Source organism: Leisingera sp., from assembly GCF_982940295.1.
Genome location: NZ_CEYXRG010000021.1, coordinates 1 through 81,063 on the forward strand (window position 1 = coordinate 1; position 81,063 = coordinate 81,063).

The following is an 81,063-nucleotide window of genomic DNA, read 5'->3' on the forward strand; positions in this document are numbered from 1 at the left end:
TTGGCCTGGCGGCCAATTCACCCCCGGGATATTTTCAGCCAGATGAAGAGGCGGACCCGCGTCACGCCTGCATGTCAGCCTTCTTTGCCGAGATTGAGCGTGTGCTCGCGCAGCCAGGCCATGAAACCGCGCGGGTCGCTGTGCAGCTTTTCCATCTGCTCATCGGTGAGCGGCTTGCCGACCACCGGCGCCTGCGGCTTGTTGCAGGAGCGCACGATTTCATGCAGCAGGAGGCCCTGGCGCAGGATGGGAGAGATCTGGCAGGCGATCTGGTACCAGCGCGAATTCGAGCCTGGGAAGTAGATCGGAACCACCCGCGCGCCGGAGCGCCGGATCAGCTGGGCGGTAAACACGTTCCATTCCCGCTCAACGGCAGGGCCGAACCAGCTGTCGGACGACATCACCACGCCGGACGGAAACAGGGCAACGGCGCCTCCCTCCTTAAGGAAGGCCATGGTCTTGGCCCGCATATCGACCATCTTGCGCTGCGCTTCGGGGTCATGCGGGAAGGGCACCGGAATCATGAAGGAGGTCGCGGCCTCGTCCAGTCCGGTCAGCACCGAGCGGGTCAGGATCCGGTAGTCCAGGCGGCGGCGGCCGATCAGGTCAGCGAAAATCATGCCGTCGACCATCCCATGCGGGTGGTTGGCGACGATCACCACCGGCCCGTCGGCAGGGATATTATCGATCTGCTCCTGCGGCGTCTCCAGGTCGATGCCCATGGTGTTGAGCGCTCCGCGCCAGAACTTCTGGCCGCGGTATTCGGCGTTGTTCTTCTCGAACTTGCTGACCATGCGCAGGATCGTCAGCTTGCCGGTCAGCCATTCGATGGTCTTGATCGCCAAGGAGGTCCAGCGGTCATCAAAGGAGTTGGCATAGGTCAGCGTGCGGCGGTCATAGACCTCGCCCGTCTGATTAGCGGTATCCGATGCGATGCCGGTGTTCCTGTCGTGTGCGGTATCCGCCAATGTGTTCTTCCCGTTCCGCTGCCGGCGCGGGCCTAGTAGCCCTCGCCGAACTTATCGGCCACCAGGGCCTCCAGCGCATGCGCCAGCGCATCAGCATCGGGCCCCGAAGTCTCGACGTCAATAGTCGTTCCTTTCGAAGCTGCCAACATCAAAAGGCCCATAATGCTGTCACCGGAGGCGGACAGCCCGTCCTTTATCACCTCAGCCGAGGCGTCAAACCCTTCGACCACCTCCACCAGCTTGGCCGAGGCCCGGGCGTGCAGCCCTTTTTCATTGATGATTTTCAGCGTCTTCAGAGCCATTTAGTATGCCTGCTCCCCGTCAGGGTTTACGTTTTGCGCGTTGATATACTTGCGCCCGGCCTCCATGGCTTGCCGGACCGCGTCGGCCACCGGCAAGTGGCGGGATTTTGCCAGTTTGATGAGCATTGGCAGGTTGGCGCCGTAGAGAATCCGGCGGTCAGGCGGTGCGCATGCCTTGAGACTGAGATTGGAGGGAGAACCGCCGAACAGGTCTGTCACGACGACAACACCGCCTCCGGTGTCGACCTCATTCGCGGCAGCGCAGATCTCGTCCTGCTTGGCCGCCCGGTCGTCATCAGGGCCGATGGCGATGGCCACCAGGCTGGGCTGCGGCCCAACTACATGTTCCACGGCGGCCAGGTACTCCCTTGCCAGCCCGCCATGTGCTACGATCACGATCCCGATCAACCCGGCCTCTCAATTCTTTTGCTGGCCTTGCAGCTCGCGGTGTCTAATTGACACTTGCTGGCCGTCTTCTGCAAGGGCCTTGGCCAGGGTTTCCGCCATTGTGACCGATCTATGCTGGCCTCCCGTGCAGCCGAAGGCGATGGAGAAATGCGATTTTCCCTCTTGCCGGTAGGCCGGCAGCAACAGGCGCGTAAGGTCCAGCACCCGGGTAAAGAACGGCTCGTACAATGGATCTTCCCTGACGTAGTCCTGAACGGCCGGGTCCTGGCCACTCAGCTGCCGCAGCGACGGCTCCCAATAAGGGTTCGTCAGAAACCTGCAGTCGAACACCATGTCGATTCCGTGCGGCACCCCGCGCTTATACGAGAAGCTCTGCACGGACAGCGCCAGTGCCCTGCCCTCCGGTGCGAACCAGCGTTCGATCTCCGCCTTCAGCTGATGGACATTCATCTCTGAAGTGTCGAGCAGGATGTCGGCGCGGTCGCGGATCGGCGCCATCAAATCAAGCTCCCGGCGCACACCCTCTCCCGGTGATTCTGCCGGGGCCAGAGGGTGGCGGCGGCGGGTCTCGGAAAAGCGGCGCAGCAGCACGTCGGGCTGCGAATCGAGATAGAGCACGGTCAGCTCGACCTCCCGGCGCCCGGCCAGCATGTCGATCACATCCAGCAGCGCCCTCGGCGAGAAATCCCGGTTGCGGCTGTCCAGCCCCAGCGCTACCGGCCGCGGCTCCGCAGCAGCATCAATCAAGCCGGGCAGCAGCCGCAGCGGCAGGTTGTCGATAGCCTCGAAACCGAGATCCTCCAACACGTTGATCGCAGTGGTCCGGCCCGCGCCCGAAGGACCGGTCACCAAGACAGCCGGCACCGCCTTTTTGTCGGGATCAGGCATCGGGATTCAAGGCTCCGCATCTGAGGAATTGCATCAGCGCCGGGGCGAAATGCGGGGCATCCACGCGCTTCAGGCGGACCACCTCCTGCTCCAGCAGCCGCGTGGTCTGGCGTACCGGCAACCGTTCGGTTTCCGTTTCGTCCAGGTCCACCAGTGCCACGACAGGGACAGGGCTGCGGATTTGCGCGTGAAGGAGGCCCATGCAGCGGGCCTCTACCATGCCGCGGATCGGCTCCGGCGCGCTGGCGACCACCTGTCCGTGCAGCGGTTGCAGCAGCACCCGGTCATCGGCGACCAACTGAGCACCATAAGCCATCAGCTGCAACGCCAGGGCCGACTTGCCCTGGCCGGACGTACCGGTAATCAAAAGCCCCCGCCCCTCCAGCGCAACGCAGGAGGCATGCAGGATAAGGCTTTCCGTATCAGACATGGTTACACCGGCAGACCAACCACAAAACGCGCGCCCAGTGGTTCAGAGGTGACATCGGCCTCAGTCGGACGGATGTTCTCGGCCCAGATCACGCCGCCGTGCGCCTCGACAATCTGCTTGGAGATCGCCAGGCCCAGCCCGGAGTTGTTGCCGAAATGCTCCACCGGGCGCTGCGAGTAAAACCGTTTGAAGATCTTGGAGAGCGCCTGGTCCGGGATGCCGGGTCCGGTATCCTCGACCACCACCAGCACCCGGTTGGCGCGGCGGCGGGCCCAGACGCGAATGGCATCGCCTTCCTCGCAGAAGGAAATCGCATTGGTAATCAGGTTTACAAAAACCTGCGCCAGCCGCGCTTCCAGCCCCTGCAGCTGGATGGGCTGGGCGGGCAAGTCCGTAATGTAGTCGATCCCTTTGGCACGTGCGTCTTCGCCCAGATACTGGTTCAGGTTGCCCAGCATGGCCAGGAGGTCGAAATCCTCTTCCTCTTCCTTGACCAGCTCGGCATCCAGCCGCGAAGCGTTGGAAATGTCGCTGACCAGCCGGTCAAGCCGGCGCACGTCATGCTCGATCACATCCATCAGCTTCTCGCGCTGATCGTCGCGTTTGACCATGCGCAGCGTGCCGACGGCTGATTGCAGGCTGGCAAGGGGGTTCTTAATCTCATGCGCTACATCAGCAGCGAACTGTTCATTGCTGTCGATGCGGGAATAGAGCGCCTTGACCATGCCGCGCAAAGCGCGGCTGAGGCGGCCAATCTCATCCGGGCGGGCGGAGAGGTCGGGAATACGGATCCTTCCCGGACTGGACTTGCGGCTTCCGCGTTCGCGGCCCAGCTCAGCCGCCTCGGCCAAATCGGCCAGCGGATTGGCGATCGTAGAGGCCAGCACCAGGCTGAGACCGACCGAAACGAGCAGCGCAACTACAAACATCTGCAGCACCCGCTCCTGCTCTCCGCGCACCAGCGCGTCCACTTCGCCGGTGGGAGACGTCAACGCAATCACGCCGACAGCCTTGCCGTTATGCATAATGGGCGTAGCGGCGGAGATTACCCGGCTGCCGCCTGTATCCACGACGGTTTCGACACCCGTGCCGCCATTCATGGCCCGGTCGACCAGACCACCCAGCCGCGTTTCAAGCGACGGGCTATGACCGCCCGCTGCGGCGGCAGGCGTGCCGTCGCCATCAGCGAGACCCCAGAGTGCAGACAGCGCATCGCTTATCAGCGTTCTGTTCGTGCCACTGTCATTCAACACATTCAGGGCGTCACTGCGGTCGACCCCCTTGATGCTGGAAATAAGATTGCCGGTGGTGTCGAAAACAAATGCTTCGACCCCGCCGCGAAGGCTGAGCCGGGCCAGCGTGTCCCCGGCCTGGATGCCATCACCGGCGGCAAAGCTGACCGCCCCTGCGGCCGGCATTTCCGCCTCGAACACATCCGCCGCAAGCATTGCTTCAGAAACCAGCGTGCCCGCGCGCTGCTGTACAAGGCTCTGACGCGAGGAATTGAGGTACAAGATGCCAGTGACCAGAATGATCAGCGCGATTAGGTTGAATGTGATGATCTTGCGGGTCAGCGGCGAACCCTTAAGCGACAGCAAGCTGCGGCGCGCGCGGCTGACCTGCATTTCACGCGTGACGGATTGCTCTGGGGTGACCCAATCCTCCCCCAGAACAACATCGCCGTCCTGCTGACGTTGCACTATGCTGGTATCGCGCATACGCGCCCACTCCTCCGGCCGGGGGCAAACCGCCCCGCTCAAACGTGCCGCTTATTCTTCATTATAACGGTAACCGATTCCATAAAGAGTTTCGATTGCCGCAAATTCCGAGTCCGCGCTGCGCATTTTCTTCCGCAGGCGCTTGATATGGCTGTCGATGGTGCGGTCGTCCACATACACCTGGTCATCATAGGCCACATCCATCAGCTGGTCGCGGCTTTTGACAAAGCCCGGACGCTGGGCCAGCGCCTGCAGCAACAGGAATTCGGTCACCGTCAGCGACACATCCTTGCCTTTCCAGCTGACTGCATGCCGCAGCGGGTCCATCCGCAGATTACCCCGCTCCATGACCTTTGTCTCAGGACTGCTGCTGCCGGCAGCATCACTGCTGATCGCCTCCTGCCGGCGCAGCAGAGCGCGGATCCGTTCGACCAGCAGACGTTGCGAAAACGGCTTCTTGACATAGTCGTCAGCGCCCATCCGCAATCCCAGCACCTCATCGATCTCATCATCCTTGGACGTGAGGAAGATCACCGGCATCTGGGTTTTCTGCCGCAGCCGCTGCAGCAGGTCCATGCCATCCATGCGCGGCATCTTGATGTCCAGCACCGCCATATCGGGCAGCTTCTTGTTGAACGCGTCCAGTGCCGCCTGGCCGTCATTATAGGTTTCGACCTCAAAGCCCTCGGCCTCAAGCGTCATGGAAACCGATGTCAGGATATTCCTGTCATCGTCCACCAAAGCAATCTTTGACATTGGAATTGCCCCTAATCTGCTCTGTTCTCTGTTATGTTTTTACCACTTTCATCGCCGTTATGATCCGCCGAATCAATCCCAATTGAAGAATCGCGGCGATCTTTGGGTTCCATTGGGGCAAAAATACCTTAGCGTCTGCTGAACAAGCGGGCGGTTTTCCCCTTTGCAAATAATGGTTGCGCTAAACATTGCCTTGGTGGCGCTAACTAGGGGATGCCGGCCTGTTCACCGCCTGAAACGCCATGTTAAGACCGCGCCACCGGCAGCGATGCCGTTTTCTATTGCCCCAATGGCGCAGCCGCGCAGCCTGCGTGCCGCCCGCGCCGCCACAGGAGAAAAAACGCATGACATCTGGACGGGTTAACCCGCAATTCCGCCTCGAAGATCAGGGCATCGAGGGCCTGGGAAATGTCTATTACAACTTCATGGAGCCGGCGCTGATCGAAGCCGCGCTGAAGCGCGGCGAAGGCACGCTGGGCAATGGCGGCGCCTTCCTGGTCACCACCGGCAAATTCACCGGCCGGTCGCCCAAAGATAAACATGTCGTGAAAACCGACAGCGTGCGCGACACCATCTGGTGGGATAACAATGCCGCGATGAGCGCCGAAGGCTTTGACGCGCTGTACGCCGACATGCTGGAGCACATGAAAGGCAAGGACTACTACGTCCAGGACCTGGTGGGCGGTGCCGACCCGGCGCATGCGATTAATGTCCGCATGGTGACTGAGCTGGCCTGGCACAACCTGTTCATCCGCACCATGCTGCGCCGTCCGGACCGCGAAGACCTGGATGATTTCATCGCAGACTTCACCGTCATCAACTGCCCGAGCTTCAAAGCTGACCCCAAGCGGCACGACTGCCGTTCCGAAACCATCATCGCGATGAACTTCGACAAGAAGATGATCCTGATCGGCGGCACCGAATATGCGGGCGAGAACAAGAAATCGGTGTTCACCCTGCTGAACTACCTGCTGCCGGAAAAAGGCATCATGCCGATGCACTGCTCTGCCAACCACGCCAAGGGCAACCCGGTCGACACTGCCGTGTTCTTTGGCCTCTCTGGCACTGGCAAGACCACCCTGTCTGCTGACCCGGACCGCGTGCTGATCGGTGATGACGAGCATGGCTGGGCCGACAACGGCACCTTCAACTTTGAAGGCGGCTGCTATGCCAAGACCATCAATCTGAACCCAGAGGCAGAGCCGGAAATCTATGCCACCACCTCCAAGTTCGGCACCGTGATCGAGAACATGGTGTTCGACGAGGAAACCAAAGAGCTGGATTTCAACGACGACAGCCTGACCGCCAACATGCGCTGCGCCTACCCGCTGCATTACATCTCCAATGCATCGGCCAGCGCACGCGGCGGCCACCCCAAGAACATCATCATGCTGACCTGTGATGCGTTCGGCGTTCTGCCTCCGATCTCGCGGCTGACCCCGGCCCAGGCGATGTACCACTTCCTGTCGGGTTTCACCTCCAAGGTGGCCGGAACCGAGCGCGGCGTGACCGAGCCGGAACCGACTTTCTCCACCTGCTTCGGCGCCCCCTTCATGCCGCGCCGTCCTGAGGTCTACGGCAACCTGCTGCGCGAAAAGATCGCCCAGCACGGCGCGACCTGCTGGCTGGTGAACACCGGCTGGACCGGCGGTGCCTATGGCGTTGGCTCGCGGATGCCGATCAAAGCGACCCGCGCGCTGCTGACCGCAGCTCTCGACGGCTCGCTGGCCGAGGCCGAGTTCCGCAAGGACGGCAACTTCGGCTTTGACGTGCCGGTCACCGTGCCGGGTGTGCCGGAGGTGCTGCTCGACCCGCGCCGCACCTGGGATGATCAGGAAGCCTATGACCGTCAGGCCGCCAAGCTGGTGCAGATGTTCTCCGACAATTTCGAGCAGTATCTGCCGTTCATCGACGAGGACGTGAAAGCGGCTGCCATCGGCTGATGCCGTCCGAATTCCTCTGAGTAAAGAAAACCCCGGCCTTTTCGCCGGGGTTTTTCATTTCAGGAAATTTATTTTCCAATAAACCATTCTTTAACCCTTCCAGCGCAAACCTTCCGCAAGCGCGACTTTGCGGCTGTTTTACTGATTTTTGCGCCACATCGGGGAGGGCGAGATGGATAAAGAGGCCTTGAAGGTTTTCAACAGCATTTTCAGCACCGGCAGCGCCTTTGTGTACCGCTGTGCCAATGACGAGACCTTCACGATGAAGTTCATGGCCGGGCAGGTCGAAAAACTTTGCGGCTGCCCGAAATCGGACATTCTTGGAAATGCCAAGGTGTCCTACGTTGATTTGACTCATGCCGAAGACATCGACCGTGTCTTTGCCGATGTGGACGCTGCCATCGAAGCAAAGGAGAACTGGGATGTCGCCTACCGCCTGAGCCGTCCCGACGGCTCGGACGCCTGGGTGCGAGAGCGCGGCAACGCGGTCTACGACGACAGCGGTGAGATGGTCTATCTCGAAGGGCTGGTGGTAGATGCATCAGCTGAGGTCAACCTGCGCATGGAACTGCAGGAAACACTGAACCGGACTGAGGAGGCCAACGCCGAGATCATTAACTTGGCTGAGAACATTCTGCGGTCCGTTCAGAAGCTGTCCATCCTGGCGATCAACGCCGGGATCGAGGCCGCACGGGCAGGCAAGGCAGGCTTGGGCTTTGCCTACCTCGCCCGGGAGATCAAGGCGCTGGCGGATGAGAACAACCGCTGGGCCAGCCGCATCACCGACACGATGGCCCAGCGCAAGCGCGATGAGGCACGGGAGGCGGCCAGCGAGGCAGAGGCCGGTTAGCGGGCCACCGCCCCCGTAACCATGTCCCGCACCTTGAGCGCATAGCGGTCGGTCATGCCAGAGACGAAATCGGCCAGCGAATGCATCGCGGTGTAGGCGTCCTCCACCCCGCGCAGGTCCAGATCCACAGCGCGGATCAGCTTGGCCCAGTAACCATGACGGGCTTTCAGTTCCTCTGCGTCCCAGCCGCACGCACACAGGTCCTCATATAGGCCCTGGAATTGGTCCAGCACCGAGTGCAGTACTTGGCGCCCGGTAATCTCCAGCTCGGTCTTGCGGCGGGCAACAAAGATCCGCTGCTCAGACAGTTCTTTCAGCCGGGCAAAGGCCTGCGCTTTGGAGGACACTTCCATCAGCCCTTCGTTGAACTCGCCCATCATGATGGCGTCATAGTTTTCGATAAATGCCTCTACGGCGGCGTCAATGGACTGGCCAATTGCAAAGGCACGCAGCAACCCGATACGGTCGCGCATCGGCAGGCCGCGGTCCTCATTCGGTTTCCCGACAATCCCCTCAAGGGCCTCGGCAACCTCGGCGCGGTCCAGGTCGCCAACGCTGGCAGCGTCCTCGATATCAAGTATGCGATAGCAGATGTCATCCGCCGCCTCGACCAGAAAGGCCAAAGGATGCCGCCGCCTCCAGCCTCCGGGCTCAGCGGGCAGGCCCAGCGCATCGGCGGTTTCTTCGAACAGCTCTGCGTCGGAGTTGAATACCCCGAATTTCTTGAGGCCGACATAGGGCGCCTTGCCGGCTCCCACAGCTTCATCCCGCACCAGACGGGTGCAGGGATACTTCATGAAAGCACCCAGTGTCGCATAGCTGAGCCGCAGCCCGCCCTGCTGCTGAGCGTATTCCAAGCGCCCGACGATACGGAAGCCTTGCGCGTTGCCCTCGAAATGCTCGAACTCGGCGCGCAGGTGCTGCGGCACTTGTGCTGCGATGCCGCGGCCGGACCGGAACTGGGCTGCGAACCAGTCGCCGATGCTGTCCTCGCCTGAATGGCCAAACGGCGGATTGCCGATATCATGCACCAGGCAAGCGGCCTCGACGTGGCCTGCCAGCCGTGCGACCTGCTCCGCCTGCAGGCTGCCGCGTTCCACCAGCGCAGCCCCCACGCCTGCCCCCAAAGAACGGCCCACGCTGGCCGTTTCCATGCTGTGGATCATCCGGTGGTGCACGTGGTCATGGTCATGCAGCGGGTGCACCTGGGTTTTCTGAGCCAAACGGCGGAATGGCTCAGAGAACAGGATCCGGTCGTAATCCTGCAGATAGGCCGGACGGCCCGCTTTCTCGCCATACTCCGGCCGGCACAGCCGCCCGGGGCTCAGCAGCCTGTTCCACTCCATCGCCATGTGCCTGCTCCTTTGCCTGTCTGGCAGTGCTTAAACGGGAGGCCGCGTGGAATTGCAAACGCTTCAGCGCGGCTTGATCCCGGCGGGCTCCAGCTTGTGCTCCGGCTCCACGTGAATCACCACATCCGCATCCGGGAGCGCGTCCTTCAATGCAGCCTCTACCCGGTCACAGATGTCATGCGCAGCCTGCACGGACATGGCACCATCAACCACCATATGAAACTCGACGAACAGGGCGCGGCCGGCGCGGCGGGTCTTGAGCCCATGGACCTGCATCGCGCCATTAGCACTTCGGTGAATGATCTCCTCGATCCGGGCGCGTTCACCTTCAGGCGCCGCCATGTCCATCAGCCCGTTGACGGACGAAGCGATCACCCGCCATCCCTCCCTCAGGATGTTGACTGCAACCAGCAGCGCCAGCAGCGGATCAAGGATGGCCCAACCGCTGGCCAGTGCCAGAAGCAGCCCCGCCAGTACCCCTGCTGAGGTCCAGACATCGCTCATCAGATGCCGCCCGCCTGCCGACAGTGCCGGAGAGCGCAGCTTTCCGCCCGCCCGCAGCAGCACCCGCGCCCAAGCAAGGTTCACCGCCATCGCCAGCGCATTGACCAGCAGACCCGCGGGGCTCCAATCCGCCATCTCGGGCCGGGTCAGGGCATTCACGGCCTCATGCACGATCACCAGCGCGGCGATCACGATCATGATACCCTCCGCCACGGCCGAGAAATACTCGGCCTTGTGGTGGCCATAGGGGTGTCCTGCATCCGGCGGCCGCTGGGCATAGCGCACGGCAAACCAAGCCATCACCGCGCCGCCGATGTTCACCAGCGACTCCAAGGCATCCGACAAGAGCGCTACCGAGCCGGTCATCATCCAGGCCGCAGTCTTCAGCCCCATAACCGCCAGCGCAATCAGGATAGAGCCCGTTGCAAGTTGCTGGGCACTGAACGTTTGTGACATTATCCCTCCCGCCTGCGCCTTGCCTACATCAACAACCCGCGGCGCAGCAGGTTCAGTCCTGCAATCAGCAGCACCACCAGCGTTACCCGCCGGAACAGCATCTGGTCGATCCTGTCATGCAACCGCCCGCCAATCCACATTCCCGCCACCGCAGGTACAATCAGCGCCAGCGAGAACGGAGCGGTTTCGGCCCGCATCACGCCAGAGCCGACATGAGCGACCAAAAGAGCTATGGCGCCGAGACCATAGATTACCCCCTGCACCCGGATCTGCTCTGTCTTTTCCGTGTTTAACGCGGTGAGATAGGCCACGGTTGGCGGCCCCCAAACACCTGAGACGCCACCGATCAGCCCGGCCACGCCACCGACAACCGCCTCAGTGCGGCGAGTGGGGTTTGTAATGGAGAACACCTTTCCCATTAACTGGATACAGGCAAAGGCCGTGACCGGCACTCCGATCACCAACAGCAGTACCTGCTGCGGCAGGAGACGTACCATTTGGGCGCTTAGAAGCAGGCAGACCAAGCCGATCAGAAGGAACACACGGAACTTGCGGATCGAGGCCATAGCTGCGCCCGGCCCCTGCCTCAGAGCTTGCATCCCGTTGGTGACCAATGTGGGCAGGATCAGTCCCGCCAGCGCCAGGTCTGGCGCCAGGAACATGCTGAGGCCCGAGATAAGAATCATCGGCATGGCAAAGCCAACCAAGCCTTTAACCGTACCCGCCAGCAGCGCGATGCCAAAAGCCGCTGCCAGTTCAGCTGGGGAAAGAAATGAAAACAATGCCGTCATCCCTCCGCTCTACCACAAACAGGTGGCGCTGCACCGGCAAAATGGAGGCGCAATTTTTGATCCAAATGACGCACATGCGGGTATTTTTGTTGCGCTGCACCTGCAAAATGATTTACCACCAGGCGACCGAAGAAGGATCTGATTCATGGCCCACGACGGACAGGACTTGCATATGAAACCGACTCTCATTCCCGACCTGCTGGCGCTGACCGGCGCAGCGCTGGAACCACTGGACCAGCTGCTTGAGGCCGCGCGAGCCTCTGTGAAGGAAATGGTGAGCAGCGAAGGCCGCGTCTCCGGCAAGCTGATCGAGGAAAACCAGGTTGCCGCCCACGGGCTGTCGTGGCTGGCAACCTATGTCTATTCCCTGCGCCAGATGCAGAAATGGGCTGAGAAGCTGCAGGCTGAGGGCAAGTTCGGCGAGATGGAGCAGCTGCTCCACCAAATCGGCTTTGGCGAGTACCTGTGGCAGGTCTACGGCGGCATCCAGATGAACCAGGGCGAGATCGTCCGCCTGCAGGATCTGGGCCTGTCGCAGGACGCCCAGCGGTCTCTGATGGTGCCTGCAGTGATGACGCTGTGCGAACAGGGCAACAGCCAGGCCGCCCGCTCCCGGCTGGTTGAGCTGATGGAAGAACAGGCCGGCGCCACCATGTTCGGCAGCTCCGGCCTGGAAGAAGAGCTGGAAATGATCCGCGACCAGTTCCGCCGCTATGCGGTGGAGAAGGTCGAGCCGAATGCCCACGACTGGCACCTGAAGGATGAGCTGATCCCGATGGAGGTGATTGAGGAACTGGCCGAGATGGGCGTCTTTGGCCTGACCATACCCGAGGAGTACGGCGGGTTCGGCCTGTCCAAGGCCTCAATGGTGGTGGTCTCTGAAGAACTGTCGCGCGGCTATATCGGTGTCGGCTCGCTGGGCACCCGGTCGGAGATTGCCGCGGAGCTGATCCTGTGCGGCGGCACCGACGAGCAGAAGGCCAACTGGCTGCCCAAGCTGGCCAGCGCCGAGATCCTGCCCACCGCCGTGTTCACCGAGCCGAACACCGGTTCCGACCTCGGCTCCTTGCGCACCCGTGCGGTGAAGGACGAGAACGGTGATTACAAGATCACCGGCAACAAAACGTGGATCACACACGCCGCCCGCACCCATGTCATGACGCTGCTGGCGCGCACCGATCCCAACACCACTGACCATCGCGGGCTGTCGATGTTCCTGGCAGAGAAGACGCCCGGTACGGATGAGCACCCCTTCCCGACCGAAGGCATGACCGGCGGCGAGATCGAGGTTCTGGGCTACCGCGGCATGAAGGAATACGAGCTGGGCTTCGACAACTTCCATGTGAAGCAGGAGAACCTGCTGGGCGGTGAGGAGAACAAGGGCTTCAAACAGCTGATGGAGACCTTTGAATCGGCCCGCATCCAGACTGCAGCCCGCGCCGTCGGCGTGGCGCAGTCGGCGCTGGACATTGCCATGCAATACGCGCAGGAGCGCAAGCAGTTCGGCAAATCTTTGATCAATTTCCCGCGCGTCTCCGGCAAGCTGGCGATGATGGCGGTGGAGATCATGATCGCCCGCCAGCTCACCTATTTCTCGGCCTGGGAAAAGGATCACGGCCACCGCTGCGACCTGGAGGCCGGCATGGCCAAGCTTTTGGGCGCACGGGTGGCCTGGGCCGCGGCCGACAACGGCCTGCAGATTCACGGCGGCAACGGCTTTGCGATGGAATACAAGATCTCCCGCGTGCTGTGCGATGCCCGGATTTTGAACATCTTCGAAGGTGCCGCAGAAATTCAGGCCCAAGTCATCGCCCGCCGGCTGCTGGGCTGACGGCTTGATAGCAGCGTAATCCGGGAGCACTCCCGCTCAAGCCCGGCGTTCGCGCCGGGTTCTTGTTTTGCGGTACTGACGCCGAGTTGGATGCGTTATCTCCGCAACCAATGAGAGGAATAGGACTGTTTCCAATCTAGGTTATTCGATCCTTAACAATTTGTGGTTAACAAGTGTCCATGACACTCTTCCGCTGCCTCCTTTTACCTGTTTTTCTGCTGCTCTCCGGCTGCACAGCTTCGGTGCAGCCAGAGAACCCGTCCCGTATTCTAGCGATGGGGGATTCTCTTTTGGCCTGGCACAGCCTTTCCGGCAAATCCGTGGCTGACACTGTAGCCCGCGAACTGCAGGAGCCGGTGGTGGACCGCTCAGTCTCAGCGGCGCGGGTCATCTACAAGCTGCCGATTTCCGGCGCGGCCGGGATGAATATCCGCAAGCAGTACAAGCCCGGCAATTGGGACTGGGTGATCGTGAATGGCGGCGGCAATGACCTGTGGCTCGGCTGCGGCTGCTTCGCTTGCGACCGCAAGATGGACAAGCTTATCTCGGACGATGGGCGCCAGGGCGCCATCCCCAGCATGCTGTCCGAATTGCGCGCAACCGGTGCCCAGGTGATTTACGTTGGATACCTGCGCAGCCCCGGTGTCGGCTCGCTGATCGAGCATTGCCGCGACGAAGGCAACGAACTGGAAACCCGCATTGGGCGGATGGCTGCTTTGGACGAGGGTATCCATTTCGTGTCCAACAAGGACATGGTGCCCTATGGCGACCGCTCCTATCACTCGCTCGACATGATCCACCCGTCTGTCAAGGCCAGCGGCGAGATCGGCCGCAAAGTGGCGGCGGTTATTCAGGCTAACTAACCGGCGGCCCTCCCGCCCCCCCATTGCGCATTCTTGGAATGCCCTTCCGGGGGTGGGCCTGGCGCCGTGCTGCGCACGGCGCAGCAGTGTGCCTTATTCTCGGATCGGCACCCGCCGCGCAGCGCGCGGCGCCCGGCCCAACGGGAGCAAGGCATTTTCAATGCCGCCGCGACGGGCGGGAGAGCTCCCGTAAGTGAATTCCCGCTGACAGCGCCGAAAGCGTTGCAGATCCCCGGGCTGACCCGCACAGTACGGAAGTTACTCTACCGGGAATGCTCATGCTGCGTCTCTTCGTGCTGCCAGCCTTGCTGCTCTTTTCGGCCTGCACAGGGGACGAAACCCTGTCGGCTTACGGGGCCGCGGATAAGTTATGGCGTTTGCAAAGCATTGATGGCACGGCCTATACCGCCGCCGCCAGCCTGCGCTTCCCGGAGCCCGGAACCATTGAGGGTCAGGCACCCTGCAACAGCTTCACGGGTAAACAAACCGCGCCTTATCCTTGGTTCTCGGTCGAGGCCCTTGCCGTAACACGGGTGGCCTGCCCCGGCCTGAAAGCTGAAGCCGCTTTCCTGCAGGCGTTGCAGGAAATGACGCTGGCGGAAGTTTCCGGGGACGTGCTGATCCTCACCAGCGGCCAGGGGCGCGAGATGCTGTTCACAGCCGGCGGCTGAGCAGATCCATCAGACGCCCGCGCGCCTCTGGCAACGGGTGGCTGCCCAGGGATGGCGCCAGGTGTGTTTCCATGAAATAGCCGGTGGTCCGCAGGGCCTGGAGGATTTCGGTATCCTCTGCATCGCCCTGGCCCAGCAACACCGGCGGCAACGGCAGGAGCCGGTCCGCCCACTCCCCGGCGCCTTCACGTGAAACAGCCCGGCCCGTCTTTGGCGAGACAAATGCCAGCCCGGCCAGCCTGCCGGTCACCGCACAAGCGGACAGGTCCAAGCCAAAACCCACCTCCTCCAGCAGTGCCAGTTCCCACTGAAGATAAGCGAGCGGCCAGAGGTCCTCGTGCTCCAGCAGATCCAGCAGTCTTTCGCTGCGCACATAAAGGTCCGGATGCGGCTCCCGCTCCGGCAGGCAGAAGGCCAGCAGCGCCGTGACCGCATTCAGCCCTGCCAGCGCCAGCCGCCCGGACAGAGCCGCCGCCGCCCGGCTGCGCAGGGGTTCGGCGTGATAACTGCCCAAATGGTCCTCCAGCCGCGCCCGCCAGGTCACGTCCAGCTGAGCGCCGGGCTGCAGGACCGGAGCCATCCTGCGGCTGGCCCCGCCGCGCACCACGCCCGCGTGGCGGCCGTGCTCCTCGGTGAAGACGTCTATGATTGCCGAACTTTCGCCGTGGCGGCGCATCGATAGCAATATGCCGTGATCACGCCACTCCAAAGGCGGGCCTCCCTGTCATCCGGTCTGCCCCAGCAGAACGCATTGCAGCCCAGCCTGCAAGCGGCAGCGTCACTCCAGCCCCGGTTCGTCCAGCAGATGGCGGCCGGAGCGGTCTTCGACCTCGATCACCCAGAGATCCGGGTCGAAGTCCCGCTGGCGGCGGATGGAGCCGTCAACGTCGCCTTCGGGCCCGGCAGCCAGCTCATCCCATATGCGGTCGCCGGTCATCAGGTCAAAGGTCCGGTGAAAGGCGCGGGCCTGACCGTCCAGCGTATTGAGCTTGACCAGCACCGCGCCAGCGGTGTCGTCGCCATGCGCGGTGATGAAGGCCGGGATGTCCTGAAACCGCAGACGGGCCAAGTATGCATCAACCCAGAAACGGGCCGTTAGGCGGGTCATGCCGCGCCGTCTCCGGCCTGAGCGTGCAGGGAGAGTACGGGAGCCTCCGGCGGGGATTTTTCAGGCAAGAGGAAAAACAAGGACCTGCGTTTCAATTGCCGTCCTTGAAGTCGAGGCCCATTTCGGAATAGCGCTCGGCCTCTTCCAGCCAGTTCGGGCGCACCTTTACCTGCAGGAACAGATGCACCTTGCGGCCCAGGAACTCTTCCAGCTCGGCGCGGGCGGCTTGAGAGACGGCCTTGATGGTCTCGCCGCGCTTGCCCAGCACAATGCCCTTGTGGCCGTCACGCACCACATAGATGATCTGGTCAACGCGGGCGGAGCCGTCCTTGCGCTCTTCCCATTTCTCGGTTTCGACGGTCAGCTGATAGGGCAGCTCCTGGTGCAGGCGCAGGGTCAGCTTTTCGCGGGTCATTTCCGCCGCGATCATCCGCATCGGAAGGTCGGCGATCTGGTCTTCGGGGTAGAGCCAGGGGCTTTCCGGCAGCTTGCCCGCCAGCCACTGGCGCAGGTCGTCGACGCCATGGCCGCGCTCTGCCGAGATCATGAAGGTTTCGGCAAAGGCGTAGCGGCTGTTCAACTCCTGGGCGAGGCCCAGCAGTTTTTCGGCCGGCACCTTGTCGATCTTGTTGATCGCCAGCGCCACGGTGCGGCCTTCGCCGATTTCCGACAAGCCTTCGAGGATGGTTTCAACACCTTCGGTGATGCCGCGGTGGGCCTCGACCATCAGAACGACCACGTCGGCATCCGCTGCGCCGCCCCAGGCGGCGGCAACCATTGCACGGTCCAGGCGGCGGCGCGGCTTGAACAGGCCGGGGGTGTCGACAAACACCAGCTGCGCGTCACCCTCCATCGCCACACCGCGGATACGGGCGCGGGTGGTCTGCACCTTGTGGGTCACGATCGAGACCTTGGCCCCGACCATGCGGTTCAGAAGGGTGGATTTGCCCGCGTTGGGCTCTCCGATCAGGGCAACGAATCCGGCGCGTGTGGTCATCTGTACTGGTCCTGTTTGCAGATCAGTGCCTCTACAGGATTTTACCCACAGGGGCCAGAGGCGTTTTGAAACGGGGTCTCAGCCACGGTCGCACAAGCTTGCCCTATGTCAAAGACCTGTGGCAGAGGGCATGGGAGAACCGCAGCGCCAAGCCGATCCGCCAGCCAGGCCTTTCTTTGATTGCATGACAGGAGGCCTGCCCGATGAACCGCCGTGATTTTCTGCTTGGAACTGCCGCATCTGCCGGAGCGCTTGGCGCGGGGGGATGGAGCCTCGCGGGTGCGCCAGCTGCGCAACAGCTGACCATCCAACCTGCCAGCTTTGCTTTCCGTGAGACGCCGGCCCAGGGGCTGGTGAGCCTGTCACCAGATGCGCCGCCGCCGGTTTTGTATGGCACCCAGGGCAAGCCGATGCGGCTGCGGGTGGTCAATGGCACCGAGGATTACACAGCAATGCACTGGCACGGGCTGCGGATTGCCAATGCGATGGACGGGGTGCCCTATCTGACCCAGATGCCGATCGCGGGCGGGGAGAGCTTTGAGTACGCTTTCACCCCGCCGGATGCCGGCACCTATTGGTATCACCCGCATTGCATGACCATGGCGCAGATGGCGCATGGGCTGACCGGGGTGATGGTGATCAAGGAACCTGAGGACCCCGGCTTTGACAGTGATCAGGTGATCAATCTGCGGGATTTCCGGTTGGATGAGGACGGCGCCTTCCTGCCCTACTACACCGCGCGCGGGGCGGCGCGGGGCGGAACACATGGCAATGTACTGACCGCGAACTGGCTGCAGGCGCCGGTCTATGACCATCCAGCGGGCGGGCTGGTACGGCTGCGGGTGGTGAACACCGACACCACCCGGATCTACAAGCTGCATCTCAGCACGGACCAGGCGCGAATCATTGCCTGGGACGGGCATCCGGTGGAGGTGGAGCTGCCCTTGCCTTCTGCCAAGGACCCGCTGCTGGTCGCTCCCGGACAGCGGGTGGATTTCGCTGTGCGGATGCCCGCGGGTGAGGGGCAGACAGCGGACTTGCTGGCAGAGCTGCCGGGCCAGCCCGCCCGCATCATGGCGCAGCTGCGCTCAGTTGGCGCAAACCTGGCGCGTGACCTGCGGGAGCTGAAGCCACTGCCCGTTAATCCGGTTTCCCGGCCGGATCTGGCAGAGGCAGAAGTGCATGATTTCGTCTTTGGCTGGACGCCGGAAGGCGGACCGCCATATGACGGCTTTTGCGGTTCAATGGGTTACAGCTTCTGGTCGATCAACCGCACGCCCTGGGCCGGGGATGCCGCCAAGGGAACCGGGCCGCTGGCCGTGCTGGAGAGGGGCAAGAGCTATGTGCTGCGGCTGAGAAACGAATCTCCGAACCTGCACCCGATTCACCTGCACGGGCTGGCGTTCATTCCAATCAGTTCCAACCTGCGCCAGCTGCCGCCGCTGGTGACGGACACCTTGCTGCTGCTGAAAGACGAGGTTGCAGAGATCGGCCTGGTCGCCGACAATCCGGGCGACTGGGCCTTTCACTGCCACGTGATCGAGCACCAGAAGACCGGCCTCGCAGGTTATATCCGCGTGGCCTGAATGCCTAACCGAGCTGTTCCAGCAGCGCCTTGGCGGCGGCCTGCTCCGCCTGCCGTTTGGAGCCTGCGGTGGCCTGTGCCTCGGTGCCATCCTGCAAGCGCGCGGCGATGGTGAAGACCGGCGCGTGGTCCGGGCCGCTGCGGGAAACCTCTACGTAAATGGGCACCTTCTGCCCGCGCGCCTGCGCCCATTCCTGCAGCGAGGTCTTGGCGTCCCGCGCGTCGGTTTCCACCTGATGGATGCGGCTGCCCCACAGGCGCAGGATCATCTCGGCCGCGGCGTCAAAGCCCGCATCCTTGTAGACAGCGGCGATCACCGCCTCCATTGCATCGCCCAGCAAAGCCTGCTTGCGCCGCCCGCCCGACATCATCTCGGAACGGCCCAGCTTCAGCACTGCGCCAAGGTCGATCTCCTTGGCGACATCGGCGCAGGCTTCCTTGCGCACCAGCGCGTTGAAGCGCGGCGCCAGCTGGCCTTCGGTGGCGGTCTTGTCGTGCTCCAGCAGCGCGGTCGCCATCACGAGTCCAAGCACCCGGTCGCCCAGGAACTCAAGCCGCTGGTTGTCTTTGCGGTTGGGCGAGGACACGGACGCGTGGGTCACGGCGCGCTGCAACAGGTCGGGGCGGGCAAACTTGTGCCCAATCCGCTCCTCAAACGCGCGCAATTCTTTGGACAGTTTCACTCGATCCCCTTGAAGAAACGGTCGCTGCGCCAGGTCCAGAAATAGAGCATGGACCGCCCGGCGGAAGAGAACATAATCCGGTCGGCGCGGCCGATCAGGTTTTCATAGGGCACAAAGCCAACCCCGCCGGCAGATTGCGGCAGGCGGCTGTCCGAGGAATTGTCCCGGTTGTCGCCCATGAAGAAATAGTGGCCTTCCGGCACCTGGTAGACGCCGGTGTGATCCATGCCCTGATTGGTGATGTTGAGCACGATATGTTCATTGCCGCCCGGCAGGGTCTCCAGCTTGCGCGATTTTTTGCAGATCGCGCCCTGGCCCACCGGCGCGTTTTCACAGCGCGGGAACGAGCCCTGCGGCCCCTGGCGTTCCATCACTTCTTCGAACTGGCCTGCATCCTCCAGCTTGACCGGCTCGCCATTGATGAACAGCACGCCGTTCTTCATCTGGATCTTGTCGCCCGGCAGGCCGACCAGCCGCTTGATGAAGTCGTTGCCGTTGACCGGGTGGCGGAACACCACCACATCACCGCGCTCCGGCTCGCCGCCCATCAGGCGCGTATTGTCACCGTCCAGAAAGCCGCAGATATCCTTAGCGTCGATGTTTAGCCCGACCGCCCCGATGCGCACGCTGGGGCAGGACGCATACGAATAGCCATAGGCCATCTTGTTCACGAACAGGAAATCCCCGATCAGCAGGGTTTCCTTCATTGATCCGGACGGAATCCAGAAGGGCTGGAAAAACAGGGTGCGGAAGACACCGGCGATCAGCAGCGCGTAGACGATGGTCTTGATCGTCTCAAGAATCGAACTGCCGGTCTTTGCTTTGGCCGTCATCAGGCTCTCCGGTTTGGAAACAGGGTCCGGGGCTACATGCGGGCCTGAGGGGGGCAAGTCAAGTTCCCGAAGGTGATTCCGCCGGGTCGCTGGCGGCCGGGCGCGCCTCGATCACCACAAAGGCCTGCGCCCAGGGGTGGTCGTCGGTCAATGTCACGTGAATAACCGCCTCATGGCCGGGCGGTGTCAGCTCGCGCAGCCGGTCGGCGGCCCAGCCGGTCACATGCATCACCGGCTGGCCGGTGCGCAGGTTGGACACTGCCATGTCCTTCCAGGCAATTCCCATGCGCAGGCCGGTGCCCAGCGCCTTGGAGCAGGCCTCTTTTGCGGCCCAGCGCTTGGCATAGGTGCCCGCCACATCGCGGCGGCGCTCGGCCTTGCGCTGTTCCACTTCCGTGAACACCCGGTTGCGGAACCGGTCGCCGAACCGGTCCAGCGTGCGCTGGATGCGTTCGATATTGGCAAGATCGGTTCCGACACCCAGGATCATTCTTCCAGCCGCTTCAAACCCAGCTTGATGCCATGGCCCAGGAACAGGCGGTTGACCATCAGGATGACCGCCAGAAGCAGGACACAAACGCCTGCCAGATACAGGGGTGGGATCGTTTGCCGTGCTTCGATCATCAGCGGATTGTTCCAGTAGAGCGGCAGCTGGACAATCGTCAGCACCGCCACCACTCCGGTCATTGCCGCCGCGTTGACCCAGGCCGTCTTGGCCGCCAGCGGCGCCCGGGTTGCCTGCGCGATGCGCATCCCCTCCAGCACCGAGGCAAACATCGGGGGCAGCACGGTCGCGAGACCGGCTGGCATCCCGACCCCGAACTGCGCCAGCAGCAGCCCCAGCAGCAGCATCCCGACGGAGGCCGCCATCCACAGAAGCCCATAACGGATCAGATTGACTTGCATGCCCCCATCACCCCCGCGCTTCATCCATCAGGCGGCGCATCTCCTGCACAGCCGGGGTTAGCCCGCGAAAGATGGCTTCGCCGATCAGGAAATGGCCGATGTTGAGTTCCTTCACCTCCGGAAACGCCGCGACCGGCTGCACGGTCTCGTAGGTGAGGCCATGCCCCGCATGCACTTCCAGCCCCAGCGAATGGGCATAGACCGACATCTCCCGCAGCGCCTCCAGCTCGCGGTCGCGCTCAGCAAACTTGCCGTCGGCGTGGAAATCGCAATAGGCGCCGGTGTGCAGCTCGATCACCTCGGCACCGATCCGGTGCGCCGCCTCGATCTGTTTCTTGTCGGCAGCGATGAAGATCGACACCCGGCAGCCCGCATCGCGCAGCGGCGCAATGAAATGGGCCAGGCGGTTTTCCTCGCGGGCCACTTCCAGTCCGCCCTCAGTGGTCCGCTCCTCGCGCTTTTCCGGCACGATGCAGACCGCGTGCGGCTTGTGGCGCAGGGCGATCTTCTGCATTTCCTCCGTCGCCGCCATCTCGAAATTCAGCGGCACGGTAAGCGCCTTCATCAGCGCGTCGATATCGGCGTCGGTGATATGGCGGCGGTCCTCGCGCAGGTGGGCAGTGATGCCGTCGGCACCCGCCTCCTCCGCCAGCTTTGCAGCGCGGACCGGGTCCGGATAGGCCCCGCCGCGGGCGTTGCGCACCGTCGCCACATGGTCGATGTTCACGCCCAGGCGCAGTTGGTTCTGTATCATGAGAGCTGTCTCATCCGTCTGAAGTCAAAGCGTTAACCCAAAGACTAGACAGACGGCGGGCAAGAGCAAGCCTGCAGGCAATAATGGTACAATCCGGCAGCCTGCCTCAGGAGCCGGTGCTGACCTCGGCGCGCTGCTTGATGGCCTCGAACTTGGCTTTGATCTTGGCCCGGCGGCGCTGCTGGTAGACCCGGATCACCGGCAGGCTGAGCATATAACAGACCGTGGCGCAGATTATGCCCGGGATGATGCCGCCGATCATATAGGGGTAAAACACCTCGTTAAAGAACAGGTGCAGCCCCTGCCAGTCGGCAGGCTTGTCCATGAACAATGCAAACAGGTTGTCCTTGAGGTCGCCGCCAGCGGCGAGGAACTTGCCCACCAGGGACTTGTCGACTTCCTCGTCGAATTCGGTACCGAGAAGCCAATGGCCCGTCTGCAGGCTGGCCACCCCGATCGGCACATAGGTCAGAGGATTGCCAAAGAAGGTTGCGCTGAGCGACGCAAGAATGTTGCCATTCATCACCCGGGCGATGATCGCCGCCACCACGAAATGCAGGCCATAAAATGGCGTGAAGGTGGTGAACACCCCGGCCCAGATGCCGCGGGCAATGCGTTCCGGCGAATCGGGCAGCCGCCGCACCCGGTGTTTCACGTACAGGAAGGCCCGGCCCCAGCCGCCGCGCGGCCAGACAAAATCCGCCAGCGCCCGGATGGGCGAACGTCTGTCCCGGCGCCTGAATACCAAAGCTGTCCGTCCTTCTCAGTTCCGGCTCAGAGTTTCAGCGGCTTACCCCGGAAAATGGCGCTCTTCCGGCTTGTTCCGGAACCGCGCCACCGCGGCAACATCGCTTTCTGCTTCAAGCGTCAGCATCAGCGAGTGCAGCTGCTCCACATCCCGCAGCTCCACATTGATCATAAGCCGGTAAAAGTCTGGTTTCCTGTCAACAAATTCAAGGTCCGAAATATTGGCCTTTTTCTCGCCGATCAATGTGCAAATGCGTCCCAGCACCCCGGCATCATTGCCGATTGTCAGCTCCAGCGTGGTGCCATAGGCGGCCGGGTGGGTGCCGCTGTGCCACTGCACGTCCATCCAGCGTTCCGGCTGGTCCTCGAACTCGCCCAGCTTGTCGCAATCGGCGGCATGCACCACAACGCCGCGGCCGCGGTAGGTGATACCGATGATGCGCTCACCCGGCAGCGGCTGGCAGCAGGGCGCGCGCTCAAAGCTTTGACCCGGCTCCAGACCGATCACTGCCCGGCGCGGGGAAATCTCATCGCCATCGCCGGAGGTGGTGAGTTCCGGATAGACCGACTGCACCACGTCGTGCGCGGTGATCTCGGCCGCGCCCAGCCTTGCCAGCAGCTCGTTCACGCCGCTGGCCCGCAGCGCGCGGGCCGCGGTTTCCAGCGCCTTGTCAGTCGCCTTCTTGCCGACATGCTCAAACGCCGAGCGGGCCAGCTCATGCCCCAGTTTCACAAACCGCGCCCGGTCCGCCTCGCGCAGCGCCCGGCGAATGGCTGTGCGGGCCTTGCCGGTGGTGGCGATTTCCAGCCAGCTCACCTGCGGGGTCTGGCCCTCGGCGGTGATCACATCCACCGACTGGCCATTGCGCAGCCTGGTCCACAGCGGCACCCGGATACCGTCCACTTTGGCCCCCACGCAGGCATGGCCAATCCGGGTGTGGATGGCATAGGCGAAGTCGATCGGCGTCGCGCCCTTAGGCAGCTTGATCACGTCGCCCTTGGGGGTGAAACAGAACACCTGGTCCGAATACATCTCGAGCTTCACGGCTTCGAGGAATTCGTCGTGATCGTCCTCGGCGTCGAACTGCTCCGTCAGCGAGGCAATCCACTTGGCAGGGTCGACGGCAAAGGGGTTTTCCGAACGCACGCCATCACGGTACGACCAATGCGCCGCCACCCCTGTCTCTGCCACGTCATGCATCTGGCGGGTGCGGATCTGCACCTCAACCCGCTTGCCGTCGCGGCCCGAAACGGTGGTGTGGATCGAGCGGTAGCCGTTCGACTTCGGCTGGCTGATGTAATCCTTGAACCGGCCCGGCACCGCTCGCCAGCGCTGGTGAATGGCGCCCAGCGCGCGGTAAGCATCCTCCTCGGACCCGGTGATCACCCGGAATCCATAAATGTCGGAGAGCCGCGAAAAGCCCTGATCCTTGGCCTGCATCTTGCGCCAGATCGAATAGGGCTTCTTGGCGCGGCCAAAGACCTCGGCCTCGATCCCGGCCTTTTCCAGCTCCAGCCGCATGTCGCCGGTAATCCGGTGGATGACGTCACCGGTCTCCCGCTGCAAGGTCACAAAGCGGCGGATGATCGACTGTCGCCCCTCGGCATTCAGCACCCGGAACGCCAGGTCCTCCAGCTCCTCGCGCATCCACTGCATACCCATACGGCCAGCCAGCGGCGCATAGATATCCATGGTCTCGCGCGCCTTCTGGGCCTGCTTTTCCGGGCGCATCGCCTTGATCGTGCGCATGTTGTGGAGACGGTCGGCGAGCTTGACCAGGATCACCCGCAGATCCTTGGACATCGCCATGAAGAGCTTGCGGAAGTTTTCCGCCTGCTTGGTCTCGCGGCTGCTGAGCTGCAGATTGGTCAGCTTGGTGACACCATCGACCAGCATCGCCACCTCGCCGCCAAAGCGGCGGGCGACTTCCTCGTACGAGGCTTTGGTGTCTTCGATGGTATCATGCAGCAGCGCGGTAATGATGGTGGCATCATCCAGGCGCTGTTCAGTCAGGATCGCGGCGACGGCCACCGGATGCGTGAAATAGGGCTCGCCCGAGTGGCGGTACTGCCCCTCATGCATCCGTTCACCAAAAGCATAGGCCTCGGCGATCCGTTCCGCATTTGTTTTGGGATTGTAGTTGCGGACCAGAGCAATCAGGTCGTCAGGGGAAATCATGTCCGGTCCGCAGCCTCAAATTCCAGACGCGCGCCTCAGCCCTGGCCTTGGGCCTCCATCAGTGCGCGCAGCAGTTTCTCTTCCGACATGTCGTCTTCGGCGGGCTTGTCGCCATCCGCGCCCATCAGCAGAGCCATGGAATCCTCTTCCGGCTCGTCAACCTCGATCTGGGTCTGGTTGCTCTCGATCAGACGCTCGCGCAGTTCGTCGGCGCTCTGGGTCTCTTCGGCAATCTCGCGCAGGGACACGACCGGGTTCTTGTCGTTATCACGCTCAACGGTGAGCGGGGCACCAGCCGAGATCTCGCGGGCACGATGCGCTGCAAGCATTACCAGCTCAAAGCGGTTGGGCACCTTGTCTACGCAATCTTCAACCGTCACGCGGGCCATCAGCGACTCTCCAATTCATTCCTGGTCCAGAAGGCAGACATTTACGCCCAAATCTTTCTCTTGACAAGGGCGGAAAACGACGCATCGCACGGGTTACAGGGGGACAACTTCCGCCGCCTCTTCCGGCTTCAGGTCCGCCAGCATCTCAGCCACTGTTTTCTGCAGCACCGGATGCCGCCAGCGCGGCGCGATATCCATAAGCGGCACCAGCACAAAGGCCCGGTCCTGTATGCGCGGATGCGGCAGGATCAGCTGCCCCGGCGCCTCTTGCATCTGCCGCTCCAGCGGCAGCCCGTGCCAGCGGGCGTACCCCGCGGCGTCCGGCAGAACTGCGCCGCCGTGATCCAGCAGATCCAAATCCAGCGTGCGCATTCCCCAGCGCTGCTCCCGCACCCGGGCAAACCGCGCCTCAACCTCATGGAGCCGCGCCAGCAGAGCGTCCGCGGTCAGGGCGGTCTCCACCGCAACCGCGGCGTTCACATAATCCGGGCCTGCTCCGGCCGGAAAACAGGGCGTAAGAAAGAAGCGCGAGACGCTGCGCAGCCCCAAATCCTCCGCCTGCAGGGCGGAAATGGCCTTTGACAACGTGACTTGCGGCGCATTAGCGTCAACTGGCAGGTTTCCGCCAAGCGCGATCAGCGACAGGTTCCGGTTTGCGGCCATTTTTGACCCTATTTCAGAATGGCAGTATACTTGCGGCAGATGACAAATAACTTACATTAAGTCCACCCGTTTCGCCGATTTCAAGCACTCACTCACGGACACCCGGCCGAGGCGGATATACCGGAAGGAACATTTAATGTTTTACAAAGACGAACGGCTCGCGCTGTTCATAGACGGGTCTAACCTGTACGCCGCGGCCAAGGCGCTCGGGTTCGACATCGACTACAAGCTTCTGCGGCAGGAATTCATGCGCCGCGGCAAGCTGCTGCGCGCCTTTTATTACACCGCCCTGCTGGAGAATGACGAATATTCTCCGATCCGGCCGCTGGTTGACTGGCTGCATTACAACGGCTTCACCATGGTCACCAAACCGGCCAAGGAATACACGGACAGCCTGGGCCGCCGCAAAGTTAAAGGCAACATGGACATTGAGCTTACCGTTGATGCCATGGAGCTGGCACCGCGGGTGGACCATATCGTGCTGTTCTCGGGTGATGGGGATTTCCGCCCGCTGATTGCCAGCCTGCAGCGCCAGGGCGTGCGTGTTTCGGTGGTCTCGACCATCCGCAGCCAGCCGCCGATGATCTCTGACGATCTGCGCCGCCAGGCCGACAACTTCATCGAACTGGAAGAGCTGCGCGACGTCATCGGCCGCCCGCCGCGCGAGCAGAGCGACCAGCGCTCGGCAACCGTCGCGCACGGCTAAGCAGAAGCAACCGCTTCATATCCGGAGCAAGGCGCCAGATGGGGCGGCGCCTGCTCCGGACCAAATCAATCGACCGCCTGGCTGTTTATCTGGTTGTGACGGGCGATTATATCTTCGGGCCAGCGGCTTTTGATATAGGCCAGCACCGCCAGCATCTCCTCCTCAGTCAGCACACCGGCGTAGCCGCCCATGCGGCTGCGGTAGCCATTGCCGACCAGCTGGGCGACGCCGTGCCTGGTGATCTCCAGCAGTTGAGCGTCCGGGTGATGCCAAGTGTGGCCGCTTTCATCCTGCGGCGGTGCAGGCAGATAGCCTTCACTGTCCCGTTGCTGCCAATTGGGCTCACCCTGCAAGTCCTCTCCGTGGCAGCTAGCACAGTGGTCCAGATAAATCACCTGCCCAGCAGCCACCGCTTCCGGATCCTGATAGGGCAAGATCACGCCTGCCCGCGGATCGGCCTCCGCCAGCCAGTAATACGCAGCCGCTGCCACCCCGGCCGCAGCGGTAAAGGCAATCACCTGCTTCATGCTGCCCTCATGCCTGTTGCTGTGCCTTTTGCTGTCCAAGGCGGGCTTTTGCCGCCTTCCCCCGCAGGAACCTCCAATCACAAACCTGTGATGCCGCCCGGGCACTGGACCTTGCCGCCTGAACCGCTTACCTCTGGCCCGCAAGGAGACGCCCATGACCAAGCCAGCCCTGACCCTTTACCTCGCCGCGCCGCGCGGCTTCTGCGCCGGCGTAGACCGCGCCATCAAGATTGTCGAAATGGCAATCAGCAAATGGGGTGCGCCGGTTTATGTCCGCCACGAGATCGTGCACAACAAGTTCGTGGTCGACAGCCTGCGCGAAAAGGGCGCGGTGTTTGTCGAGGAGCTGGACGAATGCCCCGATGACCGGCCGGTGATCTTCTCCGCCCACGGTGTGCCTAAATCGGTGCCCGCCGCGGCCGAAGCGCGTGAAATGATCTACGTCGATGCCACCTGCCCGCTGGTCTCCAAGGTGCACATCGAGGCGCAGCGCCACGCGGAAAACGGCCTGCAGATGATCATGATCGGCCACAAGGGCCACCCGGAAACCATCGGCACCATGGGCCAGCTGCCCGAGGGCGAAGTGCTGCTGGTGGAAACCGCAGCGGACGTGGCCACGGTAGAGGTCCGCGATCCGGACCGCCTCGCCTATGTCACCCAGACCACCCTGTCTGTCGATGACACCAAGGGAATCGTCGCGGCGCTGGAACAACGCTTTCCCAACATCATCGGCCCGCACAAGGAAGACATCTGTTACGCCACCACCAACCGCCAGGAGGCGGTGAAATCGGTGGCCCCCAAGGCCGACGCTCTCCTGGTGGTCGGTGCGCCCAACTCCTCCAACTCCCGCCGCCTGGTCGAGGTTGGCGCCAAGAACGGCTGCAATTACGCCCAGCTTGTGCAGCGCGCCGATAACATCGACTGGCGCGCGCTGGAGGGCATCCGCTCCGTCGCCATCACCGCCGGTGCCTCCGCTCCGGAACTGCTGGTCAACGAGGTGATCGACGCCTTCCGCGCCCGCTATGACGTGACCGTCGAGGTCGTGGAAACCGCTGTCGAAACCGTGGAGTTCAAGGTGCCACGCGTTTTGCGGCAGTCCGCATAATCTCCCCGCCGGGTGCAATCCAGATTACAGAAAACACACCCGCCGCGGGCTAATCATGTTACGCATTAATCCCTGGGTATTTCTTCTGGAGCTGCATTCATGATTACGCTGCACTTTCTGATCACTGCATTTGTTGTCGTCCTCGCCCCCGGCACAGGGGTCATCTACACGCTGGCCCTAGGCCTTGGCCAAGGCTGGCGCGCGTCCATTTGGGCGGCGGTCGGCTGCACCTTCGGCATCGTTCCCCACCTCGCCGCCGCCACCCTGGGGCTGGCCGCCGTCCTGCACAGCTCCGCCGTACTGTTTCAGATCGTCAAGGCGGCGGGCGTCGCCTATCTGCTGTATCTCGCCTGGCAGGCGCTGCGCAGCGGCGGTGTTTTGGCCGTGGATTCCAAACGCACCACCCAGCCCGGCTGGAAAATCGCCTGGCGCGGGGCGCTGATCAACATCTTGAACCCCAAACTGTCGGTGTTCTTTCTGGCTCTGCTGCCGCCCTTCCTCAGCGGGAATCCCGCCAGCGCCACGCTGGAGATGTCGGTTTTGGGCCTGGTTTTCATGGCGATGACTTTTGCCATCTTTATGCTCTACGGGTTGTTCGCCGCCCAAGCCCGCGCCTATCTTCTGAACAGCGAACGGGTGCTGAAGTGGATGAGCCGCGGCTTTGCCGCCGTCTTTGCCGGCCTCGCCGCCCGGCTGGCCGTGGAGCGCGCCTGACTACGCGGCCTGGAGATGACCAGATGAGCGATGACAGAACCATCAGCGTCTATGACGAGCACGCCGCGGAATACGCGGAACGCTTTGCCGGCAGCCCGGACACAGGGGAGGAGGCCGACTTTCAGGCCTTCACCACCCGGCTTCCGGAAGGCGGCACAGTCCTGGACCTCGGCTGCGGCCCCGGCCATTGGGCGGCGCGCTTGAGGGACGCGGGCTACCGCGTGGCTGCGCTGGATGCTTCGCAAGAAATGGCGGAAGCTGCCCGCACGGCCTACGGCATCGAGGTTACCGTCGCAGGGTTTCACGCCCTGGACGCCGAAGCGGTGTTCGACGGCGTCTGGGCCTATTTCAGCCTGCTGCATGTGCCGCGCGCCGAGCTTGCGATTCATCTGTCCGCCATACATCGGGCGCTGACCCCAGGCGGCACGTTGTGCCTGGCGATGAAACTGGGTGAAAGCGAAGGCCGCGATGAACTGGGCAGGTTCTATGCCTACTACAGTAAAGAAGAACTGCAGGAGAAACTCGAAGACTCCGGCTTTACTGTCGTTGGCAGCCGCCGCGGCACGGGCAAAGGACTGGCTGGCACCGACGCGGACTTCGTAGTACTGACCGCGCATGCCTGAATTATTTGCTTATACCGACGGCGCCTGCTCTGGAAATCCCGGCCCCGGCGGCTGGGGCGTCCTGCTGCGCGCCATGGACGGTGACACCATCGTCAAAGAAAAAGAACTCAGCGGTGGCGAGGCCGAGACCACCAACAACCGGATGGAGCTGTTGGCCGCGATCAACGCGCTGGAGAGCCTGGCGCGGCCGTCCACAATCACCGTGGTCACCGACTCGGCCTATGTTAAGAACGGTGTCACCGGCTGGATCTTCGGCTGGAAGAAGAACGGCTGGAAGACCTCCAGCAAGAAGCCGGTAAAGAATGTCGAGCTGTGGCAGCGGCTGGACGAAGCCCAGCGCCGCCACAAGGTGACCTGGGAATGGGTCAAGGGCCACGCAGGCCACCCGGAGAACGAACGCGCGGATGAGCTGGCCCGCGCCGGCATGGCCCCCTTCAAGAAGAAGAAAAGCGCCTGATGCGCAGGGCTGGCGTATGAGCTTTCTGACCCTGCTCGACTACGCCTCGGTTCTAGTCTTCGCCTTGACCGGGGCGCTGGTTGCCAGCCGGGCGCAGCTCGACATTGTCGGCTTTGCCTTCGTCGCCTGCCTGACCGCGGTCGGCGGCGGCACGGTCCGGGATCTGCTGCTGAACCGTGATCCGGTGTTCTGGGTCGGTGACCCCAACTACATCCTGCTTGCAGCCGCTGCCGCAGTGGCGGTGTTCTTTACCGCGCATCTAGTGGAAAGCCGGATGCGCTGGGTGATCTGGCTGGACAGCTTTGCCTTGGCGGTTGCCGTGCCCGCAGGCACCGGCGCGGCGATTGCACTGGGTAAGGGGCCGGTGATCGTGGTGCTGATGGGCATGGCCACCGGTTCGCTGGGCGGGCTGATGCGCGACGTGGTCTGTAACGAGGTCCCGCTGGTCCTGAAACAGGGCGAACTGTACATCACCTGCGCCATGGCCGGCGCAATCACCGCCGTGCTGGCAATCTCCGCGGGGCTGGAGCTGCGGTTTGCCCTGCTCGCCTGTGCCGGCGTCTGCTGGACCTTGCGCGCAGGCTCCATCCTGTTCGGCTGGCACCTGCCCGTCTATAAGAGCCGCCCGCCCCGCAGTTGAACCGGATCAGGTGTTTCTGCGGCTGCCTTCCACAGCTTTCAGAAACGCCTGCCCCTCTTCGCTGATCCGGGCCTTGCGGCCGCGGCGGCGGTGCCAGATCTGCGCCATCTCGTGGTATTCCCGCAAACTGGCGTCCCGCAGCAGATCTTCCTTGATCTCCAGCGCGGCAGCGAAATTGTCAGCCAGCCGCCGGTCCTCCGCCTCGTTCCTGTCGAACTTGTGCCAGTAGCCCGGCTCAATGGCCGACGTGAAGTGATTAGCCCGGCCGCGGGCTTTCTTGTTCAGGAACCCGTCGCGGGAGCGCAGTGCGTAATGGTTGAGCTGCGCGGCTGAATATCCGTAACTGCCACGCACATACAGGGCGCCATCCAGCTCATTTTCGGGCAGGCGGGTGCCATCGGCCAGCTGCCAGTTCACCTCCTCCGGCGCAACTGCCAGGAAGGGGCGGTGGACGCCCATCCGGTCGAATTTCCCATTGTTGCGGAAGGCCGTCTTGAAGAACCGGTGCTCATCCGCACGCCCTTCCTCTGGCTCGGCCCGGACAAAAGCCTGCGGCACAGCGGGATGGTCCGCAGTCCCTATGCCCGCATTTCCGAAGATCCGCCAAACAAACGAGACCGCGTCCGCGTCCGGGCGCTGTGCCAGAAGCCCCGGCAGCGTGCCGTCGGCGGTATTGATCTGCAAATACTCGTCGACATCCACCACCAGCACCCAGTCGGCCTGGGCTACCTTGGGTTCATACTCCGCCCACATCAGCGCGCTTTTGTGCGGCCCCCGCCGCATCACCCGGCTAAAGCGATGCTCCACCACTCCCATCCGGTGCAGGCAGCGCAGAATATGGTCGGTGGGGTCCGAGCAATCGTTGGTGAAAATGACGAAATCGCTGACACCGATGGACTTGTAGTGGCTGATCCAGTCCAGGATATACGCGCCTTCATCCTTCATGGTGGTCACAACCACCACATTCGGCGCACCGGGCCGGCCGCTGTCCTGTGTCATATTCAATTGCTCTCCGCCTCTGTTTCCACCGTTTTTCTTGCGGCGGTTACGGCACCTTACCCATCGGACAGCTATGTGCAGCAGGAATTGTGCATTCTCCCTCCGGCTGTGTCCCGCGGGCCTCAGCCTGGGTTACCTGCCAAAGTAGCGCTGCCAGAGCCAAATCAGCACCAGGGCACCCAGAACCGCGCCAACGAACCCGGCCATGAACCCCATCACGGCGAGTAATCCCCGCAGCACCAGCCCGCCCACCAGCGCGCCGGCCATACCGATGCAGACCGTTGTAATGATATCGGTTTCCAACCGCATCAGCCGCGTCGCCAGAAAGCCCGCCGCAGCGCCGATGATGATCAGGGCAATTATGGGCATGCCGCGCCTCCGGTTACAGGCAGCTGCCCCTTTGAACCGGGAAACCGCGCAGGAATACATCCGGATCCTGCGCGCTTTTGCCTGCCCGTTGCAAGCGCAACAGCTGTACAGCCCCTGCGCCGCAGGCAACCGTCAGGGCGTCATCCAGCACCTCGCCCGGCGCGCCCTGCCCCTCTGCCAGCCGCGACGCCAGCAGTTTGACGCGCTGGCCTTCGATTTCGCACCAGGCGCCGGGGAAGGGTGACAGCCCGCGGATCTTGCGGTCTACTTCTGCCGCAGGGCGGCTCCAGTCGATCTGTGCCTCGCCCTTGTCGATCTTTTCAGCGTAGGTGACGCCCTCTTCGGGCTGCACTTCCGGTGTCAGCTCCGGCAGGCGGTTCAAGGCCTCAACGATCAGCCCGGCGCCCATTTTCGACAGCCGGCCATGCAGCTGGGCGGTGGTTTCCTCTGCACCGATCGCAGTGGCCTCGCGCAGCAGCACCGGGCCGGTGTCAAGCCCCGCCTCCATCTGCATGATGCAGATGCCGGTTTCCGCGTCGCCCGCCATGATCGCCCGGTGGATGGGCGCCGCCCCGCGCCAGCGCGGCAACAGGCTCGCGTGGATGTTCAGGCAGCCATGTTCCGGAGCATCCAGAATGGCCTGCGGCAGGATCAGCCCATAGGCCACGACCACCGCAATATCAGCGTTCAGCGCAGCAAATTCCGCCTGCCCCGCAGCGCCTTTCAGCGAGACCGGGTGCCGCACATCCAGCCCCAAGGCCGCGGCGCGGGCGTGGACCGGGGTTGGACGGTCCTTCTTGCCGCGGCCCGCAGGCCGCGGCGGCTGGCAGTAAACGGCAGCAATTTCGTGCCCAGCCTCGACCAGCGCGTCCAGCACCGGCACCGAGAAGTCAGGCGTTCCCATGAAGATGATGCGCATCGGCGTCCCCCGTCTGCACCCCGGTTGCCTTGCCGCACTCCCAGACGGGCTTGCCTGAAACAACGCAGGTTCGCGCCCGGTCCCGGGGTGGGCGTTTCGCGCCCGCCCTGGGGGCGGGGCCGGGCGCGAACCGGGCCGCAGGCGGCCCGGGAGTTCAGTTTCCAGCCTCAGCCGGTCAGCTTCTTCGCCTTGCGGATCAGCATGTCGCGCTTCACCTTGCTCAGCCGGTCAAAGTACATTTTACCGTTCAGATGGTCGATCTGATGCTGGACCGAAGTTGCCTCAATTCCCACAAAATCCTTGCGGTCCACCATCCCTTGCTCGTTGACGAACCGGACCGTCACGGCCCTCGGGCGTTTGATTTTGGCCGAAACTCCGGGCAGATTGGGGCTGGCCTCGTCATGCTCGCGCAGCTCGATCGAGGCATGCAGGATTTCCGGGTTCGCCAGCTTCACGGCCCGGCCGCGCTCGGTGGAGCCATCCACCACCGCCAGCCGCAGCATCACGCCGATCTGGTTGGCGGCCAGGCCCACGCCCGGCATCGCCTCCATGGTATCGACCATATCGTCCCAGATTTCGCGAATCTCGTCGGTGATCTCTGTCACCTCTTCAGCTTTGGTGCGCAGGCGCTTATCGGGCCAGGGCAGGCAGATGCGGACGGTCATCTCTGGAAATCCCTCAGGCGCGGGCGCGTTCGCGCTTCAGCTTCTGCATCTTGCGGGTGATCATCTGGCGCTTCAGCGGTTTCAGGTAATCAATGAACAGCTTGCCGTTCAGGTGGTCGATCTCATGCTGCACGCAAGTCGCCCACAGCCCGTCAAAGGTTTCCCGCTGCGCATTGCCGTTGCGGTCCATCCACTCGACCTCTACCACCTTGGGGCGGGTCACCTCGGCATACTGGTCCGGGATCGACAGACAGCCTTCCTCATAGACGCTGGTTTCGTCCGAAGCGGAGATGATTTTCGGGTTGAACATCACCAGCGGGCGCGGGTCGCCATCCTCTTCCTTGACGCAATCCAGCACGATCAGCCGCTGCATAATACCGATCTGCGGCGCCGCCAGGCCGATGCCGGGGGCTGCATACATGGTTTCCAGCATGTCATCCGCCAGCACGCGCAACTCGTCGCTGAGGTCCGGCACAGCCGCGCAGACCTTTTTCAGGCGGGGATCGGGATGGATCAGGATCTGTCGTTTCATGAAGTTCATGTATGCGATCAGCGGCCCCATCGCAACGCCCCCTTGCGCCCGCCGCTGCAGCGATTAGCTTCGCTTCCAACCACAGGGGAGTTCACCACATGGATTTTGACACGATCATCGACCGCCGCGGCACCCACAGCTCGAAATGGGACAAGATGGAGCAGCTCTTCGGTGTCTCCTCGCAGGACGGCCTGGCGATGTGGACGGCGGACTCCGACTATCAGACTGCGCCCTGTGTCATCGAAGCTGTCAAGAAGGCCGCAGAGCACGGCGTCTTCGGCTATTCCTGGCAGCACCCGGAGTATCTGCAGGCGGTGCAATGGTGGATGAAAACCCGTCATAGCTGGGACATCGAAACCGATTGGGTGCTCACCACCCAAGGCCTCGGCAACGCCATCGCCCTGAGCCTCGATGTCTGGAGCCAGCCCGGCGACGGCGTGGTGATCTTTTCGCCCGTCTACCATGAGTTTGCCCACAAGGTGAACAAGGCCGGGCGCAAGGTCACCGAATGCCCGCTGGCGCGGGACGGCGATACCTACAATCTGGATCTGGATGATGCCCAGTCGCGCCTGAACGGGAGTGAAAAACTGCTGCTGTGGTGCTCGCCTCAGAACCCCTCGGGCCGGGTCTGGACACCGGAGGAACTGCGCGCGGTGGCGGAATTTGCCAAGCGCAATGATCTGATCCTAGTCTCTGACGAAATCCACCACGATCTGGTCTATCCGGGCAGTACCTTCGTGCCGATGGATGTGGCAGCGCCTGAGGCGCGCGCCTGGACCGTTACCCTGACGGCGCCCTCCAAAACCTTCAACATTGCCGGCCAGCGCACCGGCAACATGATCATCCCGGACCCGGACTTGCGCGCCGCGATGCGCCAGCGGCTGAACACGCTGGATTATGACCCGAGCGCGCTTGGCGTGGCGATGATCACCGCCGCCTACTCGCCCAAGGGTGCGGAATGGGTGGACGCCCAGATCGCCCACCTCGAAGGCAACAAGAAACTGTTTGATGAAGCCGTCAACGCCCTGCCTGGCCTGAAATCGCTGCCCCTGCAGTCCACCTATCTGGCCTGGGTCGATTTCTCCGGCACTGGCATGAGTCGCACGGAATTCATCAAACGGCTGCGCGAAGACGCCAAAATCGCCACCTCGCCCGGCGATGGCTTCGGCACCGGCGGCGAGCTCATGGAACGCTTCAACCTGGCCACCCAGCGCGCCAGGGTGGAGGAAGCCTGCCGCCGCCTGACCAAGGCCTTCTCGGACCTGCAATAACCATGAAGCGCCTGCTGCGCCTCCTGGCGCTGGTTGTCCTGACCGGCGCCGCCTGGGCCGCTTGGCAGGCCTTCGCTCCACGCCCGATGCCGCCGCAGGCCACCGCCGTGGACCGGATCGACCGTATCCTGATCGAGAAATCCGCCCGCCGCCTGACAGCCAGCCGCGGCGGCGAGACGGTGCTGGAATTTCCCATCGCGCTGGGATTCGAACCGGCGGGCGACAAGTTTCAAGAAGGCGACGGCAAAACCCCTGAAGGCACATTCCTGATCGACCGGCGCAACCCAAACAGTGCCTATCACCTGTCGCTGGGGATCAACTACCCCCAGCCCGAGGACCGTGCCCGCGCGCAGGCCGCAGGGGTCAGCCCCGGCGGTGATATCTTCATTCACGGGCAGCCGAATTCGGTGGGCAGCCTGATCACCCTGCCCGGCGACTGGACCGCCGGCTGCATCGCCGTCAGCAATGAACAGATGGAAACGCTCTGGCGCCTGGCACAGATCGGAACCGAAGTGGAAATCCGGCCCTGATCTGCCGCCTTAGATCTTGCCCTGTGATTGGTCAAAGGGGATCAGCCCGGCGGGAGCGTCCGGCGACTTGTAGAAATCCAGCGGCGCCGTGTCGGAGGCAAGCGTCGAACGCTTGAACTCATACCGCATCTCGCCGCCCTCTTCCTCGCTGGCAACAATCAGGCATTGCGACAGGTGGCGGGCCCCTTCGTAAATGTCCACCAGCCCGCGCAGCATCGGCGCGGTATCCGCCTCAACCGAGAACCCCGTCTTCCAGATCCGCAGCACCGGATACAGCTCATTATCCGCCATCACCCGCAGCCGGCTCTTCTTCCGCATCCCCTGCAGGCGGGCGGTGTCCAGCGCTTCCTGCACAGCTTTGGGAACGTAGGTATTCATAGCAGCAGCCTTCCAATCGCTTGGTTTGTCACGGGTCCGTCCTATCAACGGTGCGTCACAAATAGATAAAATCAAGTGAACATTTTCGGAAATTTCACGGCAGCGCAACTTTGTTGCGCTTGTGCAGTGGCGCAGAGGCCTTGCGCGCTGCGCTGCATAGGCGCACGGCCCCGCCATGCCTATGTTTGAACCGCACAGCAGCAGGAGCAGACACGATGGGCCTTTTGATCGACGGGAAATGGCACGACCAATGGTATGACACCGATTCTACCGGCGGCGCCTTCAAACGCAGCGAATCGCAGTTCCGCAACTGGATCACCGCAGACGGCAGTGCAGGCCCCTCGGGCGAAGGCGGCTTTCCGGCGGAAAGCGGGCGCTATCACCTGTACGTGTCGCTGGCCTGCCCCTGGGCGCACCGCACCTTGATCTTCCGCAAGCTGAAAGGGCTGGAAGACCATATCTCCGTCTCTGTGGTGCATCCCGACATGCTGGGTGAAGGCTGGACCTTCGAGACCGATGAACACGGCGCCACCGGTGATTCGCTATTCGGCAGCTCCCATCTGCACCAAGTCTACACCCGCGCCGATTCCGGCTACACCGGCCGGGTGACTGTACCGGTTCTGTGGGACAAGACGCGAAATACCATCGTCTCCAACGAAAGCTCCGAGATCATCCGGATGTTCAATTCGGCTTTCGACGGGCTCACCGGTAACACCGATGACTATTGGCCGGAAGAGCTGCGCGAGCCGATCGAAGCGGTGAACGCCCGTGTCTACAGCACCGTCAACAACGGCGTCTACAAAAGCGGCTTTGCCACCTCGCAAGAGGCCTATGACGCCGCAGTGGAGCCGCTGTTCGAAAGCCTGGATTGGCTGGAGGACCTGCTGTCGCAGCACCGCTACCTGCTGGGCAACCGCATCACCGAGGCCGACTGGCGGCTGTTCACAACCCTCCTGCGATTCGACCCGGTCTACCACGTGCATTTCAAGTGCAACCGCAAGCGGCTGGTGGATTACCCGAACCTCTGGGGCTACACCCGTGAGCTGTACCAGTGGCCCGGCGTGGCTGAGACCGTCGGCATGCACCACATCGTGCGCCACTATTACTACAGCCACGACACCATCAACCCGCAGCGGATCATCCCGGTCAATCCCAGGATCGACTGGATGGAACCGCACCGCCGCGGCTGACCCCTGCGACCTGACGCCACCTGGCGTCAGATCCGCCTTTCCTGCATCAAATAGGGAGTTCCCGCACTGAAATTGTTGCTTTAAGAAACGGGTAATCTCATATGGCAAACGATCAGCCTGGAGAGGAATATCCACCGGTGACGCCCGTGATGCCCGAACGCCTGCATGAAAACGCAACCCCGCCCCGGGACCACGGCGGCAACCTCAGCGCGGCGATGGCCGAATTTGGCGGCAGCCGCAACGGCTGGATGGACCTGTCCACGGGCATTAATCCGCACCCCTACCCGCTGCCGGAGTTCACCGCAGGCGACTGGGGGGCGCTGCCGGATGCCGATGCCCTGGCGGAGCTTGAGAACGCAGCGCGAGCTTTCTGGAACATTCCGGAGGAGGCCGCCGTTCTGGCCGCGCCAGGTGCTTCGGCGCTGATTGCCGCCCTGCCCGCCCTGGCCGCACCGCGCTGGGTGCAGATCTCCAAGCCCACCTACAACGAACACGCCGCCTCCTTTGAAGCCCGCGGCTGGAAGATCCGTGTTGACGGCCCCGCCGAGGCCCGGGTCGTGGTGCATCCGAACAATCCGGACGGCCGCCTGTGGAGCGAAGAGAATCTCACCTCGCCGCTCACCATCATCGACGAGAGCTTCTGCGACGTCTGCCCGGATCAGAGCCTGATCCGGATGGCTGCCCGTCCCGGCTTCATCGTTCTGAAAAGCTTCGGCAAATTCTGGGGCCTCGCGGGGATGCGGCTGGGCTTTGCCATCGGCGACCCTGAATTGATCGCCAAGCTTGCCACCTGGCAGGGCCCCTGGGCCGTCTCTGGTCCCGCGCTGCGCACCGGCGCGCTGGCCTTGCGGGACCGCCCATGGGCCGAGGCTAGCCGCACCCGCCTTCGGGAGGATGCGGCCCGGCTGGATGAGCTGGTGCTGGCCAAGGGCGCCAGCCTGGCTGGCGGCACCGACCTGTTCCGGCTCTATAACGTCGAGGACGCCGCAACCTGGCAGCGCAAGCTGGCCCGCGCCCATATCTGGAGCCGCATCTTCCCCTATTCCCGAACCTTTCTGCGCCTCGGCCTGCCGCCTTCGGACGGCTGGGCGCGGCTGGAGGCGGCGCTATGAGCACTGCTGCGATGCTGGTTGTTGCGCTGCTGCTGGATGCCGTCTTTGGCGAACCGAAATGGCTGTGGTCCCGTTTTACCCACCCCGCAGTTCTGATGGGCAAGGCAGTTGGCTTCCTGGACCGCAAGCTCAACACCGGCAGCAACCGCCGCGCTCAGGGCGTGCTGGCGGCTGTGGCGCTGGTCCTGGGCGGCTATTTCGCGGGCAAACTGCTGGCGCTGCCCGGGGCGCTGGTGGAAATTCTGGTTGCCGCCGTCCTGATCGCCCAGCGGTCGCTGACCGAACATGTCACCGCGGTCGCCAAGGGGCTGCGCAGCAGCTTGGCGGAAGGCCGCGAGGCGGTGGCGATGATCGTCAGCCGCGACACGGGCTCCATGTCCGCGCCGCAAGTTACGCGCTCCGCCATCGAAAGCGGGTCGGAAAACCTGTCCGACGGTGTCATCGCGCCCGCCTTCTGGTTCCTGATCGCTGGACTGCCGGGGTTGATCATCTACAAGATGATCAACACCGCCGACAGCATGATCGGCTATCGCAATGACCGGTACAAAGACTTTGGCTGGGCTTCCGCCCGGCTGGACGACCTACTGAACCTGATCCCGGCGCGTCTGACCGGCCTGCTGATCGCCCTGGCCGGCGGCCAGTTGCGCCACTGGAGCGCCATCGCCGCCGACGCCCGCAAGCACCGTTCCCCCAACGCCGGCTGGCCTGAGGCTGCCATGGCGCGGTCGCTGGACACTGCCCTGGCCGGCCCGCGCTCCTACGACGGCCAGATGCGCGACTTTCCTTGGGTCCACGCCGAAGGTGCCAAAAGCGCCAGCGCCGAAACCATCACCCGCTCCGTTACCCTTCTCTGGCAAACTTGGGCAATTGCCTTGGCTCTGGCCATTGCCATTACCTTGATTCTCTAGCAAATAGGGTCACGTGGGAGCGGAAAGACAAGGAGCGCCGAAGCCATGCGCCTATTGCCCTTTGCCCTCGCGGTGGGCCTGCTGCCAGCGGCGGCCGCAGCCCAATGCGGCGGCGGCTTTCAGAATTTCGTCAATCTTTTGAAAGACGAGGCGGTCCAGGCCGGCTACGGCATGAGCACGGTTAACGCCTTCTTCGACGGCACCCGACAGGACCGCCGGGTGCTTGAGGCCGACCGGGCACAGGGGGTATTCCAGAAGCCCTTCACAGATTTTTCCCGCCGCCTGATTTCGCAAGACCGCCTGCGGCGCGGTCTGCAGATGTCGCAAAAGCACGACAGCACCTTCCAGCGGATCGAAAGCACCTACGGCATCAGCCGCGGCGTACTGCTGGCCTTCTGGGCGTTCGAGACCGACTATGGCGGCTATCAGGGCGATTTCAACACGCGAGACGCGCTGGTGACGCTGGCCCATGACTGCCGCCGCCCGGAGCTGTTCCGGCCGCAGGTCTTTTCGGCGCTGGAGATGTACCGGCAAGGCAATTTCGACCCCAAGCGTACAACCGGAGCCTGGGCGGGTGAAATCGGCATGGTGCAGATGCTGCCCAGCGATATTCTGGAGCACGGCGTCGATGCTGATGGCGACGGCAAGGTCAGCCTGAAAACATCTGCCGCCGATGCGCTGATGTCCGGCGCCCGGATGCTGTCGCACCTGGGCTGGCAGCCGGGGCAGCCCTGGCTGCAGGAAGTCACCATCCCCGACGGGCTGGACCTGTCGCTGACCGGAACCGCCCGCAAGAAAACCGTGGCGCAATGGCGTGAACTGGGCGTTTCAGCCCGCGAAGGCAGCTTGCCCGATCCCTCCATGCGCGCCTCCCTTCTGCTGCCGCAGGGCCACAAAGGGCCGGCTTTCCTCGCCTACCCCAACTTCGATGTCTACTTCGAGTGGAACCAGAGCTTCACCTACGTGCTGACCGCCGCCTATTTCGCCAACCGGCTGGAGGGCGCAGAGGTCTACCACGCCGGCAAGCCCGAAAGCGGCTTGACCGGCACTCAAATGAAGCAGCTGCAACAGAAACTGCAGGCACGCGGCCACAACGTCGGCGATATCGACGGCATCCTCGGCGCCCGCACCCGGCTTGCCGTTCAGAAAGAGCAGAAACGCCTCGGCCTCCCCGCCGACGCATGGCCCACCCCTGCGCTGCTGAAGGGACTTTAGCGCACCGGGAACCGCTCACCTTTCTCGGTGATCAGGATCACCCGGCTGCCGTTGCGGACGTACAGATCGCAGCGGGCGAACCCATTGGCGAAATCGACGCAAATGCTGCCATCCTCGGCAATCCGGTAGCTGCCCCAGGCAGTGCCGCCGCCGTTCTCCAGCGAATAGGTGTAGGAATAGGCGCCATCGCGGCCAAAAAGCGACTCGCCGCCGTCATAGAACCGGAAGGACTGCCCGGCCAGCGCCTCCAGTTCAGTGCGTGCGAACGGGGCATCGCCCGGGCGCAGTTCCCAGTCCGCGGCCTGAGCTGTGCCAGCCGCCAGGCAAACAATAAGGGGCATGATCCAATTCATGCCCCCACCCTAACGCTTGTATTTTCAACCGGCCGTCACGATGCGGTGACGGCGGCACTTACCAGTCGATAAAGGTCTCGAAGTCCTGCATCGCCCGGGTCCACAGGCTCACCGCCTGCGCAAAATCGTCCGGGCTCATGCCGTCGTCGCCAAGAAACAGGTCCATCTCGATCCGCGCCGAGCCTTCCTCGGAGATGTAGCCGCGGGCAAAGCGGTTCTCGGTGTTCCACTCGTTGATCTTGGCCAGGCGCACGCTGCCTTCGGTCTGGTAACCTGAGAAAAACTGGATGGCGTCGCAGTCGACGTTGTTGTCGCAGCCGTAGTAATAGACAGAAAAATCGTTTCCGTAATACTCGACCTTGACGTTCGGATCGCCGACGCTGTCGGTGGTCAGCTCCACCTTGGCGCCTTCATCCTTAAAAAAACCGGCAACGCTTTCCCCGGTCTTGGCCACCACATTCTGGGCCGCCGCCGCAACCGGCAGCATCAGAACCGCAGAGGCGGCAATTGCCTTGAGCATATTCATTTGCATCTCCCAATAAACTTTGCACGCCTTCGCCTATCCCCGCGGCGCCGGCCTGCTCAGGCCACCATCGCCTCTGCCTTCTTCAGGTCAACGGAAACCAGCTGGCTGACGCCTTTTTCCTGCATGGTGACGCCGAAAAGCCGGTCCATCCGCGCCATTGTCACCGCGTGGTGGGTGATGATGAGGAACCGTGTGTCGGTCTGGCGGCACATCTCGTCCAGCAAGTCGCAGAAACGGGTGACGTTGGCATCGTCCAGCGGCGCGTCGACCTCGTCCAGCACACAGATCGGCGCCGGGTTCGACAGGAATACCGCAAAGATCAGCGCCATCGCGGTCAGCGTCTGCTCGCCGCCCGAAAGCAGCGACAGGGTCGACAGCTTCTTGCCCGGCGGCTGGCACATGATCTCAAGCCCCGCATCCAGCGGGTCGTCGCTTTCGACCATCACCAGATTGGCCTCGCCGCCGCCGAACAGATGGGTGAACAGCATGGCAAAGCTGTTGTTCACCTGCTCGAACGCTGTCAGCAGCCGTTCGCGGCCCTCGCGGTTCAAACTGGCAATCCCGTCGCGCAAGGTCTTCACCGCGCCTTCCAGGTCCAGCTTCTCCGCCACCAGCGTATCGTGCTCGTTCTGCACCCCGCGGGCGTCCTCCTCGGCACGCAGGTTCACCGCGCCCAAGGCGTCGCGCTGGCGCTTGTAACGGTCGACATCCGCTTCCAGGCTTTCCGAAGGCGGCATTTCGTCCGGTGACACGCCCAGTTTCTCCAGCAGCGCCTGCGGCGTGATCTGCTGTGCCTCGATGATCCGGCCCGCGGCCTGCGTGACCGCGTCCTTGGCCGCGTCACTGCGCGCCTCGGACCGTGCCCGCGCCTCGCGCGCCTCAGAGGCCAGCCGTTCGCACTCACGCTCCTTGTGCACCGCCTCGCGCAGTTCGGCCTCAGCAGCGATCAGCGCCTCGGTCCCGGCAGACTTACGCGCTTCCGCCTCAGAGATCGCCTCGTTCAGCTCATCCCGCTTCTCGGCGATTTCCTCTGGGACCGCATTGGCTTCTTCCAATTCCTCCTGCGAGGCCTCGCGGCGCTCCGCCAGTTCCTCGATCCGCTGCTTGGCGCTGTCCAGCCGGTGGCGCCAGCCCGACAGCTCCTTGGTCACCTCTTGCGCCCGCTTGGTGCGCGCTTCGCCCTCGCGGCGCAGCTCGTCATGGCTGGAGCGGTGGGTCAGCATGGTGATCCGCGCCGCCTCGACCGACTGCTTGATTTCCTCAACGGCCCCGCGCGCCTGATCCAGATCGCCGAGCTCGCCCAAGGCATTCTCCGCCTCTTTCAGCTGGAGGCCCGCATTCAGCGCGTCTTCTTCGTGGCGGGAGACCGCAATGCCCAGTGTCTCGAGCTTGGCCTCCGCAAGATTGCGGTCCGCCTCGGCCCGGCTCAGCGCGCGGGCCGCATCGGCCACCCGCTGATCTGCAACCCGGCGCGCCTGGCGGGCGTTCTGGTCGGCTTGCGTCACCTCTTCCAGCTTGCGCAGCAGCATTTCATGCGCGTCGCGGGCACCGTCGGCCTTGGCGCTGACGCGCTCCATGTCCTGCTTCAGCGCCTCCAGCTTGTTAAGCTGCTCCAGCCGCAGCGCGGCAGCGCTCGGCGCATCCTCGGCCCAGGCCCGGTAGCCGTCCCAGCGCCACAGGTCGCCCTCAACCGTCACCAGCCGCTGCCCCGGCTTGAGCTGCGCCTGCAGCCCGGCGGCAGCATCGCCGTCCACCAGACCGATCTGCGCCACCCGGCGCGACAGCGCCTCCGGCCCGGAGACAAACAGCGCCAGCGGCTGCACGCCCTCCGGCAGCGCCGCGTCGTGGTCATAGCCCGGCAGGGACACCCAGCCGGTCGGCCCGTCCGCCTCCGCCAGCGGCGCCCGCAGATCATCGGCCAGAGCCGCCCCCAGCGCCTTTTCATAGCCCGGCGCCACGGTCAGCTCGTCCAGGATCTGGCCGCCCTCCGCGGTGTCGCGCTCCACCAGCTTGGCCAGCGCAGTCACCTCGGCGCGCAAAGCGCCCAGCTCCCCCTCGGCCTCTGACCGCTGCGAGCGCGCCTCTGCTTCAAGGCTTTGGGTCTCCGTGCGCAGCTCGTCCGCGGCAGCCAATGCCTCCTCCGCCACTTCAGAGGCCTCGCGGGCCTCTTCCTCGGCGGTCACGGCTGCTTCGAACTTCTCCGAGGCCAGCTCCAGAGCCTCGCGCGCCTCGCCCTGCGCGGCACGGGCCTTTTCCGCCTCGGCCTCAGAGCGGCCAAGCGCCCGCTGGCAATCCTCGACGGCGCGGCGCGCCGACTGGTGCCGGGCCGCCAGACGGGCGACATCTTCGGTCACCTGCGCCAGATGGTCCTCGCGCGCCTGCAATATCGAGCCCGCATCGCGCGCCAGCTCCGCCGCCTCCGCCAGACGGCCATCGTGCCCCTCGCCGGCCTTTGACAGCTCGCGCTGCTCCCATTCCAGCCGCTCGATGGTTTGGCCCGCGTCGTTGTTCAGACCGGACTCGCGCTCGATATCATTGCCCAGCTGGACAATCCGGCTGCTAAGCCGCTCAATGGCTTGACGCGCCTGCGCCTCCTGATCGCTCAGCGAATCCCGCTGCACCACCAGCCGCTGCAGGATAGCCGCAGCAATCGCCTCCTCCTCGCGCAGGGGCGGCAGCTTTTCCTCGAACGTGCCACGCTGCGCCGCCGCCGCGCGCACCAGCGCCTCGGCCTTGGACGCCTGCTCGACACGCACCCGCAGCTCATCCTCGGCAGTCAGCCGCGATTCATCCGCCTCGCGCCAGCGCCGGTACAGCAGCATGCCTTCCGCCAGCCGCAGCTTCTCACCAATCTCGCGGTAACGCTGCGCCTGCCGCGCCTGCTTGGCAAGCTGCGACAGCTGCGCCGCCAGCTGCTCGATCACGTCATCGACGCGCAGCAGATTGGCCTCGGTGTTCTTTAGCTTCAGCTCCGCCTCGTGGCGCCGCTGATAGAGGCCGGAAATCCCCGCCGCTTCTTCCAGAATCCGCCGCCGCGCCTTGGGCTTGGCGTTGATCAGCTCGGCAATCTGGCCCTGCCGCACCAGCGCCGGCGAATGCGCACCCGTCGAGGCATCGGCAAACAGCATCTGCACGTCGCGCGCCCGCACGTCCTTGCCGTTGGATTTATAGGCGCTGCCGACATCGCGGGTGATCCGGCGCACGATTTCCAGAATGTCGCTATCATTGAACCCGGAGGGCGCCAGCCGTTCCGAGTTGTCGATCTGCAGGCTCACCTCGGCAAAGTTGCGCGCGGGCCGCGACGAGGTGCCGGCAAAGATCACATCCTCCATGCCGCCGCCGCGCATCGCCTTGGCGCGGGTCTCGCCCATCACCCAGCGCAATGCCTCCAGAAGATTGGATTTGCCGCAACCGTTTGGACCCACAACCCCTGTCAGCCCATCGGCTATGACCAGTTCGGTAGGATCAACAAAGCTTTTGAAGCCGTTCAGCCTGAGCTTGGAAAACCGCAAAGCTGCCCCTTCGTGATTCCGTATCGAGAAAGTTCAGCGGTTACTACCTGTTGAGTCAACGCTCCGCACCCCCAAATCGGGGCGAATTCTGTTCAAACCACACCATATCTTGTGGATAACCCGCAGGTTCCGGCGGTGTTTTGCCCAGCCGCAGGCTGTCCGGCCTCAGACAGACCGCAACAGCCGCCCCAGCCGGGCAATCCCTTCCTCGATAGCCGTATGGTTGGAATTGGAGAAGCTCAGCCGGATCGTGTTCTGACCGCTGCCATCGGCAAAAAACGCCTGCCCGGGGACAAAGGCCACTTTCTCCGACTCCAGCGACCGCGCCAGCAGGTCCGCCCCGTTCATCCCCTCCGGCAGCGTCACCCAAACAAACATGCCGCCCTCGGGCCGGGTCCAGTCCACCCCCTCCGGCATGTGTTCCTCCAGCGCCGCCAGCATCACATCCCGGCGGCGCTGATAGACCGCGCGCAGCTGCTCCACATGCGCGTCAAAACAGGCTTCGGCAACACCATGAACGGCCATCTGGTTGATGGTCGACGTATGCAGGTCTGCCGCCTGTTTCAGCAGCACCATCTGCGAGATCACAGGCTTGGCCGCCACCGCCCAGCCGATCCGCAGCCCGGGTGCCAGCGTCTTGCTGAAGGTGCCGCAATAGACCGTCCGGCAATCCTCGATCGAGCCCTTCTGCTCCAGCTCCAGCGCCAGCACCGGCGGCACCGGCTCCCCGTCATAGCGCAGCGACTGATAGGCGGCGTCCTCAATGATGGCGCAGTCCAGCGTGTCCGCCAGCTCCAGCAACCGCAGCCGCCCGGCGCGGTCCAGCGTCTCCCCGGTCGGGTTGGCGAAGTCCGGCGACAGATAGGCAAATTTCACCGCACTGCCCGCCTCCGCCGCGCCCTCGGCATAGCTCTCCGCCGTGCGGTTGCCTTTCAGTGACAGCCGGTCATAGCGCGGCTCATAAGCGTTGAACGCCGCAAGCGCCCCCAGGTACGTCGGCCAGCCCACCAGCGCAGTGTCGGCAGGCGACAGGAACAGCTTGCCCAGGTAGTCTAGGGCCTGCTGAGAGCCGGAGGTGATCAGCACATTATCCGCCTCGCAGACAATCCCGATCTTCGCCATCTCCCGCACGATCCACTCACGCAACGGAAGGTAGCCCTCGCTCACCGAATACTGCAGCGCCAAAGCCTGCCGCTCCGGCGTCAGCGCCGCCTGGTAGGCCTCTGCAAACTCCTCCGCCGGGAACAGCGCCGGGTCCGGGATGCCGCCGGCAAAGGAGATGATGTCCGGCTGATCCAGCAGCTTCAGCAGCTCGCGGATTTCGGACGCCTTCATCCGCGCATTCCGGGTGGCAAAGATCTGGTTCAGCTGCATGCCTCTCTCCTCGCGTATGATCTAGGGTCACGGTAGGAGAGTGCAAAACAAAGTCAACAATGCTGACCTACTGTTACAGCCATCGTGATCCCTGCCCGCCCTTGCAGCTGCCTCTCGCGCGTGGTCATATGTTTTGACCAATTCAGAAGAGCGCCAAGATGCCGTTTCAGAAAGTCCAGCCCGAAAAACTCTCCGCCTCCGTCGTCAAGCAGATCGAGCAGCTGATCCTGCGCGGTATTCTTTCGCCGGGCGAGCGCCTGCCTGCCGAACGCGAACTGGCAGAGCGGCTGGGCGTCTCCCGCCCGTCCTTGCGCGATGCCATCGGCGAGCTCCAGGCGCGCGGCCTGCTGGCGTCCAAGGCCGGCTCCGGAGTGTTTGTCGCCGACGTTCTGGGCTCCGCCTTCTCGCCGGCCCTGATCCAGCTCTTCGCCACCCATGACGAGGCGGTGTTCGACTACCTCTCCTTCCGCCGCGACATGGAAGGGCTGGCCGCGGAACGCGCCGCCCGCTTCGGCTCCGACTACGACCTGCAGGTGATCCAGGCGATCTTTGAAAAGATGGAGGCGGCCGGTAATCCAGCCACCTCCGAGGAAGCCGCCAAGCTCGACGCGCAGTTCCACTCCGCCATCATGGACGCCAGCCACAACGTGATCATGCTGCACATGATGCGATCGATGTTCGACCTCCTGCGCGAGGGCGTCTTCTACAACCGCCGCATCATGTTCCAGCAGCACACCACCTATGAAGCGCTCTTGGAACAGCACCGCGCCATCAACGCCGCCCTGCAGGCCCGCGACCCGCAGGCCGCCCGCACCGCGGTCGAGGCGCATCTGGACTATGTCAAACAGGCCCTCACCGACCACCAGCGCGCCGAGCGCAACGCCGAAGTTGCAAAGCAGCGGCTGGAGCATGAGACAGGCAAGGGGTGACGATGAAGTTTAATGACCGATATGCCGGACGTACCAGACTTCCGTCGTATTTTTTCGAACGGCCGGTCCTGCTACTGGAAGCTGATTCCAGGTGCAGTGACCTGGCTTATCAGACCGCCCGTGTTCACCGCGCTATAGATTGACTTGGGCGGGCGGGCGGCTCCATCTACGCGGCGGCACACCCAGTTCCTTGCTTCCATTGATTTCAGTGACTGCGACAACGCCCGATCTGTTATCGACGGCAGGTGTCGCTTGATGTCGCTGAAATGGCTCGGTGTGTGGAGCGAAGTCAGAACCGGCACAGTCCATGACCGGCGCAGCAGTGGCCTGTCTTCCTCTGCAGAAACACTGTGGATCCTATTGGCGATGGCCGCGGCCGCCCCCCCCAACTGTGTGAGCCGGAATTCCGGGCGCAGCGGATGACCGTAACCAGGGTTTCGTTCAACCAGGCCCAGTTCGATCAAATGGTCCATACTTTGCCCAAAGGCGGTCCTGCTTGCACCGGTCGCAGCCAGTAGCGGAGCTTGCCGCCCTACGACACCTGAATGCAGATTCGACAGTATGGGCATTGCCCAAGCCCTTGAAGTGATGTTGACAAGCATTCCAATGTCCATAAAATATAGTTAGTATATTTTTATTCATAGGGAAAGCCCATGCCACTTGTTTCCGTAGACCACACCATCACCATCGCAATGTCAGTCAAGGATCGCCATGCAAGCGCAAAGTGGTACGAGGCCATGCTTGGATTTGAACTGCTCTACCATGCTGATGATGCAGGCTGGTCCGAGCTTCAGACGAACACGCCCGGTGTCGCTATTGGCCTTGGCGAACACACCCAGCCCGTGCCCGGCAATTGCGTACCAGTCTTCGGGATCTCGGATTTGGACTCTGCCCGGAAAAAACTGGAACAGGCCAAGGTCAGATTTGATGGCGAAACGGATGTCGTCGAAGGCATGGTCAAGACCGCAACATTCTACGACCCCGACGGCAACGCCCTGATGCTTGCTGAGGATTTGACCGGAGGAGCTGGATAATGCTTGGGTTGCTTATCGTCTCTGGAACGCGTGTGCTTCAGTCGGAAAGTGTTTTTCCCACTTAAATCGTTTTCCCATAGCTGCCGGTTAAGACCTTCACAGCATCGGTTAAAACTGGCTCAGAACACCCCTGCCAAAAACAAAAAACCCGGCCACTCGGACCGGGTTCTTTTACCTTGTCTGTATCGGCCAGAGCTTAGTGCAGCTTGGCGTCCACATCCGCGATGGCGGCGTCGATCAGCTTGTTGGCCTCGGCCGCGGTCATCTGCTTGGAGATCACCTCATCCGCTGCGGCAACAGCAATCGAGATTGCCTGGTCGCGAACTTCCTTCACAGCCGAAGCTTCTGCCGAAGCGATCTGCTCCTCGGCAGCCGCCAGACGGCGGGCGATGGAGGTTTCCAGATCCGCCTTGGCAACTTCCGCTGCACGGGCAGCCTCGTCACGGGCGGCAGCCACGATCTGATCGGCCTGGGTCTGAACTTCCTGCTGCTTGCGCTCATAAGACGCCAGAATGGTCTGGGCCTCTTCACGCAGCGCGCGGGCTTCGTCCAGTTCCTTCTGGATGGCCTCGGCACGGTTGTCCAGCTGGTTGCCCAGCAGACCCGGCACCTTGGCCAGCAGCAGGATGCCGACGAACAGAAGGAAAGCCAGCAGAACAACGAAATCGGTGTTGCCCAGCGACAGGAACGGGCCTTCTGCAGCCAGCGCCGGGCCGGCCGCGCCAAAGGTCAGGGCAAGAGCGAGAATATTGCGCATGTCCTTATCCTTTCGTCCGCTGTGCAACTGCCGAAGCAATTGCGTCTTTGTCTGCCGATCCGCCCAGCGCGGTCACCAGCGCCTCTGCGGTCTCGGTGGCAACAGCCTTGACGCTTTCCAGCGCGCCGGCCTTGATTTCGGCGATCGCCTTTTCGGACTCGGCAGCCTTGGCAGCGATCTGCTCGTCTGCTTTGGCGATGGCCTCGTCCAGCCCGGCCTGGATTTCTGCGCGGGTCTCAGCAGCGATGCGCTGAGCTTCTGCGCGGGCATCCGCCAGAGCCTTGTTATATGCGTTTTCGGCCTCGACAGCCTTGGCTTTCAGGTCTTCAGCCGCGGCGAGGTCGTTGGTGATGGTCCCCTGACGCTCGGCCAGCACCGCAGCGATGCGGGGCAGCGCGACGCGCGACAGAATGAGGTAGATCACGACCAGGGCAACCGCGAGCCAGAAGATCTGGTTCCCGAAGGTCGAGAAGTCCAGCTGAGGCATGCCCGGAGCAGACCCGTGCGCTGCGTCTGCCGCGCCGTGTGCTGCGTCTTGCGTATTAGATGCCATGTCGTCCTCCTTGGGAACTTGCCGTTACACCGGGCAGTGCAGGATCAAGCCGCACTGCCCGGCCGTAAGGAAATAGGTTCCTAAGGTCTTAGACGGCGAACATCAGCAGCAGAGCGACCAGGAACGAGAAGATGCCCAGTGCTTCTGCAAACGCGATGCCGATGAACAGGGTTGCGGTCTGGCCGGCAGCTGCCGACGGGTTGCGCAGAGCGCCTGCCAGGAAGTTGCCAGCCACGTGGCCCACACCGATTGCGGCTGCGCCGGAACCGATTGCTGCCAGGCCTGCGCCGACGAACTGACCGAGTTGTGCGATATCGCCTTCCATGATTTCTCTCCTTACGATGGAATGTGGTGATTTCTAGGGTGGGCAGGCCCCGTCAGGGCGCCGCCCGCTTAGCTTTCAGATCCTGGCCTTAGTGGCTCGGGTGCAGTGCGTCCTTCAGGTACACGCAGGTCAGGATGGTGAACACGTAGGCCTGGATGAAGGCCACCAGAACTTCGAGGGCGTAGACTGCGGTGATCGCGAAGATCGGCAGGAAGCTGAACAGGCCCAGGGCGCCAGCGAAACCTGCGAACACCTTCAGAACCGCGTGGCCAGCCATCACGTTACCAGCAAGACGGATGCTGTGGCTGACAGGGCGCACGAAGTAGGAAATCAGTTCGATGATGGCCAGGATCGGGCGGAGCGCCAGCGGCGCGCTCGACACCCAGAACAGGCCCAGGAAACCGGCGCCGTTCTTGACAAAGCCGACGATGGTCACGGTGAAGAACACCAGCGCCGCCAGGATCGCGGTGACCGCGATGTGCGAGGTGGTGGTGAAGGACATCGGGATCAGGCCCAGGAAGTTGGCCATCACGATGAACATGAACAGGGTCATGATGTAGGGGAAGAACTTGACGCCGTCCTTGCCGGCCACGTCTTCAACCATCTTGTAGATGAAGCCATAGGCCAGTTCCGCAACCGACTGGGTGCGGCCCGGCACGATGGCGCGGCGCGATGAGCCCAGCACCAGCAGGGCGAACACGGCCAGAACCGCCAGGCCCATCCACAGGGTCACGTTGGTCGGGGTGTACCAGGAGACGTGGTCACCGCCGAACAGCGGCTTCACGATGAACTGGTCCATCGGGTGGATCGCCAGCTTTGATTCCGCCGGAGCGAAAATCAGGCCCGACACTACGACCAGTGCCAGAACTGCGAAAAAGAAAATTTTGCCCATCGGTCCGCTTCTCCTGTCGCCGGCAGCCGATCCCGTCGGATCAGTCCCGGTCTTGCGCATTTTTTTCGGCCTCATCGGCCAGTTTCTTGTCCTGGATCTCCTGCGCGCTGCGAAGCATCGTCTTCACCCCGGCCGCAAGCCCCAGCAGTATGAACAGCACCATGAAGATCGGGAGCGTGCCAAACAGCAGGTCGAGCCCGTATCCGATGCCAAAGCCGATCGCGAGACCGGCCACCAATTCGATCACCATCCGCCAGGCGAGGTTCGCCATCGAATAATGCTCATCCACGCGCGGCTTGGGCTCCTGGGCCTTACGCGCCGCCGCCAGCTTCTCCTCCAGCTGCGCCATGCGCTGCTTTTGGTCGTCGTCGGTCACGGGCGCCATCCTCACGTGAATTTCTGTGAAGGGTGCTAAGGCCAAGGGGCTAAGGAGTCAATTACAAGGATTGAAGATTCAAATTCAGTTTAAGGCATTGAAAATAAACAAGCAAAACAGCAACAGAGAAGGCCGCGCCGCCGTGCCGCAGCCGCCGTTAGCGCCAAACCGCCCGGGATTCCATATTCAACCGAAAGGTTGATTTTAGCGGACAGGCCGCCGCGGCAGCCGCATTCGCACGATCCGCCCGTCGATCAGCAACAGCCCCAGCAGGATCGCCGCCATGCCCCACAGATGCTCCGCCAGCAGCTGTTCCTTCAGGATATAGGTGCCCAGGAACAGGGCCGAGACCGGCGCGATCAGCGTCGGCAGGGTGATGTTGGTCGGCCCCACCTTGGGCAGCACCCAATAAAACGCGATGAACGCCGCCGAGGTCAGCACGAAGCCGATCACAAACAGCGAGGCCCAGGTCTCCATCCGTGTGACATGCGGCAGCCCTTCGCTCCAGATCGCCAGCGGCGCAATCGCGGCGGTGGCGCCGGTCAGCGCAATCGCCACCAGCACCACCGGCTCCATATCCTTGAAGCTGCGCGCGATGTTGACCGAGAAGGCATAGCACAACGGCGCGCACAGGGTGATCAGCACCGCCCAGGCCTCCGACGACTGGCCGCCCTGCAACAGCGGCAGCGACAGCAGCACGATACCGAGGAAGCCGCACAGCACCCCCAGCGACTTCAGCACCGTCGCCCGCTCGCCGCCGGGCCAGAAATGCGACACCACTACCGCCATCGCCGGAGTGGTGGCATTGACGATCCCGGCCACGCCGCTGGCGATATGCTGCTGGCCCAGCGCGTAGAATGCAAAAGGCCCGGCATAGCTCAGCACGCCAAAGCCGAACAAAGCCAGCCAGCGCCCCGGCGCCGCGGGCACCGGCTTGCGCGCCGCCAGCACATAGATCCAGCAGCCCAGCGCGCCAAACCCCACCCGGCCCATCGAGACGGACAGCGGCCCCAGCTCGCGCAAAAGGATCGCATTGAACATGAACGACATGCCCCAGCCGATGCCGAGGATGAAAATCACCAGCCAGTACTTCAATGCCATGCCATCAATCTCCGCGCCTGAAAGGCGCTACCATGACGGCTCAGGGCAGATTGTCAAATCCCCGCGCTGTGGATAGGAGTGAAGGCATGAGCGATCCTCTCGACATTGTCTTTGCAGCCCTGGCCGACCCGACTCGCCGGGCGATCCTCACCATGCTGCTGGAGGATGACATGGCCGTCACCGATGTGGCGGAACCGTTCGAGATGTCGCTGGCGGCGATTTCCAAGCACCTGACGATCCTCACCCGCGCGGGCCTGATCGCCCAGGAAAAGCGCGGCCGGGTCAAATGGTGCAAGCTGCAGCCCGACGCCATGCGCGCGGCATCGGTCTGGATGCAGGGCTTTGGCCAGTTCGAGCCGGTGAACCTGGATGCCTTCGAGCGCTTCCTCGAAGCCGAGCTGAACGCCGAAAACACCCAGCCCGAAAGTTAGCGCACGACAAACACCGACGCTTTGGAATGGCGCACCAGATACCCGGCATGGGAGGTGGTGATGTAATCCAAGAGCCGCGGCGCATGGCTGCCGGCAATCACCAGATCGGCGCCGGTCTCGTCCACCGTGCGGGCCAGGATGCCGTCCACCTCTGCCGCGACGTCGTTGGAGTGGACCGTGATGCCCTCCACTTTGACCCCGCCGGCCTTCCCGGCAATCTTGCTCTCGATCTTTCTGGCCAGCGAGGTCATGACTTCCTGAGCCGCGCCATGGGAGTAAGTCTCCTCGGGAGTGCCGCCGTACACATTGACCAGGGTCAGGCGCGCACCTTCGATCCGGGCTAATTCCATCGCCAGGTCCAGCGCCTTGGACACCGGATCGGGCAGCCGCAGGTCCACCGGGACCAGGATGTGTTTGAACATGTCACGCTCCTTGTTACCTGAGCGCGTTTCCTGCGTCTGCCATGGTAGCTGCACCAGCCGCGGCCGCCTTGACCTCCGTCAAGCGGCCCAGCGCCGCGGTCCTTACGCGGGCTGCTGCTCCCGCGCGCCCTCCAGCAGCATCACCAGCGCGACCACCGACATCGCCACCCCGATCAGCACCATCCCCGGCGGCGTGCCGCGGCCCAGCGCAATCTCCCACAGGATCACCCAGCTGGGAGTGAGGTAGGTATAGGCCATCACCTTGGCCGACGGCAGCCGCAGCGTCGCGTATTGCAGCAGCACAAAGGTGGCAGAGCTGGCACAGACTGCGAGGTAAAACAGGCCGATCCACACAATGCCGGGCAGCTGCATCCAATCGGTGGCCAGGATGTCCTGCCAGCCGAACGCTGCCAGCAGCGCGCCGCCCGCCAGCAGCATCCCGAAGGTAAAGACCACGGCCGGCTCGCCCCGGTTCAGCTTGCGCACCATCGGCGTGTAGATGGCATGCAGCACACAGCCCCAGAAATAGATGATCTCGCCCTGGCCGATCTCGAACGCCGCCAGCGCGCCCAGATCGCCGCGCACGATCACCCAGACCGCCCCGGCCGCGCCCAGCGCCAGCGCCACGGCCATCCAGGGGGTGGTGATCTGGCGCAGCAGCAGCCAGCCGAACAGCGCACTCATCACCGGCACCAGCGTGAACACCGCCGCCGCGCTGACCGGCGCCGCCGTCTGCAGCCCGTAGAACATCAGCACGAAATACCCGCCGAACAGCCCGCCCAGCACCGCAAACCGCCACGGCGCGCGGAAATGGGCGCGCCGCAGTCCGGTGGTGGCCATCGCCGCTGCACCAATGACCACTGCCGCAATGCCAAACCGTGCCGCGTTCAGTGCCGCCGGCGCGATTTCATTCGCCACCATGACGCCCAGCGAAAACGACCCCGCCACCAGCGCCGAGAACATCAGCATCGCCAGATGCCCGCGCAGCGCCTCGCTCACAGCTGCCAATCCTTGACCTGCTCCTTCAGAAACTTCAGGAAGGCCTGCACCTTGGTAGTCCGGTGCAGGTCCACATGGGTGACCAGCCACAGAGTGCCTGCCCATTCTTCCTGCGGTGCCATCATCTCCACCAGATCCGGTTCCTGCCGCGCCTCCCAGGCCGCCATGAAACCGATCCCCGCACCACTGCGCACCGCGGACTTCAGGGTAAAGCCATCCGTGCAGCGAAAGGCAATCGCCTCAGCCGGCGCATTGGCCCGCAGCCAGCGCGAAAACGGTGCCCGGCTGCTCTCGTCGTCCTGGCCGACAAAGCGGTGATTGGGGATATCCTCCACCCCCTTCAGCAGTCCGTATTTTTCGGCATAGTACTTGGCGGCATACAGCCCGATCTGCTGCTGCATGAAGGGCTGCACCACGTTGTCCGGCTGATCCGGGGCATTGCCCGCGCGGACCGCCACATGCGCCTCGCCATATTCCAGCCGGAACAGCCGGTCGCCGGTCAGGTAGCGGATGATCAGCCCCGGGTGCATGTCCTGGAACTCCTTCAGCGCCGGCACCATCATCGGCGCGAACGACGCCAGCGAGGTCACCACCAGCTCACCGGAGACATCATCGCCCTGCCCCTTCAGCCGCCCGACCAGCTGGCTGAACTGATCATCCGTCGCCTGCGCCACCCGCAACAGGTCCTGCCCGGCCTCGGTCGGCGTATACCCGCGGGCATGGCGCTGGAACAGCTTCACCCCCAGCCGCGCCTCGATCGCGTCAATGTGGCGGATCACCGTGGCATGATGCACCCCCAGCACTTCGGCCGCGCCGCTGACGGTGCCCATGCGGGCCACCTGATAGGCGGTGCGGACTTCATCCCAGTTTTCCATGCCAGTCTCCCTGTCAGCCAAACTGCGCGCCAGTGCACAAATGCTGTGATTTCATCGGCGTTGCGTTCAAATTTGCAATACCCCAAATTCCTGTCAGCAACAAGCACAGGAACATGAAAATGACCCGCACCGTTCTCCACATCGACTCCTCCGCCCGCATCGAGGGCTCCGTTACCCGCGACCTCTCGGCCCAGATCGTCAGCCGCCTCGGCGCTGAGCAGGTGATCCGCCGCGACCTGGCCGCGCCGCTGCCGCTGCTGGACGGCGCCTGGGTAGGCGCCAACTTTACCCCGGCAGACCAGCGCAGCGACGAGCAGAAACAGCTGCTCGCCCTCTCCGACTCGCTGGTCGAGGAGCTGAAGCAGGCCGACACCATCGTCATCGGCTCGCCGGTCTACAACTTCTCGGTGCCCTCCACCCTGAAAGCCTGGATCGACCTGGTCGCCCGCGTTGGCCTCACCTTCCAATACACCGAAAACGGCCCCATCGGCCTATTGGAAGGCAAGCGCGCCGTCATCGTCATGGCCTCGGGCGGGACTCAGGCCGGCTCCGACATCGATTTCGCCACCACCTACCTGCGCCACGTGCTGGGCTTCATCGGCATCACCGATGTCGAGATCGTGGCGGCCGACGCGATGTCGATCGACGCCGACGGCGCCCTGGCCAAGGCCAAAACCCAGATCGAAGCCCTGGCCGCCTGATCCCCCGCGCCCGCCAGCGCCGCCAGCCCTCCCCGCAGAGAGCTGGCGGCGTTTTTGCGTTTGGCAGCCCCCCGCTGCCATGCCAGTCTACCCGCACCGGAATTCCAAGGGCGGGCAATTAGATGAAGAAGATCGGCATTCTCGGCGGCGTCGGCTGGGCCTCCACCATCGACTACTACCGCGCCATCTGCGAAGGCGCCGGGCGGTTCTTTGCAGATCGCGGCGCAGGTTCTCCGCTGCCGGTGCCGCCGATCACCATCGAATCCGTGGTGCAGGCCCAGACCCGGGCCTTGCGCGGCCGCCCGGGAGACGAGGCCAGCTGGGCCGCCTTCGACGCCGTCTTCCGCGAGGCCATGCTGACGCTGGAGCGTGCGGGCTGCGACTTCGCCCTGATCGCGTCCAACACCCCGCACGCCCGGCTGCATGCGATACAGGAGGGCGTGATGATGCCAATCCTCAGCATCTTCGGCGCCACCGCCAGGGCCACCGCCGCAACCGGCGCCGCGCAGGCGCTGGTGCTGGGCACTGCCGTCACCATGCAGGCCCGCAACTATGCAAATGTCCTGGCCGAACACGGCGTCAGCGCCAATGACACCCTCCCGGCGGCGGAGATCGCCGAAATGCAAGCGATGATCGACGAGGATTTCTACGGCGGCGCTTCAGCCACTGCGCAGGACCGCCTGCTGCGCTTCTGCACGAAACACGCCAAACCCGGCACCGCCATCCTGCTTGCCTGCACCGAGCTTCCGCTGGCCTTCCCCGATCATACCGACGACGTCAGCTTTGAGGCCGGCGGCTTCCTGTTCGTGAACCCTTCCGCCGCCCACGCCGCCGCGGCGCTGGATCTGGCGCTGGAGGACGAAAAGGCCGGTTAGACCCAGTTCACCGCAACGCCGGTCTTTTCAAAGAACGCCATCACATCATCGCGCGTCATCGCCACGGTGCGGTCATTGACCAGCGGGTGCATATAGATCACATCCGCCTCCTGCGCCTGCGCGTCCATGTAGAAGGTCACACCCTTCTCCACCCCGGTGATCATCGCCAGCGGGCTGACCGCGCCGGGGCGGATGCCGAGGTTCTCCAGCAGCCGGTCCGTCGAGCCGAATGACAGGTTGCCGATGCCCAGCTCAGCGCTCAGCGCCTTCAGGTCGATCTCGCGGTCCTGCTGCAGCGTCACCAGATAGTTCCGCTTCTTCTTGTCCCGCAGGTACAGGTTCTTCAGCCGCAGCGCGTTTTCGCCCGGCACCATGAACTGCTCCTCGACACCCTTGGCGTCCTCCACCGTGCGCAGCGGCACATGGGTGTGCAGCCGGTAGGCAATGCCCCAATCGTCCAGCTGCTTCAGCAGCGCATCCGAGGAGATGGGCAGGCTGTCCTGATAGGCCGATGAGGCATCCATGATCTTTCTCCGCAAGTCCGTGTCGGGTTGCTGCGCAGATCACAGAAAACAGCCGCGGGGCGCAAGAGCTGTTCCGCCCCCTGCGCCCCGTTTTGCGCCAATTCAGATGGTGGGCAAGGCGGTGCGCCAGGCGGCGGGCAAATTGCCCACCCCGCAAAACCAGCCGTAGGGTGGGCGATTCCGCCCACCGCCCCGCCGGTTCACGCCTCGGCAAAGTCCGCCCGGCGCGCCTCCTCGTAGTGGTCGAAATCGGTGCTGAACCAGCCGGTGCCGCGGGTGGCGCTGGCCAGCGTGTTGCACAGCTCATCCTGCGCCGACATCGGCAGCAGCGTCTCGAACACATCCCAGCCCGCGACGCCATCCTCGGCCTCAAAGCCCAGGATCTGGCCCTTCATGCCGCTCACCACCGGCACCAGCCCGCCGGTGAACACCGACGGCACATGGATATGCACCCGCATAATCGGCTGCAGCAGCACCGCGCCCGCCTCCGCCAGCGCCTCCTTCACCGCGTTCTTGCCGGCGGTGCGGAAGGCATAGTCGGAGCTGTCCACCGAGTGATGCTTGCCATCTTTCAGCGTCACGCAGACATCCACCACCGGGTGGCCGTTCAGCCCCTGCGCCAGCGCCTCGCGCGCACCGGCCTCGACCGAGGGGATATAGTTCTTGGGCACCGCGCCGCCCTTCACCGTTTCCTCGAACACAAACCCGCTGCCGCGGGGCAGCGGCTTCACCTCGATCACCACGTCGGCAAACTGGCCTGCGCCGCCGGACTGCTTGCGGTGGCGGTGATGCACCTGCACGGATTTCTTGATGGTCTCGCGCAGCGCCGGCGGCACCGGCCCTTCCTCCACTTCGACCCCGAACTCGTCCTTCAACGCCTGCTTGATGCGGCGCATGTGCAGCGGCCCCTGCAGGTTCAGCAGCACATGGCCGCTGGCCTCCTCCTGCCCGACCACCAGCGCCGGGTCGATCTCCGCCAGCCGCTCCAGCGCGCCCGACAGCCGCGCGTCGTCCTTCTCATGCACCGGGGTGATCACCCGCCGGAAGGTCGAGGGCCGCGGCTGCGCCCAGCCGGGCAGCGGCGCCGTCCCGTCCGGACCATAGGCATAGCCCAGGTTCAAATGGTCAGACTTCACCGCCTGCCCCATGTCCCCGGGCGTCAGGCGGGTGACGGCCGCCGAACCGACGCCGGTCAGCGATCCCAATGTTGCGCCGCCCACCGGCACGCCGTTGCCGACACTGCCGTCCAGCGCCCGCACCATCACCGTCTTGCCCAGATGCTTGACCAGATCGGCCATGCAGCCGACCGCCACCACCTTGCCATCCTGCGACAGCCGCTCCAGCGCCGCGCCCACATCCGGGGCCTCATGGCGCAGCGACTTCATCAGCCGCAGGATGCCGTTCTTGTGCTCGGCCGATCCCAGCAGCGCCGGGATCAGGTCGTTGTGCTGCAGCACCTTGGTGGCCACCTCATAGGCCTCCTCGGCCATCACCTTCTGATCCTCGATCAGCTCCTCCAGCAGCGTGTCGTCAAAATCCGCCAGCGCCTCCAAGAGTTCGGTGCGCGCCTCCTGCTCGCGCGCATACATCGCCACCGGCAGCTCAATCAGCGCCGAGGGCTTGCCCTCCTGGTACTGCCAGGCGCGTTCCGAAATCAGATCCACAGCACCCACAACCTGCCCATCCTCACGGATCGGCACCTGCCGCAGGATGATGTTGTGGCTGCAATAGGCCTGCAGCGCGGCCACGATTTCCGCCACACGGTCCGTTGCCTGGTCCATGCGGTTGACAAAAATAAAGGCGGGGATCCCCGCCTCTTCCACCTTGCGCAGGTACGGCGCGCTCAGCACCGCAGCGCCGGCGTCAGCCGGCACGCAGATGACGGCAGCATCGCTGGCGGCCAGTGCCGGGCCCGCCTGCGCCAGATTGTCGGCCCCGCCCGCGATGTCGATCGCGGCCCAGTCCTCGCCCATAAATGAAAAAGGCTGCAAAGCGGCGACGCCTGCAGCCTCCTGCCGTTTGCCGGCGGCGCTGTCCAGATTGGCCAGCGCCGTGGCCAGCGTTGATTTGCCGGACTGCGACGGTCCCAGAATAGTGAAAACGCGCATGTTCTCAGATCCTCCCATAGCTGATGCGGCTGCCCGCCTACGGCCGCGGACGCTAAGGTTCGCGCATCATGCCTGTTCTGAAGATCTGCCTCGATGCCCCTCCGGGCAGGCCCAGCCTGTGAGTGCGGCAGTGGGCCAACCTCCCGATGTTGGCCAAGCCACCCCCTCCGAGTCAAGCGCGCAGAAGGCGCAGCTGCGCTGCTTGCCGCTCATATCTGACGGCCAAGCCGCGAGTTTCCCCTGAACCGCAGCCTTCCCAAGCGTAAGCTGAAGCCATGAAAATCACCCGCAACACGCCCGGACAGCTGATCCTGGCAGACACGCCGTGGTTCATCGGCATTGCGCTTGCCCTGTTTATCCTGGCTTTCGTTGGCGTCGGTCTCGGCGCTGCCAGCACCGGCGGTGAAAGCCTCTGGTTCGGACTGGGCTTTGCCGCCATGGGCGGCGGCATGGGGTTTGCCGCCTTTTGCCTGTTCGTGCGCCGGGTGCAGGTGATCCTCGACCGCCCCGGTGGCCGCATCGTGATCCGCCGCCAGTCGGTGTTCGGCTACAGCCAGGTGGAGCACCGCCTCGCCGACCTCTCCCACGCCGAGGTGGAAAGCACCACCAGCCGCAGCGAGGGCCGCAGCCGCACGCTCTACCGCCCCGTTCTGGTGCTGGACAGCGGCATGAGCGCCGGACGCCACCCGGTGACCGAAGCCTACACCAACGGCCGCGGCCCGCATCGGCTGGCGGAGGCCATCAATGCCTGGTTGCCTGCCGCCGGCCCTGCAAAGGTTGACTCCGGCGGCCAATCCGCGTAACGCCTGCCCAAACATCCGGGAGATCTGAGTCTTCCGGTCCCTGCCCGTGCCAGGGATCGCCCCCCACCAGCGTGTTACGCCCGTGGGGGCAAACCCGTTTGGTTTGCCCTCATGACGGACACGAGGACCGGCGGGCATTTGCGCATGGATCGCTTGTCCCCTACATACGGGGGCGCCACAGTTGAAACCGGCATCAGGAGGCCGCAGGCATGTTTGAAAATCTATCCGAACGCCTTTCCGGCGTCTTTGACCGGCTCACCAAGCAGGGCGCCCTCAGCGAAGAGGACGTCAAATCCGCCCTGCGCGAGGTCCGCGTGGCGTTGCTGGAGGCCGACGTCTCGCTGCCGGTTGCCCGCGACTTCGTCAAGAAGGTGCAGGAGCAGGCCACCGGCCAGGCCGTCACCAAATCGGTGACCCCGGGCCAGCAGGTCGTCAAGATCGTGCACGACGCGCTGGTCGATGTGCTGCGCGGCGACGAGGATCCCGGCAAGCTGAAGGTCGACAACCCGCCGGCCCCCGTACTGATGGTCGGCCTGCAGGGCTCGGGGAAGACCACCACCACCGGCAAGCTGGCAAAGCGGCTGAAGGAGAAAGAGGGCAAGAAGGTCCTGATGGCCTCGCTCGACGTCTACCGCCCGGCGGCGATGGACCAGCTGGCGGTGCTTGGCGCCCAGATCGGCGTCGACACCCTGCCGATCGTGCCCGGCCAGAAACCCGTCGACATCGCCAAACGCGCCAAGCAGCAGGCAACGCTCGGCGGCTATGACGTCTATATGCTGGACACCGCCGGCCGCCTGCACATCGACGAGACCCTGATGCAGGAGGTCGAGGACGTCCGCAACGTGGTCTCCCCGCGCGAGACCCTGCTGGTGGTCGATGGCCTCACCGGCCAGGTTGCCGTTGAAGTTGCGGAAGAATTCGACGCCAAGATCGGCATTTCCGGCGTGGTGCTGACCCGGATGGACGGCGACGGCCGCGGCGGCGCCGCGCTGTCGATGCGCGCCGTCACCGGCAAGCCGATCCGCTTTGTCGGCCTGGGCGAGAAGATGGACGCGCTCGAAACCTTCGAGGCAGACCGGATCGCCGGCCGCATCCTCGGCATGGGCGACATCGTGGCGCTGGTCGAGAAAGCCCAGGAAACCATCGAGGCCGAACAGGCCGAGAAGATGATGAAGCGCATGATGAAGGGCCAGTTCAACATGAACGACCTGAAGATGCAGCTTGAGCAGATGCTCCAGATGGGCGGCATGGAGGGCATGATGCAGATGATGCCCGGCATGGGCAAAATGGCCAAGCAGGTGCAGGACGCCGGCATGGACGACAAGGTGCTCAAGCGCCAAATCGCCATGATCCAGTCGATGACCAAGAAGGAACGCGCCAATCCCGCCCTGCTGCAGGCCAGCCGCAAGAAACGCATCGCGGCCGGTTCCGGCATGGAAGTGTCTGACCTTAACAAGCTTCTGAAGATGCACCGGCAGATGGCCGATGTGATGAAGAAGATGGGCAAGATGGGCAAAGGCAAGATGCTGAAACAGGCTATGAAAGGCATGTTCGGCAAGGGCGGCATGCCGGACATGGGCGGCATGGACCCCAGCCAGATGGACCCCAAGGCGCTGGAAGCGGCGGCCAAGGCGATGGGCGGCAAAGGCGGCCTGCCCGGCGGCCTCCCCGGTCTGGGTGGCGGCATGGGCCTGCCCGCAGGCCTCAGCGGCTTCGGCAAGAAGAAGTGACCATCAGGGCAGCATATCCCTGGGAGGCCGCAGCCTCCGGCGCGGCTGCTGCACTTGCGCAGCAGCTGAGCTGCCACGTGCCGCAGCTGGAAACTGCGCGCTTGGTGCTCCGGGCGCCCCGGCTGGAGGACTTCCCGGATTATGCTGCCATCCTGATGTCGGACCGCGCCCGCTATATGGACGGCCCCTTCAGCCGGCAAAGCGCCTGGCTGGATTTCACCCAGTATGCTGCAGGGTGGCAGCTACGCGGAGCCGGCATGTGGACGGCTGAGCAGCGGACATCGGGCGTTGTCGCTGGTTTCTTCTCTGCCGGAATGGAATACGGCGACCGCGAACACGAGCTCGGCTACCTTCTCACCGCCGGTTTCGAGGGCCAGGGCCTGGCTGCCGAGGCTATCGCAGCCGTGCGGGACTTTGCGCTGACCGCATTGGAGCTGCCCTCACTGGTGAGCTACGTCGACCCGGACAACCTTCGGTCCGCTAAAGCTGCCGAACGGTCCGGCGCGCAGCGCGACACCGCTGCCGAAGCCGCCTTTGACTCAAAGGTTCTGGTCTACCGCCACCTGCTGCAAGATGGCGACGGCGGGATGGAGGCATACGCATGAGCTTCCATCAAATTTGCAGAAACCAGGCTGGCGCGGCGGCGGCAACGGCGGTCCGTTTAACAAAATATTACGCAGTCTCCCCGATACTCTTTCGCCGGATGGGTGAAAATTTTGCCGGGCGGCCCGCCGCCCGGGCAGAGGGGTATAAGATGACTGATGCGCAGAAGCCGTATCCGCGGCTTGTTTCCAAACGGCTGATGCTGATTTCTCCGGCCGATCCGGAGTTTGACGCCAATACCGCCTTCCTCGACGCGGGGGCGCCGCGCTTCATTGATGCGGCAAACGATCCCGACTCGCTGTGGTGGTCGATTGCCACCATCATCGGCCATTGGCACCTGCACGGCTACGGCCTGTTTGCCGTGGTCGAACGCAGCACCGGGATGACCGTCGGCCTCGTCGGCCCCTGGTTCCCCAAGGGCTGGCCGGAACCGGAACTGTCCTGGCACCTGATGGAACCGGGCCGCGGCAAGGGCTATGCCAGCGAAGCGGCGCAAGCCGTGCTCGACTGGCTGTTCTCCGAGGCCGGCTGGGACACGATTGTCTCCTACGTGCCGGAGGAAAACGACGCCTCCATCGCGCTGGCCCGCCGTGTCGGCGCCCGCCCGGAAAAACCGGTCTCCTTCCGCCTGCAGCCCGCGCCCAACATCCGCGCCTGGCGCCATATGCCGCCGCCCCGCGTGTCCGGCCGGCAGGCTGCACGGGGTATGCTGCACTGATGCGCCTGCACCGGACCATATCCCGGCCCGGCCGCGCCCTTCCCGTGGAAGGAGCGCGCTGATGCCGTTTGACATCCCGGTGATTGAAACCCGCCGCCTGGTGCTGCGCGGCCCCGAACCGCAGGACTACCCGGACTTCAAGGCCACTTTCAGCTCCTACCGCTCCCGCTTCATGGGCGGGCCGCTGAACCCTTACGAGGCCTGGATGCTCTATGCCGCCGAGATCGGCCATTGGCAGGTGCGCGGCTTTGGCATGTGGATGATCCACGACAAAAACAGCGGCGAGACCTATGGCATGGCCGGCGGCTGGCAGCCCGCAGGCTGGCCCGAGCGCGAGATCGCCTGGATCATCTGGCCCGGTGCGGCCGGCAAGGGCTATGCGCTGGAGGCGGCGCACGCCGCACGCCGCCATTTTTATTCAAATCTGGGCTGGGAGACTGCGGTCAGCTATATCGACCCCAAGAATCTCGACTCGATCCGGCTCGCGGAACGGCTCGGCGCCAAGAAGGACCACGAGGCCGCCACCATCGACGGCAACGACGCGGTCTACCGCCACCCCGCCCCGGACGCCCTGAAGGACAGCCAGACCGCGCATGGCATCGACATGGAAATCGCCCATTATGCCGACCCGCTCTTCAAACCGGAGGGCTGGGCCATTGACTGACCAGCGCGCGGATACCATGTCGCTGCACTGCGGCGGTGCACAGGTGGTGCACACCCGCTGCACGCGCGGCACCCCCTTGGCGGCCCCCTGGCCTGCTGCATTGCGGAGACCCTGATGACGACAGATATCCAAGATCCCGTTGCCCGCGCAGCCCAGCTGCTGAAGGGCCACCGCGAAAGCATCGACCGCCTGGATGCGATCCTCGTCTATACCCTGGGCGAGCGCTTCAAGCACACCCAGGCGGTGGGCCGGCTCAAGGCCGAACACGACCTTCCCCCGTCCGATCCGGCCCGCGAAGCGGCGCAGATCGCACGGCTCGAAGACTTGGCAAAACAGGCCGATCTGGACCCTGAATTCGCCAAGGCATTTTTGAACTTCATCATTGATGAAGTCATCCGCCACCACAAGAAACACCAAGAATAACAAAGACAACAGGAACAACCGGGGCATACCCCGGACAACGCCATCAAAGGAGATGTACCCATGGCAATGAAAATCCGTTTGGCCCGCGGCGGCTCTAAAAAGCGTCCCTTCTACCGCATCGTGGCTGCTGACAGCCGCATGCCGCGCGACGGCCGCTTCATCGAGAAGCTGGGCACCTACAACCCGCTGCTGCCGAAAGATTCGGAAGAGCGCGTGAAAATGGACATGGAGCGCGTGCAGTACTGGCTCGACCAGGGCGCCCAGCCGACCGACCGTATCGCCCGCATGCTGGAAGCAGCCGGCGTCCGCGAGAAGGCCGAGCGCAGCAACCCGAAAAAAGGCACCCCGGGCAAGAAAGCCCAGGAGCGTGCAGAAGAGAAAGCTGCAAAGGCTGCTGAAGCCGCCGAAGCAGCTGCAGACGCGGAATAATTCCGTGGAGCTGCGGGGCGCTTTTCCCGAAGAGTTCCGCAGCCAGCTTGATCTGCTGATGCGGCTCCGGCGCGACGTGCGCCGGTTCCGTTCAGATCCGGTGGAGGAGGCAGTGCTGATGCGCTGCCTCTCCGCCATTCCGCTCGCCCCGTCTGTGGGCCTGAGCGAACCCTGGCGCATCCTGAGGGTGGACAGCGAAACCGCCCGCGCCGCGGCGCTGAAGAATTTCGAGAAAGCCAATGCCGAGGCGCTGTCGGGATATTCCGGCGAGCGCGCCGGACGCTATGCCGGGCTGAAGCTCTCCGGCATGCGTGACGCGCCGGTGCAGCTGGCCATCTATTGCGACGACGAAACCGCCCAGGGCCACGGCCTGGGTGCCGCCACCATGCCGGAGATGCGCCGCTATTCGGTGGTCACTGCCATCACCTTGTTCTGGCTTGCCTTGCGCGCCGAAGGGCTGGGTCTGGGCTGGGTCTCGGTGCTCGATCCGGAGCAGCTGAACCGCGACCTGAACGCACCGCAAGGCTGGCAGCTGATCGGCTATTTCTGCATCGGCTACCCGGAGCGGCTCTCGGACACGCCGGAGCTGGAGGAACAAGGCTGGGAAAGCCGGATGGCGGATCTGCCGCTTGAAACCCGCTGAGGCCGCCGATGGGACGGTTGATACGGCTTGTGTTTTTTGTTGCAGTAGCCTTTACCGCAGGCATCTTCTTTGAACGCAACCACCAAGTGGAACTCTGCGAACAATCCGGCGGCCAATGGCTGCGCGCAGGGTTCTGTGCAAAGGAATAACACCATGAGCGAACTGATCTGCGTGGGAGCGGTGGCCGGCGCCTTCGGCGTGCGCGGCGAGGTGCGGCTCAAGAGCTTCTGCGCCATTCCGGAAGAGATCGAAGACTACTCCCCCCTCAGCAATGAGGACGGCAGCCAGAGCTATTCCCTGATGATCACACGCCCGATCAAGAACGGCTTTGCCGCGCGGATCGGCGGGGTGGAAACCAAGGAAGACGCTGACGCAATCAAGGGGCTGCGCCTGTTTGCCCGCCGCGATCAGCTGCCGCAGCTGCCGGATGACGAATTCTACCACGCCGATCTGATCGGGCTGGAGGTCTTTGACACCGGCGGCACCCTGCTGGGCACGGTGAAATCGGTGCAGAACCACGGCGCCTCGGACCTGCTGGAGATCCACGGTCCGGGACTGAAGGCCACGGTGCTGCTGCCCTTCACCTTGGAGGCGGTGCCGACCGTTGACCTGAGCCAGGGCCGCATCATTGCTGACCCGCCCGAGGGGCTGTTCTGAGGCGGCTGCTCAGCCGGCTTCATCAGCCAGAAGCGACTCAAGAACCTGAACGATCCTTGTCACAACCTGCGCACTTTTCAGCTGCTGCTCCCGCGGCTTGTGGCTCAATCCTACCCAGCATTTAAGCAGGCGGTGGGCATATAAGAAACGGAACACAGGATCATTCACCAGATCTGCGCCATACCCGTCCTGAAAAGCGTCCCAATCGGCTTGCGCAACCATCCCGAACCCGGGCGATAGGCCCTCCGCGGCCAGATGGTCGGGGCAGTTTGCCAGCCAGATATTGGCTAGGTCGCGCTGCGGGAAGATGCCGTCATGGTTTGAAAAGTCGATGAAGGAGACAGTGGTCTCCGACATGAGGATATTGCGAAAATGCAGGTCGCCATGCTCGACTGCGGCGCTAAAGGATTGCCCCCGCGCACGCCGCGCTTCCCGGTGCAGGTAAGCGCAAAGCCCCAGGAACTTGTTGGGTTTCGGTACCAGCAGCTGCCCGTCGCGCACGGCCTGCGCCTGGCTTGAAACACGGGTCAGAAAAGGCTTTGGCCAGAATTGCCGGTCTCCGGCCCCAGACACCTTGTGCAAGACGGCCACCGCTTGACCAATCCGCCGCAGAATACTGCCCCGGTCCCCGAACCCGTATTCCGTGAGCGCCAATTCACGGTGCGCGGTATCCCCCTGAATAAATTCCATCAGAACGGCAGGGCTTGACGTGTCCCGCCAAAGCAGCGCTGGAACCGCCACGCCTGCTTCAGCCTTCAGACAGTCTGCAGCGGCCTGATGCCGGTCCAGAAATCTGGTATTCCGAACCGGATCGGACGTCCCAAAATCGGCGCGCAATACAACACTCTGGCCGCCGGCGGTCCTCACCTCCAAGACACAGCGGCGGTGCTCAACACCGCTGCTGACCTGCATCCTGCGAAAAGTGGCCCCGGCTTCGGGCAGACCGGCTGCCGCGGCTGCCCTGGGCCAAAGCGCCTGCGTGCGGGCCTGTACCGCGTCTATCGCAGCAAACGGACCGTCCCCGTCAGCCGGACGCGGCTGTTCTGAATTCATCGAAACACCAAAGCTTTTTATTGCGTGTAATTCTGACTGCACTAAACAGCACCATTATGACAGCACCAAGCAAATCTCATGGCCGCAAGGCGATCCGCCCCACGCTGAAGCCGCGCGAGCTGATGACGCCAACGCCGGATCTGGCGGGGGTGTGGAAGGCCAAGATCATCACGCTGTTCCCTTCGGCCTTTCCCGGCGTGCTGGGCGAAAGCCTGACCGGCAAGGCGCTGCAGGAAGGCCTTTGGCAGCTGGAAACCGTGGACCTGCGCGAATTCGGGATCGGCAAGCACCGCAACGTGGATGACACCCCCGCGGGCGGCGGCGCGGGCATGGTACTGCGCGCCGACGTCCTGGGCGAGGCGATCGAGCAAACTATGGCGGATACCCGGGGCAACTGGCCGCTAGTCTACCTTACCCCGCGCGGCCGGCCGATGAACCAGCAGATGATGCAGGGCTTTGCCCAATGCGACGGCATCACCCTGCTGTGCGGACGCTTCGAAGGCGTCGATGAACGGGTGCTGGAGCATTACGGCATCCAGGAAGTCTCCTTGGGCGACTTCGTCATGACCGGCGGCGAACTGGCGGCGCAGGCGTTGATCGACGCCACCGTGCGGCTGATCCCCGGGGTGCTCGGCAACCAGGCCTCCACCGAGGAGGAGAGCTTCTCCTCCGGTCTGCTGGAGCATCCGCAGTATACCCGCCCTGCCGAATGGAAAGGCCGGGAAATCCCCGAGATCCTGATGTCCGGCCACCATGGCAAGATTGCCGAATGGCGGCATGACATGAGCGAAGAGATCACCAAAGCCCGCCGCCCGGATCTGTGGGATGCCTATTGCCGCAAGACGCAAAACCGGGGCTGAAGGGCCGTCCCGGCATACCGCCCCGGCGGCGCCAGCTGCGGCTGACCGTTGCCGGGCGCCGCAAGCCGTGCTTTAGTCCGCTCATATTCATGAAGAATTAGGAGTGAACAGGGTGACTGCAAAATTTGAACTTTATACCGACAACGCAGGTGAATTCCGGTTCCGGCTGAAAGCAGGCAACGGCGAGAACATCCTGGCCAGCGAAGGCTACAAGCAGAAGGCCAGTGCCGAGAACGGCATCGCGTCGGTCAAGAAAAACGCAGGCGACGATGCGCGCTATGAGCGCAAAGAGACCTCCTCCGGCAAGCATATGTTCAATCTCAAGGCCACCAACGGCCAGGTGATCGGCAATTCGCAGAGCTACGCCAGCGCCTCCAGCCGCGACGGCGGTATCGAGTCGGTCAAGAAGAACGCCCCGGACGCCACGGTCGACGACCAGACGGGCTGAGGCCTGAAAGACGGGCCAGCAGCCCGAAATCTATTGAGAAAAGATTTGGCAAGAGTTTTGTGAAAACTCTTGCCTGCAGCGCAGCCAGGCACTTGTTTTGTTGGGGCCGCGGACGTATACAGCGCCGGTCTGGATTCGCATTTGCGGCTCCGGGCCGTTGGCTGTTGGATCACTCACCAGGAAATCTTCTTCGGTTTTCGCTTTGGACCCTGCCGCCAGCAGCAAGGAACAGACGGCGTGATCTCTGGCGGGCTGCCATTTGGCGGGACCCGGTGAAGACCAAGAGCTCTCATGGCGGCACAAACCTCTGCGGCATGAACCGCAGGCAGATTTAGGAGAGTTGCGATGGACCTGATCGCACAGCTGGAGGCGGAACAGATCGCCGCCCTGGGGAAAGAGATCCCCGACTTCAAAGCCGGTGACACCATCCGTGTCGGCTACAAGGTGACCGAAGGCTCGCGTTCGCGCGTGCAGATGTACGAAGGCGTTTGCATCAGCCGCAAGAACGGCTCGGGCATTGCCGGCTCGTTCACCGTCCGCAAGATTTCGTTCGGCGAAGGCGTGGAGCGTGTGTTCCCGCTGTTCTCGACCAACATCGACTCGATCGAAGTGGTGCGCCGCGGCCGCGTCCGCCGCGCCAAGCTGTACTACCTGCGCTCGCGCCGCGGTAAATCGGCCCGTATCGCAGAAGATGCGAACTACAAGCCCAAGAAAGCCTGAGGAGCGGTATCATGAAAAAAGACACCCATCCCGATTACCACTTCATCGACGTCAAAATGACCGACGGCACCATCATCAAGATGCGCTCCACCTGGGGTGCTGAAGGTGATCAGCTGGCACTGGACATCGACCCGACCGTGCACCCGGCCTGGACCGGCGGCACCTCGCGCCTGATGGACGCCGGCGGCCGCGTGTCCAAGTTCAAGAAAAAATACGAAGGCCTGGGCTTCTAAGCCGCCTGCCGTATTTTGCAGAACTCCCGAAGGCTGCCCCGGACGGGCAGCCTTCTTTCATTTCTCCTGACGCTGAGGCCGGATGCGCCTCGCGGGAAAGACAGCCCCACTCGTGAAACAAGCCCTGGCAAACGCCCTGCAAGAACGCGGATATGAAACCCTGACCCAAGTGCAGGAGGCTGTGACCCAGCCGGACCTGGAAGGGCGCGACCTGTTGGTGTCTGCGCAGACCGGATCGGGCAAGACCGTCGGCTTCGGCCTGGCGCTGGCCCCCACCCTGCTGGGCGAGGACGAGGCCTTCGGCGAGGCCGCCGCGCCGCTGGCGCTGGTGATTGCCCCGACCCGCGAGCTGGCGCTGCAGGTAAAGCATGAGCTGGGCTGGCTGTACCGCGACGCTGGCGCACGGATTGCCTCCTGTGTGGGCGGTATGGACATGCGCGACGAGCGCCGCGCGCTGGAGCGCGGTGCCCACATCGTCGCGGCAACGCCGGGCCGTTTGCGCGACCACATCATGCGCGGCTCCATCGACCTCAGCAACGTGCGCGGCGTGGTGCTGGACGAGGCGGACGAAATGCTCGATCTCGGCTTCCGCGAGGATCTGGAATTCATCCTGAGCGAAGCACCAGAAGAGCGCCGCACCCTGCTGTTCTCCGCCACCGTGCCGCCGGCGATTGCCAGCCTAGCCGAAACCTTCCAGCGCGATGCGATGCGGATCAAGACCGCCGGCGAAACCAAGCAGCACGCGGATATCGAATACCGGCTGATGAGCGTCGCGCAAGCGGACGCGGAAAACGCCATCATCAACGTGCTGCGCTACTATGAGGCGCCAAGCGCCATCGTGTTTGCCAACACCCGTGCAGCAGTGAACCGGCTTGCGGCACGGCTGACCAACCGTGGCCTGCCGGTGGTGACGCTGTCGGGCGAGCTGAGCCAGACCGAGCGCAGCCATGCGCTGCAGGCGATGCGCGACGGGCGCGCCCGGGTCTGCGTGGCCACCGACGTGGCAGCACGCGGCATTGACCTGCCGGGGCTGGAGCTGGTGGTCCATGCGGAGCTTCCCTCGAACCACGAAACCCTGCTGCACCGTTCGGGCCGCACCGGCCGTGCGGGCCGCAAAGGCGTCAGCGCGCTGATCGCACCGCCCAAGGCACGCAGCAAGGCGCTCCGTCTGCTGAAATGGGCCAAGCTGACGGCTGAGCATTGCGAGGCGCCCTCTGCCGATGATGTGCTGGCGCGCGATGAAGAACGAATGCTGGCCGATCCGGTTTGGCAGGAACCGGTTGCCGAAAACGAGCAGGCAGGCGTCCAGACCCTGCTGGACACGTTCACACCCGAACAGATCGCCGCCACCTATTTGCGCCTGTTCCGCAGCCGCCATTCGGCGCCCGAGGACCTGCGCCCGGCCGGTGCGGAAGAGCCGCGCAAGGAGCGCAAGGAACGCAAGCCCTTTGGCCCGTCGGTCTGGTTCTCACTGTCCGGCGGCCGCGAGGCCGGGGCCGACCCGCGCAAGGTGCTGCCGATGCTGTGCAAGGCCGGCAATATCGACCGCGACGCCATCGGTGCGATCCGGGTGCAGGACAACGAGACCTTTGCCGAAATCAGCGAAGGCGCGGTCGAGGGCTTCCTGAAAGCACTGGACGGCAAGACCGAATTGGAACCAGGCACCGTGCTGACCCAGCTGGCCGAGGCGCCGGAACTGGCGCCCGCGCCGCGCCGCGGGCCCGGCGGGCCGAAGGGCGGCTTCAAGGGCGACCGCAACCCCAAGCCGCACCGGGGCAAGGAAGACGGCCTGAAACCCTACCGCCGCAAGGCAGAAGGCGGCGAAGACAGCCGCCCGCCGCGCAAGGAATGGAACGACAAGCCGCCACGGGAAGAGCGCCGGGAGCCGCGCGCAGACACCCGCCCCAGCAAGCCCAAGCCAGCGGTGACCGCCAAGCCGAAGGGGGCCTCCGATCCATCCAAACGGATGACCAAACCTGGCGCGCCTGCGGCCAAGCCGTTCAAGGCCAAGGGTCCCAAGCCGCCGGTCGGCAAGCCCAACAGCAAGAAGAACAAGGCCCGCGCTGCGGCAGCCGGGGCCGCCAAGGGCGGAAAAGGCGGCGACGCCCGCCCCAAACGCAAGCCGGCGGGACCTGCAAAACACAGGTGATACACTAAGTTTACCAGCCCGCGCGCACTGCTTTTCTTGGCCGGAACCAGAGCCTATACAGGGGCACAAAGCTAAAGACGTGCACAAAAGCACGAGCGAAGGGACCTGTACATGGCGCATATTATTGTCGTCGGCAACGAGAAGGGCGGCGCGGGCAAATCGACTGTCTCCATGCATGTTGCAACCACCCTGGCCAGGCTGGGCCACAAGGTGGCAGCGCTGGACCTGGACTTGCGGCAGCGCTCCTTGGGGCGCTACCTGGAGAACCGCAAGGACTTCTGCGCCAAGGCGGGGCTGGACCTGCCGATGGTGGACATGCACGAGCTGCCGGAGATCGACCCGGCCAGCCTGCAGCCGGGCGAAAACATCTATGACCACCGGCTGTCGGCCGCGGTCTCGGCGCTGGAGCCGGGCCATGATTTCATCCTGATCGACTGCCCCGGCTCGCACACGCGGCTGAGCCAGGTGGCGCATTCGCTGGCCGATACGCTGATCACGCCGCTGAACGACAGTTTTGTCGATTTCGATCTGCTGGCACATGTGGATCAAAAGGGCGAGAGCATCACCGGGCCGTCGGTCTATTCCGAGATGGTGTGGAATGCACGCCAGCTGCGGGCGCAGGCGGGGCTCAAGCCGATTGACTGGATCGTGATCCGCAACCGGGTTGGCACCCAGCGCATGGTCAACAAGGAAAAGATGGAACGCGCCATCAAGATGCTGTCCAAGCGGATCGGCTTCCGGGTGGCACCGGGCTTCTCCGAGCGCGTGATCTTCCGCGAACTGTTCCCGCGCGGCCTGACGCTGCTGGACCTCAAGGACATTGGCGTCAAGCAGCTCAACATTTCCAACGTCGCCGCCCGGCAGGAGCTGCGCGACATGATGAAGGAAGTGAACCTGCCGGGGGTCGAGGTCAGCATCTGACCCCGCCCCGGCGGCACCTCAGCTGTCGCAGCCGCAGTTGCCGCGGTAGATGGTGTAAAGCTCCATCGGCTCGGCCACCCCGCGCAGCATGTAGCGGCCCAGAGACACCAGGTCATGGTTGGTGCCTCTGGCGGCTGTCTTCACGTCTTCAGACATGATGATACTCTGGCCAACAGACCGGTGCATTCCAGCGATCCGGGCGGTCTGGTTCACCGCTTGGCCGATCACGGTGAAATCGAGCCGGTTCTCCGCCCCGATATTGCCATAGAGGATGGTGCCCGCATGCAGCGCCAGGGTGAAACCGGCCGTTGGCAAGCCCTGCTCCTCGCGCTCGGTATTATACGCGCGGACCTTGCCGCACAGCTCATTGGCTGCGGCCAGCGCCGCATGGGCGTCTTCCTCGATGCTGCCGAGGTTGAACATGGTCAGCATCCCATCGCCCATAAACTTTAGGATGTTGCCGCCATGCGCCTGGATGGTTTCCACCGCCAGGCCGAAATAGCCGTTCAGCATCTCGATCAGCTCGGTGCCGGGCAGCCGCTCGGCCAGCTGGGTGAACCCCTTGAGGTCGAACAGGCAGATCACCGCGTTGATCTGCTGCGAGGACCCGCGCTGGATCTCGCCCGACAGCACCCGGCGGCCGGCATCGCGGCCCAGGTAGACTTGCAAAAGGTCGCTCGCCATCTGACGGTTGGAGGAGGATTTCAGCGCCAGGCCCAGATGCGGCAGGGTGGTGCGGATCAGGTCCAGCTCGCGATTGGAGAAGCCGCCCGGACGGTCCGTCGCCCAGGAGACCAGCATGCCCTCTTGCGGGTGAATGGGGTCGTTCGGCCCGGCCTCGGGCGGGGAAAACCGCACGCCCTTAGCAAAGTAGTCGGTCGCCCCGCGTTCCCGCAGCTCCGGCAGCAGCGGGAATTCCTCCGGCGCGCCATCTTCGAGCCGTTCGCGGAACTCGTCCAGCTCCTTGTCCAGAATGTGGAAGAACGGGCTGCGCAGCCATTCCTCGCGCGGGGACTCGCGGTATTCGTAGTGCTGGTGAGACAGGCCTTCTGCGCGGGTCCAGTTGAAACCGATGCCGCCGAATTTCGGGTGAAAGGCACGCTGCGCCACATGGAATCGCCACAACGGGACACCCGCGTCGCACAGCCGCTGGCAATAACCCTGGAGCAGGTCCTGCTGCTGTGCCCCGTGCAGCCCCTGTTCCATCAGCCAGGCAATCAGCGGTCCCGAATTGACATCAATCTGTATCATGCATTCACCTTCAATTCCGCTGTCTTATCTGGGCATTGCACCCTGCGATGTCTACGGCTCCAAGCCTGCTAATTTGCGCAGCATATACCGCAAAATCGCAACCTCGCCGGTTGTGAACTGCCGGCACAGCCTGGCATCGAACTCCTGCGCCACCTCCCGCAGCTCCCGGTAGGCGGCCTGCCCCGCAGGGGTCAGCGTCAGATGCTCCGCCCGGCGGTCGTTTTCATCCCGGGTGCGGGTCACGAACCGTTTCTCGGCCAGCTTGGCCACGGCGCGGCTGATCTTGGTCTTGTGGATCTTGGCCCGCTCACCGATCTCCTTGGCCGTCATCTGGCCGTAGTTGCCCAGGTGGAACAGCACCCGCCATTCCGTGCGCAGCATACCATAGCGGTCCTTGTAGTGCCGCTGAAACCCCAGCGAGCTTTCCTCGGCTGCCCGGTTCAGCAGAAATGGCAGGAAATCCTGCAGAGTGAAGTCATCTTTTTCGGTCATTTGCGTCCTCTCTCCCTTGTTAGTTACAAAAACAACTAATATCCCGCAAGCAGTGACAGGAGGAACGCGCGATGAATCGGCCAGCCGATCCCCATAAAATGATCCAGGCTCCCTCGATTGCGGGGCCGAACGAGGGCTATATGCCCGGCTTTGCCAACGACTTTGAAACCGAGGCGCTGCCCGGTGCCTTGCCGCAGGGCATGAACAGCCCGCAAAAATGCAACTACGGCCTTTATGGCGAACAGCTGAGCGGCACGGCCTTTACCGCCGACCCGCCGGAGCGGACCTGGACCTACCGGATCCGCCCCTCGGTGAAGCATTCGCACCGCTATGAGAAAATCGGCCTGCCGCATTGGAAGTCGGCGCCATGCGTCGATCCGGACGTGGTCTCGCTGGGCCAGTACCGCTGGGACCCGGTGCCGCATTCGGAGGAAGGCCTGACCTGGCTCACCGGCATGCGGACCATGACCACCGCGGGCGATGTGAACACCCAAGTCGGCATGGCGAGCCATATCTATCTGGTCACCGAGTCGATGGTGGACAGCTATTTCTTCTCCGCCGACTCCGAGCTTCTGGTGGTTCCCCAGGAAGGGCGCCTGCGGTTCGCGACCGAACTGGGCATCATCGACCTGGCGCCACAGGAGATCGCCATCATCCCGCGCGGACTGGTCTACCGGGTGGAAGTGCTCGAAGGCCCCTGCCGCGGTTTCGTCTGCGAGAACTACGGCCAGAAATTCGAACTGCCGGGCCGCGGCCCGATCGGTGCCAACTGCATGGCCAACCCGCGCGACTTCAAGGCACCTGTGGCCGCGTTCGAGGACCGCGAGACGCCCTCGACCGTGACCATCAAATGGTGCGGCCAGTTCCATGAGACCAAGATCGGCCACTCGCCGCTGGATGTGGTCGCCTGGCACGGCAACTACGCGCCCTTCAAATACGACCTGCGCACCTATTGCCCGGTGGGCGCGATCCTGTTTGACCACCCGGATCCGTCGATCTTTACCGTGCTGACCGCACCGTCCGGCGTGCCGGGTACTGCGAATATTGATTTCGTGCTGTTCCGCGAGCGCTGGATGGTGGCCGAGAACACCTTCCGCCCGCCATGGTACCATAAGAACATCATGTCGGAGCTGATGGGCAATATCTACGGCCAGTATGACGCCAAGCCTCAAGGCTTTGTGCCGGGCGGCATGTCGCTCCACAACATGATGCTGCCGCACGGGCCGGACAAGAACGCCTTCGAGGGCGCGTCGAACTCCAACCTCGGCCCGGAGAAGCTGGACAACACCATGTCCTTCATGTTCGAGACCCGCTTCCCGCAGCATCTGACCGCATTTGCAGCCAAGGACGCGCCGCTGCAGGATGACTACATCGACTGCTGGAGCGACATCGAGAAGAAGTTCGACGGCACGCCCGGCCTGAAATGAATTGGTGAGGGGGCGCTGCCCCCTCTGGGCCTCATCGGCCCATTCACCCCCGGAGTATTTCCGGAAAGATGAAAAGGATCTTCGGATCCGGAAACTGGAGACACTATGCCTCTGCTGAAATCCTGGGTGGCCTCGGCCAATGATGCGGACCACCCGTTCCCGCTGAACAACCTGCCTTATGGCGTGTTCTCCGTCGACGGTGATGACCCGCGCTGCGGTGTCGCGATCGGCGATATGATCCTGGACATGCAGGCCGCCGAGGAAGCCGGTCTGGTCCAGCTCGGCGATGCGCCGCTGTTCGACGTGCCCTATTGGAACGATCTGATGGAAGAAGGCCCGGCGGTCTGGGCCGCGCTGCGCGACCGTCTGACCGCGCTGCTGTCCGAGGGGGCAGTGGAGCAGGAAAAGGTGGAGCCGCTGCTGGTTCCCGCTGCCGATGCCGAGCTGCACATGCCCTTTGCGGTCAGCGAATACACCGATTTCTATGCTGGCAAGAACCACGCCTTCAACGTCGGCACCATGTTCCGCGGCCCGGAAAACGCGCTGCCGCCGAACTGGCTGCACATTCCGATCGGCTATAACGGCCGCGCCTCTTCGGTAGTAGTATCGGGCACCGATGTGCGCCGCCCCTGGGGCCAGCTAAAGGGGCCGAATGACGACAAGCCGCGGTGGGCCCCCTGCGCGCGCTTTGATATCGAGCTGGAGATGGGCGCGATCGTCGGCACACCCTCCGATGGGCCCATCACCGTGCAGGAAGCGGATGACAACATCTTTGGCTATGTGCTGCTGAACGACTGGTCGGCGCGCGACATCCAGGCCTGGGAATACCAGCCGCTTGGCCCGTTCCTGGCCAAGGCCACTGCCAACACGATCTCCCCCTGGATCGTGACCAAGCCGGCGCTGGAGCCGTTCCGCTGCGACACGCCGGAGCGCGAGGTGGAGCTGCTGGACCACCTGAAGGACTGCGGTCCGATGCTCTATGACATCAACCTCGAAGTGACCCTGGCGCCGGAAGGCAAAGAGGCCACGACCATCGCGCGGACCAACTACAAGGAGATGTATTACTCCGCCGCGCAGCAGCTGGCGCACCACACCACCTCGGGCTGCCCGATGAACGCTGGCGACCTGCTGGGCTCCGGCACCATCTCCGGCCCGACCAAGGAAAGCCGCGGCTCGCTGCTGGAACTCAGCTGGGGCGGCAAGGAGCCTTTGACGCTGGACACCGGCGAGGAGCGCTCCTTCATCGCCGATGGCGACACGCTGACCCTGAAAGGCGCGGCCAAGGGCGATGGCTACACCATCGGGTTCGGCGACTGCACCGGCACCGTGCTGGCTGCTCTGGAAGATCCGTTCAAGAGGTAAGCACCGCTTTTCCTCTTGCCCCAAATATCCCCGCCGGAGGCTCCCGCACTTGCCTCTGGCGCACCGTTGAAAGGACAGACACATGGCCAAGGCATTCGCGTCCCAAGGGGACATGAGCGAAAAGAAAATCTCCTTCACCGAAGTGGGCGAAGGCCTTTATGCCTTCACCGCCGAGGGCGATCCGAACTCCGGCGTGATCATCGGGGACGACAGCGTGATGATCGTCGAGGCGCAGGCGACCCCGCGGCTGGCCAACAAGGTGATCCAATGCGTCCGTTCCGTGACCGACAAGCCGATCACCCATGTGGTGCTGACCCACTATCACGCCGTGCGCGTGCTGGGGGCCTCTGCCTTTGGCGCGCAGCAGATCATCATGGGCGACACCGCCCGCGCCATGGTGGTGGAACGCGGGCAGGAGGACTGGGACAGCGAATTCCAGCGCTTCCCGCGGCTGTTCGAAGGCCATGAGAGCATCCCCGGGCTGACCTACCCGACCACAACCTTCTCCGACGACATGACCGTCTATCTCGGCAACCGCCGGGTCGACCTCATGCACCTGGGCCGCGCCCACACCGCGGGCGACATCGTGATCCATGTGCCGGACCAGAACGTGATGTTCACAGGCGACATCGTTGAATACCACTCTGCCTGCTACTGCGGCGACGGCCATTTCGGTGACTGGGGCAGCACCCTCGACAACATCAAGGCGTTCGGCGTCGACGCCATTGCACCGGGCCGCGGCGATGCGCTGGTCGGCAAGGCGATGGTCAACGCCGCCATCGAAAACACCCGCGATTTCGTCGAAAGCACCTACCGCCCGGCGGCCAGGGTGGCGGCCCGCAACGGCACCCTGAAAGAGGCCTGGGACGCGGTGCGCGCCGAGTGCGATCCGAAGTTCGCAGACTACGCGATCTATGAGCACTGCCTGCCCTTCAACGTCGCCCGCGCCTATGACGAGGCCCGCGGCATCGACACCCCGCGCATCTGGACCGCTCAACGCGATCTGGAGATGTGGGAGGCCCTGCAGGGCTGAGCCCCGGGCAGAACTTGCAACCGGGGCGGTTTGATTCAGATCGTGTCGCCCCGGCAGAACCTGTGAGACGCTAGACCATGCTCCCGGCTGACCCCCGCCGGGAAAGGGTTGTGCTGTGCCTGACGGCACCCGGAATTTGGGAGGAGACCTGATGAACAAGATCTTTGAAGTCCCTTTGTACCCCTACACGCGCCATGCGGACCAAGATGCCTCTTCGCCCGTGCGCCGCAAGGTGGTGGTGATCGGGGCGGGCCCGGTGGGCCTGGCTGCGGCCATCGACCTGGCCCAGCAGGGCACCGAAGTGGTGGTGCTGGACGACAACGACAAGGTGAGCTTTGGCTCCCGCGCGATTTGCTTTGCCAAGCGGCCGCTGGAAATCCTCGACCGGCTGGGCTGCGGCCAGCCCATGGTCGACAAGGGCGTGCAGTGGAACACCGGCAAGGTGTTCTTTGACGACCGCCAGGTCTACGAGTTCAACCTGCTGCCCGAAGAGGGCCACAAGCGCCCTGCCTTCATCAATCTGCAGCAGTACTATTTTGAGGAATACCTGGTGAACCGGGTCCGCGAACTGGAGGAGCAGGGCGCACCGATAGAAATCCGCGGCCGCAACAAGGTTTCCGCCATCGGCACCCATGCCACCCATGTGGTTCTGGAAATCGACACCCCTGAGGGCGCCTACAACCTGGAAGCCGACTGGCTGATTGCCTGCGACGGCGCCGGCTCCCCCACCCGGCAGATGCTGGGCCTGGATTTCGTCGGCCGGGTATTTGAGGACAACTTCCTGATTGCCGATGTGATCATGGAGGCAGACTTCCCGACCGAGCGCTGGTTCTGGTTCGACCCGCCCTTCAACAAAGGCCAGTCCGCGCTGCTGCACAAGCAGCCCGATGGCGTTTGGCGCATCGACCTGCAGCTCGGCTGGGATATCGACAAGGAGCGCGAGAAACGCCCCGAGAACGTTATCCCGCGCCTTAAGGCAATGCTGGGCGAAGACGTGAAATTCGAGCTAGAGTGGGTGTCGATCTACACCTTCCAGTGCCGCCGGATGGAGCAATTCCGCCACGGGCGGGTGATCTTTGCAGGCGACGCTGCGCATCAGGTCTCTCCCTTCGGTGCCCGCGGTGCCAACTCCGGCCTGCAGGACACCGATAACTTGTGCTGGAAGCTGAAGCTGGTGATGGACGGCAAGGCGCCGGAAAGCCTGCTCGACAGCTATGACGTGGAACGCATCCACGGCGCCGATGAGAACATCCTGAACTCGTCCCGCTCCACCGATTTCATCACCCCGAAATCGGAGATCAGCCGGGTGCTGCGTGACGCGGTTCTGGACCTGTCGGAACAGTATGAGTTCGCGCGTCCCCTGGTGAACTCCGGCCGCCTGTCGGTGCCCTGCACCTACGACGGCTCGCCGCTGAACTCGGCAGATGCGCTGGACGGGCCGGAGCGCACCCGCCCCGGCTCCTCCTGCCCCGACGCCCCGCTGGGCGACGGCTTCCTGCTGGACAAGCTGGGCGGCAAGTTCGTGCTGCTGACCATCGACGCCGACGCCCCCGATGTGATCGAGGAAGAAGGCATCGAGGTCACCCGGCTGGCCCTGTCGATCAAGGATGACAAGACGCTGGCGCTGCAGGAGCGTTACCTGGGCAAGCTTGAAAGCGGCGTCTACCTGATCCGCCCGGACCAGCATGTGGCCGCCCGCCGCCCCAGCTTTGACGAAAACCAGTTCCGGCACGCAATCCGCCGGGCCATCGGCAAGGAGTAACCGCCATGACCGAGACCGATCAGCTGATCCTGACCGCCAACACCGAGCGCGCCGACGACTTCTATGCAGATCTCCTGGCCGCGCATGAGGGCCTCAGCAGGTCCGAAAGCGATGCGCTGAATGCCCGCCTGGTGCTGGTGCTGGCCAACCACATTGGAAAACGCGCGATCCTGAAACAGGCGCTGGCCGCGGCCGCGCTGAAACCTGGGGAGGACACCGCTTGAAAATCGAACAGATTCACCACGTCGCCTACCGCTGCAAAGACGCCAAAGAGACGGTGGAGTGGTACAACAAGATGCTGAAGATGGACTTTGTCCTCGCAATTGCCGAGAACCACGTGCCATCAACGCATGAACCCGACCCTTACATGCATATCTTCATGGATGCGGGCAACGGCAATGTCCTGGCCTTCTTCGAGCTGCCGACCAAGCCCGAGATGGACCGCGACCGCAACACGCCGGTCTGGGTGCAGCACATCGCCTTCAAGGTGAAGGACCGCGATACGCTTATCCAGTTCAAGGAGCATCTGGAGGCCAATGGCGTCGAGGTGCTGGGCGTTACCGACCACTCGATCTTCCATTCGATCTACTTCTTTGACCCGAACGGCCACCGGGTGGAGCTTGCCTGCCCTGATCCGGCAGAAGAGGCGCTGCTTGAAAAGCTGGACGCGGTGAAGTGGGAGATGCTGGAGGAATGGTCAAAGACTAAGAAGGCGCCGAAACACGCGGACTGGCTGCACGCCAAGGAACTGAACAAAGGCTGATCCCGCTGGAACAGCCAAAGGCAGCCCCCGGGCTGCCTTCTCAATACGGGGAGGATGCCGATGGGAGGCACGGTTCTTTATGATTACTGGCGGTCGTCGGCCAGCTACCGGCTGCGCATCGCGCTGAATCTCGCGGGTATCAGCTACACCGCTGTCCGGGTTGATCTGGTCAAGGGGGAGCACAAGAGCCCGGAACATCTGTCCCGCAACCCGCAGGGCTTCGTGCCTGTGCTGGACATCGACGGTCTGCGCCTGACCCAGTCGCTGGCGATCCTCGACTACTTGGACGAAACCCGGGACCTTGGTCTGCTGCCCCGCGATCCCGGGCAGCGGGCCCTTGTGCGGGCACTGGCGCATTCGGTTGCGGTCGACGTGCATCCGGTTTGCAACCTGCAAGTGGCCAAACACGCCACCGCCCTCAGCGGCAGCGCGCCGGATATGCCCAAGGCCTGGATGCAGCATTTCATCCGCCCCGGCCTGCAAGCGTTCGAGGCGCTGCTTGGCGGCTTCGAACAGACGCCTTTCTGCACAGGCGATGCACCGGGGCTTGCAGACATCTGCCTGATGCCGCAGCTCTACAACGCGCGCCGCTGGGAGGCGGATTTTTCGGACCTGCCGCGCATCTGCGCGGTAGAGGCCGCCTGCTCCGAACACCCCGCGTTTGCAGCCGCGAATCCGGATCAGAACGACTGAGCAGCTGCCCCCTTGCGGCGTCTCAGCGGTCCGGATTTGTTGCGTGGCGCCGGTTCTTCTAGCCTTGGAAACGCAAAACCGCCGCTTGCGTTTATCGCAGCGGCGGTTTTGTTTGTGTGATCGT

At 63.6% G+C, this 81,063-nt stretch carries 93 protein-coding genes; 45 read left to right on the forward strand and 48 right to left on the reverse strand.

Going from position 1 to position 81,063, the window contains the following annotated elements; translation table 11 throughout:
* Positions 1-74: 74 nt before the first annotated feature.
* From AC4HIX_RS16870 to AC4HIX_RS16900, 7 genes are read right to left on the reverse strand one after another with little or no spacing between them, the layout of a single operon-like run.
* Positions 75-968, reverse strand: coding sequence for a lysophospholipid acyltransferase family protein (locus AC4HIX_RS16870; protein ID WP_490399827.1), 894 nt, complete (start codon positions 966-968; stop codon positions 75-77).
* A 32-nt stretch (positions 969-1,000) separates the two neighbouring features.
* On the reverse strand, positions 1,001-1,270 hold the full coding sequence (locus AC4HIX_RS16875) for an HPr family phosphocarrier protein (protein ID WP_027235562.1): 270 nt from the start codon (positions 1,268-1,270) through the stop codon (positions 1,001-1,003).
* Complete coding sequence (locus AC4HIX_RS16880; RefSeq protein WP_475049241.1) at positions 1,271-1,678, reverse strand: PTS sugar transporter subunit IIA; 408 nt, start codon at positions 1,676-1,678, stop codon at positions 1,271-1,273.
* Between the two features lie 9 nt (positions 1,679-1,687).
* Complete coding sequence (gene rapZ, locus AC4HIX_RS16885; RefSeq protein ID WP_475049239.1) at positions 1,688-2,566, reverse strand: RNase adapter RapZ; 879 nt, start codon at positions 2,564-2,566, stop codon at positions 1,688-1,690.
* Positions 2,559-2,996, reverse strand: a complete 438-nt coding sequence (locus tag AC4HIX_RS16890; protein ID WP_490399828.1) for an HPr kinase/phosphorylase — start codon at positions 2,994-2,996, stop codon at positions 2,559-2,561. Before AC4HIX_RS16890 ends, rapZ begins: the two co-directional genes overlap by 8 nt.
* 2 nt (positions 2,997-2,998) lie before the next feature.
* Positions 2,999-4,714, reverse strand: coding sequence for a sensor histidine kinase (locus AC4HIX_RS16895; RefSeq protein WP_475049235.1), 1,716 nt, complete (start codon positions 4,712-4,714; stop codon positions 2,999-3,001).
* A gap of 51 nt (positions 4,715-4,765) precedes the next feature.
* The gene (locus AC4HIX_RS16900; RefSeq protein WP_475049234.1) at positions 4,766-5,470 is read right to left on the reverse strand and encodes a response regulator transcription factor; all 705 of its coding nucleotides are present in this window, start codon (positions 5,468-5,470) and stop codon (positions 4,766-4,768) included.
* Between the two features lie 344 nt (positions 5,471-5,814).
* Here AC4HIX_RS16900 and AC4HIX_RS16905 point away from each other — a divergent pair, with 344 nt between their 5' ends.
* Both AC4HIX_RS16905 and AC4HIX_RS16910 read left to right on the forward strand, forming a co-directional pair.
* The gene (locus AC4HIX_RS16905) at positions 5,815-7,413 is read left to right on the forward strand and encodes a phosphoenolpyruvate carboxykinase (protein WP_475049233.1); all 1,599 of its coding nucleotides are present in this window, start codon (positions 5,815-5,817) and stop codon (positions 7,411-7,413) included.
* A gap of 172 nt (positions 7,414-7,585) precedes the next feature.
* Positions 7,586-8,263: a methyl-accepting chemotaxis protein gene (locus tag AC4HIX_RS16910; protein WP_490399829.1), complete on the forward strand. Its 678-nt coding sequence runs from the start codon at positions 7,586-7,588 to the stop codon at positions 8,261-8,263.
* Here the strand turns inward: AC4HIX_RS16910 and dgt are convergent.
* The 3 genes from dgt to AC4HIX_RS16925 all read right to left on the reverse strand — a co-directional run bounded on the left by dgt (position 8,260) and on the right by AC4HIX_RS16925 (position 11,366).
* Positions 8,260-9,615 (reverse strand): dGTP triphosphohydrolase, encoded by a 1,356-nt coding sequence (gene dgt, locus AC4HIX_RS16915; protein ID WP_490399830.1) that lies wholly within the window; start codon positions 9,613-9,615, stop codon positions 8,260-8,262. The genes AC4HIX_RS16910 and dgt overlap by 4 nt on opposite strands.
* 63 nt (positions 9,616-9,678) lie before the next feature.
* Positions 9,679-10,575, reverse strand: a complete 897-nt coding sequence (locus AC4HIX_RS16920) for a cation diffusion facilitator family transporter (RefSeq protein ID WP_490399831.1) — start codon at positions 10,573-10,575, stop codon at positions 9,679-9,681.
* A gap of 23 nt (positions 10,576-10,598) precedes the next feature.
* Positions 10,599-11,366 carry a sulfite exporter TauE/SafE family protein gene (locus tag AC4HIX_RS16925; RefSeq protein WP_490399832.1) on the reverse strand — a complete coding sequence of 256 codons (768 nt, stop codon included), beginning with the start codon at positions 11,364-11,366 and terminating at the stop codon, positions 10,599-10,601.
* 145 nt (positions 11,367-11,511) lie between these two features.
* Here AC4HIX_RS16925 and AC4HIX_RS16930 point away from each other — a divergent pair, with 145 nt between their 5' ends.
* The 3 genes from AC4HIX_RS16930 (at position 11,512) to AC4HIX_RS16940 (ending at position 14,731) form a co-directional block, all read left to right on the forward strand.
* Positions 11,512-13,197: an acyl-CoA dehydrogenase family protein gene (locus AC4HIX_RS16930; protein WP_490399833.1), complete on the forward strand. Its 1,686-nt coding sequence runs from the start codon at positions 11,512-11,514 to the stop codon at positions 13,195-13,197.
* A 275-nt stretch (positions 13,198-13,472) separates the two neighbouring features.
* Positions 13,473-14,060, forward strand: coding sequence for an SGNH/GDSL hydrolase family protein (locus AC4HIX_RS16935; protein WP_490399888.1), 588 nt, complete (start codon positions 13,473-13,475; stop codon positions 14,058-14,060).
* A 278-nt stretch (positions 14,061-14,338) separates the two neighbouring features.
* Positions 14,339-14,731 (forward strand): META domain-containing protein, encoded by a 393-nt coding sequence (locus tag AC4HIX_RS16940; RefSeq protein ID WP_490399834.1) that lies wholly within the window; start codon positions 14,339-14,341, stop codon positions 14,729-14,731.
* Here the strand turns inward: AC4HIX_RS16940 and recO are convergent.
* The 3 genes from recO to era form a co-directional block, all read right to left on the reverse strand.
* Positions 14,715-15,440 (reverse strand): DNA repair protein RecO, encoded by a 726-nt coding sequence (gene recO / locus AC4HIX_RS16945; protein WP_490399835.1) that lies wholly within the window; start codon positions 15,438-15,440, stop codon positions 14,715-14,717. The genes AC4HIX_RS16940 and recO overlap by 17 nt on opposite strands.
* Before the next feature lie 69 nt (positions 15,441-15,509).
* On the reverse strand, positions 15,510-15,839 hold the full coding sequence (locus tag AC4HIX_RS16950) for a DUF1491 family protein (protein ID WP_490399836.1): 330 nt from the start codon (positions 15,837-15,839) through the stop codon (positions 15,510-15,512).
* Positions 15,840-15,930: 91 nt separating this feature from the next.
* Positions 15,931-16,836, reverse strand: coding sequence for a GTPase Era (era, locus tag AC4HIX_RS16955; protein ID WP_490399837.1), 906 nt, complete (start codon positions 16,834-16,836; stop codon positions 15,931-15,933).
* Positions 16,837-17,039: 203 nt separating this feature from the next.
* Between era and AC4HIX_RS16960 the strand changes: the two genes are divergently transcribed.
* Positions 17,040-18,422, forward strand: coding sequence for a multicopper oxidase family protein (locus AC4HIX_RS16960; RefSeq protein WP_490399838.1), 1,383 nt, complete (start codon positions 17,040-17,042; stop codon positions 18,420-18,422).
* Positions 18,423-18,426: 4 nt separating this feature from the next.
* Here AC4HIX_RS16960 and rnc read toward each other — a convergent pair whose 3' ends face one another.
* The 9 genes from rnc to folK all read right to left on the reverse strand — a co-directional run bounded on the left by rnc (position 18,427) and on the right by folK (position 25,575).
* Positions 18,427-19,104 (reverse strand): ribonuclease III, encoded by a 678-nt coding sequence (gene rnc, locus AC4HIX_RS16965; protein WP_475049217.1) that lies wholly within the window; start codon positions 19,102-19,104, stop codon positions 18,427-18,429.
* Positions 19,101-19,937, reverse strand: a complete 837-nt coding sequence (lepB, locus tag AC4HIX_RS16970) for a signal peptidase I (protein ID WP_475049215.1) — start codon at positions 19,935-19,937, stop codon at positions 19,101-19,103. Before lepB ends, rnc begins: the two co-directional genes overlap by 4 nt.
* A 58-nt stretch (positions 19,938-19,995) precedes the next feature.
* The gene (acpS, locus tag AC4HIX_RS16975) at positions 19,996-20,427 is read right to left on the reverse strand and encodes a holo-ACP synthase (RefSeq protein WP_490399839.1); all 432 of its coding nucleotides are present in this window, start codon (positions 20,425-20,427) and stop codon (positions 19,996-19,998) included.
* Positions 20,424-20,843: an ABZJ_00895 family protein gene (locus AC4HIX_RS16980; protein WP_490399840.1), complete on the reverse strand. Its 420-nt coding sequence runs from the start codon at positions 20,841-20,843 to the stop codon at positions 20,424-20,426. Before AC4HIX_RS16980 ends, acpS begins: the two co-directional genes overlap by 4 nt.
* A 7-nt stretch (positions 20,844-20,850) precedes the next feature.
* The gene (locus AC4HIX_RS16985) at positions 20,851-21,597 is read right to left on the reverse strand and encodes a pyridoxine 5'-phosphate synthase (RefSeq protein ID WP_490399841.1); all 747 of its coding nucleotides are present in this window, start codon (positions 21,595-21,597) and stop codon (positions 20,851-20,853) included.
* 106 nt (positions 21,598-21,703) lie between these two features.
* Positions 21,704-22,345: a DUF2062 domain-containing protein gene (locus AC4HIX_RS16990; RefSeq protein WP_490399842.1), complete on the reverse strand. Its 642-nt coding sequence runs from the start codon at positions 22,343-22,345 to the stop codon at positions 21,704-21,706.
* Positions 22,346-22,387: 42 nt separating this feature from the next.
* Positions 22,388-24,523 (reverse strand): RelA/SpoT family protein, encoded by a 2,136-nt coding sequence (locus AC4HIX_RS16995; protein ID WP_475049211.1) that lies wholly within the window; start codon positions 24,521-24,523, stop codon positions 22,388-22,390.
* Between the two features lie 35 nt (positions 24,524-24,558).
* Entirely contained in the window at positions 24,559-24,912 is a 354-nt protein-coding gene (rpoZ, locus tag AC4HIX_RS17000) for a DNA-directed RNA polymerase subunit omega (RefSeq protein WP_475049209.1), read from the reverse strand.
* Between the two features lie 93 nt (positions 24,913-25,005).
* Positions 25,006-25,575, reverse strand: a complete 570-nt coding sequence (gene folK, locus AC4HIX_RS17005) for a 2-amino-4-hydroxy-6-hydroxymethyldihydropteridine diphosphokinase (RefSeq protein ID WP_490399843.1) — start codon at positions 25,573-25,575, stop codon at positions 25,006-25,008.
* Positions 25,576-25,711: 136 nt separating this feature from the next.
* Here folK and AC4HIX_RS17010 point away from each other — a divergent pair, with 136 nt between their 5' ends.
* Positions 25,712-26,281, forward strand: a complete 570-nt coding sequence (locus AC4HIX_RS17010) for a LabA-like NYN domain-containing protein (RefSeq protein ID WP_008555764.1) — start codon at positions 25,712-25,714, stop codon at positions 26,279-26,281.
* A gap of 65 nt (positions 26,282-26,346) precedes the next feature.
* On the opposite strand, the gene AC4HIX_RS17015 is transcribed toward AC4HIX_RS17010, so the two are convergent.
* Positions 26,347-26,808, reverse strand: coding sequence for a c-type cytochrome (locus AC4HIX_RS17015; RefSeq protein WP_490399844.1), 462 nt, complete (start codon positions 26,806-26,808; stop codon positions 26,347-26,349).
* A gap of 154 nt (positions 26,809-26,962) precedes the next feature.
* Between AC4HIX_RS17015 and ispH the strand changes: the two genes are divergently transcribed.
* The 5 genes from ispH to AC4HIX_RS17040 all read left to right on the forward strand — a co-directional run bounded on the left by ispH (position 26,963) and on the right by AC4HIX_RS17040 (position 30,347).
* Entirely contained in the window at positions 26,963-27,913 is a 951-nt protein-coding gene (ispH, locus tag AC4HIX_RS17020; RefSeq protein ID WP_490399845.1) for a 4-hydroxy-3-methylbut-2-enyl diphosphate reductase, read from the forward strand.
* A 99-nt stretch (positions 27,914-28,012) separates the two neighbouring features.
* A complete protein-coding gene (locus tag AC4HIX_RS17025; RefSeq protein WP_490399846.1) occupies positions 28,013-28,627 on the forward strand; it encodes a LysE family translocator in 615 nt (204 codons plus the stop codon).
* Positions 28,628-28,650: 23 nt separating this feature from the next.
* On the forward strand, positions 28,651-29,250 hold the full coding sequence (locus tag AC4HIX_RS17030) for a class I SAM-dependent DNA methyltransferase (RefSeq protein WP_490399847.1): 600 nt from the start codon (positions 28,651-28,653) through the stop codon (positions 29,248-29,250).
* A complete protein-coding gene (gene rnhA / locus AC4HIX_RS17035) occupies positions 29,243-29,707 on the forward strand; it encodes a ribonuclease HI (protein ID WP_475049199.1) in 465 nt (154 codons plus the stop codon). The genes AC4HIX_RS17030 and rnhA overlap by 8 nt, the downstream gene beginning before the upstream one ends.
* Positions 29,708-29,723: 16 nt before the next feature.
* Positions 29,724-30,347, forward strand: a complete 624-nt coding sequence (locus AC4HIX_RS17040) for a trimeric intracellular cation channel family protein (RefSeq protein ID WP_490399848.1) — start codon at positions 29,724-29,726, stop codon at positions 30,345-30,347.
* Between the two features lie 6 nt (positions 30,348-30,353).
* Here the strand turns inward: AC4HIX_RS17040 and AC4HIX_RS17045 are convergent, their stop codons facing one another.
* The 5 genes from AC4HIX_RS17045 to def (AC4HIX_RS17065) all read right to left on the reverse strand — a co-directional run bounded on the left by AC4HIX_RS17045 (position 30,354) and on the right by def (AC4HIX_RS17065) (position 33,831).
* Complete coding sequence (locus AC4HIX_RS17045) at positions 30,354-31,346, reverse strand: glycosyltransferase family 2 protein (RefSeq protein ID WP_490399849.1); 993 nt, start codon at positions 31,344-31,346, stop codon at positions 30,354-30,356.
* Positions 31,347-31,478: 132 nt separating this feature from the next.
* Complete coding sequence (locus AC4HIX_RS17050) at positions 31,479-31,715, reverse strand: GlsB/YeaQ/YmgE family stress response membrane protein (protein WP_475049191.1); 237 nt, start codon at positions 31,713-31,715, stop codon at positions 31,479-31,481.
* 13 nt (positions 31,716-31,728) lie between these two features.
* Entirely contained in the window at positions 31,729-32,634 is a 906-nt protein-coding gene (gene fmt / locus AC4HIX_RS17055) for a methionyl-tRNA formyltransferase (protein WP_490399850.1), read from the reverse strand.
* 167 nt (positions 32,635-32,801) lie between these two features.
* The gene (def, locus tag AC4HIX_RS17060; protein WP_490399851.1) at positions 32,802-33,299 is read right to left on the reverse strand and encodes a peptide deformylase; all 498 of its coding nucleotides are present in this window, start codon (positions 33,297-33,299) and stop codon (positions 32,802-32,804) included.
* Between the two features lie 13 nt (positions 33,300-33,312).
* A complete protein-coding gene (gene def / locus AC4HIX_RS17065) occupies positions 33,313-33,831 on the reverse strand; it encodes a peptide deformylase (protein WP_475049186.1) in 519 nt (172 codons plus the stop codon).
* Between the two features lie 98 nt (positions 33,832-33,929).
* Between def (AC4HIX_RS17065) and AC4HIX_RS17070 the strand changes: the two genes are divergently transcribed.
* Together AC4HIX_RS17070 and AC4HIX_RS17075 are read left to right on the forward strand one after the other, a co-directional pair.
* Positions 33,930-35,102 carry a MalY/PatB family protein gene (locus AC4HIX_RS17070; protein ID WP_490399852.1) on the forward strand — a complete coding sequence of 391 codons (1,173 nt, stop codon included), beginning with the start codon at positions 33,930-33,932 and terminating at the stop codon, positions 35,100-35,102.
* 2 nt (positions 35,103-35,104) lie between these two features.
* Positions 35,105-35,632, forward strand: coding sequence for a L,D-transpeptidase family protein (locus AC4HIX_RS17075; protein WP_490399853.1), 528 nt, complete (start codon positions 35,105-35,107; stop codon positions 35,630-35,632).
* 9 nt (positions 35,633-35,641) lie between these two features.
* On the opposite strand, the gene AC4HIX_RS17080 is transcribed toward AC4HIX_RS17075, so the two are convergent.
* On the reverse strand, positions 35,642-36,010 hold the full coding sequence (locus AC4HIX_RS17080) for a hypothetical protein (RefSeq protein WP_490399854.1): 369 nt from the start codon (positions 36,008-36,010) through the stop codon (positions 35,642-35,644).
* A gap of 215 nt (positions 36,011-36,225) precedes the next feature.
* Between AC4HIX_RS17080 and AC4HIX_RS17085 the strand changes: the two genes are divergently transcribed.
* The 4 genes from AC4HIX_RS17085 (at position 36,226) to AC4HIX_RS17100 (ending at position 40,435) form a co-directional block, all read left to right on the forward strand.
* Positions 36,226-37,200 carry a glutathione S-transferase family protein gene (locus tag AC4HIX_RS17085; protein WP_490399855.1) on the forward strand — a complete coding sequence of 325 codons (975 nt, stop codon included), beginning with the start codon at positions 36,226-36,228 and terminating at the stop codon, positions 37,198-37,200.
* Positions 37,201-37,349: 149 nt separating this feature from the next.
* Positions 37,350-38,312: a threonine-phosphate decarboxylase gene (locus AC4HIX_RS17090; protein WP_490399856.1), complete on the forward strand. Its 963-nt coding sequence runs from the start codon at positions 37,350-37,352 to the stop codon at positions 38,310-38,312.
* Positions 38,309-39,220 carry an adenosylcobinamide-phosphate synthase CbiB gene (gene cbiB, locus AC4HIX_RS17095; RefSeq protein WP_490399857.1) on the forward strand — a complete coding sequence of 304 codons (912 nt, stop codon included), beginning with the start codon at positions 38,309-38,311 and terminating at the stop codon, positions 39,218-39,220. The genes AC4HIX_RS17090 and cbiB overlap by 4 nt, the downstream gene beginning before the upstream one ends.
* A gap of 45 nt (positions 39,221-39,265) precedes the next feature.
* Positions 39,266-40,435: a lytic murein transglycosylase gene (locus tag AC4HIX_RS17100; RefSeq protein WP_490399858.1), complete on the forward strand. Its 1,170-nt coding sequence runs from the start codon at positions 39,266-39,268 to the stop codon at positions 40,433-40,435.
* On the opposite strand, the gene AC4HIX_RS17105 is transcribed toward AC4HIX_RS17100, so the two are convergent.
* The 4 genes from AC4HIX_RS17105 to AC4HIX_RS17120 all read right to left on the reverse strand — a co-directional run bounded on the left by AC4HIX_RS17105 (position 40,432) and on the right by AC4HIX_RS17120 (position 46,200).
* Positions 40,432-40,776 carry a hypothetical protein gene (locus AC4HIX_RS17105; protein WP_490399859.1) on the reverse strand — a complete coding sequence of 115 codons (345 nt, stop codon included), beginning with the start codon at positions 40,774-40,776 and terminating at the stop codon, positions 40,432-40,434. The genes AC4HIX_RS17100 and AC4HIX_RS17105 overlap by 4 nt on opposite strands.
* 70 nt (positions 40,777-40,846) lie before the next feature.
* A complete protein-coding gene (locus AC4HIX_RS17110; protein ID WP_475049174.1) occupies positions 40,847-41,314 on the reverse strand; it encodes a YbjN domain-containing protein in 468 nt (155 codons plus the stop codon).
* A gap of 56 nt (positions 41,315-41,370) precedes the next feature.
* A complete protein-coding gene (locus AC4HIX_RS17115; protein WP_490399860.1) occupies positions 41,371-44,826 on the reverse strand; it encodes a chromosome segregation SMC family protein in 3,456 nt (1,151 codons plus the stop codon).
* A 165-nt stretch (positions 44,827-44,991) separates the two neighbouring features.
* Positions 44,992-46,200: an aminotransferase-like domain-containing protein gene (locus AC4HIX_RS17120; RefSeq protein WP_490399861.1), complete on the reverse strand. Its 1,209-nt coding sequence runs from the start codon at positions 46,198-46,200 to the stop codon at positions 44,992-44,994.
* A gap of 158 nt (positions 46,201-46,358) precedes the next feature.
* On the opposite strand from AC4HIX_RS17120, the gene AC4HIX_RS17125 reads away from it, so the two are divergent.
* Entirely contained in the window at positions 46,359-47,129 is a 771-nt protein-coding gene (locus AC4HIX_RS17125) for a FadR/GntR family transcriptional regulator (protein WP_475049170.1), read from the forward strand.
* Between the two features lie 71 nt (positions 47,130-47,200).
* Here AC4HIX_RS17125 and AC4HIX_RS17130 read toward each other — a convergent pair whose 3' ends face one another.
* Positions 47,201-47,743 (reverse strand): winged helix-turn-helix transcriptional regulator, encoded by a 543-nt coding sequence (locus AC4HIX_RS17130; protein WP_490399862.1) that lies wholly within the window; start codon positions 47,741-47,743, stop codon positions 47,201-47,203.
* 39 nt (positions 47,744-47,782) lie between these two features.
* On the opposite strand from AC4HIX_RS17130, the gene AC4HIX_RS17135 reads away from it, so the two are divergent.
* Positions 47,783-48,163 carry a VOC family protein gene (locus tag AC4HIX_RS17135; RefSeq protein ID WP_490399863.1) on the forward strand — a complete coding sequence of 127 codons (381 nt, stop codon included), beginning with the start codon at positions 47,783-47,785 and terminating at the stop codon, positions 48,161-48,163.
* A 196-nt stretch (positions 48,164-48,359) separates the two neighbouring features.
* Here the strand turns inward: AC4HIX_RS17135 and AC4HIX_RS17140 are convergent, their stop codons facing one another.
* The 6 genes from AC4HIX_RS17140 to AC4HIX_RS17165 form a co-directional block, all read right to left on the reverse strand.
* Positions 48,360-48,920 carry a F0F1 ATP synthase subunit B gene (locus AC4HIX_RS17140; protein ID WP_475049162.1) on the reverse strand — a complete coding sequence of 187 codons (561 nt, stop codon included), beginning with the start codon at positions 48,918-48,920 and terminating at the stop codon, positions 48,360-48,362.
* A 4-nt stretch (positions 48,921-48,924) separates the two neighbouring features.
* Entirely contained in the window at positions 48,925-49,473 is a 549-nt protein-coding gene (locus AC4HIX_RS17145) for a F0F1 ATP synthase subunit B' (RefSeq protein ID WP_259958056.1), read from the reverse strand.
* Positions 49,474-49,561: 88 nt separating this feature from the next.
* Positions 49,562-49,798, reverse strand: coding sequence for a F0F1 ATP synthase subunit C (locus tag AC4HIX_RS17150; RefSeq protein WP_008553903.1), 237 nt, complete (start codon positions 49,796-49,798; stop codon positions 49,562-49,564).
* Positions 49,799-49,886: 88 nt separating this feature from the next.
* Positions 49,887-50,690 carry a F0F1 ATP synthase subunit A gene (locus tag AC4HIX_RS17155; RefSeq protein WP_027235612.1) on the reverse strand — a complete coding sequence of 268 codons (804 nt, stop codon included), beginning with the start codon at positions 50,688-50,690 and terminating at the stop codon, positions 49,887-49,889.
* A gap of 40 nt (positions 50,691-50,730) precedes the next feature.
* A complete protein-coding gene (locus AC4HIX_RS17160) occupies positions 50,731-51,066 on the reverse strand; it encodes an AtpZ/AtpI family protein (RefSeq protein WP_490399864.1) in 336 nt (111 codons plus the stop codon).
* Positions 51,067-51,270: 204 nt separating this feature from the next.
* Positions 51,271-52,167, reverse strand: coding sequence for a DMT family transporter (locus AC4HIX_RS17165; RefSeq protein WP_490399865.1), 897 nt, complete (start codon positions 52,165-52,167; stop codon positions 51,271-51,273).
* 86 nt (positions 52,168-52,253) lie between these two features.
* Between AC4HIX_RS17165 and AC4HIX_RS17170 the strand changes: the two genes are divergently transcribed.
* Entirely contained in the window at positions 52,254-52,598 is a 345-nt protein-coding gene (locus AC4HIX_RS17170; RefSeq protein ID WP_490399866.1) for an ArsR/SmtB family transcription factor, read from the forward strand.
* Here AC4HIX_RS17170 and AC4HIX_RS17175 read toward each other — a convergent pair.
* From AC4HIX_RS17175 to AC4HIX_RS17185, 3 genes are all read right to left on the reverse strand, one after another.
* Positions 52,595-53,020: a universal stress protein gene (locus tag AC4HIX_RS17175; RefSeq protein WP_475049153.1), complete on the reverse strand. Its 426-nt coding sequence runs from the start codon at positions 53,018-53,020 to the stop codon at positions 52,595-52,597. The two genes, AC4HIX_RS17170 and AC4HIX_RS17175, sit on opposite strands and share 4 nt — an antisense overlap.
* Positions 53,021-53,122: 102 nt before the next feature.
* The gene (locus AC4HIX_RS17180) at positions 53,123-54,019 is read right to left on the reverse strand and encodes a DMT family transporter (RefSeq protein ID WP_475053078.1); all 897 of its coding nucleotides are present in this window, start codon (positions 54,017-54,019) and stop codon (positions 53,123-53,125) included.
* Positions 54,016-54,894 (reverse strand): LysR family transcriptional regulator, encoded by an 879-nt coding sequence (locus AC4HIX_RS17185; RefSeq protein ID WP_490399867.1) that lies wholly within the window; start codon positions 54,892-54,894, stop codon positions 54,016-54,018. Before AC4HIX_RS17185 ends, AC4HIX_RS17180 begins: the two co-directional genes overlap by 4 nt.
* A 119-nt stretch (positions 54,895-55,013) precedes the next feature.
* Here AC4HIX_RS17185 and AC4HIX_RS17190 point away from each other — a divergent pair, with 119 nt between their 5' ends.
* Positions 55,014-55,595: an FMN-dependent NADH-azoreductase gene (locus AC4HIX_RS17190; RefSeq protein WP_490399868.1), complete on the forward strand. Its 582-nt coding sequence runs from the start codon at positions 55,014-55,016 to the stop codon at positions 55,593-55,595.
* 122 nt (positions 55,596-55,717) lie between these two features.
* A complete protein-coding gene (locus AC4HIX_RS17195) occupies positions 55,718-56,470 on the forward strand; it encodes an aspartate/glutamate racemase family protein (RefSeq protein WP_490399869.1) in 753 nt (250 codons plus the stop codon).
* Here the strand turns inward: AC4HIX_RS17195 and AC4HIX_RS17200 are convergent.
* Together AC4HIX_RS17200 and AC4HIX_RS17205 are read right to left on the reverse strand one after the other, a co-directional pair.
* On the reverse strand, positions 56,467-56,994 hold the full coding sequence (locus AC4HIX_RS17200) for a prolyl-tRNA synthetase associated domain-containing protein (protein ID WP_490399870.1): 528 nt from the start codon (positions 56,992-56,994) through the stop codon (positions 56,467-56,469). The two genes, AC4HIX_RS17195 and AC4HIX_RS17200, sit on opposite strands and share 4 nt — an antisense overlap.
* A 200-nt stretch (positions 56,995-57,194) precedes the next feature.
* Positions 57,195-59,102, reverse strand: coding sequence for an elongation factor G (locus AC4HIX_RS17205; protein ID WP_490399871.1), 1,908 nt, complete (start codon positions 59,100-59,102; stop codon positions 57,195-57,197).
* A gap of 275 nt (positions 59,103-59,377) precedes the next feature.
* Here AC4HIX_RS17205 and AC4HIX_RS17210 point away from each other — a divergent pair, with 275 nt between their 5' ends.
* The 9 genes from AC4HIX_RS17210 (at position 59,378) to rimM (ending at position 65,772) form a co-directional block, all read left to right on the forward strand.
* Positions 59,378-59,905, forward strand: coding sequence for a hypothetical protein (locus AC4HIX_RS17210; RefSeq protein WP_490399872.1), 528 nt, complete (start codon positions 59,378-59,380; stop codon positions 59,903-59,905).
* Positions 59,906-60,114: 209 nt separating this feature from the next.
* A complete protein-coding gene (gene ffh / locus AC4HIX_RS17215) occupies positions 60,115-61,635 on the forward strand; it encodes a signal recognition particle protein (RefSeq protein ID WP_475049138.1) in 1,521 nt (506 codons plus the stop codon).
* Entirely contained in the window at positions 61,632-62,240 is a 609-nt protein-coding gene (locus AC4HIX_RS17220; protein WP_490399873.1) for a GNAT family N-acetyltransferase, read from the forward strand. Before ffh ends, AC4HIX_RS17220 begins: the two co-directional genes overlap by 4 nt.
* Before the next feature lie 149 nt (positions 62,241-62,389).
* The gene (locus AC4HIX_RS17225) at positions 62,390-62,956 is read left to right on the forward strand and encodes a GNAT family N-acetyltransferase (protein WP_490399874.1); all 567 of its coding nucleotides are present in this window, start codon (positions 62,390-62,392) and stop codon (positions 62,954-62,956) included.
* A gap of 61 nt (positions 62,957-63,017) precedes the next feature.
* Positions 63,018-63,620, forward strand: a complete 603-nt coding sequence (locus AC4HIX_RS17230) for a GNAT family N-acetyltransferase (protein ID WP_490399875.1) — start codon at positions 63,018-63,020, stop codon at positions 63,618-63,620.
* Between the two features lie 114 nt (positions 63,621-63,734).
* Positions 63,735-64,043, forward strand: coding sequence for a chorismate mutase (locus AC4HIX_RS17235; protein WP_490399876.1), 309 nt, complete (start codon positions 63,735-63,737; stop codon positions 64,041-64,043).
* A 60-nt stretch (positions 64,044-64,103) separates the two neighbouring features.
* Positions 64,104-64,472, forward strand: a complete 369-nt coding sequence (gene rpsP, locus AC4HIX_RS17240; RefSeq protein WP_039159062.1) for a 30S ribosomal protein S16 — start codon at positions 64,104-64,106, stop codon at positions 64,470-64,472.
* Between the two features lie 4 nt (positions 64,473-64,476).
* Positions 64,477-65,115: a 5,6-dimethylbenzimidazole synthase gene (gene bluB / locus AC4HIX_RS17245; protein ID WP_475049127.1), complete on the forward strand. Its 639-nt coding sequence runs from the start codon at positions 64,477-64,479 to the stop codon at positions 65,113-65,115.
* A 153-nt stretch (positions 65,116-65,268) separates the two neighbouring features.
* Complete coding sequence (rimM, locus tag AC4HIX_RS17250) at positions 65,269-65,772, forward strand: ribosome maturation factor RimM (protein WP_490399877.1); 504 nt, start codon at positions 65,269-65,271, stop codon at positions 65,770-65,772.
* 9 nt (positions 65,773-65,781) lie between these two features.
* On the opposite strand, the gene AC4HIX_RS17255 is transcribed toward rimM, so the two are convergent.
* On the reverse strand, positions 65,782-66,867 hold the full coding sequence (locus AC4HIX_RS17255; RefSeq protein ID WP_490399878.1) for a phosphotransferase: 1,086 nt from the start codon (positions 66,865-66,867) through the stop codon (positions 65,782-65,784).
* A gap of 14 nt (positions 66,868-66,881) precedes the next feature.
* Between AC4HIX_RS17255 and trmD the strand changes: the two genes are divergently transcribed.
* From trmD to AC4HIX_RS17285, 6 genes are all read left to right on the forward strand, one after another.
* Positions 66,882-67,685: a tRNA (guanosine(37)-N1)-methyltransferase TrmD gene (gene trmD / locus AC4HIX_RS17260; RefSeq protein ID WP_490399879.1), complete on the forward strand. Its 804-nt coding sequence runs from the start codon at positions 66,882-66,884 to the stop codon at positions 67,683-67,685.
* Between the two features lie 112 nt (positions 67,686-67,797).
* Complete coding sequence (locus tag AC4HIX_RS17265; protein ID WP_490399880.1) at positions 67,798-68,133, forward strand: YegP family protein; 336 nt, start codon at positions 67,798-67,800, stop codon at positions 68,131-68,133.
* A 345-nt stretch (positions 68,134-68,478) separates the two neighbouring features.
* Positions 68,479-68,853 carry a 50S ribosomal protein L19 gene (gene rplS / locus AC4HIX_RS17270; RefSeq protein WP_174147948.1) on the forward strand — a complete coding sequence of 125 codons (375 nt, stop codon included), beginning with the start codon at positions 68,479-68,481 and terminating at the stop codon, positions 68,851-68,853.
* A gap of 11 nt (positions 68,854-68,864) precedes the next feature.
* Positions 68,865-69,086 (forward strand): 50S ribosomal protein L31, encoded by a 222-nt coding sequence (rpmE, locus tag AC4HIX_RS17275; RefSeq protein ID WP_475049115.1) that lies wholly within the window; start codon positions 68,865-68,867, stop codon positions 69,084-69,086.
* A 112-nt stretch (positions 69,087-69,198) separates the two neighbouring features.
* Positions 69,199-71,235 carry a DEAD/DEAH box helicase gene (locus tag AC4HIX_RS17280; protein ID WP_490399881.1) on the forward strand — a complete coding sequence of 679 codons (2,037 nt, stop codon included), beginning with the start codon at positions 69,199-69,201 and terminating at the stop codon, positions 71,233-71,235.
* Positions 71,236-71,346: 111 nt separating this feature from the next.
* Positions 71,347-72,156, forward strand: coding sequence for a division plane positioning ATPase MipZ (locus tag AC4HIX_RS17285; protein ID WP_475049111.1), 810 nt, complete (start codon positions 71,347-71,349; stop codon positions 72,154-72,156).
* 18 nt (positions 72,157-72,174) lie between these two features.
* Here AC4HIX_RS17285 and AC4HIX_RS17290 read toward each other — a convergent pair whose 3' ends face one another.
* Together AC4HIX_RS17290 and AC4HIX_RS17295 are read right to left on the reverse strand one after the other, a co-directional pair.
* Positions 72,175-73,407 (reverse strand): adenylate/guanylate cyclase domain-containing protein, encoded by a 1,233-nt coding sequence (locus AC4HIX_RS17290; RefSeq protein WP_475049108.1) that lies wholly within the window; start codon positions 73,405-73,407, stop codon positions 72,175-72,177.
* A gap of 51 nt (positions 73,408-73,458) precedes the next feature.
* Positions 73,459-73,899 (reverse strand): MarR family winged helix-turn-helix transcriptional regulator, encoded by a 441-nt coding sequence (locus AC4HIX_RS17295; RefSeq protein WP_475049105.1) that lies wholly within the window; start codon positions 73,897-73,899, stop codon positions 73,459-73,461.
* A gap of 71 nt (positions 73,900-73,970) precedes the next feature.
* On the opposite strand from AC4HIX_RS17295, the gene hmgA reads away from it, so the two are divergent.
* The 7 genes from hmgA to maiA all read left to right on the forward strand — a co-directional run bounded on the left by hmgA (position 73,971) and on the right by maiA (position 80,939).
* A complete protein-coding gene (gene hmgA / locus AC4HIX_RS17300; RefSeq protein ID WP_490399882.1) occupies positions 73,971-75,326 on the forward strand; it encodes a homogentisate 1,2-dioxygenase in 1,356 nt (451 codons plus the stop codon).
* 105 nt (positions 75,327-75,431) lie between these two features.
* Complete coding sequence (fahA, locus tag AC4HIX_RS17305; RefSeq protein ID WP_490399883.1) at positions 75,432-76,688, forward strand: fumarylacetoacetase; 1,257 nt, start codon at positions 75,432-75,434, stop codon at positions 76,686-76,688.
* An 82-nt stretch (positions 76,689-76,770) separates the two neighbouring features.
* Positions 76,771-77,721, forward strand: coding sequence for an MBL fold metallo-hydrolase (locus tag AC4HIX_RS17310; protein ID WP_490399884.1), 951 nt, complete (start codon positions 76,771-76,773; stop codon positions 77,719-77,721).
* Between the two features lie 151 nt (positions 77,722-77,872).
* Positions 77,873-79,483 carry an FAD-dependent oxidoreductase gene (locus AC4HIX_RS17315; RefSeq protein ID WP_490399885.1) on the forward strand — a complete coding sequence of 537 codons (1,611 nt, stop codon included), beginning with the start codon at positions 77,873-77,875 and terminating at the stop codon, positions 79,481-79,483.
* 5 nt (positions 79,484-79,488) lie between these two features.
* Positions 79,489-79,707, forward strand: a complete 219-nt coding sequence (locus AC4HIX_RS17320) for a DUF2783 domain-containing protein (RefSeq protein ID WP_375543578.1) — start codon at positions 79,489-79,491, stop codon at positions 79,705-79,707.
* The gene (locus AC4HIX_RS17325; protein WP_490399886.1) at positions 79,704-80,246 is read left to right on the forward strand and encodes a VOC family protein; all 543 of its coding nucleotides are present in this window, start codon (positions 79,704-79,706) and stop codon (positions 80,244-80,246) included. The genes AC4HIX_RS17320 and AC4HIX_RS17325 overlap by 4 nt, the downstream gene beginning before the upstream one ends.
* 60 nt (positions 80,247-80,306) lie before the next feature.
* Positions 80,307-80,939 carry a maleylacetoacetate isomerase gene (gene maiA / locus AC4HIX_RS17330; protein ID WP_490399887.1) on the forward strand — a complete coding sequence of 211 codons (633 nt, stop codon included), beginning with the start codon at positions 80,307-80,309 and terminating at the stop codon, positions 80,937-80,939.
* Positions 80,940-81,063: the final 124 nt, after the last annotated feature.

What these genes read in the sequence shown, in the direction of transcription:
- AC4HIX_RS16875 (WP_027235562.1), bottom strand. Translation starts at nt 1,270, where the DNA reads ATGGCTCTGAAGACGCTGAAAATCATCAATGAAAAAGGGCTGCACGCC.
- rapZ (WP_475049239.1), bottom strand. Translation starts at nt 2,566, where the DNA reads ATGCCTGATCCCGACAAAAAGGCGGTGCCGGCTGTCTTGGTGACCGGT.
- AC4HIX_RS16890 (WP_490399828.1), bottom strand. Translation starts at nt 2,996, where the DNA reads ATGTCTGATACGGAAAGCCTTATCCTGCATGCCTCCTGCGTTGCGCTG.
- AC4HIX_RS16895 (WP_475049235.1), bottom strand. Translation starts at nt 4,714, where the DNA reads ATGCGCGATACCAGCATAGTGCAACGTCAGCAGGACGGCGATGTTGTT.
- AC4HIX_RS16900 (WP_475049234.1), bottom strand. Translation starts at nt 5,470, where the DNA reads ATGTCAAAGATTGCTTTGGTGGACGATGACAGGAATATCCTGACATCG.
- AC4HIX_RS16905 (WP_475049233.1), top strand. Translation starts at nt 5,815, where the DNA reads ATGACATCTGGACGGGTTAACCCGCAATTCCGCCTCGAAGATCAGGGC.
- AC4HIX_RS16910 (WP_490399829.1), top strand. Translation starts at nt 7,586, where the DNA reads ATGGATAAAGAGGCCTTGAAGGTTTTCAACAGCATTTTCAGCACCGGC.
- dgt (WP_490399830.1), bottom strand. Translation starts at nt 9,615, where the DNA reads ATGGCGATGGAGTGGAACAGGCTGCTGAGCCCCGGGCGGCTGTGCCGG.
- AC4HIX_RS16920 (WP_490399831.1), bottom strand. Translation starts at nt 10,575, where the DNA reads ATGTCACAAACGTTCAGTGCCCAGCAACTTGCAACGGGCTCTATCCTG.
- AC4HIX_RS16925 (WP_490399832.1), bottom strand. Translation starts at nt 11,366, where the DNA reads ATGACGGCATTGTTTTCATTTCTTTCCCCAGCTGAACTGGCAGCGGCT.
- AC4HIX_RS16930 (WP_490399833.1), top strand. Translation starts at nt 11,512, where the DNA reads ATGGCCCACGACGGACAGGACTTGCATATGAAACCGACTCTCATTCCC.
- AC4HIX_RS16935 (WP_490399888.1), top strand. Translation starts at nt 13,473, where the DNA reads ATGGGGGATTCTCTTTTGGCCTGGCACAGCCTTTCCGGCAAATCCGTG.
- AC4HIX_RS16940 (WP_490399834.1), top strand. Translation starts at nt 14,339, where the DNA reads ATGCTGCGTCTCTTCGTGCTGCCAGCCTTGCTGCTCTTTTCGGCCTGC.
- AC4HIX_RS16950 (WP_490399836.1), bottom strand. Translation starts at nt 15,839, where the DNA reads ATGACCCGCCTAACGGCCCGTTTCTGGGTTGATGCATACTTGGCCCGT.
- era (WP_490399837.1), bottom strand. Translation starts at nt 16,836, where the DNA reads ATGACCACACGCGCCGGATTCGTTGCCCTGATCGGAGAGCCCAACGCG.
- AC4HIX_RS16960 (WP_490399838.1), top strand. Translation starts at nt 17,040, where the DNA reads ATGAACCGCCGTGATTTTCTGCTTGGAACTGCCGCATCTGCCGGAGCG.
- lepB (WP_475049215.1), bottom strand. Translation starts at nt 19,937, where the DNA reads ATGACGGCCAAAGCAAAGACCGGCAGTTCGATTCTTGAGACGATCAAG.
- acpS (WP_490399839.1), bottom strand. Translation starts at nt 20,427, where the DNA reads ATGATCCTGGGTGTCGGAACCGATCTTGCCAATATCGAACGCATCCAG.
- AC4HIX_RS16980 (WP_490399840.1), bottom strand. Translation starts at nt 20,843, where the DNA reads ATGCAAGTCAATCTGATCCGTTATGGGCTTCTGTGGATGGCGGCCTCC.
- AC4HIX_RS16985 (WP_490399841.1), bottom strand. Translation starts at nt 21,597, where the DNA reads ATGATACAGAACCAACTGCGCCTGGGCGTGAACATCGACCATGTGGCG.
- AC4HIX_RS16995 (WP_475049211.1), bottom strand. Translation starts at nt 24,523, where the DNA reads ATGATTTCCCCTGACGACCTGATTGCTCTGGTCCGCAACTACAATCCC.
- rpoZ (WP_475049209.1), bottom strand. Translation starts at nt 24,912, where the DNA reads ATGGCCCGCGTGACGGTTGAAGATTGCGTAGACAAGGTGCCCAACCGC.
- folK (WP_490399843.1), bottom strand. Translation starts at nt 25,575, where the DNA reads ATGGCCGCAAACCGGAACCTGTCGCTGATCGCGCTTGGCGGAAACCTG.
- AC4HIX_RS17010 (WP_008555764.1), top strand. Translation starts at nt 25,712, where the DNA reads ATGTTTTACAAAGACGAACGGCTCGCGCTGTTCATAGACGGGTCTAAC.
- AC4HIX_RS17015 (WP_490399844.1), bottom strand. Translation starts at nt 26,808, where the DNA reads ATGAAGCAGGTGATTGCCTTTACCGCTGCGGCCGGGGTGGCAGCGGCT.
- ispH (WP_490399845.1), top strand. Translation starts at nt 26,963, where the DNA reads ATGACCAAGCCAGCCCTGACCCTTTACCTCGCCGCGCCGCGCGGCTTC.
- AC4HIX_RS17025 (WP_490399846.1), top strand. Translation starts at nt 28,013, where the DNA reads ATGATTACGCTGCACTTTCTGATCACTGCATTTGTTGTCGTCCTCGCC.
- AC4HIX_RS17030 (WP_490399847.1), top strand. Translation starts at nt 28,651, where the DNA reads ATGAGCGATGACAGAACCATCAGCGTCTATGACGAGCACGCCGCGGAA.
- rnhA (WP_475049199.1), top strand. Translation starts at nt 29,243, where the DNA reads ATGCCTGAATTATTTGCTTATACCGACGGCGCCTGCTCTGGAAATCCC.
- AC4HIX_RS17040 (WP_490399848.1), top strand. Translation starts at nt 29,724, where the DNA reads ATGAGCTTTCTGACCCTGCTCGACTACGCCTCGGTTCTAGTCTTCGCC.
- AC4HIX_RS17045 (WP_490399849.1), bottom strand. Translation starts at nt 31,346, where the DNA reads ATGACACAGGACAGCGGCCGGCCCGGTGCGCCGAATGTGGTGGTTGTG.
- AC4HIX_RS17050 (WP_475049191.1), bottom strand. Translation starts at nt 31,715, where the DNA reads ATGCCCATAATTGCCCTGATCATCATCGGCGCTGCGGCGGGCTTTCTG.
- fmt (WP_490399850.1), bottom strand. Translation starts at nt 32,634, where the DNA reads ATGCGCATCATCTTCATGGGAACGCCTGACTTCTCGGTGCCGGTGCTG.
- def (WP_490399851.1), bottom strand. Translation starts at nt 33,299, where the DNA reads ATGACCGTCCGCATCTGCCTGCCCTGGCCCGATAAGCGCCTGCGCACC.
- def (WP_475049186.1), bottom strand. Translation starts at nt 33,831, where the DNA reads ATGAAACGACAGATCCTGATCCATCCCGATCCCCGCCTGAAAAAGGTC.
- AC4HIX_RS17070 (WP_490399852.1), top strand. Translation starts at nt 33,930, where the DNA reads ATGGATTTTGACACGATCATCGACCGCCGCGGCACCCACAGCTCGAAA.
- AC4HIX_RS17075 (WP_490399853.1), top strand. Translation starts at nt 35,105, where the DNA reads ATGAAGCGCCTGCTGCGCCTCCTGGCGCTGGTTGTCCTGACCGGCGCC.
- AC4HIX_RS17080 (WP_490399854.1), bottom strand. Translation starts at nt 36,010, where the DNA reads ATGAATACCTACGTTCCCAAAGCTGTGCAGGAAGCGCTGGACACCGCC.
- AC4HIX_RS17085 (WP_490399855.1), top strand. Translation starts at nt 36,226, where the DNA reads ATGGGCCTTTTGATCGACGGGAAATGGCACGACCAATGGTATGACACC.
- AC4HIX_RS17090 (WP_490399856.1), top strand. Translation starts at nt 37,350, where the DNA reads ATGCCCGAACGCCTGCATGAAAACGCAACCCCGCCCCGGGACCACGGC.
- cbiB (WP_490399857.1), top strand. Translation starts at nt 38,309, where the DNA reads ATGAGCACTGCTGCGATGCTGGTTGTTGCGCTGCTGCTGGATGCCGTC.
- AC4HIX_RS17100 (WP_490399858.1), top strand. Translation starts at nt 39,266, where the DNA reads ATGCGCCTATTGCCCTTTGCCCTCGCGGTGGGCCTGCTGCCAGCGGCG.
- AC4HIX_RS17105 (WP_490399859.1), bottom strand. Translation starts at nt 40,776, where the DNA reads ATGCCCCTTATTGTTTGCCTGGCGGCTGGCACAGCTCAGGCCGCGGAC.
- AC4HIX_RS17110 (WP_475049174.1), bottom strand. Translation starts at nt 41,314, where the DNA reads ATGAATATGCTCAAGGCAATTGCCGCCTCTGCGGTTCTGATGCTGCCG.
- AC4HIX_RS17120 (WP_490399861.1), bottom strand. Translation starts at nt 46,200, where the DNA reads ATGCAGCTGAACCAGATCTTTGCCACCCGGAATGCGCGGATGAAGGCG.
- AC4HIX_RS17125 (WP_475049170.1), top strand. Translation starts at nt 46,359, where the DNA reads ATGCCGTTTCAGAAAGTCCAGCCCGAAAAACTCTCCGCCTCCGTCGTC.
- AC4HIX_RS17130 (WP_490399862.1), bottom strand. Translation starts at nt 47,743, where the DNA reads ATGGACATTGGAATGCTTGTCAACATCACTTCAAGGGCTTGGGCAATG.
- AC4HIX_RS17135 (WP_490399863.1), top strand. Translation starts at nt 47,783, where the DNA reads ATGCCACTTGTTTCCGTAGACCACACCATCACCATCGCAATGTCAGTC.
- AC4HIX_RS17140 (WP_475049162.1), bottom strand. Translation starts at nt 48,920, where the DNA reads ATGCGCAATATTCTCGCTCTTGCCCTGACCTTTGGCGCGGCCGGCCCG.
- AC4HIX_RS17145 (WP_259958056.1), bottom strand. Translation starts at nt 49,473, where the DNA reads ATGGCATCTAATACGCAAGACGCAGCACACGGCGCGGCAGACGCAGCG.
- AC4HIX_RS17150 (WP_008553903.1), bottom strand. Translation starts at nt 49,798, where the DNA reads ATGGAAGGCGATATCGCACAACTCGGTCAGTTCGTCGGCGCAGGCCTG.
- AC4HIX_RS17155 (WP_027235612.1), bottom strand. Translation starts at nt 50,690, where the DNA reads ATGGGCAAAATTTTCTTTTTCGCAGTTCTGGCACTGGTCGTAGTGTCG.
- AC4HIX_RS17165 (WP_490399865.1), bottom strand. Translation starts at nt 52,167, where the DNA reads ATGGCATTGAAGTACTGGCTGGTGATTTTCATCCTCGGCATCGGCTGG.
- AC4HIX_RS17170 (WP_490399866.1), top strand. Translation starts at nt 52,254, where the DNA reads ATGAGCGATCCTCTCGACATTGTCTTTGCAGCCCTGGCCGACCCGACT.
- AC4HIX_RS17175 (WP_475049153.1), bottom strand. Translation starts at nt 53,020, where the DNA reads ATGTTCAAACACATCCTGGTCCCGGTGGACCTGCGGCTGCCCGATCCG.
- AC4HIX_RS17185 (WP_490399867.1), bottom strand. Translation starts at nt 54,894, where the DNA reads ATGGAAAACTGGGATGAAGTCCGCACCGCCTATCAGGTGGCCCGCATG.
- AC4HIX_RS17190 (WP_490399868.1), top strand. Translation starts at nt 55,014, where the DNA reads ATGACCCGCACCGTTCTCCACATCGACTCCTCCGCCCGCATCGAGGGC.
- AC4HIX_RS17195 (WP_490399869.1), top strand. Translation starts at nt 55,718, where the DNA reads ATGAAGAAGATCGGCATTCTCGGCGGCGTCGGCTGGGCCTCCACCATC.
- AC4HIX_RS17200 (WP_490399870.1), bottom strand. Translation starts at nt 56,994, where the DNA reads ATGGATGCCTCATCGGCCTATCAGGACAGCCTGCCCATCTCCTCGGAT.
- AC4HIX_RS17205 (WP_490399871.1), bottom strand. Translation starts at nt 59,102, where the DNA reads ATGCGCGTTTTCACTATTCTGGGACCGTCGCAGTCCGGCAAATCAACG.
- AC4HIX_RS17210 (WP_490399872.1), top strand. Translation starts at nt 59,378, where the DNA reads ATGAAAATCACCCGCAACACGCCCGGACAGCTGATCCTGGCAGACACG.
- ffh (WP_475049138.1), top strand. Translation starts at nt 60,115, where the DNA reads ATGTTTGAAAATCTATCCGAACGCCTTTCCGGCGTCTTTGACCGGCTC.
- AC4HIX_RS17225 (WP_490399874.1), top strand. Translation starts at nt 62,390, where the DNA reads ATGACTGATGCGCAGAAGCCGTATCCGCGGCTTGTTTCCAAACGGCTG.
- AC4HIX_RS17230 (WP_490399875.1), top strand. Translation starts at nt 63,018, where the DNA reads ATGCCGTTTGACATCCCGGTGATTGAAACCCGCCGCCTGGTGCTGCGC.
- AC4HIX_RS17235 (WP_490399876.1), top strand. Translation starts at nt 63,735, where the DNA reads ATGACGACAGATATCCAAGATCCCGTTGCCCGCGCAGCCCAGCTGCTG.
- rpsP (WP_039159062.1), top strand. Translation starts at nt 64,104, where the DNA reads ATGGCAATGAAAATCCGTTTGGCCCGCGGCGGCTCTAAAAAGCGTCCC.
- rimM (WP_490399877.1), top strand. Translation starts at nt 65,269, where the DNA reads ATGAGCGAACTGATCTGCGTGGGAGCGGTGGCCGGCGCCTTCGGCGTG.
- trmD (WP_490399879.1), top strand. Translation starts at nt 66,882, where the DNA reads ATGACAGCACCAAGCAAATCTCATGGCCGCAAGGCGATCCGCCCCACG.
- rplS (WP_174147948.1), top strand. Translation starts at nt 68,479, where the DNA reads ATGGACCTGATCGCACAGCTGGAGGCGGAACAGATCGCCGCCCTGGGG.
- rpmE (WP_475049115.1), top strand. Translation starts at nt 68,865, where the DNA reads ATGAAAAAAGACACCCATCCCGATTACCACTTCATCGACGTCAAAATG.
- AC4HIX_RS17285 (WP_475049111.1), top strand. Translation starts at nt 71,347, where the DNA reads ATGGCGCATATTATTGTCGTCGGCAACGAGAAGGGCGGCGCGGGCAAA.
- AC4HIX_RS17290 (WP_475049108.1), bottom strand. Translation starts at nt 73,407, where the DNA reads ATGATACAGATTGATGTCAATTCGGGACCGCTGATTGCCTGGCTGATG.
- AC4HIX_RS17295 (WP_475049105.1), bottom strand. Translation starts at nt 73,899, where the DNA reads ATGACCGAAAAAGATGACTTCACTCTGCAGGATTTCCTGCCATTTCTG.
- hmgA (WP_490399882.1), top strand. Translation starts at nt 73,971, where the DNA reads ATGAATCGGCCAGCCGATCCCCATAAAATGATCCAGGCTCCCTCGATT.
- fahA (WP_490399883.1), top strand. Translation starts at nt 75,432, where the DNA reads ATGCCTCTGCTGAAATCCTGGGTGGCCTCGGCCAATGATGCGGACCAC.
- AC4HIX_RS17310 (WP_490399884.1), top strand. Translation starts at nt 76,771, where the DNA reads ATGGCCAAGGCATTCGCGTCCCAAGGGGACATGAGCGAAAAGAAAATC.
- AC4HIX_RS17315 (WP_490399885.1), top strand. Translation starts at nt 77,873, where the DNA reads ATGAACAAGATCTTTGAAGTCCCTTTGTACCCCTACACGCGCCATGCG.
- AC4HIX_RS17320 (WP_375543578.1), top strand. Translation starts at nt 79,489, where the DNA reads ATGACCGAGACCGATCAGCTGATCCTGACCGCCAACACCGAGCGCGCC.
- maiA (WP_490399887.1), top strand. Translation starts at nt 80,307, where the DNA reads ATGGGAGGCACGGTTCTTTATGATTACTGGCGGTCGTCGGCCAGCTAC.